The sequence below is a fragment of the Brevibacillus sp. AY1 genome (genome assembly GCF_029870785.1).
In the GTDB taxonomy this organism is placed as follows: Bacteria; Bacillota; Bacilli; order Brevibacillales; family Brevibacillaceae; genus Brevibacillus; species Brevibacillus invocatus.
On the sequence record NZ_JAFLPN010000002.1, the window covers coordinates 1 to 112,422 of the forward strand.

Below are 112,422 nucleotides of genomic sequence, written 5' to 3' on the forward strand. Positions count from 1 at the left end.
AAAGATTAGCGGAAGATAGTATAAGTGCAACTAAGGCTCCGCCAAAAGCTTGGCGTAGCCAAGTTTTCTAATGTGAACAATCCGAATGCAGGTATCTCCATTGACAAAATAGCATAGTAGTGTTTTAAAATATATATATTCAAAAATTCAAATATTCATCAATAGAGAAGAAGGGATATTGTGGGAAGAGCATCGTTAGGGCGGTTTTCGGGATATTCGGTGGAGGCTTTACGCAAGGATTTGCTGGCAGGTCTGATCGTTGGGATCGTAGCCATACCGCTGTCTATGGCATTTGCCATCGCGTCAGGAGTCAAGCCTGAGTACGGCATTTATTCAACGATCATCGCAGGCATCTTTATCTCTATCTTTGGCGGTTCGCGATACCAGATCGGCGGTCCGACGGGAGCGTTTATCCCCATACTTCTGGGCATTGTTATGGTGTATGGGTATGAAAACCTGTTGATAGCCGGGTTCATGGCAGGAATTCTGCTGGCGCTGATGGGGGTTTTTCGGTTAGGTTCGCTGATCAAATTTATTCCTCGTCCTGTAACAGTTGGGTTTACCTCAGGGATTGCGGTGATTATCTTTTCTGGGCAAATTGGCAACTTTCTAGGGCTTTCCGGTATGGAGAGACATGAGGATTTTATCTCCAGTATGGGGGAAATCCTGCTTCATCTGCATTCCTTCAACCTGTATAGCGTGGGTACTGCGCTGCTCTCTCTCCTTCTGATCGTGGCCACACCGCGATTGTTTCCGAAAATGCCTGGACCGTTAGTCGGCTTGATCGTGTCCAGTGTCGTGGCCAATCTCTTTTTTCCTGAGAAGATCGCGACAATTGGCTCTACATTTGGCGAGATAGCGAGTGGCTTGCCCGCTTTTCATTTTCCGCTGCTCACTTGGGAAAAAGTCATCCAGATGCTGCAGCCCGCGCTCGTCATCGCCTTGCTTGGCGGAATCGAATCCTTGCTGTCAGCTGTGGTGGCAGATCGTATGACCGATAGCAAGCATGATAGCAACCGCGAGCTGGTCGGGCAGGGGATCGCCAATATCGTGGCGCCGTTATTCGGCGGTATTCCGGTGACGGGAGCGATAGCGCGAACAGCTACCAATATCCGAAATGGTGCTGCTTCACCTATAGCAGGGATTGTTCATGCGTTTGTGGTGCTTGCTGTTCTCCTGCTTTTCGCTCCGTATGCTTCCAGTATCCCGATTGCCAGCATGGCGCCTGTACTCATGGTCGTGGCCTGGAATATGAGCGAGCGCAAAGAGTTCATTCATTTGCTGAAAACGAGGACCAGTGATTCTTTCATCCTGCTGATCACCTTTTTGCTGACCGTTTTTGCCAACCTGACGATTGCAGTGGAGGTGGGGCTCGTGTTGGCAGTCCTTCAATTTATCCGGCAGATGGGGCAGTCTGTAAAAGTCACCAGAGTGCTTCCTGACCACCAGGACAAACATAGCAAGGTGAGAGCGCATGTAGTCTCAGAGCTGCACGATTGTCCGCAGTTTCGCATTTGCACCGTGGAAGGCCCGCTCTTCTTTGGAGTCGCGAAGATGTTTGGTTCCTCTTTGATCGACTCGATTGATCATCGTCCCAAGGTATTGCTGCTTCGCATGGGCAAAGTTCCGTATCTCGACACGACAGTGGATCAGCATCTGGCTGGCATTGTGCATCACGTTCATTCCAATGGAGGGATTGTGCTCATCTCCGGGATGCAGGAGCAGCCCAGAGCTGTGCTGCAAAAAACAGGCTTAGTCGAAGAGATTGGCGAACAACATTTCTTTGAACATACAGGCGATGCTATTGATTTTGCCTTGACGAAACTTGACAATAAGAAGTGTATTGGCTGCAAGCATTTTGCTTTCCAGGAATGTACCCTTCTGTCCAGTCCGATCAGGGAAAGTAGAGCGGGTCAGGAGGAAACACATACAGCAACGGCTTCCCATTAAAGAAAAGGAGGAGACGGATGAATTTAGAACTGCAACAGTTTAAAGCAGATTTTTTCAAGGCTCTGGCACACCCTTTGCGTATACGCATTCTCGAACTGCTGGCTGAAGGCGACAAGAACGTCAACGAGCTGCAAACGCTGATCGGGACAGAGGGCTCTGCGGTCTCGCAACAATTGAGTATCCTGCGCGCCAAAAACATCGTCTATGGAACGAAGGATGGAAACAAGGTGCTGTATGCCCTGCGCGAACCGCTGATTGTGGATCTTCTCCAAATCGCCCGGCAGATCTTCAACAACCATTTGATAGATGCGATCTCCATGCTGGATAAGTTCAATGACGAAAACAGCAGCGAGAGCGAATACTCCACAGGTAAATAGGAGAGATGATGCAAAGCAGCAGGGGAGTGTCCTGCGAACTCGCTTGATTGAAGCATCAGCAAAATCATCCTAGAAAAAGAGGAGCGAATGATTCCCGTCTCCCCCAGTGTAGGACCGGGAAGTTTCTAGCAGGCTGACTCCTGAATAGATAGGAATCCGCATGTACCAACGAAAAATCTACGTAAGCTACCGGAAGAAGCCACCTTTGAGCAGGTGGTTTTTTTCTTTTGAGAAGATTTCGACAGATTCATTTCTAATTCAACAAAACGTTAACTACAATACAATTCGCATTTTGAATGACGTTTATAATCCTTACTAAGAGCAAAACATGCGCTAGCGAAAAGATAGAGAGGGTGGGGAGGCGCGAAACCTAAATATTTGTAATCTTTTAAAAATACAAGCAAGATCCATGGATAAAAGGGAGGAAATTGAAATGGGTATTCGCACAGGCGCCCAATATATCGAAGCGGTGAAATCTCGCCAGCCAGAGGTATGGATGTCGGGCCGTAAAATCACCAACGTATTCGATGAGCCGGTATTTACACGTCCAATTCTGGAAATGGCCAATCTGTATGACTTGCAGCATGATCCCAAGTACCAGGATCAAATCACACACGTCTGTGAGGAGACAGGGGAGCGCACGAACAACGCTTTCCTGGTGCCGCGAAATTACGAGGATCTGCAAAAGCGCAGAGCGGTATTTGAGGTTTTTGCCAAGGCAACTTTCGGTCTGATGGGCAGAACGCCAGACTTCCTGAACGTCGTAGTGACTTCGATGTACAGCAACGCAGACTTCCTCGACAAGTACAACCCGAACTGGGCAGTAAATATCAAAAATTACTACCGTTATATTCGCGATAATGACCTGTTCCTGACCCATGCGATCATCAATCCGCAAAACGACCGCAGCAAAAGCTCCCATGAGCAAAACGACATGTTTACGCACTTGGGTGCCGTCAGGGAAACTCCGGAAGGCTTGATCGTTCGCGGAGCGAAAATGCTGGCTACACTGGCACCGATCACCGATGAAGTCATCATCTATTCGTTCCCAGGCTTCAAGCCGGGTGATGAGCGCTACGCACTGGCCTTTGCCCTGCCAGTCGACACGCCTGGACTTCGCATGCTTTGCCGTGAGCCTATGCAGGACGGCACGCGGCCACTCTTCGACCATCCGCTGGCTTCCCGCTACGAGGAAATGGATGCAGTTCTGGTCTTCGATGATGTACTGGTACCGTGGGATCGCGTATTCCTCTACAACAACGTAGAAGCGGCCAACCTGCTGTATCCGAAGACAGGGATCGCCCAGCAGCCTGCTCACCAATCAGGTGTGCGCGGATTGATCAAGCTCCAGTTTGCTGCAGAAGTGGCTTGCCGTGTAGCAGATTCCATCGGTGTCGATGTGTTCCTGAACGTACAGGATCAGCTCGGAGAACTGATTCAATCCGTCGAAACCATCCGCGCGCTGCTGCGAGTGGCGGAATACGAATTTGAAACCTTGCCGTCTGGCGAAGTCATGCCGGGTGGGGTATCGCTGGAAACCGTACGCGGCTTGATGCCGACCATGTATCCACGCGCGATCGAGGTCATGCAGATCATCGGCGCTGGCGGTCTCTTGATGTCCCCGACCGGTGCAGACTTCGAAGCTCCGGAAATCGCAGGAGACATGGAGAAGTACTACCAGGGCCGCGAAGGCATCACCGGAGAGCACCGCGTAAAACTGTTCAAGCTCGCATGGGATCTGTGCGGTGAAGCCTTTGGACAGCGTTTGCTCCAGTATGAGCGCTACTACACAGGCGATCCCATCCGCAAGAGAGCGATTTTCTACAATCAATTTAAGCGCAACAACAATTTTGATCTGGTAGACGAGGCGTTGAACCTGCCTGATTTCCTCAAGTCGAAAACGACTGTCTAGAGATCGGTCAATCAGAACTCGGCTTTCATCGTTCCTTCATCAGGATGAATGTTGGGAGGAGAAAAGATGGAAACGCATGCAGAGGGAACGCTGAGCTTGACTGGCTCTGTCATCGCGATCGGTGCCTTTGACGGCGTTCACAAGGGGCATCAGGAAGTGATTCGCCGAACCGTCGATCGAAGCAGGGTGCTGGGCGTTCCCAGTGTGGTTTATACCTTTGATCCTCCTCCTCGTCATTTCTTCCAGGGTGCACAAATCCTGACCACTGTTCAGGAAAAAGTGGAGCGTATCGCACAATTGGGCATTGATCATGTGGTCATCGCCCGTTTTGATCAAGCCTTCACGAGACGCACGGCTGCTGCATTCATTGCGGACTTGGCAAAGCTGGGCCCGCTGGAAGTATCCGTAGGCAACGATTTTCAATTTGGAAGAAACCGAGCAGGCGATGTAGGGCTGTTGGCTCGCCATTTTCCTGTTCATATCACAGAGCCTGTCCATTGTTCAGATGGTCAGACGATTTCATCAACCAGAATTCGTCTGTTGCTTTCGCAAGGAGAGACACAAAAATCGGTTTCTCTATTGGGATGGTAAGCATATTTACGAGAAGTGAGTGATTGGATGCCGATCGTAGAGATTCGCATATTGGAAGGAAGATCAGACGCCGACAAAGAGGCCCTGATCCAAAACGTGACTCTGGCAGTAGGCGAGTCCCTCAACGTCCCGGTGGAGAGAGTCCGAGTGCTGATTCAGGAATTGCCGCACAAGCACTGGGCGGTTGGCGGACAGACCATGGATAAATTGCGTCGCTAAATCCATTCATACCCAAATAAAAGGAGAGAATGCAAAATGGCAACCAAATTAATGCCTATCAATCTGTGGAAGTTTATCGAAGAAAACAAGGATCAGCTGAAACCACCCGTCAACAACAAAGTGATCTGGAAAGACGCAGAGCTGATGGTCATGCTGTTGGGCGGTCCGAACAAGCGCCGCGATTTCCACGTCGATCCGTCCGAAGAAGTTTTTTATCAGCTCAAAGGGGATTGCTACGTCGAGATCATCAACGACGAAGGCAAACGTGAAGTGATCACGGTTAAAGAAGGCGAAATCTTCTGGCTGCCTCCAAATGTCCCGCACTCCCCGCACCGTGTAGCAGACACCATCGGCCTGGTGATCGAACGCGATCGCGCAGATGGCGAGCTGGAGGACTTCGTATGGTTCTGCGACAAGTGTGATCACCAAATGCACAAGGTGACTGTGCAATTGACCAATATCGAGGTACAGGTAAAGGAAGCGATTCAAGGTTTCAATGGCAGTGAAGATCTTCGCACATGCAAAAATTGCGGATACGTAATGCCAGAAGAAGCGAGTGAATGGAAATGCGAGTAGACTTTCATACGCATATCATTCCGGAGGATCTCCCCAATTTCGTCGAAAAGTTCTCTGGTGAACGCTGGCCGACCTTGCAGCGTACATGCACCTGCGGAGCCAATATCATGGTTGCCGGCAAAGTATTTCGCGAAGTAACGGACCAGTGCTGGGATCCTGCCAGACGGATTGTCGATATGGAGAATGAAAACGTAGACATTCAGGTCTTGTCTCCGATCCCGGTCACCTTCTCCTACTGGGCGCCAGCGGAGCAAGCGGCTCTGATGGCACAAATCCAGAACGATTTCATCGCCGAAACCGTCAAGCAATATCCGAATACGTTCATCGGGCTGGGTACAGTACCGCTGCAGGATACGGAGTTTGCGATTCGGGAGATGGAGCGCTGCATGAATGAGCTGGACATGAAGGGAATCGAGATTGGCACCAACGTCAATGGCAAGAACCTGGATGACCCTTCACTGATCGACTTTTTCGCGGCATGCGAAAAAATGAATGTCCCGCTATTCGTACACCCTTGGGAGACATTGGGCAAGGACCGCATCACACGCCACAACCTGATGTACACCGTCGGGATGCCGAGTGAAACAGCCTTGGCCGCAGGAAGCCTGATTCTCGGGGGAGTCATGGAGAAGTTTCCGGATCTCAAGATCTGCTTCGCACATGGAGGCGGGTCATTCCCTTACATCCTGCCGCGCATGGACAAAGGCTGGAAGGTATGGCCGCATCTGCGTCTGATCGACAAACCACCGAGCTACTACGCCAAGAAGTTCTACTTCGACTCTCTGGTGAACGATCCGCGCATCGTGCAATTTTTGGTCGATTCCTTCGGGCATGACAAAATCCTGATGGGCTCCGACTATCCGTTCCTGCTGCGGGAAATTCCGCCGGGCAACGATGTGGAAAACACGCTTACGCTCACAGAGGAGCAGAGGAAAGCCATCATGGGAGAGAATGCCCTGCGCTTTTTAAATATGAAATAAAAGGTGACGAGAGATCATGGAAAACCAAGCGAAAACACCTGAGCAAATCCTGGAGGAGCTGGGATATACACTCCCTGAGCCGCGACAGGCAGTCGGCAATTACGTAGGCTGCGTGCGCGTCGGCAACCTGCTGTTTACTGCAGGGCAAGGAACGAACGAATATCGCGGCAGTCTGGGCAAGGACGTCACGATTGAAGTCGGCTACGATGCAGCACGTCAATGCATGCTCAACCTGCTGGCCGTCGTCAAGCAGGAAGTAGGCGAGCTGAGTCGGGTTAAGCGGATCGTGAAGATTTTGGGCTTTGTGAACAGCGAGCCTGATTTTACCGACCAGCCCAAAGTGATGAACGGGGCTTCTGATCTGCTCGTCGCCGTGTTCGGTGAAAAAGGAAAACACGGACGCTCGGCGGTAGGGATGGCACAATTGCCGCTCAACAATGCAGTGGAAGTCGAAATGATCGTCGAGATTGAAGAATAGCGGAAGGGGGATTCACGTGAATAAGGTCGCTCAAGATTATACGAAATCCGTCAAAGATGCCAAATTGTTTATTAACGGCGAATACGTCGATGCTATCGCGGGGAAAACCTTTGATACGATTGATCCCGCTACGAATCAAAAGCTGGCAACGGTAGCAAGCGCAGGTGTCGAGGATGTGGAGAAGGCCATCGAAGTCGCACAGCGCACTTTTGAAAGCGGCGTGTGGAGCGAAATGTCCGTGGACGACCGCTCCAAGATTCTGTGCAAAATGTCCGATCTGGTCATGGAGCGCGTAGAAGAGCTGGCTGTGGTGGAAACACTCGACGTCGGCAAGCCGATCAAGGAGAGCCGCGGCTTTGATATCCCGCGTGCGGCCTCCAATCTGCGCTTCTTCGCGGAAATGGCGAAATACGTCAACCACGAGCACTATGAGCAGGCCAAGCACATGTCTTATTCCAAATATGCGCCTGCAGGTGTAACCAGCCTGATTATCCCGTGGAACCTTCCTTTCATGCAAATGACCTGGAAAGCTTCTGCAGCACTGGCGGCGGGCAACACCGTCATCGTCAAGCCGGCATCCTACACGCCGCTGTCCGCAGTCATGCTGGGGGAAATAGCGAATGAAGCAGGACTTCCACCGGGCGTTTTGAATATTATCACAGGACCGGGTGGCAGTGTCGGTACGGCAATGAGCACACATAAATATGTTCGTCGGATTTCCTTCGTAGGTGAGACGACGACAGGGAAAACCGTCATGAGAAATGCTGCTGAAAACTTGATTCCGGTATCGCTGGAATTGGGCGGCAAATCCGCCAACATCGTATTTGAGGACGCGGATCTGGATGAAGCAGTGGCAGGCTCTATCGAAGCCATTTTCCGCAATCAGGGTGAAATCTGTTTGGCAGGTTCTCGCTTGCTTGTACAAGAGAGCATCTATGATGTTTTCCTGGAAAAATTCACGGCAGCGGTGAAGAAGATCAAGGTCGGCAACCCGCTGGATGAAGATACCGATATGGGCGCCATCGTTTCCAAAGGGCAGCTCGAATCCGTGGACAACTACGTGCAAATCGGTTTGTCCGAAGGCGCGAAGCTGGCTATCGGTGGAAAACGCATCCCTGAGCTGGGCGAGGGCAACTTCTATGAGCCTACGGTTTTGTACGATGTAGACAACAAAATGCGCGTGGCACAGGAAGAGATTTTCGGTCCTGTACTGGTCGTGATTCCATTCAAAACAGAGGAGGATGCCATTCGCATCGCCAACGATTCGATCTACGGCTTGGCAGGTGTCGTTTGGACCAACGATTTGCGTCGTGCCCATCGCGTGGCGGCACGCATCAATTCCGGCCTTCTGTGGATCAACTGCTGGTACTACCGCGATCTGCGCACGCCATTTGGCGGCTCGAAAGCGAGCGGCGTAGGACGCGAAGGCGGCAGACACAGCTTTGAGTTTTATACAGAAGCGAAGACCATAACTTTAAAGTTGTAAGTTGACGCGTAAAGAGTGGCTATTCAGTCACTCTTTATGGCATCTAGATAAGGAAGGGAGCCATCTACATGAAACAAGTACTTGAAGAGATTGCAAGCGAATTGCTGGAAGCGGAACGCACCAAACAGGGAATCGCTCCGATTACAGAACGCTTTGCGGAGCTGGATGTTACGGATGCGTACGAAATCCAATTGGAAGTACTGAGAAGAAAGCTCGCAGAAGGTCGTCACGTGATCGGCAAGAAGGTGGGCCTGACGAGCGTTGCGATGCAAAAAATGCTCGGAGTGGATGAGCCGGACTACGGACATCTGCTCGATGATATGCAGGTAGCGGACGGGGCAGTCGTGGATACAAGCAGCATGCTGATCCCGCGCGTAGAAGCGGAAATCGGCTTTGTCCTGAGCAAAGATCTGGTTGGACCGAACATTACGTATCTGGATGTATTGATGGCGACCAAATATGTGGTGCCGACGATCGAAATCATCGACAGCCGCATTGCGGACTGGAAGATCAAGCTGATCGATACCGTAGCGGATAATGGCTCCTCGGCAAAGGTTGTTGTAGGGAGCAAAATCAGTGCTATTGACGGTATTGATATCGGCAGTGTCGGCATGACGCTGGTCAAAAATGACGAGATGATCGCGACCGGAGCAGGGGCTGCTGCGCTTGGACATCCGGCACATGCGGTTGCTTGGTTGGCTAACAAGCTGCACGAATTCGGAATCCAGCTGAAAGCGGGAGAACTGATTCTGCCGGGAGCGCTGTCAGGAGCGGTTGGCGTGACCAAAGGCGATCATATCGTCGCTCATTTCGGGTCTCTCGGGTCCGTTTCTGTCAAGTTCAACTAATCGGTGGGGAGGAAAGAAGCATGAGTAAAGTGAAAGCTGCTATCATTGGCTCGGGAAATATCGGAACGGACTTGATGTATAAGCTCGAGCGCAGCGATGTAATCGAATTGACTGCCATGATCGGAATCGATCCTGAATCAGATGGTTTGAAGCGTGCAGAGGAGCGTGGTTACAAGGTGTTTTCCAACGGCATTCAAGCCATCGAGGAAAACCCGGATGTAGCCGATATCTTTTTTGATGCGACATCCGCCAAAGCCCACGTTCGCCATGCAAAAGTGCTGAGAGAGCTGGGAAAACTGGCGATTGATTTGACGCCGGCAGCGCGAGGACCTTTTTTCTGTCCTGCAATCAATCCAGGCTCCAACCTGACCGAACAGAACGTGAACATGATTACCTGCGGCGGACAAGCGACCATCCCGATCGTGTATGCGGTCAATCGCGTAGCCGATGTGACGTATGCGGAGATCGTCGCGACGATCTCCAGCAAGAGTGCGGGGCCGGGCACCCGTGCCAACATCGATGAATTCACGATTACGACCAAACGCGGAATCGAAGAGGTAGGCGGAGCCGATCAGGGCAAGGCGATCATTATCCTGAACCCAGCTGAACCTCCGATATTGATGCGCGATACGATTTACTGCGAAGTGAAGAACATGGATCAGGAAAAGATCAGCCGATCGATTGCCGAGATGGTCGAAACCGTCAAACAATACGTACCTGGCTATCGGATGAAGCAAGAGCCCATCTTTGACGAAAATCGCGTGACCGTGTTCCTTGAGGTAGAGGGAGCAGGCGATTATTTCCCTAACTACGCAGGAAATCTGGATATCATGACGGCTGCGGCTACGCGCGTGGCGGAAGATTACGCTCGCCACATGCTGAGCCAACCGAGCAAGTAATCGAGAAAGGGAGAGGGGATCACGAATGAAGCGAAAAAGTGACAAGCCCATTAAAATTACGGAAGTGTGTCTGCGCGACGGAAGTCACGTGGTTGCCCATCAATATACAGAAGAGCAAGTACGCAGTGTAACCCGTGCCTTGGACGACGCCGGGATGCATTATATCGAAGTCAGTCATGGAGACGGTCTGGGTGGATCGACACTACAATACGGCCGATCGCTCGTAAACGAGATGAGGCTGATCGAGGTAGCCGCTGAGGAGTGCAAGAACTCCAAGCTGGCAGTACTGGTGCTGCCGGGTATTGGTACGGCTGCGGAATTGAAGCAGGCGCATGGCCTGGGTGCTAGTCTGGTTCGTGTAGCCACACATGTGACGGAGGCGGATGTTTCTGCTCAGCACATCAGCATTGCGCGGGAGCTGGGCATGGAGACACTGGGCTTTCTGATGATGGCGCACATGGCTCCTGTAGAGAAGCTGGTGGAGCAAGCCAAGCTGATGGAAAGCTATGGGGCGCAGGCTGTCTATGTGACGGATTCCGCTGGAGCGCTTTTGCCAGATCAGGTACGTGAGCGCATCAGCGCATTGCGTGAATCGCTCGATATCGAGGTTGGTTTCCACGCCCACAACAACCTGTCTGTGGCGGTTGCCAACACCTTGGCAGCGATTGAAGAAGGGGCTACCCGCATCGATGGAAGCGTGCGTTGTCTCGGAGCCGGAGCGGGAAATACACAAACGGAGGTCCTGCTCGCTGTGCTCGATCGGATGGGACTCAACGTAGGCATCGATATCTACAAAATGATGGATTTGGCGGAAAATGTGGTAGGACCGCTCTTGCCGCGTCCGCAGGATATCAATCGTGGCAGTCTGGTTCTCGGATACGCGGGCGTCTATTCCAGCTTCCTGCTGTTTGCTGAACGTGCGGGCAAGCGGTACAACGTAGACCCGCGCGATATATTGCTGGAGCTGGGCAAGCGCAAAGTGGTAGGCGGACAGGAAGACATGATCCTGGATGTGGCCGCAGAACTGAGCAAAGCACAAAAGTTAGGGGTGTAAATAGATGGCTTACACGCAAGCAAAAGATCTGGAAATCGTCGAATATTTACTGTCCGCAGAGAAGGAGCGCAGGGAAGTCGTAAAGGTGACGGACCAATATCCGGACCTCACGATTGAGCAAGCCTATGCGATTCAGGAACAACTGATTGCTCGCAAGGAACAGGAGGGTGCCAGACGCATCGGTCTGAAGCTCGGACTGACAAGCAAGCCCAAGCAGCAGATGATGGGCGTTCACGAAGCGATTTACGGGTATTTGACGCACGATATGCTGGCGCTGGAATGGGAAGGGATCGCTTTTGACCAGCTGATTCATCCCAAGGCCGAACCGGAGATTGCCTTTTTCATGGGAGAAGACCTGCAAGGCACGAATGTGACCGCTTTGGACGTCCTCCAGGCGACACAGTACGTCGCGCCTGCGATTGAGATCATCGACAGCCGTTACCTGAACTTCAAGTTTACACTCGTGGATGTCGTAGCAGACAATTGCTCGTCAGCGAAATTCGTCATCGGGAACAAATGGCATTCTCCTGCCGGACTGGATCTGGGCAATCTCGGGATGTTCATGTCGAAGAACGGCGCTGTGAGCCAGGTAGGGTCCAGCTCTGCTGTTCTGGGCCATCCGGCCACATCCGTAGCTTGGGCAGTGAACAAGCTGGGGGCAGAGGGCAAAGGTCTGAAAAAAGGCGATGTCGTACTGAGTGGTGCTATCTCGGAAGCCATCGCATTTGAAGCGGGCGATACGATTCAGGTGCAGTTTGCTGAATTGGGAAGCGTCTCCTTCACCTGCAAATAACCCGAGGGAGCAGAGGGGATTCTCATGGTACAGAATACGGTACATTTAAAAGTCCATTGGGGCGATACCGATATGGCCGGTATCATTTACTATCCCACCTATATGAAGTGGTTTGATATCGGAATGCTGACTCTGGTAAATGAAATGGGCGTATCCGTGCTAGACTTGTTTCACAACGAAAAAATCGGCTTGCCGCTCCTCGATGCAGGTGTGACCTGCCGCAAGCCGCTTCTGTATAACGATGCTGTGCGCGTCGTCTCCCGCGTCACCGAAGTCAACAGCAAAACCTTCCGCTTGGAGCATGAAGTGTATCGCGGCGAAGACCTGGTCGCCAACGGACACGAGCTGCGCGGCTGGGTACAGTTCGATGACAAGGGTAACTTGAAGGCAGTTCCGATCCCGGATGAGGTGCGGGAGCTGTTTTTGCAGGATAAGCTGTTGAATGTGTAATCGAATCAATACGTGCGGTTCCATAAAAGAGGCCTATGCAAATACATGCATAGGCCTCGAATCATTTCTTGAGCTTAATTGGCCCAGGGAGCATGTGTTTTTCCTATCAAGCCACGTTGGACGGCTTGGCTATCTCGAGCTGCTCCTGTCTGCCGCCAGGGATGTGGCCAACGACCCGACGGTAATGCCGGAGGAAAGCACGTAGTTTACGAAATCAGGGGTGCCGTTCAGAGCTTCTTTCGGCAGCACCGTTACCGCGAGCGTAAGCAGGATCGGCACACCGATTACCATCATGCTGCGGTCGTCGATGGTAATATGTTGAATCACCTTGATTCTTGATTCCGTTGGCGACGATAGTGACGCAGACAATGCCGAAAATACCGTTGATGACCGGTTCCGGGATGCATGTGATGACTGCGGAGAGCTTGGGCACGAGTCCCAGGACAATCAGGATGACCCCACCGGCCATGATGGCCATTCGGCTGCCCACACCCGTTACAGCGATCAGGCCAGCGGGCGTTATCTCATTCAATTACGAGTTGAATCTGTCCGACAAAGAAATCAACCAGTTCCAGGACCAGATTTTCGCACAGGACAAGCCGATTGTGGAGAACCAGAAGCCGGAGGACCTGCCGCTGGATCTGCAAGTGGAGCTGTCTCTCAAATGTGACCGTGTCAGTATTGCCTACCGCCAGTATCTGGCTGAGATGGGCGTCAAACTGGGCACGGCCTGAAAAAACGGCCCCTTTGACCTGTGAGATAGGTCGGAGGGGCCGTTTGCATAACGCTTAGTCCTCAGAAGGAATAATGATATCTTCATTTAAAATCGCACGCAGTCGATTCAGGTCATTGATATGAATGGAGCGGTTGGATACCGTGACGATCTCTTTCTTTTCCCATTGCTGAAGAATTTTATAGACCGTAATGCGAGAAGTGCCAATGTAATTCGACAGTGAAATCTGATTGATCGATATGCTCGTTTCTTTGCTCTTGTTATACATTTTCAGCAGGAAAAAGGCCAGCTTTTGCTCAAAAGAGCGGTTTTCCTGCGCCACAATCTCAGCCAGCAGACGCTCTTTGCGGATCAGGGACTGCAAGAAAATATCGATAGCCGCCGGATTTTCCTTGCAGATGCTTTGGAATGCTTCATTGGAAAAATAGTATACGATGGATTGCTTCGTCACATGGGCCGTTGAAAAGTACGGCTCCTTTTTTATGCCGGCTTCACCAAAAAGCTCTCCCTGTGTAACGATATCGATGATGCGCTCATCGCCCTTGTTGGAGGTCAATTTGATCTTTACCTCGCCGTCAAACAGATAGTAAAATCCTTTTCCGATCTCGCCTTGATGGAACAAGGTCGTTTTCTGTGGAAACGTTTTTTTGATTCCCTTTGACAGATAAGGCTCCCAAGCATACTTGTGATGAGTCATATCCATCCCCCTCAACCAAAATATCTATATAAGTGTTAAATGGTTAATATTCGAAATATCCCTTAATTCCTAATATTAATACAAATCATAAATTGAACCCGTTCTCTTGTAAAGAATTGTTCCTGATCTTGTGTCAGATATCGAATTGAGGAAGTGTCGAATCATCAGCTTTCCTGACACAACTGTAAAATGCTTAGCATATTGAATTTTTTAAATAATCTATCATGGTTAAACAGGTTACAACTACTTGAAGGAGGTGAAGGAGATGAAACAAATTCGATTTCACGGTCGAGGCGGGCAGGGCGCTGTGATGGCATCCGAGCTGCTGTGCCATGCACTGGTGCATGAGGGCAATTACGGTCAATCCATCCCAGCTTACGGCTTTGAACGCCGCGGCGCACCGCTTGAAGCGTTTGTGAAGCTGGATAGCAAACCGATCCGGGAACGAACGCAGGTGTATGAGCCTGATGGCATCATTGTGCTTGACTCCGCTCTCATCGTACAGCTCCCGATTTTTAATGGTGTAAAAGCGAATGGATTTGCGATTCTTAACTCCCGTAAAAAAATGACGCTGGACGATGTTCCAGAAAATGTGGAAACGCTTGCGACGATTGATGCTGTACGCATAGCGCTGGAAGTATTCAAGGCACCGATTACCAACACCATTTTGCTTGGCGCTTTTGCTCAGGCGACCAAACTGGTTTCTTTACAGTCGTTGTCCGAATGTATAGAGATTAACTTTCCGAAGAAAATCGTAGAAAAAAACCTGGTAGCAGTTGCGCGTGGATTCAATGAAGTACAGGTTGTCACGCGCAGCGGCCAGTTACAGAAGGCGGAGGGATAAGAGATGAGCGCAAAAGTACCTGACAAGTTGTATCGACTGACAGGTGATGATGTTGCCTCCGTTGGGAAAGGGCTGTATGTGGTCAATACCGGTCTTTGGCGGTATCAGCGTCCGGTGACAGATCCGGATCTTTGCAAGCGATGCTCTGCTTGCTACATGTACTGTCCCGTCGGATGCAAGCTTGAGTTGAACACCCATTACGATACGAATCTGGATTGGTGCAAGGGCTGCGGGATTTGCGCAGAAGTCTGTCCAGCCAATGCCATTACGATGTATGAAGAGGTAGGTGAGGAATAGTGGGCAAAATTGACGTATTGAATGGAAACAAAGCTGCGGCATGGGGAGCCAAGCTGGCACGTGTCTCCTTGCTGGCAGCCTATCCGATCACACCGCAGACGCCGTTGGTCGAATATTTGGCCACATTCGTAGCCGAGGGTGAAATCGATGCCGACCTCGTAGAAGTAGAGAGTGAACATACCGCACTGAGCGTCTTGCAGGGCGGGGTATTCGCAGGAGCACGCACCTTTACAGGAACCAGCTCACAAGGTCTTGCCCTGATGTATGAGCCGTACATCCGAACCAGTACCATGCGTTTGCCGATCGTCATGGCGCTGGTTACCCGTGAAGTGATTTCACCGCAAACCGTCTGGGGCGGTCAGCAGGATGCCGTCACCGTTCGCGAAGCGGGATGGATTCAGATCTGGTGTGAGAGCAACCAGGAGGTTTTGGACACGGTCGTGCAAGCCTATAAAATCGCGGAGAACAAAGGCGTTCTTCTTCCGGTAAACGTCTGTTACGACGGCTTCTCGCTTTCCCATATGGCGGAGCGGGTAGAAATTCCCGAACAGGAGAAGGTGGACAGCTTCCTGCCAAAGCCGGATATCACTCATGTGAAGCTGGATCCGGACAAACCGATGTCTGTCGACCCGCTGACGGCAGGTCCGATGCTGACGGAATTCCGGCATAAACAGGTAACGGCGATGAAGTACGCCAAGGAAGTCATCGAGGAAGTCCGTCAAGAGTGGTCCCAGCTTTTCGGTCGAGATCACGGTGGCATGGTGGATGTTTACCGTATGGAGGATGCCGACATCGCCATCGTCTGTATGGGAAGTCCGGCGGGAACTGCGCGCGTGGCGATTGACGAGATGCGGGAGCTGGGCATCAAGGTAGGGATGGTGCGCATTCGCGTCCTGCGTCCATTCCCGGTAGAAGAGATGCAAGCGCTGCTCTCCGGGGTAAAAGCGATTGGCACGATCGATCGCAACGTTTCCTTTGCGGCAGGCTACGGCACCAGCTACCTCGAATTGCGTACGGCGTTTGGCGGCAAGCGCATGCCTCCGATGATCGACTTTATCGGCGGGCTCGGCGGCTCCGATGTCACGCTGGAGCAAATCAAGCAAGCCATCGTGATTACCCAGTACGTAGCCAATGGCGGCGAGTATCGCGACGTGACCTGGTTCGGTCTGGATGAAGTGGACGTCGATCAGCTGTTTGATTTAGAAGACCAAGCAGATCAAGAGGTAAAGGAGGGGATCGTGTGATGGAGAGTAACAACAATAACTATTCGACGCGTCCGAAAGGCGCCAAGGCAACGCTGGTAAAGGATGATTCCTTCTTTACCAAAAAGAGATTCGGCTTTATTTTCCGGGAAGAAAAGAAAATCAAGGAAGCGTATTACGATGTGACCCGGCATGAGGACCTGCTGTCACCGGGCAACTCTGCTTGTCTCGGGTGCCATGCCGAGCTGGCACTGCGCACGACCCTGCGTATTCTGGGGCCGAATACGATCCTGGCTATTCCTCCTGGCTGCATGGGCGGTATAGGTGTTGTCGGCTTCCAGGGCGGATCGGGAACCAAAATTCCCGTCTTTTTCCCGCTGTTGGACAATACGGCAGCGATGCTGGCCGGGATCAAGCGGCAGTATCAGCGGGAAGGCCGCGATGTGAATGTAGTGGCCTTTGCCGGTGACGGCGGTACAGCGGATGCGGGCTTCCAGTCCTTGTCCGGAGCAGCCGAGCGTGGAGAGAACATCATCTACATCTGCTACGACAACGAAGCCTACATGAACACAGGGGTTCAGCGAAGCGGAACGACGCCGAAATGGTCGTGGACCCAAACCACGCCTGTAGGGGAAAAAAGCCAAGGGAAATCGCAAAAGGGAAAAGATATGCCGATGATTATGGCAGCACACAACATCCCTTACGTGGCGACTGCTAACCCTTCGTTCTTGCCTGACTACATCGACAAATTGAAAAAAGCGATGCAGGTAAAGAACGGCATGTCCTACATCCACCTCTACTCGGGCTGTCCGACAGGCTGGAAATTCCCGACGGAGAAAACCATCGAGGTAGGCAAGCTGGCAGTAGAGACCAACCTGTATCCGCTGTGGGAGTGTGTGGAAGGCAAGTTCAGAATGACCTATGAAGTGAAGAAGCGTACACCGATCGAGGAGTATACGCGTTCCATGCAAAAGTATGCTCACTTGACGGATGAAGAAATCCGCAGCCTGCAATACTCGGTGGACCAAAATTACAAAAGGCTCAAAGACCTATGCAGAATCACGTAAAGGCGGATATGCCGTATCAAGTGGAAATCGACGCAACGGCCCATGCATGGAGGATGCCGTTCGTCTGGGTCTTTGAAAAGCTGTTCCGTGCAGGTGATGCAGTACGCTTGGGCAAGACGACCCTGTACGTAAAGGATGCGAAGGGGAACGTCATTCATCAGGAGTATTACGGAAAAAGCAGAAAAGCAGCGTGGTACCGGCAGTTGGAAATTGAGCAAAAGATGAAGGAACTGAATGCAACGGAATTCGAAAAATGGTTAAAGGGAGGCAAATAAAATGAGTACTTCCACAAAAGATCTACTGGGTGATCTGCTTGCCGGCATTGTCAGCGGAGGCATTGAAGTCGTCGATTTGGCTCAACCATTGAACGAAAATACCCCTGTCATGCAATTGCCGGAGCCGTTCGTCAATACGGGAACTTTCCGCTACAATCGCCTTTCCAACTACGATGAGAACGGTCCAGCGTGGTACTGGAACGATTTCACCACAGGTGAGCACGTAGGAACGCACTTCGATGCACCGCGTCACTGGATCAGCGGGAAGGGCCAGGACGGCGTCGATACGCTTCCGATGAAGAACATGATCGGGGAAGCGTGTGTGATTGATGTGAAGCAGAAGTGCCAGGAAAACCCGGATTTTTTATTGACGGTCGCAGACATTCTTGAATTCGAGAGTGTGCACGGCAAGATTCCGGAGCACGCCTACCTGATCCTGCATACGGGCTGGGCAGAATACAACGACAATCACGAAAAGTTCTTCAACGTGGGAGCAGACGGCATGCCGCATACCCCTGGATTTGCGCCAGAAGCTTCCGAGTTTTTGGCAAAGGAAAGAAAAATCCTGGGCGTCGGGGTGGAGACGGTAGGGACAGACGCAGGAATCGCTGCGACATTGGAGCCTGCTTTCCCTAGCCATTACTACATGCATGAGGCTAATCGCTACGGCATGGCCTCCTTGGCGAATGTCGACAAACTGCCGCCAAGAGGTGCCATCATCATTGCGACACCGCTGAAAATTACCGACGGCAGCGGAAGTCCAATTCGTCCGATTGCTTTGGTTCCCAGGGCTAAGTAAGGCATACGTTCTGACCTGAACAGGTATATCACATCTCGAGGAGCAAAATGAGCCATTCATTTTGCTCTTAACACCCATTTATATACAGAATATTTTTAATGTTGGATCATTTTGTTCTTCATTTATTTTATTCCTTTAAGGGTGGTTACGAGTATGAGCGAAAAAGATATGCAGTCTGTCATTGAAGACCATGCGCTGGAGAGTGTGCCGGAGTCAGAGCGTCAAGGCTGGCTGAGTCTCTCCTGGAATACAGCGGGGATTGCGACCACACTCATTCAGCTGTTTTTCGGGGCACTGGTCACGTTTGTTGCAGGGATTAAAATCGGGATCATCGCAGGGCTGATCGTGACGGTCGTAGGAGGAGCGCTTGGTTGGGCCGTTGGGCACATCGCCTTTAAATCAGGCCTTTCAAGTACGGTCATGTCGCGCATATACGGCTTCGGAATCAAAGGCTCGATTATTGCTTCAGCGATTTATGGCTTTATGATTCTAGGTTTTTTAGCCATTGAGAATGCGTTGTTGTACAAGGGCTTTCTATTTTTCTTTGCCATCGAGGACACGCTGACAGCAAAGATCGTGATTTACGGAATCTTAACGATATTATGGATTGTTATTACCACATTCGGTTTCAAATTGGTAGCGAAGGTATCATCCTATTCCTTGATCGCGTTTTTCGCCGTGCTGCTGTACATGCTCTTTGACATTATCGCGGTATCGGGTCAGTCCTGGAGCTCTGTCCTCTCATTCGGAGCACAATTCCCACCTGAGGTTCTCGCTTCGATGGGAGTGACGAGCGATACGGACAAGCTGATCTTCGGGATTAACGTACTGATCGGGTCTGCGGGAGCTTTGGCGCTGGTCGATGCAGACTTTGGGCGCTATGCGAAAAGGTCGCGGGATATCGGGATCGCAGCATTCCTGGGGAACATCGCAATGGATATTTGCATGCTGACCATTGGCGGACTGGTGATGTTTGCCGGGATGCCGACGATTACGGACTACTATATGAAGGTGCAGGGCATGGATGCGGCGACAGCGGCACAGACAGCCTTGCAAAGCCCTGACAGTATCGCAGCAGCCTTTATCATTTTCGGTGGAATCATTGGATTTATATTAATGGTATTGGCGCAATTCAAGGCACAGGTGCTCAATACGTACAGCGGCTCGCTCGCCTTGTCCAACCTTTTCGCCAGTTTGAACTGGAAGCCCGGACGCTTCGTCTTCGTCGTGATGGGGAACGTCATTGGTCTGATCATGCTTTACGGGCAAATCCTTGCGTTGGTCAACGCCTGGATCACGATTCTGGGTGTGATTACAACATGCTTTGCCGGTATTATGATCGCAGACTATTTCATCGTTCGTCCAAAGCTGGGGCAGCAGGATACAGCCAAATTCGGAGCAGAGGAAATCAACTGGTCAGGCGTCCTGTCTACAATCATTGGGGTAATCCTGGCACACTACGTCCTGAATACCGTCGTGCCGATTGAGTTCTTTACATCACTGGTCGTATCCGGTGTCGTCTATCCGATCCTTCGTTTGTATGTATTCAAGCCCAAGTATGCGGTGGATGGACCAAATTTGCGTTCCTTAAACATGAAATGATGAACGAAAAGCAAATCGCCGTTCCCGCATAATCAAAAGAGAGAAAAGAAGCAACGGATAGGAGAAGGGGAGGAACACGAATGCAAACACATGTGAACAAGAACGTCGATACGTTCAAGGCGATCATGGGTAGCTATCCAACGGGAGTTACCATTATTACGACAGGGGATGCAGAAGGGAATCCAGCTGGTCTGACGGCGAACTCCTTTGTATCCGTCTCCATCGATCCTCTGTTGGTACTCTTCTGTGTAGACGCCAAGGCGGGATCCTTGCATGCTTTTAAGAAGGCAGGCAGGTTCGCCGTACACATTCTGGCAGAGGATCAGAACGAGGTTTGCTGGCGCTTTGCGAGCAGAGAGCCCAACAAGTTTGACGATGTAGAGTGGAGCTGGTCCAAGAGAAGGCTGCCTGTTCTGCCGGAGTCGCTAGGGCTGATGGAATGCAAGACAGCCCAGGTCGTGGAAGCCGGGGATCACACGATCTTTATTGGCGAAGTGGTGCATATTGAAAAGACAGACAAAGAGCCCTTGCTGTACTTCAGACGCAAGGTCGGCAGCATCCCGGATAGTTGGTTTGCCTAGTTTTTTTACCCAGAATGCCATACACGAAAGCCAGAATTCTACGTCGAGCAGAATTCTGGCTTTCACACTTGCCTATGGATTATGAGGTTTGAAGCCCCCGCAAATATTCATGGACTCTCCAAAACTCTCGCTGAACTGCCGATAGATAGGTGAGAGCCTCTCTTTGATTGGAATTGCAGTCCAATTCCTCCATCTGAGCAAGGAGCTCAACCAAACTGATGGCTCCGATAAATGCGCAGCCTGATTTGGTAGAATGAAGGATTCGGGTAAAGAATGGCTGGTCCTTTTGTAAAATGGCCTCTTTTAGCTGCGCCATGGCTTTCGTATTTTGCCGTTCAAATCCGCGAGGCAGTGGAGAAGGAAGGCATTTCGTTTGACCGTTTAACCAAAATCATCATTACTCATCAGGATCGGGATCACATCGGGAGCTTGCCTGAGCTGGTTGCGGCTTTTGGCGGGAAAGTCCAAGTGCTGGCTCATGAAATCGCGGTGCCGTACCTGGCAGGGGAAACCCCGCTCATCAAAAGCGGTGCGCTGGCACCCTATGTAAAAGTCGATCAGACGCTTCAGGACAAAGAACTTCTCCCTGACTGTGGAGGCATTGAGATCATCTATACGCCGGGGCATTCTCCTGATCATATCTCTTTGTATCATCGCCCCAGCAAGACCTTGATCTCCGGCGATGCACTCACATCTCGAGATGGAGTGCTCATGCCTTTTGATCCCAAATTTACTCCGGACAAAGAGACTGCCCTGCTGTCGGTAGGCAAATTGCTAGACTATGACATCGATCATGTGATTACCTATCACGGGGGAGTTTGTTCGGGAGGTATCAAAGAACGCCTCAACGAAATCGTAGAGAACCCGATCCAGTAATGGAGTGAAAGGAAATAGCAGACTCCGTGAAACCGGTCCATTCAAACAAGCATGTCTTGTACGAGGGACTGGTTTTTTGTTTCGTGCGAAAAGAGAATCTTCGGAGGGAGGCTACTTTTTTTCGTGCCAGGGGAATCCCGAAGTTACGGGACTACACATATACATTTCGGGGAATTGTCGAATATAGTAGAAAAAGAAACAGAATATATGAAATATTCACTATAAAATGTGCGAAGGAGAGTTGACTAGTGAAATTTGGACTTTATTCCGAAATGCAGCTGTCAAACGGCAAAACCGAAAAGCAATTGTACGATGAAGTGATCAAGCAGATTATTCATGCGGATCAGGTGGGTTTTGATGTATACTCGCTGATCGATCACCACCATTTCTCCAGGTTCTCGATCTCTGCCAATCCCCTGGCTATCTATACGGCTGTGGCGCATCAGACACAGCATATTCGCTTCCGTACAGCCTTGCACATTTTGCCACAAGTAAACCCGCTGCGCATGGCAGGAGAAATTGCAGTCGCAGACATTTTGACGAATGGCCGGATTGAGGTCGGAGTAGGGCGCGGCCACGCTTGGGTATTCCCGGACGAGGGCATCGTACCGATCGAAGAAGCCAAACCGAGATTTGAAGAAGCATTGGCGATTCTGGAGCAGGGACTGAGTGAAGGTCGCGTCAATTTCGAAGGCAAATACTATACAGCGAAAGACGTCGATATCGTACCAAGCCCATTGCAAAAGAAAATGCCCTACTATACAGGTGGAACCAGCAATCATACTTACGAACAAGCCGGTATCAAAGGCTGGGGAATTTTTGTACCGCCATTGCTACCATTGGAAAATCTCAAGGAACAGCTCAATATTTATCGTGACGCTTGCTACAAGCATGGCAATGAGCCGCAGGTTGTCTGGCTGCATGCGGTCTACATGGACGATGACGCGGCGCAAATTCGCAAGGAATCCGAGAAGCACTTCAAAAACTTCCTCGCTGGAAACAGTGCGCCAACCGTCGCTTTGCCAAACCGCGACCGCATGCTCAACGCCGGATTCAACTTCTACGCCAAAGGCATTCTGGAGAAATTGGCAGACATGACTTACGAGCAAATCACCGAGGGCGATGTGGTTTGGATTGGTACGCCAGAAGAAATCTGTGAAAAAATTGAGCGCGTGAAGCGTGAGGTAGAAGGCTTGACGGAGATCGATTTCTTGACCAACTACGGCGGAATGGATCATTGGAAAGTGATCAAGCAGCAAGAGCTGATCAGCAAGCAGGTTATGCCGAACTTCAAATAAGCGCAGGCTCCCGTGCAGTGCAACAAACCTCAATGGGTAATTTCTGAATTCAGGGATTACCCTCTTTTTGTCCATGTTCTTTACCAAAATTTTTGGGGGAAGCATGATGAAAATATGGCAAAATCGTGAAGCAGTTAACATCCCCGCACACGAAATCGTGGTATCCTTTACCGGAATCGTTATCTATGGTCAACAAATCGGACGAAAGATTGGTTTTCCAACAGCGAACCTCTCCGTGGAACAGGATGTGGACGAGACGAGAAAGCGTATTGAGCAGAGCTGAGCTCAGCGACTACGAAAGAAAGGAAGGAATGGGGGATTTGAAATGCGGAATGCAGTCGAGGAAAAAATCCATTTGCCTGACTTTTCGTTCTGCAAGGTATGCGAAACCGTGTACGGAGTGAATCGGGGGATCTACAACACCATTGATTCTTACTTCTATCAAAAAGGAAACAAGGATATTGTTGTCCGACGCCAAATGATCCTCTCATTTTTGCAATCGATCGGTACCAGTCAGGCCAACCTGAACAAAAAATCGAGCTTCAAGTTCGGTCACGGGGGTCTGGTGGAGAAGCTGGACGCGTTTACGAGCATGTGCAAGAAATAATGGCATACCTTCATTCTTTCAAAATTAGGGGGGCATCTTCATGTCAATGATTCTGAACCACAAGCATCAGGAACAGAGTGTATCCTGGCAGCCCTACCTCAAATATGGAGAAAGACAGTTCAAGAAACAGAAGGCGATTATTTATTCACAAGGTGAGGTAGGAAACGGTTTTTACTACTTACACTCTGGACTCGTCAAAATCATGACGGTGAAGCCGGAAGGAAGCCGGAAAATACTCGATATTCACGGAGAAGGCAAGCTGTTTGGGGAGCAGGCAATCGATCAGCTGGCTTACTTCTCCACGGCCGTAGCTGTCGAGAACACGGTCCTCTATTATTTCTCGAGAGAAGTGTTCAGGGAGATGGTGCAGGCCTGTCCTGATTTCCTTTCCTTTTTTATCGATTCAATTGTCCAAAAAATGAGAATATTAAGCGAAGATATACTTTTGAAAACGTTTACAGCCGAGCAGTATATCGCGTATTCACTCTCCAAGTTTTGCAGGACGTACCGCTCCGACAGGATTTCGATGACGCAGCAGGACATTGCGAACTGTACGGGATTGACGCGCATTACGGTGTACAAGATCTTGAAAAAGTGGAAAGAGAACGATCTGATCGATATTCAAAATCGCATGATCGTGATTAAAGAACGCGAGAAGTTAAGCAGGTTGTATATCTGAGCCAATGGATTTTTGGTCATCATACCTTTATTTCTAAGCTTTAAATCGGATTCAACTTCTATGGTCCCGTACCTTTTTAGATATGCGCAGTGCTCAAATGTCGATGAGGTGATGCTATGAACGACGCAGATTATATCGTCGTTGGTTCAGGTCATAACGGGCTGGCTTGTGCGTTGAAGCTGGCACAGGCTGGCCACAAGGTACTCGTGTTGGAACAGGCGGATCAAGCGGGTGGAGCGTCGAAAAGCGGGGAAGTGACAATACCAGGCTTCACGCACGATTTGTACGCGACGAATATCGGCCTGTTTCTCGGTTCGCAGATCTACCAGGAGATGAAGACAGAATTTCATCGGAACGGTTTTGATATTGCTGTGAGTGACCAGCCGTTTGCCAGTGTGTTTCCCGATGGGGATGGAATCGGCGTGTACACAGATGCACAAAAAACGATCGCGCAGTTTCAGCGTCATTCTAACCACGACGCCGATTCCTGGAAGGCTCTGTTGAAATTTTTTGATGAAACAGCTCCACATTTCCTGCCTCTGCTGCAAATGCCTCTGCCATCCTGGCCCGCTGCGCGTCAGCTCTACCGGATGTGGAGGGCCCTCGGATATGCCAAGACTGTTGAGCTAGGCAGCATGATCCTGAAAAGTCCGCGACAATTTGCGGAGTATTGGTTTGAGAATGAAAAGGTACAATCGCTGTTTATTCCTTGGGCTTTCCACCTGGACTTCGGGCCAGATGTGTCTGGCGGTGCGCAATTTCCGTTTGTAGAACCGCCTTTGGATCATCGGAATGGCATGGCGATTGCCAAGGGGGGCATCAGCAACCTCATTCAAAGCATGGTCAAGACCTTGGAAAAGCGGGGAGGGCAAGTGCTGACCCAGCATCCGGTAGAAAAAGTGCTGGTCCAAAACAATCGGGCAGTCGGCGTACAATTGGCGAACGGAAACAAGATTCATGCCAGAAAAGCCGTGATTGGAAACATTACACCGACACAGCTGATCACAAAGCTGCTCGACCCAGAGACCCTTCCTTCGGCATATGTGGAGCGTTACCGAAAGTTCCGCTATGGACCCGGGACGATGATGATTCATTTGGCGCTGGATGGCCCACTCTCTTGGAATGCGGGTGAGGATTATGCCAAGTTTGCCTATGTGCATATCGGGCCGTACGTGGAAGACGTAGCACGTACGTATTCGGACGCCTTGAACGGAGAGCTGCCAGCCAGTCCCCTGCTGGTAGTCGGGCAGCAAAGCGCCTTTGATCCATCGCGAGCGCCAGAAGGGAAACACACCTTGTGGGTACAGGTGCGCGCTCTCCCGGCGAAGCCGCAGCGTGATTCTTTGCATGAAATCGGGATCGGCACCTGGGATCAGATGAAGGATGCCTATGCGGATCGTGTCCTGAAAAAGCTGGAGGTCTACGCGCCAAATGTGACTCAGCAGATCATCGGCCGCACCGTCTATTCCCCACGTGATCTGGAAGTCGCCAACCCAAATCTGGTGGGCGGGGACAGTGTATCGGGAAGCCACCATCTGGATCAAAACTTTTTGTTTCGACCCGTGCCAGGCTGGTCTCGCTACAAAACACCGGTGGACGGGCTGTTCCTCATCGGGGCATCGATCTGGCCGGGTGGAGGCTTGAATGCAACTTCCGGCTATCTGCTGGCAAAGCAATTATTGAAAGCTTGATTGGGCAGCAATCGTATACGTGGGAGGTTCATCGATGAAACGATATGATTCAGTGATAATTGGGAGCGGGATCAACTCGCTGACGGCAGCGGCGATGCTGGCGAAAAGAGGTCAAAAGGTAGCGGTGCTGGAGAGAAGCTCCTGGATCGGCGGCTGCATTCGCACCGACGAGATCACGCTGCCTGGCTTTAAGCATGATGTGTTCTCCGGGTGGCACCCTCTGTTTGTGACCGGACCTGCATACGGAGAGCTAAAGGACGAGCTTCACAAAAACGGGCTGGAGTACGTGAATACGGATGTGCCAACAGGTGTAATCCTGCCTGATCAGCGCAGCGCTGTGCTCTACAACAATCGCCAGAAGAATATCGAGCATTTCAACCGCCTCATGCCAGGTGATGGTGATCGTTATCATGAAGCGATGAAATATTTTGAAGCCAATTCCGAAATGATCTTCACGCTGTTCGGCAACGAGCCGATGTCGTGGGCCGCGATCCAGTCTGTGCTCAAATCCCTTCGCAACAAAGGGGTAACGGAATTTACCCGCCACGTGGGCAGCATGGTTGCTCCTACGCGAAAATGGCTGGACCTGCATTTTCAAAACGATGCGATCAAAGCGCTAATCGCGCCGTGGATTCTTCATACGGGAGTCGGACCGGACGATGCAGCGGGCAGCATCATGGCTCAGCTGATCGTCTTTACACTGGAAGCAGCGAGTATGCCGATCCCAAAAGGCGGGGGAAGCGAGCTGGTCAAGGCGATCATGAAAATCGTCACCGACAACGGCGGAGAGTTTTTCACCAACGCACAGGTGGAACAGATCCTGGTAGAAAACGGACGGGTCAAAGGGGTTCGGACTCTGGACAAGAGCGAATATCACGCTCAGTTCGTACTGGCAAATGTGACGCCGCAGCAGCTCTACGACAAGCTGCTCACACCAGATCAGGTGCCGGCACAGGTGCGCAAGGACGCGCAAAATTACCAGTATGGGCGGGCTGATATGCAGATCCACTACGCATTGGATCGACCGCTCGACTGGAAAGACGAAGAATTAAGGCGGGCTGCGATCATTCACCTGACTGGCGGAATGAATGGCGTCAGCCAATCCGTCACGGAAGCCGCCAATGGCTTGCTGCCCAAAGAGGGAACGATCGTGCTGGGTCAGCACACCTCCTATGATCCGAGCCGTGCACCGCAAGGACAGCATACGCTGTGGATTCAATTGCAGGAGATGCCGCGCAAACTGGCAGGGGATGCAGCAGGACAGATCGATACAGCGGGAGGTTATACCGATCAGGTGGTCCGTGCTTATGTGGATCGGATCGAGGAGCGAATCAGCCAGCATATCCCGCATTTCAAGGAATCGATTTTGAAGCGCGTCGCGATATCCCCGGTCGAATTGGAACGTTTCAACCCCAATCTGGTAGGCGGAGATCCTTATTCTGGCTCGTCGTCCGTAGATCAATTCCTGTTCTGGAGACCAGGAACAGGCTACAAACGGCATGAGACACCGATCAAAAACCTGTATCACATCGGTGCCTCCACGCATCCGGGGGCAGGTCTTGGTGGAACCTCCGGCTATTTGGCAGTTAAAGCGATGAAGGGCTGATCGGTACGACTCTGTAAAAAATCACTTACAAAAAAGCGATCCCAACGTCTTTGTTCGAGACGAAGGGATCGCTTTTTTTTATTCCTTCTTCAAGGTCTTCCAGTATTCGTAAGAGTGGATTGCAACGCCTGCGAACGAAGGATGCTGTGCCAGCAATCCGGGCAGCTTGTCCAGCTCCTCGTTCATATACGTGGCGCCCTCTTCGTAAAACGTGATGAAATCGCCTTCGTTGCTTTGCTTCGTTTCCACTGCGATCAATACCTTTTTGCCTAACTCATCTGCCCAGCCCAGCTCCTGCGGTACCAATGCAGAGATGCTGTTGGAGCCTTCTGCCTTGTCGCGATACGCCATCACTGTTACGTCATCGTGTTTGGCAATGAGCCATTCTGTGATCGTCAGCTGTGGATTACCAGGGATCGGGTTCTTGTCCAGCCAGAAAGGGATGTCGCAGCCGATTTCCAGAGTGGGGTCTGCACTGGCCCGTGCGAGATACGCCTCAACATTATCCATCCATTGGCGCATGACAGAAGCCTGGTCCTGTTTCCATTCCGGCAAAAGGTACGGTTCGATATCGAGATGGATGCCTTTGACTTTTTCATCCGGTGATACTTGTTGATTGTAGGCGTTCACCCAATCGACCAGATCCAGAATTTTGGAGCGGTTTTCCTTCAGGCCCCAGTTCGGATTGCCGCCCAACGCATGTACGGTTACACCTGCAGCATGTGCCTTTTTGATAAAGGGCTGGTAGTAGGCAGGCTTTCGCGTGATATCGATCTTTAGATAGAGCAGATTGACGCCTTGCTCCTGAGTAAAAGAGAGAATGTGATCCGGCTCGGAGACAATCATGGTGGTTTGCCACAGCCAGGTTGCTTTTATTTTTTGATCTGCAGGTGAAAAGCCAGTCAGGAACACGAACAGCGCAATGAACAAGAGACAGGAAACGGTACGTGATGCTTTCAATTTGATTTCCTCCAGATGAGAGAGACTTGGTGCAGATATGCCTGTATTAGTATCGGCACGTTCTATTCCTTTTGTGAGTATTTTCTATACCTCAATAAAATATATTTTCTCAATTTAAAAAATATTATAAACTGTATGTACAAAATAAAGATGTAGAGGGGGAGTAGGCATGATTACGTTGAAAAGACTGAATCAATGTACACTGGATGAAGCGGTACGGGGGTACAATCGAGGATTTGAAGGCTATTTTTTCGACCAATCCAAAACGGCAGACAGTCTTGCACACAAGCTCGGCAAGGAGGAGCTGTCTCCGGTACATTCCTTGGTCGCTTTTCACGGCCAGGAGCCGATCGGGATTGTTCTGAACGGGATCTGGAATCGCAAGGGAAAACGGATTGCCTGGAACGGCGGAACTGGGGTAGCGCCTGAATACCGAAGACAAGGAGTAGGGCAGCGCTTGATGGAGGAGACCTTGCAGATCTATCGGGAGCAGGGGGTAGATATGGCAGCTCTGGTCGCGATCAAAGAAAACAGCAAAGCCATCTCCCTGTATGAACGTATGGGCTTTCAGGTAGTCGGGCATTCGATTTTTCTGGAGAGCCAAGAGTGGCCGGATTCCCGCTCCACGAAAGAAAATCTGCCATACCGAGGTGAGCATGGCATACCGCAGGATGTCTATCGTCTGCCATTTTGGAATGAGCCAATCTGGGATGTGCAGTGGAATACGATTGAAAACAGGGAAGCACTTCTGATTCGTGATGAGCAGGAGCTGGTGATTGGCTATGCCTTGTATCGTCGAATCTATGGTGACAACGGGGAGCTTTCCACTGTGCTGCTGTTCGATGCTGGGGCGCACCCCGAGCGCACGGATGCGGACGAGATTATCCAGTATGCGCTGGAAGGCGTGTATGCGTCTCGTGATGCGGAAAATGCCAGCTATCATCGCTTGACGGTCAACCTGCCTGTCAGCAATCACCGCGTCATATCAGCCTTGGAGCGTGCGGCGTTTACGAAAATGGCGGAACAGGTATTTATGACGCTGGAGATCTGAAAGCAAGGCGACTGCCGACAAACACGGCAAAAAGGAAACATCCGAGAACGAATCCATCGATGATGACCGCCTCAAAATAGGTCTCAGGAATCGGCGGATACAAAAGAGTAGATGCAGCCATGCCGCTCAATTGGACTGCAATCAGCAGTGTAATGTCCAGGAGTGGGCGGTACCAGGCCTGGTTTTTACGCCAGTAGGTCCTGGAGAAGAAGAGCAGGAAGATATTCAGCAGCCCGATCATCGCAGATGGGGAATCTTCCAGAAAGTTGATATCTTCAATGGCCCAATGAGGCATCCACAATAGGGCGATCAGGAAGTTGAGGAACAGGGTACCATAAAAGACTGGTTTGAAAATTCTAGCGTCGTTGCGTGCCTGATGACCGGCTTCCACCTGTTTCATCCCGGTACTTTTCCATTCGGGGAGCGGTTCGTAGGTCTTAAATTTGCGTGTGAGGATCGATTAAGGAGATTCGAATTTCATCGGAAATGAAATCGTAAAGGTCGTACCGATCCTTGGTATGCTGTTTACAGCTACCTTCCCGCCCATGACGTGTATCGCATTGTACGAGTATGTGAGTCCAAGTCCTGTGCCGCTCGACTTGGTGGAAAAATAGATGGAGCCGAGGCGACTCATTTCTTTTTCACTCATGCCGATTCCGTTGTCCTTGATCTCCAGGATGGCCTGACTCTCTTCGGTTTTGAGAAGCAAGGTTACTTTCCCTTGTGCGGAATGAGAGCAGGCTTCGACAGCATTTTTGATAAAGTTGACCAGAACCTGTTTGATTTCATCGGGATTGGCCATGATCAGAACGGGTGTCTGGGGAGCTTGAACCTCCAGCTCCACATTATTCATGGTGGCAAAAGGGAACATGACGTCATGGATGGTAGTGATTTGGGCGGACAGATCGATCCGTTCATGCCTCTCTGACAGTGGTTTGGAAATCGAGAGGTAGTCGGACAGGATAGCCTCGGTGCGTTTTACCTCGTCCAGACAGATCGTGATATACTGCTCCACCTTGGGCAGGTCATCGGGAGCCTCCTTGATCAGCTTCAAAAATCCTTTCACGGCTGTAAGCGGGTTGCGCACTTCATGGACCAGAGAGGCAGCCACATGACTCATCGTGGTAATTTTCTCGTTTTGGGCATGACGGATGAACATTTCTTTATCTTCTACAGCCTTGCTGAACAAGGTCATGAGCAGCCAGATGCCGATACAATTCTTCAGCGGAATGGTAATCGCGTGGTACGGGATGTTTTGCACAAAAAAGGAATGCAGGAACAGGTAGGTCATCAGCATGGGAAGGGCTGAAAAGACGATGCCGGCTACTAGAATGATGGAAGTTTTGTTTTGAGAAGTCCGATATTTTTTGGCAAAGACCAGAGAGAGGGAAAACGAAACGACTAAGATCAACAAGGCGACCCATTTTCCATCGCCGCCCAGATAAAGACGGTATATGACGAATTCGACAAGGAGAATCAGACCTGTCTGAATTCCTCCGTAAACAAGTCCAAAAAACATGATGACGTAACGAATATCAAAAATTAAACCCTCTACGGCGCTGGAGGCAAAGGTCATCGCCAGCAGCAAAGAGATCGAGCTGGTAATCAGAATGAATAGCGAGCTGTAGCTCCTCATCTTGTCTCTGTAATAAATGTTGTACATAACAAAAGGGATCAGAGCAAAAAAGAGCTGAAGAGTAATTTCTTTGATAAGACTCAATTCGCATCCCCACCAGAGGTTTTCAGTCTATTTGGCCATCATAGTTCGACAAAACTCACATTAATTCCTTTTTTTACAAACGCAATGTACAGTTTGAAAGACAACTCAAATTTTTAAAAAACCAAGTTGACATCTAGGTGATTCTTGAATACTATTCTGTTATAGAACTTGAATTACACTTGTGAATATGTAAATTACTCTTATCCAGAGAAGGCTGAGGGACTGGCCCTATGAAGCCCGGCAACCTAGTACGAGTTATTGGCGTACCAAGGTGCTAATTCCTACAGGTAGATCGCATACCTGAAAGATAAGAGGCGTAGATCTGTGATTGAAGCCTCTTTCTTTATATAAAGAAAGGGGCTTTTTGATTGCTCAGGCCTCTTCTTTGGATCAAGGTAAACAGACAAAAGGGGGTAAAACAATATGAAAAAGCATGTTAGTCGGATTAGTTTTTTGGCATTGAGTTTGTCCTTGTTATTGACCGCTTGCGGAGGCGGTGCTGGTAGCACATCCCAGGGTGGAGATGCGGCAGCTGGAGACAAAAAGCGGATCGCTTTGGTGATGCGCCAGGATGTCGGAACCTTCTCGGCACAATACATCAGCGGCGTAAAAGCAGAGGTAGAGAAACATGGCGGCGAGCTGACTGTCTTTAACGCCAATACGGATCTGGCGAAAATGGCGTCCAATCTGGATGCGGCAGTCAACCAGAACTTCGATGGCATTCTGATCGACCACGGAACGGCGGAAGCGCTCCAGCAAGGAACCCAAAAAGCAGTCGACAAAAAGATTCCAGTCGTCTTGTTTGACACCGATATCAGCATTCCGGGAGTGCCTGTCGTCGAGCAGGATGACCAGAAGCTGGCTGAACTGAGCCTGGAACAACTGGCGAGTGACCACAACGGTAAAGGAAACATCGTGAAGATCTGGGTGGCCGGCTTCGCACCGATGGAAAAACGTCAGGTGAAATACGAGGAATTCCTGAAGAAATATCCAGATATCAAAGAAATCGCGGCATTCGGCAGTGCGACGAACAATACCGCAGTAGATACACAGACACAGATGGAAGCGATCCTGCGTCAATATCCGAACAAGGGAGACATCACTGCTGTCTGGGCAGCGTGGGATGAATTCGCCAAAGGAGCGACTCGCGCGATCCAGCAAGCAGGACGTACGGAGATCAAGGTTTACGGAATTGACCTGAGTGACGAGGACCTGCAGCTGATGCAAGCAGACAACTCACCTTGGGCAGCTACAGCAGCCGTCGATCCATCCAACATTGGCCGTATTCACGCGGAAACGGTCTTCAAGAAAATCAAAGGGGAAGAGGTTCCCGACAGTGTGAAGCTGAATCCATTGCTGGTCAAGCAGGATGACTTGCCAAAGGATAAAAAAGTAACGATGGCAGAGTTGTCCCAATATATCACTGAGTGGGGCAAGTAATGCGGATCGTGCTGGTTGGTTATTCCCGTTGATCCATCAACGGGAATCTTCCATTTAGGGGGTGAATGGGATGTCGATTCTACAAATGAAAGGAATCGTCAAGGCTTTTTCCGGTGTGCCTGCTTTGCGAGGAGTCGATTTTGAAGTGAAGGCAGGGGAGGTTCATGCTCTTCTGGGAGCGAATGGCGCTGGAAAAAGCACGTTGATGAAGATATTGACGGGGGCGTATCAGACTGACGAAGGCTCGATCTCGATCGATGGGGAGCAGCTGCAGATTCATTCGCCTCAGGATGCCAAAGCGCAGGGTGTACAGTGTGTCTACCAGGAGGTGGATACCGCTCTGATCCCTTATTTGAGCGTGGCAGAGAACATTTTGCTGGACCAGCTCGTGCAAGCCAAAGGCACGGATTTGATTCGGTGGCCGCGAATCTACTCACAGGCGGAAGACATTTTGCGCGAGTTTGGCTTTTCGATCTCGGTCAAAAAACAGGTAGAAGCATGTACGCTGTCTGAGAAACAGCTGATCCTGATCGCGCGAGCCACTGTGCAAAAGGCGAAGTTCGTCATATTCGACGAACCGACGGCCCCACTGAGCAACCGGGAGTGCGAGCGGCTGTTTCAGATCATTGCGCAGCTGAAACAGGCAGGAGTCGGGATTATCTACATTTCGCATCGCCTGCCGGAGATTTTTCAAATATGCGACCGAATCACGATCATGCGCGACGGTCAGCGGGTGCATACGACGGAAACCGCTGCAACCGACATGGACGAAGTGATAAGCCATATGCTGGGGAAAAGCTTTGCCGAGGAGTTCCCGAAGGTCGATGTGGAGATGGGGGAGCCCCTTCTGGAGGTTGCCGGGGTAAAAGGCGGCAAGGTTCGCGGTGCTGACTTGACGGTGCGTGAAGGAGAGATCGTCGGTGTCGTAGGTCTGGTCGGCGCAGGAAAGACTGAGCTGGCGCGCCTCCTCTTTGGAGCTGATCCATGCGATTCAGGTGACATTGTGCTGAAAGGGAAGCGGCTTCGCCTGCGAACACCCAAGGATGCGGTAGATGCCGGTATCGTCCTCGTGCCGGAAGAAAGACGCAAGGAAGGGATCTTCGTAGAGGAGTCGGTCAAGCGAAATTTGTCGGTAGCGACTCTGTCGTCTGTATTCGGCTTTGTACGCCATAGTCTGGAAGCCCTGCAGGCCAATGAGCTGATCGAGCGAGTCGGAGTCAAAACAGCGGACAGCAGCTTGCTCGTGGGTCTGCTCAGCGGCGGCAATCAGCAAAAAGTAGCGATCGGCAAATGGCTGGATACCGATTCTTCTATATTTATGTTCGATGAGCCGACCAAGGGCGTAGACATCGGAGCGAAGAGCGACATCTACCGCTTGATCGGCAATCTGGCAGCAAATAAAAAGGGTGTGCTCTACTTTTCCTGCGAGTTTGCAGAAGTACTGGGAATCGCGGACCGGATTCTGGTCATGTGCGAGGGCAGAATCGTCAAGGAATTGGATCGCGAGCAAGCAACTCAGGAACTGATCATGTATTACGCAAGTGGAGGTGAGTAAGATGGAAGGACAAAAAACGAGTTTGTTTGATTGGGTCTATAAATACGGTACGGTGGCGGTAATCGCCCTGGTTGTACTGTATTTCAGTCTGACCAATCCGTACTTTTTCACATACGACAATCTGAAGGATATATTGCGTTCGATCTCGATTGTGACGTTCGTTGCGATCGGGGTTACGTTTTCACTGATCGTCGGAGGATTTGACCTCTCGGTGGGCGCCACTGTTTCCCTGACGACGGTGACCGCAGCGTCCATGATGGTCTGGTATGAGCAGGGACCGTTTCTTACCCTGGTGGTGCCGATCGTACTCAGTCTCTTGGTCGGGCTGGTCAACGCTTTTCTCGTCGTAAAAATCCGCATTCCGGACCTGCTGGCTACACTGGCGATGCTCTATATCGTCAATGGCGTGCACATGACCTACTCCAAGGGCTACTCGATTTATGCAAACATGCCGATGCAAGACGGGACCACGGCTCCGGGCAAATTCCAGGAATGGTTTCTCTGGCTGGGCCAGGGGGAATGGTTTTCTGTGCCTGTTCCGGTGATTCTGACCTTTTTGTTGGTCGCGATCACGCACGTATACCTGACCTATACCAAGCAGGGACGCATGCTGTACATGACAGGTGGCAATCTGGAGGCAGCCCGCTTGTCCGGGATACCTGTCAATCGTTATCGCACGCTCGCCTACGTGCTTTCCGCTCTGTTTGCTGGACTAGGGGGCATGCTGTTGGCGGCCCGTATCGGAACAGGACAGGTGAGCAGTGGCAGCTCCATGCTGATGGATGCGGTAGCAGCAGCCTTTGTCGGCTTCTCGGTCTTTGGGGTAGGCAAGCCCAACGTATTCGGTACGTTCGTGGGTGCGATCCTGATCGGGGTGCTGTTGAACGGCATGACCATGCTCAATCTTCCCTATTACGCCTACGATATTATCAAAGGGGTCGTGCTGGCATTGGCACTGGCTGTTACCTACTATCAGGTGAGAAGAAAACGGAAGGCGTAATGCCGTCGTGTTCCAGAGAATGGTAAACCTTTTCTTATATGCACAACCTCTTATATAATAGGTCCGGGAGGTTGTGCTTTTGATTTACTACAAGACGTACATACGTGGAGAAAATTGTGAATGGGTGACCTTTGTACACGGTGCCGGCGGAAGTTCATCCATTTGGTATAAACAGCTTCGAGCTTTCAAGGAGAAGTTCAACATCTTGTTAATTGATTTGCGCGGGCATGGAAAATCCAAGAATGTGAAGCGAAAATGGTTTGCCGATTATACTTTTGCAGATGTAAGCAAAGATATCATCGATGTGTTGAACCATCTGAACATTTCCTCCACCCATTTTGTCGGGATCTCGCTGGGGACGATCATTGTTCAGTCGATTGCCGAGAAGGAGCCGTCCAAAATCCGCTCGATGGTCATGGGTGGTGCCGTCATTCGTCTGAATTTTCGTTCCCAGGTGTTGATTTCGCTGGGCAATTTGGTAAAGCACATCGTCCCTTACATGTGGCTGTACCGTTTGTTTGCCTGGGTGATCATGCCGAGCCAAAGACATCGGGAATCACGCTCCTTGTTTGTACGAGAGGCCAAAAAGCTCTGTCAAAAGGAATTCAAGCGATGGTTCAAGCTGACCAAGGGTGTGAATGGTTTTCTATCTAACCTGTTGGCAAAGGAAACCGAGATTCCTACTTTGTATATCATGGGTGAAGAGGATTACATGTTCCTGCCATCCGTTCAGTCACACGTAAAAAAACAGAAAAATTCCAAACTTAGCATGATTGCCAAATCTGGTCATGTGGTCAACGTTGATCAACCAGATGAATTCAATCGTCTGTCGATCGGCTTTATCCAGAGGCATCATAGTCGGGTGTTTGCGGGCTTGCATTTTGCCAGGTAGGATGTAGCGCTTTTGAGAAGGCTCTCCAGCTACTCGCGGTAGGAGTAGGATTCCCTAAAGCTGACCCCATGCTCGGCAGCATAGTCTACTTCAAGCAGCAGATAATCGCTAATCAGCGAAAGATCTGCTGTTTTGCTATAATCAAACGTCTGGAATGATACGGACAGTTCCCCTGCCCAAAAACCTAGATCCTGCAATTCCACAGAGTCTGTGTTGCTTTCTGAGGTTTTGATCAATACGTACGTTTTTTCGCCGAGCAGCAAGTAGTGTTTTTCCCAATCCGAAGAGGCCATCCATTGGGTTGCCCATTCACGAACTTGGACAGGAGCCTCCTCTATTTGCAACATGCGGTAGCGTTCGTCAGCTGAAGCGTAGCCAGTTGGTGTCATCCAGTTGGAACCCGTAACTCTCCATATGTGATCGAGGTTGTTCAAAATCATGGCCAGCTCCTTTATCATCCGTTGAGTTGAACATCTTCACCAGATAGTCATAATCTTGCATTACTTGGTTATCTCCTAGATTCCTCGTGGATTCAGCTTCATGTAAGTTCTCGATCTGCTTTTGAAGCTGTTCGATCTGGCCCAGCATGGTCATTTCCGTATGCTGTCGTATAGCCAGCTCTTTGTCCATCGTTACCGCTGCGTTGCTGGCGCCTAATAGATAACCACCATAGGCTCCAATACCTAACAGCAGGGCAAAAACAATCGAATAGAGCCATTCCTTCACACGTGCACCTCCCAACATATGGAAATATCCAATCAGATAAATATTTTTCTCTACGGAATGCTCAAAAACCTGCAATCAGGGTGATTTTGCCATTTATCTTGCCGGATACGGTATAATCAGGGAGATGAAGAGTTCTGCTTGACCATGAGCAGATATCAAGAAAGGTGGCCGCTTATGGCGAGAAGAGAAAAGCAGATCAAGCGGATGCTGCAATATTTCGTGGATGCGACAGTGGAGATCATCGAGGAGGAGGGCATCGAGCATGTCAGCGCCCGAAAAATCGGGGAACGTGCAGGATACACCAGTTCGACGATCTACAATTATTTTGAAGAGCTGTCCCATCTTCTCTACTTTGCCTCCATGCGATTTGTGAAGGAATACTTGCAAGAGCTTCCGCTGTATCTGGAGCGGGGAGAGACGTACGTGGACAAGTACGTGCTGAGCTGGGAGTGCTTTTGCAAACATTCTTTTGCCAAACCGCAAATCTATCACGCCTTGTTCATTGCCGATCTGGGGCAAAAACCCCAGGACATGCTGGAGCATTACTTTTCCATCTACTCCAGCGATCTGATCGGCTTTACAGAAGAGATCAGGCCGATGCTGTACGATCCGGATCTCACCTCGCGCAGCAGGGCATTGCTGGAATTGGCCAAGCAGGAGCAGCAGCTGTCAGATGAGAAAATTGAGGAAGTCAACGAGATGGCTGTCCTGATCTGGGAAGGGATGATGACGACAGTGCTGAACAAGCGTCGGGATGCCGACCCGCAGGAAGCTGCCGAGAAAACCATGAAATACATCCGAACCATCATGCGGACGCTATAGTCCGTTTTTTTCTTCTTGACCCTCTTTTTCAGGAGAGAGATAATAGGCTCAACTTAAATTATGAACGCGTTCATAATATGACCGTATTCAAAATACTCCATTCAAAAGAGGTGTGTTGGCATGGTAGCGCAGTCCAAAAGAACGGGTGGTTTGATCGATTGTGACATCCATCCGGTATTAAGCGATTTCAACGAGTTGGTTCCTTATCTGGACGAATCGATCCAGCAGTATATGAATATCGGCAAATTCGCCAAGGGTGCTCTGGCGAAGCAAAACAGCGGTTCCTTCAAGTTTCCTTCCTCGCCGTATGCCAATCCGTTGCCAGTGCCTTTGCGTGCGGATGCTTTTCCGCCAAATGGCGATATTCCCGGCAGTGATCCTGCTTTTCTGGCGCAAGATCTGTTGGATCGCTGCAATGCCACCTACGGTATCTTGAATATTGGTCACGGGACGATGGCTGCTTTCCACAATGTTGAGGTAGCAGCGAAATACACGTCCGCTGCCAATGACTGGCTGTATGACAAATGGATCAAAAGCGATCCGCGCTACCGGATGACGATGGAGATCACCCCGCTTGATCCGGCAATGGCGGTAAAAGAGATCGAGCGCATCGGCAAGCGTCCTGAAATCGTCGGGATCAACATGCACTGTGTGAATATTCCGCTGGGAAAACGTCACTACTGGCCGATCTATGAGATTGCTGAAGCGTACAATCTTCCAATCGTGCTGCACCCGGATTCTGAAGGTACAGGGGAGTACGCAGCGACTGCTGGGGTCGGACCGGCTTCTACGTATATGGAGTGGCATACCTCGTTGGGGCTGATCGGTCAGCGCAATGTCATCAGTCTCGTCGCAGACGGTGTCTTTGAACAATTTCCGAACCTGAAGGTCAATTTCATCGAATACGGTTTTTCCTGGATCGCACCGACGATGTGGCGGATGGACAAGAACTGGAAGGCGTTGCGTCATGAGGTGCCTTGGCTGAAAATGCTGCCAAGCGAGTACATTCGTCGCAATATCCGCTTCGGTACCCAACCCATCGAGGAGCCTGCCAGACCAAAGGACCTGATCGAAATCATTCAGATGATCGACGCCGAGCACATGCTGCTGTTCTGCAGTGATTATCCGCACTGGGACGGAGACGAGCTGGATCGGGCGTTCTTGCACTTCCCGCAAGAGCTGAAGGATAAGATCTTTTATCAAAATCCGCTGGAGTCATTCCGGTTTTAATAGGAAGGGGAGACGGGAAGTGAGTACAAAAGAAAAGCATCGTTTGGTCGTCTGTCCTGCCGAGGAAATGCAGGAAGGCTCGCGGCAGCTGATCGAAGTCAACGGAGTAGAAATCGGCTTGATTCGTGCAGAGGGAGTCTGCTACGCCTTTCGCAACAGCTGTCCCCATCAGGGTGTTCCGATGCTGTACGGCTCGGTAGTGGGAACGATGCTACCCTCTGACCCGCATCAGTACATCTACGGCAATCACAATGAAATCATTCGCTGCCCGCTGCACGGTTGGGAATTCAACCTGAAAACAGGGAAAGCGATGTTCTCGCCGGATGTGTCTATCAAAATGTACGAGGTTAAAGAAGAAGGCGGGGAAATTGTCCTGTATCTGGATCGACAGCCCGAACAGGTTACGCGCAAAGAATTCTCCTGTATCTTATCCTCCTGATGGCAGAAGCGTTATAGTACAATCACATCCATGAATGACCATACGATAAGTTTATTAATAAATAGAAAAGGGATTGACGAAACTAGAGAAGATGTGGATAATTTAATTCGTAGTTATCCAATCGGAAATATTAACAAAATTTGGGGGACATTATGAAGAAGTCATATCTATCTCTATTTATGGGACTCGCTCTGGCTTTGGTTGTGACTGGTTGCGGCGGCGGTCAGCAAGCAGCTCCACAAACCGGCACTGGGTCTGAAGGTGGCACACCAGCTGCCGAACAGCAAAATGAAACACTGAAAATCGGCGTAATGTCCGGATCGGAAGAAGAGATCTGGAAAGTAGCAAAAGACGTAGCAGCAAAAGACGGCCTGACTCTGGAGCTCGTACCGTTCAACGACTACGTGCTGCCAAATAAAGCTTTGGACAAAGGTGATCTCGATGCCAACGCTTTCCAACACGTACCGTACATGGAAGAGTTCAATGCAAACCACGGCACGAAAGTTGTGAAGCTGGCTGATACGATCAACTTCCCGATCGGTATCTATTCCGAGAAAATCAAAGATATCTCCGAGCTGAAAGAAGGAGACATCGTAGGTCTGCCGAACGACCCGACCAATGGTGCACGCGCTCTGATTCTGTTTGAAAGCGCTGGTCTGATCAAATTGAAAGAAGGCAAAGGTGTAAAAGCGACTGTCCTCGACATCGCAGAAAATCCAAAAACCTGACTTTCAAAGAACTGGATGCCGCTTTCATTCCTAAAACATTGGGTAATATGAGCGCTGCCGTGATCAACACCAACTTCGCGATCGAAGCTGGATTGGTTCCAACCAAAGACGCCATCTACATGGAACCAAAAGATTCTCCTTGGGTGAACATTATTGCCGTTCGTGAGGGAGAACAAGACAAGCCAGTGTTCCAAAAGCTGGTGAAAGCTTACCAGTCTGATGAAGTGAAGAAGTTCGTTGAAGAAAAATACGGTGATTCGATGGTAGCTGCCTGGTAATCGGCAGTCTGTCTATTCACCCTTCTACACAGGTCTCTTCCTATTAGGAGGGGGCCTTGTTTTTTAGAGATAAAGCCTGGAGGGGGTACTGGAATGAAGAAGAGAGTTGACGTCATCGTCTTAGGGGTAGGCTCGATGGGAATGGCTGCAGGGGCCTTTATCGCCAAGCAAGGGGCCAGTGTGCTGTTGCTGGACGCATTTGATCCGCCACATCATCAGGGCAGCCATCACGGTGATACGCGCATGATACGGCATGCCTACGGGGAAGGGAAAAAATACGTACCGCTGGTGCTTCACGCTCAGAAGCTATGGCATCAACTGGAGGAAGAGACGGGAGAGCGTCTCTTCGAGAACACTGGCGTACTGGGACTTGGGAAATCGGATTCTCCTTTTCTCATAGAGGAAATCGCCAGCTCCAAGGAGTTTTCCTTGCCGTTGGAGATCCTGGAAGCGGCAGAAGTGAGGAAGCGTTGGCCGGGGATTCGGATTGAAGACGACTTGATTGGCGCCTTTGAACCGAATTCCGGACTGCTCTACAGTGAGGCGTGCATCTCTGCCTATCGCCGGGTCGCACAGCAGCATGGAGCCGAGCTCTGCATGAACACAAGAGCGAATCGGATCACCTATCATGCAGACGGCGTGACCGTGCATACAGAAAAGGGAGATTTTCAGGCGGACAGGCTGATTGTGACCGCCGGAGCGTGGACGGGCTTACTGCTGCGCGATCTTGATATTCCCCTGCAGCCCTTCCGAAAAACAGCAGTGTGGTACGAAGCCGACGAAGCCTTGTACGGACTTGGATCTTTTCCTTCGTACTTCATGGATTTGCCGGGAGAGCGCTTTTATGGCTTCCCCAGTATCCAGGGCTCCGGGTTGAAAATAGGCAGCCATGATGCAGGAAGAATCGTTGACCCTGACGAGGTAAACAGGGAATTTGGTTCCCAGCCCGATGATGAGGGGGATTTGGCCCTCATGGTCGAACGCTTTTTCCCGGGTGTGTCCCGCCAGAACAAGCGCGGACAGGTATGTCTTGTCACCTGGACGCCCGACCACGATTTTATTATCGATCGTCATCCCGACCACGAGCATGTCCTGCTCATCTCAGCCTGCTCGGCTCACGGCTTCAAGTTTGCCAGCGCGATTGGCGAAATCGCCATGCAGATGAGCTTGAAAGGGAAGACAGAGATGGATATCACTCCATTTTCACTGCGACGTTTTATGTGATTAGGCTATTTTCTCACCACTGCCCGAGGCCGCTGTCTCGGGTTTCTTTTTGTACATGGGAATAACCGGAAAGGAAATCCTGTATTCATGTATAATGAAAAATTGTATAATTTGGAAAAGAAACCTACTGACAGGTGATCAACGTGAAATTTAACAAGAAAGAAAAATGGGTCTTGGCGGGATTGCTGGCCATTCCTACAGTGCTTACCCTCCTGTTGGCCTATCCGCGCTACGAAAGCTTTTACGCGACGGGAGAGATCGTGTCGATTCAAAAGCTGGGCATTGATGGCAACGTGTACTTTACTTATATCGAAGGTGGGGTTACGGCCAACAATCTCGAAAAAATCCTGGTGCAAATGGATTATTGGGCTGAGGAGCGAGATGTGAGGTTTCGCCCCATGAGTGAAGAAGAGGTCGAATTGGACGATGAGGCAGAAGAGATTGGCGACGATTATAAAGAAATGGTTGTCTCCAACGCTATTGAGGTTTCAGGATATTCTGTGAACCAGGAGGACTCACAGGACGAGAAATATGCGAGCATCATGGATCAGGCTGCCGAGTATCACGGTGATTCCTTTGGTCTGATGGTCGCGATCGGGCTAGTGGAGGAAGAGACGGGCGAGGATTTCTCCAGAGGTGGGAAGTACATGATTGCAGGGACCGGGACGATGGAATTCGATGGAACGGTTGGCTCTATTGACGGAATCCAGGAAAAGCTGCTGACGGCAGAAGAGCAGGGCGTCACCCACTTTCTGGTTCCCAAAGACAAGGAAGTGTACTCCTTTTTCTACGATGGCTTGAGCAATCAGGAAGAAGCAGAGCAATATCAGCTTACGGTCAATCCGAAGATGAAGATTGTCCCCGTGGAAACCTTGGATGAAGCCTTGGTTTATTTAGCGAGTTTGCCGTAAGGGAGAAAAAAGGAGAGTCAGTGAGATGCAAGAAAAAGTCGATGCATGGGGCAAATATTTATTTGTCTTTTTGATAGTTGGTTTGGCGAGTTCAGGGGTCAGCCTGCTATTTAGCCTGGTCGAAGCGTGGAATGAGCCGTTTTACATGGAATTCGTGATAGATCTCGATATTGCAGTTGGGATTTTTACCAGTATTGCGGCAATTATTGCGACGATTTTATTTTTAGGCTGGATTTATCGCGTGCATAAAGAATACAAGGAGATCAGCCCGGATTATCCGGTCACACCTGGCGGGGCGCTTTGCCGAATCTTGATCCCGTTCTACAACATCGTCGGGCTTTGGACGATCTATTCAAATATGTCGCGTTTTTTGATCCAGTATGATACCAGTGTCAAAAAGCATGGGAAAAGACTGCGCGCGTTCATTCCCTACTATTATTTTTCTCATATGATCTATAGCTTTCTGAACAGAAGATTGTTGATGGAGGAAGAGTACTCTATCAACCTGCTCTTGCTTACGGTGGGTATGGAAGTGATTGTCTCGTTGTCCTATATTGCGATGTTCGTCGCGATTACGAGCGGGTTGAAGGCGGTGAGGGAGCATCAGCAGCAGCTTCAATTGGAACAGGAAGCAGCCACAGCTGCTGAAGAAGCGGGGGCTGCTTCCGGTGAAGAGTCTGAAGCAGGAGTATGATTGGAGCATTCTGGCAACAAAACTTGCACTCCCTCCAAAGATCATCTATCTAAGTTAAGCGAGAGTACCCCCACTTCTATAAGTGGTGGGGTGAATCGCTTTTCTTTTTTCCTTCTTTTGCATATAATCAAAGAGAACATAACGAACGAATGTTCCGTATGCAGGACGCTTGCAAAAGGAGGTGAAAACACATGCACGACAAAGGTTCCTACCAAACCTACCAGATCTGGATCAAACCAGGACATCGGCTCTTTCCGTACTTTCAGCAGTTGTGTCAACAAGCCAAAAGCTGGTACAACACCACGAACTTCTTCATTCGGCAGGTGTATACGGCTCTCACCCAAGGCAAGGAGCTTCAACCCCTCCAACAGGAAGTGATGGACCTCATTCATCAACATTTGGATGCAATGAATGAGAATCAATTTCTTGCTTTCCAGAAAAAGGTGGTAAAGGAAAGCATGAAGCCTGAGGAGCAGCGTAAAGACGTGAAAGCGAACCTGCTTCCCCTTCCAACCAAGGAAGAACCGATGCTTAGCTACCACTTCCTCGATGCGCTGTTCAAAGCGATGGGGCAGGAAAACTATCGAGCCTTACCGACGCAAAGCAGTCAGAACATCATGAAAGTAGCGTTTCAAAATTGGAAGAGTTTTTTTGCCTTAATCAAGAAGTATAAGAGCAATCCAACTTCCTTGTCAGGAAAGCCACGGATTCCGAAGTATTGCCGTACTCCACAAAAAGAGTTCATTTTCACGAATCAGGATTGCGAAATCAGGAATCATCGGTTCTTGAAGCTTCCTTTTACGAAGCAACGGTTGAATATTGGGAAAGTCGGCTTTACAAACGGGAGGCTTATGCAAGTACGAGTGATTCCGTCCTACGGACGCTATGTGGTGGAACTCATTTTTACTTGTGACGAGCAACCGCAACAGCATCCTTTGGATCGAGTGATGGCGATTGATCTGGGCATTGATAACCTTGCAACCATTGTGACCAATACAGGCAGAACGCCTACGTTGGTCAAGGGCAAAGTTGTCAAGTCGATCAATCAGTATTACAACAAGCAAAAGGCGTATTTTGTTGGCATTTTGCGCCAAGGAAAGAAGTCGCATGAAGGACAAAAGACCTCGAAACGACTGGAACGTTTGCATCGCAAGCGATTTCTCAAAATCAAGGACATCTTCCATAAGGCAAGTCATGCCATTGTGGAAATCGCTTTACAAGAGCAGATCGGAACGATTGTCATTGGTCATAACACCCAATGGAAAAGCGAATCCAATATGGGCAAAAGGAACAATCAATCGTTTTGCCACATTCCGCACAACCTGTTGATTCAAATGATTCGCTACAAGGCAAAGCGGTCAGGGATGACAACCATCGTGAGGGAAGAATCCTACACTTCAAAAGCAAGCTTCCTAGATAACGACGACATCCCTACGTATGGTGAAAGCGATACAATCGCAATCTTTTCAGGGAAGCGAATTCACCGTGGCATGTACCGTTGCGCAAACGGGACATTGATCAATGCCGATGTGAACGGAGCCTACAACATTTTGCGAAAAGAAGTTCCAAAGGTATTCGCTAATGGAATAGAGGGGTTGGACGGCCTGTCGGCTGTCGCTGTGTCAACTCCGCTTGTGTTAAGCGTCCGATAAGGACGACACATAAGAAACCCCCACCTCTATAGGTGGTGGGAGTATTCATTCTAGAATAAGAATATACGTTCGCTATTAAAGGGGTGCAGGTAGGATGAACCGTTGTGGCTGGGTGACACAAGATCCTTTGTATGAAGCATATCACGATCATGAATGGGGTGTCCCGGTATACGATGATCGACTGTTGTTTGAATTTCTCAATCTCGAAGGGGCGCAGGCAGGGTTGAGCTGGTACACGATTTTGAAGAAAAGGGAAGGGTATCGCAAGGCCTTTCACCAGTTTGACCCGGCGAAAATCGTCCAATACGACGAGAAAAAGATCGAGGAGCTGCTTCAGGACGAAGGCATTGTACGCAATAAACTGAAGATCCGCGCCGTCATCAATAATGCCCATGCTTACTTTAAGGTAGTAGAGGAATTCGGCAGCTTTCACGAATACATCTGGTCCTTCGTAGGGGGCAAGGCGATCCAAAACCATTTTCAGCAGCTGAGTGAAGTGCCGGCTTCGACGGAAATCAGCGACCGGATGAGCAAGGATTTGAAGAAGCGTGGTTTCAAGTTTGTTGGATCGACGATCTGCTACGCCTATATGCAAGCCGTGGGCATGGTGAATGACCACATCACGACGTGTGATTGCTATCCAAAACACGCCCATCAAGTATAAAGAAACTGTCCTAAGAGTCCCGCGACTCTTGGACAGCTTTTTTGTACTCTCGGAATGTGAAGTGCGCTAATTCGTCCGTAGTGGTGGACAGTTTGGATTGAGCGGATGCTTATCATTTCGCGACAGTTACTACGAAGCAGAACAGAGGAAGTTGTTTGTAAGATAGAACAAGCACGCAAGCTGGTGAGAGGAAAAAGAGAAACCTGCCTTTAGCGTCCACCCAACGGCGGTCGATTACAAAAAAGGGTTTTCCTTTTTAATGTGCATTTTTAGAAAACAAAGAAGAATAGAAAAATTACATATACAAACAAAAACAAAACATATATAATCAGCGATATAAAGAAAAACAGACGAAAACAAATAAAATAAAAGCCGTTAATCAAACGTAGAAACATATATTCGGGCAGAGAAGAGGAGATTTATGTCGGAATATGTTCTGGAACTGAAAGGAATTACGAAAGCGTTTCCAGGCGTGCGGGCATTGGATCAGGTCCAATTTCAGCTCAAAAAAGGCGAAATACACGCATTGATGGGGGAGAATGGAGCGGGTAAATCCACGTTTATCAAAATCATTACTGGCGTTCACCTCCCCGATGAGGGCGAGCTCTACCTGAATGGGGAACGGACAGAAATCAAAAGTCCCAAAGACGCGCAAAAGCTGGGGATCGCTGCCATTTACCAGCATGTGACCTGCTTTCCTGACCTCAGCGTGACAGAGAACATATTCATGGGCCATGAGAAAATCAGCAGACGAGCGAAGCGGATTCTCTGGTATGACATGCATGCGGAGGCCAAGCGCCTGTTGCAGGAGCTGGGCAGCAATCTGGACCCGAGAACAAAAATGGGCGCTCTCAGCGTAGCCCAGCAGCAGGTCGTCGAAATAGCCAAAGCTTTGTCCATGCAGGCTCGCATCATCATTATGGATGAGCCGACGGCCGCCTTGACGACGCGTGAGAGCGAGGAGCTGTACAAAATTACGGAGAAGCTGCGAGATCAAGGGGCGGCTATTATCTTCATCTCGCACCGATTCGAGGATATGTATCGGCTGGCAAGCAAAGTGACGGTTTTTCGCGATTCCCGCTACATCGGGACCTGGGGTGTGAACGACATCGCCAACGAGGACTTGATCGTCGCCATGGTGGGACGGGAGATCACCCAGCTTTTTCCCAAGCGGCAAGGTGAGCCGGGAGAAGAGCTGCTGCGGGTCGAGGGACTGGGCAAGACCGGGTATTTCGCAGACGTCTCGTTTGCCCTGAAACGTGGGGAGATTCTTGGTCTGACAGGGTTGGTCGGGGCAGGCAGGACAGAGGTGTGCCAGGCGATCTTTGGCATTATCGATTACGATAAAGGGCGGATATTTCTGCGTGGAGAGGAAATTCATATCAGGCATCCCTGGCAGGCGATGGAGTCGGGGATCGGCTATTTGCCAGAGGATCGGCAAAAGCAGGGCTTGGTGCTGGAGTGGGGCATCGGGCGCAATATCACGCTATCTGCGTTGGACCAGCTGTCCACTCGCGGTTGGGTGGATGAACAGAAAGAGGCGGAGTTGGCGAAGTCTCTGGCGGAAAAGGTGCAGGTCAAGGCTCAGAGCATTTTTGATCTGGCCAGCTCTCTTTCTGGCGGCAATCAGCAAAAAGTGGTCGTGGCCAAACTTTTGACGGCGCAGCTGGACGTCATCATTCTGGATGAGCCGACCAAAGGTGTTGACGTGGGAGCCAAATCAGCGATTTACGAAATGATCAGCGAGCTGGCAGCACAAGGGTACGGCATCATCATGGTTTCCTCTGAGATGCCGGAAGTGATCGGGATGAGTGACCGGGTCATCGTCATGCGCGAGGGGAGAGTGACCGCTGCACTCGATGCCGCGACCGTCACCCAGGAGGCGATCCTGGAGGCTGCGATGGTAAGCCAGACAATTTCCTAGACACCTGCCAGAGGCATGCTGGCAGTAGAAGGTGGTGGTTGAGTTGACAGGCAATACACTGGCGAAGACCTCGCTCGGGGCGAGATTTGCCCGCTTTCGTGAGCTGGGCTTGCTGCTCTTTATCCTCTTGCTCTCCATCGGGGTACAGCTTCGCAATCCGAGCTTTTTGACTCTGGAAAATATCCATGACATGGTCACCAATACCGCGATTTTAAGCATCCTGGCTGTAGGAATGATGCTCGTCATCGTCACACGCGGAATCGATCTGTCCATCGGAGCCACTCTGGCCTTGTCAGGAATGATCGCGGCATTGACCGTGAGTGCGTACCCCGACATTCATCCGCTGTGGGCGATTCTTCTGGGGACGCTGGTCGGTCTCCTATGCGGGTCCATCATCGGTCTCCTCGTCTCCAAGTCAGGCATTCTTCCGATCATTGCGACGCTGGGGATGATGAACGTATTTCGCGGCGCTACCTTTATGGTCAGCGGCGGAAAATGGGTGAGCGCCCATCAGATGCCTGCGTCGTTCAAGGCGATCGCCACAGGCTCCGTTCTGGGAATCAACACGCTCATTTTTATCGCCATCATCATTTACATCCTTTTCTACTATTTCATTACGTACACACGCACCGGCAGGCAAATCTACGCCGTCGGCAGCAATCCTGACTCAGCTCGGATCAGCGGAATCAACAATGACAAGATCCTCTGGCTGGTCTACACGATCATGGGCGGCTTGTCCGGTCTGGCCGGTGTGCTGTGGGTAGCGAAATTTGCTTCCGCACAGGGAGATACGGCAGTTGGCTACGAGCTGAGCGTTATCGCGGCATGTGTCCTGGGCGGAGTCAGCATCGCGGGAGGCTCCGGCAAGATCTCCGGAATTATTCTGGGCTCGATCCTGCTCGGCATTCTGAACAATGCGCTGCCGCTGATCAATGTTTCCCCGTTCTGGCAAATGGGAATCCAGGGTTCGATCATCCTCATTGCGGTCGTGATCAATGCACTGGTAAAGCGGGGCGTCGATCGCAACAACCTGATGAGGAGGAGGATCTAGGCATGGAGAAGCGAGTTTTGCTCGGCCATCGTGATTTTTCGTGGAAATCGTTTTTTCTGCAGTGGGAATGGATGCTCGTCCTGATTTTTATTCTTGTAAACGTTATCAATGCGTATCTCTCCCCCTACTATCTGAATGGCGACAGCCTGCGAGATGCGACGATGACCTTTCTGGACAAGGCGTTCATCGTGCTGCCGATGGTGCTGATCATCATTCTCGGAGATATCGATATATCCGTTGCTTCTATCGTCGCCTTGTCCTCTGTCGTGATGGCGGACTTGTTTACGCGAGGCGTACCGATGGAGCTGGCAATATTGAGCTGTCTGGCGGTGGGAACGCTCTGTGGCTACATAAACGGCCTTTTGATTACGAAATTCAAGGAGCTTTCTGCGGTCATCGTGACCCTGGCGACGATGATTATCTACCGGGGAATTGCCTACATCATCCTGGAGGACCAGGCTGCCGGTAAATTTCCCGAGTGGTTCAGCTATCTGGGCTGGGGGTATGTGGGGACAGTCCCGTTTATCTTTCTCGTCTTTGTGCTTTTCGCCATTGCTTTCGTTCTATTGCTGCACAAGACGACCTTTGGCAGGCGTGTGTATGCGATGGGCAGCAATGCGACGGCCAGCCAATTTTCCGGGATCAAGGTAGATCGAATCAAGATCATCGTCTTTACATTGGCTGGGTTGATGGCGGCAGTAACGGCACTTTTCCTGACCTCGCGGATGGGCAGCACCAGACCCAATATCGCGACAGGCTATGAGCTGGACGTGATTGCGATGGTGGTGCTTGGTGGAATCAGCACGTCAGGAGGCAAGGGACGCATGATCGGGGCGATTTTGGCTGTATTTCTGATCGGCTACCTGCGCTATGGGTTGGGTCTTGTCAATGTGCCTGCCCAAATGCTTCTGATCATCATCGGGCTTCTCCTGATCGCCGCAGTCATGATTCCCAATCTCAAGGGGAGGCCATCCAAGGGCAAAAAAAGTGGTTGATGCAGGATACATCACAGGATGAAACCTGTTGTGTATAGGAATTGAAAATGGGGGGAATGGGCATGAAAAAGATTTTGACATCATTCTTAACCGTTCTGCTAGCGGCATCCATGCTGGCTGCGTGTAGCCAAACGGCGAGTCAGCCGGGCAGCTCCGGTGGTGACGCAGGCGGGAAGAAACGATTCGCCATCATCTTTAAGAACACCGGCAATCCATACGGTGAAAAGCAGATGGAAGGCTTCAAGATCGCCATTGAAGAGACAGGCGGCGAAGCGATTCTGAAAGCGCCGGATCAGCCGACAGCAGAGGCGCAGATTCAAATGATCGAAGAGTTGATTTCGCAAAAGGTAGATGCGATTGCCGTCGTCGCCAACGACCCGGACGCTTTGCAGCCGGCTCTGAAAAAGGCGATGGATGCTGGCATCAAGGTGCTCTCGCTGGATTCCGCAGTCAACACACAAAGCCGCTTGGTCCATATCAATCAGGCAGACCCCGAGCGGATTGGTCGTGTCCAGGTCCAGGCTGCAGCTGAAATGATTGGCAGTAAAGGGGAGATCGCGGTACTGAGTGCCACTTCCCAGGCGACGAACCAGAACCTGTGGATCGAATGGATGAAAAAAGAGCTGGAAGATCCCAAATACAAGGATATGAAGCTGGTCAAGGTAGCTTATGGTGACGACCTGCGCGACAAAAGCGTATCCGAGACAGAAGCCTTGCTCAAATCCTATCCGGATTTGAAAGCGATCATTGCACCGACGACGGTCGGGATTGCGGCGGCTGGCAAAGTGCTGACGGATAAAGGCCTGAAGGACAAAGTGAAGCTGACCGGACTGGGACTGCCAAGCGAAATGGCCGAGTACATCGAAAGCGGAGTCAGCCCGTGGATGTACCTGTGGAACCCGGTGGATGTCGGTTACCTGTCGGGCTATGCCGCGGATGCGCTGGTCAAGGGAACGATCACCGGCAAGGCGGGGGAGAAGTTCACCGCTGGCAAACTGGGTGAGAAGGAAATCATCGCGGATGGGGATGGTACGCAGATCATGCTGGGTGATCCGTTCAAATTCGATCCTGCGAACATCGGGGAGTGGAAACAGGTCTACTAGTCTTCCTGCCCCCAGCATTCTGATTGCTGGGGGCACCACTTAAAATCCTTACATTCGTTGGAGGTACGAAATGATACGAAGCTTATGGGATCGTGACCAAGCAGATCACCTGCAAAGCGGATTGGAAGAGCTGGTTTATCGATCGAACCTGATCGGAGCAGATCGTCGGGTTTGCAACTGGGGCGGGGGAAATACCTCTACGAAAACAAAAGAGACGGATTTTCGCGGCAGAGAAATCGACGTGATGTGGGTGAAGGGAAGCGGTTCGGATCTCGCCACGATGAAGGCTCAGCAGTTTACCGGCCTGCGTCTCCAGGACGTCCTGCCGCTCATGGAGCGAGAGGAAATGTCGGATGAAGAGATGGTTGCCTACCTCGCTCACTGCATGATTGACAGCAAGCACCCGCGCCCTTCTATCGAGACGCTGCTGCACGCATTTCTGCCTTTTGCGCATGTGGATCACACGCATCCGGATGCGATCATCAGCATTTGTTGTTCCGACAACGGCCAGGAGGTAGCGTGCGAGATATTTGGCGACCGCTTTGTTTGGGTGCCGTATGTGCGGCCTGGCTTCACCCTGTCCAAAATGATTGCAGAGGGAGTCAGGCGAAATCCGCATGCCGAACTGGTTCTGATGGAGAAGCATGGTCTGGTCACCTGGGGCGAAACATCCGAAGCATGCTACGCCAAGACGATTGCCATCATAGCCGAAGCAGAGGCGTACATCGAGGCGAGAATTCAGGAAGATCGGATATTTGGCGGGGCAGTATGTGAAAGTCTTCCCGAAGTGGAGCGAAAAGACATCCTCGCTCAGATCATGCCGCTGGTCCGCGGTGCCGTCAGCGGACAGAAACGAATGATCCTGACCTATGATGACACAGAGGATGTCCTGCAATTCGTAAACAGCAGGGATGCCAGAGCCCTTTCCCAGATCGGAGCGGCTTGCCCGGATCATTTGGTCCATACCAAGATGGTGCCGCTGTTCGTCGATTGGGACCCGGCAACACGAGACGAGGGTTTGCTCAAAGAGCAGATTCGCGAGGGCATTGCCCGCTTTCAGGAGGAGTACCGAGCGTACTTTGAGCGCAATCACAGTGAAGGGGATCAAATCTCGGAAACCGCACCACGCGTTATTCTGATACCAGGAATCGGCATGATCAATACGGGAAAAAGCTGGTCCAACTCGAAAGTGAGCGGAGCCCTCTACCATCGGGCGATTGCAGTCATGCGCGGAGCGACGGCACTCGGTACCTTCGTCTCGCTGCATGAGCACGAATCATTTCTGGTGGAGTACTGGCCACTGGAGCTGTATAAGCTGACGCTGGCACCACCCGAAGCAGAGTTTTCCCGTCAAGTCGTGCTTGTGACGGGAGGAGCCGGGGGAATCGGAAGCGAAACCTGCCGCAGCTTTGTGGCTGAGGGCGCTCATGTCGTGGTCGCTGATCTGAACATAGAGGGTGCTACGCAGGTGGCGGAAGAGATCAATGCGCGCTACGGTGAGGGCAGGGCCATCGCAGTCAAAATGGACGTCACGCGAGAAGAACAGGTAGAGGCTGCGATGCAGGAAGCGGCGCTCGCCTACGGTGGAATCGACGTGCTGGTCAACAATGCCGGCCTGGCTACCTCCAGCCCTTTTGATGAGACGACGCTCAAGGAGTGGGAGCTCAACCTTTCCGTGCTTGGCACAGGCTACTTCCTCGTGGCTCGCGAGGCCTTCAAACAAATGAAAGAGCAGGGCATCGGGGGCAGCATGGTATTCGTCGGCTCGAAAAATTCTGTCTACGCAGGGAAAAATGTGACCGCCTACAGCTCCGTCAAGGCATTGGAGGTTCATTTGGCCCGTTGTATCGCTGCTGAGGGGGGCGAGTACGGGATTCGTGTCAACTCGATTCTTCCAGACGCGATTTTGCAGGGCTCGGCCATCTGGAATTCCAATTGGCGCAATGAGCGTGCCGCTGCTTACGGGATCGAGCCGGATGAGCTGGAAGAGTACTACCGCAAGCGAACCACTCTTTTGGTCAATATCTACCCGAAGGATATCGCGGAGGGCATCCTGTTCTTTGCTTCTTCCCGAGCGGAAAAAACGACGGGCTGCATGCTGACGATTGACGGCGGTGTACCGGCGGCATTCACGCGATAGTGGCAGGTATCTGTGACCGCATCCACGAAGAAAAAGGGATGACGGAAGAATGAAGGTGGAAACGGTGAAAATTTCCTTGTTTGTGACCTGCCTGTGCGACAGTCTGTATCCGCGCGCTGCGGAGGCGATGGTTCGCCTGCTGGCCCGATACGGCATTGTGCTTCACTTTCCTGATGTGCAGACCTGCTGCGGGCAGCCGGCGTTCAACAGTGGCTACTGGCAGGAAGCCAAAGCGTCAGCACACACGATTCTGGAGGCCTTCGAAGAGAGCGATTACGTCCTCTCTCCCTCCGGTTCCTGTACGGGCATGATTCACCATTACTATCCCGAGCTGTTTGCTGACGATCCGGTCTTGCTGGAAAAAGCGCTCCGCTTGCAAAAGAAAACGTTTGAATTTTCCCAATTCATGATTCGCGTGCTGGGCATACAGGATATCGGGGCGACCTTTCCCCACAAAGTCACCTACCATCCTTCCTGTCACGGGTCTCGGCTGCTCGGGGTCAAGGAAGAACCGCTGCTGTTACTGGAGCAGGTGAAGGGGCTGGAGCTTGTTCCATTGCCTTTTGCCGAGGACTGCTGCGGGTTTGGCGGTACGTTTGCCGTGAAGATGAGCGATATTTCCGGTGCGATGGTGAGTGAGAAGGTCGACCACATCCTGGAGACCGAGGCACAGGTGCTGGTTGGGACGGATATGGGCTGTCTGATGAATATCGCGGGACATCTGCATGTTCGAAAGGAGCCGATCCGGGTCATGCATCTGGCGGAATTGCTGTACGAGGGGGTGAGCGGACATGCGATCAGCCGATCCTAGCACGGTTCAGGAGCGGGTACGCCACGCACTTTCCGACGAATTCCTGCGCAATGCCGTCAAATTTACGACAGAACGGCTTCGCGCCGGCAAGCAGGCAGCTTCAGAGGAGCACCCCAACTGGGAGGAGTGGCGGGAGCGCGCGCGGCAGATCAGACTGCACACCATTGCGCATCTGGACTACTACCTGCAGGAATTCGTTGAAAATGCGCGGGCCAACGGGGTTCACGTCCATTTTGCCGACACGGCGGAGGAAGCGGCTGCGCTGACGCTTGAAATCGCGAGACTGCGCGGTGCACGCTCGGTCGTCAAATCGAAATCCATGGTCTCGGAGGAGCTGCACATCAACCAGGCGCTGGAAGGGGCAGGAGTGGAAGCGGTGGAGACGGATCTGGGTGAGTACATCATCCAGCTGGCAAAAGAACCTCCATCTCATATCATCATTCCGGCCATACACAAGAACCGCTACCAGATCGCCGAGCTGCTATCCAAGGAAGCAGGAGAGGAGCTGCCACCGGATACGACTGCTTTGGCAGGCTTTGTGCGCAGAAAGCTGCGGGAGAAATTCCTCGAAGCTGATATCGGGATGACAGGCTGCAACTTCGCGATCGCGGAGAGCGGCTCGATCGTTCTGTTTGAAAATGAAGGCAACGCCCGCATGGTGACGACGGTGCCAAAGACTCAAATCACGCTGATGGGCATGGAGAGGATCATTCCCACCTGGGCTGATCTTGAGGTGATGGCGACACTTTTACCTCGTTCTGCGACGGGACAAAAGCTGACAGTCTACATGTCGGGGATTTCCGGGCCACGCCGTGCAGAGGATCGTGACGGTCCCGAGCAGATGCACCTGATCATCGTCGATAACGGACGCTCCCTGCAATTGGGCGATCCGCATTTTCAGGAGCTGCTCAACTGCATTCGCTGCGGCGCTTGTCTCAATGCGTGCCCGGTCTATCGGCACATCGGCGGACACGCGTACGGCAGCACTTACAGCGGACCGATCGGCGCGGTGCTGAAGCCGGCGCTGAACAAAAACGTGGCGGAGTGGGATGACATCGCCAATGCCTCCAGTCTGTGCGGCGCCTGCTATGAAGCGTGTCCGGTCAAGATTCCGTTGCACGACATGTTGGTCTATTTGCGCCAGCGCAAAGTGGAACAGGGCGAAAGGTCGCGGGAAGAGAGCACAGGCATGATAGGATTTCGCTACGTCATGTCCTCGCACAAGCGGTACGGCAGGGCTCTGCGCTGGGCACGAGTCATGCAAAAGCTCCTGCTGCAAGACGGTGTCATCAAAGTGAGAATCGGGCCGCTCAAGGGCTGGAACAGCTACAGGCATACAACTCCGCTGCCCAAGAAATCTTTTCGCGAGGGCTGGCAGGCATTGGAGCAGGACATCCAGCGGGAGCATGGCGGGATGGATGAGCGGGTAAGAGAACGGCTGCAGCGCTATCTTGAAGGACAAGAGAAAGGAAGCAAGGGCGATGAATGAAGCGGATCGGGAGGTACTTCTGAGGCTGGAAAGGGCGTCGCGAAGCAAGCAGGAGCGATTCATGCAGCAGATCGCGGATCGGCTGGGACGGCAGAGGGTGACGGAAAAGCCAGAACATCCATTCAAAGGCGCTCCGCCAGAATGGCATCGCTATGCGCTCGACCAGGAAGAGCAAATCGCACTGTTTAGCGAGAACTGGAAAAAGGCTGGCGGTCATGTCTTTCGCTTCCCTCATCTGGAGGCAGCGAAGCAATTTATAGCGGAAAAGGCAGAGGAGCTGAGGGCACACGCAATCATTCGACAGAATCAACCGGAGCTGAACGCGCTGGGCTTAGAGAGCGCCATGCCAGATGTGGAGGTGGTCGTCTGGCAGACTGGACAGACGGAGGATGTGCTCCGCTATGCGGCAGGAGCGGATATCGGGATTACGATGGCGGATTATGGCGTCGCTTATACCGGGTCTCTGGTTTGCACCTCGTCAGGCGACCAAGGACGATCCGTGAGTCTCTTGCCCGCTGTCGTGATGGCGATCCTTCCAGCAGAACGGATGTCGACGCGCTTGGGCGAGGTATTGGCGCATTTTGATGGTCGTCCCCGAGCCGAATTTCCTGCCGGCATTCACTTTATTTCCGGGCCAAGCCGCTCTGCGGATATCGAGAACGATCTGACGATTGGCGTTCACGGACCGGGCGTCGTATTTGCCCTGATCGTCGGCTGATGCATCTGCCCAAATAAACGGAGGAGGAATCCACGATGATTCGCAAAGCCTTTACCATGAAGGTGTTTGCCGATTGCCATGAGGAGTACCAAAGACGCCATGACGAGATTTGGCCGCAGATGGTGGAGATGCTGCGCGAGTATGGCGCACAGAGCTACTCCATTTTCCTGGATGCCCAGTCCAATACACTGTTCGCCTATCTGGAGATTGAGGACGAAGAGCGTTGGAGCAAGACTGCCGAGAGGGAAATCTGCCAAAAGTGGTGGACGTTTATGAAGGACGTCATGGAGACAAATGAGGATCACAGCCCGGTCACGGTCGAGCTAAAAGAAGTGTTTCATCTCGGGCAAAGGTGAGGTGCAGCCAGTGGAAGACCATATTGCCGTAGACATAGGAGCATCCAGTGGCAGGCTTGTCTGGGGCCGGGTGATCGATGGAGAGCTGTCCTTGCAGGAGATCCACCGTTTTGCGAACGGCTTTACCGAGCGAGGTGGGCATTGCTACTGGAATATCGACCATTTGTTCGGGCAGGTGCTGATCGGGCTGCAAAAAGCGAAGAAGCAGGGCATTACGGCCTGCACATTGGGCATCGATACGTGGGCAGTAGACTACGTCCTGCTGGATCGGCAAGGAAACAGGCTGGAGGAAGTGTACGCCTATCGGGATGAGCGGACAGGCGATGCGGTAGAAAGGGTGACCAGTCAGCTGTCGGCGCGGGTGATTTACGAGAAAACCGGTATCCAGTTTCAGAAGTTCAACACCTTGTTTCAGCTGGCAGTCCATGATCCGGCACAGCTTCAGCAAGCGGACAAGATTTTGCTTGTTCCCGACTATTTGTATTATCTGTTGACGGGAAGGCATATCAATGAGGTGACCAACGCTTCGACGACCCAGCTGCTCAACCTGCACACACAAGATTTTGACGAGGATTTGCTCCGTCTATTGTCGCTTACGCGGAATCAGTTCGCCGAGCTGGTGCAGCCGGGAACTGTTCTGGGGCCGATCAGACAGACTTGGAGAGAGAAGTACGACTTGCCGGATTGCGAAGTGATTGCAGTCGCCACGCATGATACGGCTTCGGCAGTTCTCGGAGTTCCGGCAGCGGAAGAAGAGTCCTTTGCTTATTTAAGCAGCGGCACCTGGTCGTTGATCGGCGTAGAGACGATCCGAGCGATTGTTGATGAGCAAGCGCAGACCAGCAACTTTACCAACGAATGGGGCGCCTTTCATACTTACCGGTTTCTGAAGAATATCATGGGATTGTGGCTGATTCAGGAAGTGCATCGCAGCTATGACGAACAGTACTCGTTTGCGTCGTTTGTCGAGATGGCCACGCCGCTAGAGGCGTTTCGGTATTATGTCGATTTCACGGACGACCGCTTTTTGCATCCGTTCGACATGGTAGCGGAGATCCAGTCCTACTGCAAGGAGACCGGACAGGAGATACCCGGAACTCCGGGCGAAATCGCACGCTGCATCTTTGATAATTTAGCGATCTTGTACGCACTCGCCGTCAAGGAAATGGAAGCGATTACACAAGCGCCGATTGAAGTCATCCACATCGTAGGCGGTGGGGCGAACAACGAGCTGCTCTGTCAGTGGACGGCAAATGTCTCTGGGAAAAAGGTGGTCGCGGGACCGACCGAATCGACGGCGATGGGCAATCTGCTCGTCCAGATGATCGCCAGCCAAAAGGTGAAGGATGTGCAGGAAGGCAGAAGGCTGATCCGGGACTCTTTTGTCGGGAAGACGTATCTGCCACAAGACCCGGGCGATCAGAGAGTCTGGTTCGAGTCGTTTACCCAAATTACCAAACGTGGAGCAGGAGGGAGCAGGGGACATGCAGGTAAATCAGATTGCGAGCTTTCAGATGGCGAAGGAACTGTACGCGAGTCACGGCATTGATGTCGAGAAGGCCTTGGAAGCATTGGCCCAGGTCAAAGTGTCCATGCATTGCTGGCAGGGAGACGACGTACGCGGTTTCCTAAACCGTGACCAGGAACTGACGGGGGGCATTGCCGTAACGGGGAATTACCCGGGTGCTGCACGTACTGCGGATGAATTGCGTCAGGATTTGGAGAAAGCCTTCTCCCTGATCCCTGGCAAGCACAAGGTCAATCTGCATGCGATCTATGCGGATACCGATGAGCGGGTGGAGCTGGATCAGCTTGCTCCCAGGCATTTTGCCAAATGGGTCGAATGGGCAAAAGAGCAAGGGCTGGGGCTCGATTTTAACCCGACCTGCTTTTCTCATCAAAAATCGGCTGACGGCTTTACGCTGAGTCATCCTGATCCGCAGATTCGGCAGTTTTGGATCGATCACTGCAAGGCATCCAGGAGGATCGGTGCCTACTTCGGGCAAGAGCTGGGACAGACCTGCGTGACCAACGTCTGGGTGCCGGACGGCTACAAGGACATTCCTGTCGACCGCATGGGGCCGAGAAGGCGGTTGAAGGAGTCGCTCGACGAGATTTTTGCCGAGCAGCTGGAACCTGCCCTGCATCTGGATGCGGTGGAGAGCAAGGTGTTCGGCATTGGTTCGGAGAGCTACGTGGTCGGCTCGCATGAATTTTACATGGGCTACGGGCTGCAAAACAACAAGCTGATTTGCCTGGATGCCGGTCACTTTCATCCGACCGAAACGATCTCCAACAAGCTCTCTTCGCTGGCGCTGTTCGCAGAGGGGATGCTGTTGCATATCAGTCGTCCTGTGCGCTGGGATAGTGATCATGTGGTCATTATGGACGACGAGCTGCTGGACATTGCCCGTGAGCTGGTCCGTCACGATCTGCTGTCCAAGACGCATATCGGTCTCGACTTTTTTGACGCGAGCATCAATCGGGTCGCGGCGTGGGTGATCGGGATGCGCAGTACGCTGAAGGCTTTGCTGCGTGCGATGCTGGAGCCGACCGAGCTTTTGCGGCAGGTGGAGCTGGCTGGGGATTATACGACCCGACTCGCGCTGATGGAAGAGTTCAAATCGTATCCTTTTGGAGCAATCTGGGATTTTTACTGTGCAAAAAATGGTGTTCCGGTACGCGAAGCTTGGCTGCCTGAAGTGAAGGCTTACGAGAAGGAGGTCTTGTCGGCACGGGGAAGCAAGCTTGGGGAAGCAAAAAAGCTGGTATAGGACATGAAAGTCATAAAAAGCATCATCCCGAAAAAAGGGGTGGTGCTTTTTTGCTGGCAAAGATTAGTAAAAATTGCTTGAACTATACATGTAAGTATGAGATACTTGTACCAAATAAGGAGAACGCTTGTTCTCGTTTCGGTTAGGGAGGGAAGCGGAATGGTATCGAACACATTGTTGAGCAGTGATTGTCTGAGGGAGATGGTTTGCGAGCAGTGTCCTGCGACTGGATGGGGGAAAAAGGCGCGTTGTCAGGTGCACGACCAGCATGTCGGGATGATTGAGTCCTGCCCGGAATGGGACAAGTTCATCCAGGATCAGCAAGGCAAAACGATGCAGGAGCCAGGCAGAAAAGCCCCATCTTCCGAATGGCAGCCTGCACTGGAAATCATTCAACAAACGGAGGACGACATACGCGACTACCCGTACATGCAGATAGAAGTGATTCGGATTCAGCGTTACCTGCGTGATGCAGGAGAGGGCATGGTAGCTCAGTACGGCTTGGAGGCGGCTATGCCCAAAGGAAAGGGCTTGAACGGGGATAAGACGCATGCTGAAGTCGTTCGTCGGGAACGCAAATGGAATCGGCTGCAAAACCTGCAAAAGAAAATCGAGCGGATCAATCGGGCAGTGGACTTGATTGTGGATGAGCAGGAGCGGCTGATCGTAGAAGCGCTGCTGGACGGGGATAAGAATACGGTGATCGCCAAGGTGCTGGGGGTTTCGCGTCAGCGGTATTACGAAATCAAGCGAAGCGCTGTGCTGAAAATGGCCATCGCTATGCGGGGCGAGTAGCGGTGATTAGGCTTAGCCGCTATAAAAAGGAAATGAATGATCATTGGCGTATACCTTATACGAATCATAGAGGGACAATCATGAGAGGAGTGGGAAGATGGAGAAGGCATCGGGGAAGCTCTTTTCCGTCACGCGATCGAACTGGCAAAAGAGCATGGTTGCGGACTCGTTCAGCTGACGACAGACAAGAAGCGGCCGGACGCCCACCGATTCTATGATCGGCTCGGCTTCGTCGCGAGTCATGAGGGAATGAAGCTGTCGTTGACATAAAGAATTTGAATAGGGTGTAATGGCAGGGCTGTCTGATGGATACCATCGACAGCCCTGTTGGATTTAGAGGGAAAAGTGCAGCATAAACTGTCTGCCGATCGGTCCCATGCGCCGGATTCCCTTGTCCACAAAGCCGGTTTTTTCATAGAGCTGCTTGGCTGCCAGATTTCGCTCGTTGACCACGAGAATGATCTCGTCAATGCCCGGCAGGTGATCAGCTACAAAGCCAGGCAGGGCTAGCATGGCTTTTTTGGCGTAGCCTTTGCCTTGATGGGCTTCGGTCACCGAAAAAGCGCGCAGAAGCAAGGCGTGGGGATTGGAGGTGTAATCTGAGACCCCTTCGCCTTTATGCAGAACGAAAAAGCCGACTGGAGTCTGATCAGCCAGAATCACGACTGGATAGCGATCCGGATCTCGCAGGGACTCATCCAGCACCCAGTTTGGCAGCGCTGTAAACTGCAGCTGTTCTTCGGGGAGGTAGAACTGACTGAGAGCCTCATCAAATGCTGCCTCATACATGGATAGCTGTACGTCTTGGGTTTCTAACGGTTTCATTCCGTCTATTCTCCTTTATATACCTCATCATTTTCTAGTAAAAGGAAGTCCATCTCTACTATCTATAAATCTTCGAGTCAAATCAATCACTTGTTAAAGTTGGAAAGATATCATGAGTAATAGAATGATGGAGTTGAGACTGAAAAATACATATATAAATTCCGTTTGTAATATATAATTGACAAATAAAATGTATATGTTACATTTGTAGTAACGAAATCAATAAGGAGTAGGGTGATATGAAGGATCCATCTATTAAAAACAGAGTGAAAATTGCTCGTATTGAAAAGGGAAATCTCAAACAAGAGGAGTTGGCTGAAATGGTGGGAGTAACCAGGCAAACTATTAGTCTGATTGAGTCTGGAAAGTACAATCCCACCATCAAACTATGTCTGCTATTGGCACGAGCGTTAGATAAAAAACTTGATGAACTTTTTTGGATCGAGGAGGAAAAATAAAATGGGAAAAAGCATAGTAGTTGATGAGCGTATTATTGCTTCCAGAAATGAAGGTGGGAATATAACCTCAAAATTATTAACCGTATTATTGTTTGTTGACCTTGTCCTTCATGCTTTTCTACCAGGTATGTTACGTATTCCAGTGGATTTTCCAGGAGGTTTGTTTAAAGAAGGGTTTCCTGCTGATCTGTTCTTTTTATTCGTCTTTATTCCTGTTATGAGCATGTATAACGCATGGAAACGGGAATTTACAGTAGGTGGAAAGGATATTATCCTGACCGCAGGGATAAGCCTAGTCGTTACAGGGATTATTGTAGCTGTTATTTACTTGAAAAGCTGACTTGTATTCTGTTGTCTTTCATACTTCGATGGGGATGGAAATCCTTTTCTTTTACAATCACATCGAGAGAAACAACAAAGGGAGCGTGCAAGGATGAATACAATAACCGTGAAACCAAAAATCCTGTATTACGGCACACCTGTCGTCCTGCTGAATACATGGAACGAGGATGGAACGACCAACATAAGCCCGATTTCCTCATCGTGGGCATTGGGGTATACAGTCGTTCTGGGAGTAGGTGTAGGAGGAAAAGCACTGGAAAATATGCAGCGTCACCGTGAATGTGTGCTTAATCTTCCGGACCCGACCCTGTGGGAGCAGGTAGAGCGGCTGGCACCCTATACCGGGAAAGATCCTGTACCCGATTACAAGAAAAGCATCGGTTTTTCTTATCAAAAAGACAAATTTGAGATGGGTGAATTTACTTCGATAGCATCTACTACCGTAAAGCCGACGCGCATTCTGGAGTGTCCGTTGCAGTTGGAAGCCGTGGTCAAAGATATTCGCATTCCGGACTATTCACCTGACTTTGCCATTGTGGAAACAGAAGTCACCCATGTCCACGCACATGAACGAATTCTGAAGGACGATCAGCATATTGATCCAGCAAAATGGAGTCCAATCCTCTATAACTTCCGCCACTATTTTGGCCTTGGTCAGCCTTTAGGAAAAACCTTCCGTGCATAAAGAAGAGTTGGAAAGGTCTTGAAAATGAGGCGAAATGTCCGGGTGGTCTTTCCGTTTTTTCGGAGTCCACGTACCTTCACGTAGTGGGAACCTCTCTTTTACGGGCGAATATCATGGAGGTATCGCTTTTGTGCAGGAGGGGTTCTTTGGTATCCAATGTATCCGTATATCGGCTATAAGACGACCTGCGAGGAAATGCCGATCAGCTTTCCGCCGCAGCATCAGGACCGTCAGCCAGGCTTCGAGTATCTCATGGTCCCACGACCCATTTTCGATAATCCTCACTATCTTGGCAGCGGCAAATTGCAAGGAAAAGTCGCCATCATTACGGGAGGAGACAGAAATGGCGCTCGCCCATTTGCAAAACCGGATTATCCCCACGATTGAGCTGATGAAAGCATGCAGGGAGTACGGGGGATATGTAGTCAGCGAGGACGGTTCGATCAAAGGCTTGATATACCGCCCGTTTGTAGCCTACATAGCGGAAAGGTTTTCCCTTCAGGCCGAGGTGAAGGAGCACACCTCGATTGAAGAGATATACGACCTGCTCGATCAAGGGTATGTGTATATCGCTTCAGTCCACCCGAGCATTCGTAACCCTGAGGTGACACCGCCCAAGCAAGGCGGGCATCTGGTGTACGTCTTTGGAAAAGACGAGCAGCGTCGGGAGATCATTTTTCACAATCCGTCTGGAGATTCGCAGCAAACACAGGAGAATGATCATCTATCTTTGGAGGACTTTGCCCGTTACTATGCCAAGCGGGGGATTTTGATCAGAAAGGATTACTCTCCTTGTATAGCGGAGCAAGGTGAATAAAGCTTCTCAGGTTATCCTCGAGCCAAGTGTAAAACATTCAAATGAAAGAGTGACAGCAGCCATCCGATACTAAGCCGGGTGGCTTTTTTGGTGACTGTAGCAGAGGGGGAGGTGATTGGAGTACGGAAATCATGCCCATTTGCGTAGAGGTTGCAAACGGATCTAAAGGCATTTGCATAGGATAGATAGATACAAAATTAAACACGGGGGAGAATGACAATGTATCCTAATCTTGGCCGCCACTATCTATGGCCTAACCCTATGCATGTCAACTGGTATAACAGCTATGGTGGTTACTATTGGAATCCAAGCAATTTTGCTTGGAACCAAGCCAATTGGAATGAAACCTGGAATCCTTACTCCGCATCCATCCCATTAAGAGATTATGGACCAACGCCGTTTGTAGTAAATATTGAGCAAGCGGCGAAACAAAACAATAATTATCGCACCGCCTTGTGGACAGGGAAGCACATGCAAGTAACTTTGATGAGTATTCCTGTAGGAGATGACATCGGTTTGGAAGTCCATCCAACAACTGATCAATTTATTCGTATTGAAGAAGGTCAGGGACTTGTTCAAATGGGTGACAGCAAAAATCATTTGGACTTTCAACAAATGGCTTATGATGACTACGCGATCATGATCCCTGCCGGAAAATGGCACAATGTAACCAATACAGGTAATAAGCCACTAAAGGTATACGTGATTTATGCGCCTCCACACCATCCCTTTGGTACTGTTCACCAAACAAAAGAAATGGCCCAGGCTGCTGAGGGATAAAATAGACAATCCTTTACACATCTTTACACAAGCGTTCATTTTGCCAAAGCTTCCTCACTTCCGGTTATACTTGAGCCAAGCGAAAGAAATCAAAAGAGAGCAAGACAACAGCCATCCGGTACTTATCCGGGTGGCTTTTTACATGCCTGAGCAGAGGGAGGTGATGGAATTGAACAAGCACAGCAGCGTGATCAAAAAGGCAGGTGCAGCCAAGCTGCCAAAAAGGCACAAATGCTTTGGGTGTGTGTGGGCGCATGTTCTCGAGCAGCGTGTTCTTTGTGTACGGATGCCCTGTGTCAGAGTCAAGCAGATGAAGTAGAGACGCCTGACGAGCAGGGATATCAGGCGACAGCGCCATATAGATTAGCGAGTTGAAGGCTTGTGTCCACTCGCTCCTTGCTCGACGGGCGTTGCTCGTCGATAGAATTCATCGGTTTCATAACGACATGTGGGGGAGGTGGTCAATGATGAGCCAAACAGGAACGATCCTTGCCCAAAGGGGGAGAGGGTCGCCATTTACGGAAGCCTTCGGTGCAAATACTCGGAGGTGGTGGCGGATGCGGGAATTGTCCTTCATTATCCCCAGGTGGACGGAATCTATCAGCCGATATCGGCCGAACCGCTGCGCAAGCTGTTGCGACAAAAGGGGTACAGCTTCCGAGGCCAGTCGAGTGGTACGCTCATCGAGATCGACAGTTCGACGTTTCGAATCTGGAACGATCAGCGAGACCGGACCGATATCACCTTTCGCTTTACCTATCAGGTAACGGTTCCGAGACAGCCTGAAACCAAAATCAACGTATTTGAGATCGAGGGGGACTGGACGTAGTGGCTAGACGAGCGGCAAAGCAAGAAGCGGTGCTGAGCTGATGAAAAGCAAGCAAGAGTGGATCAAGAGCGCCTTCTATCTGGGAGCAGAAAGTGACGGGGCCATTGACGACGGAGAAATTTTCCTTTGCAGACGCGTCAGAGCTGGTGAGCAAGACCCAGCAATCCGTCTATGTACGGGTGAAAAAGCTCGGTGAGGCAGCGGTGGCTCGTGTGCAGCAAACAGCCTACCTCGGTGGAGCCGTATTTGTCTCTGCTGTACATGCCTATTTGACCGTACGTGAGCAGCAGGGGGCATCGATTCGGGCTGGACCTTTACCGACCAGAAAAACGGCTCCGGGGATCGTCGAGGCTTCATGCTTTCTGCGAAACCGCTGGATGCGATTGAATACTTTATCATCGATTGGGAGGTGCTGTAAATGGCGATTGCACGCGATATCAAGCTGAAGAACTGCCAGATTTACGACGAGAATGGGGACCTGACTGTCACGGCATACGAGTTAAGCTGGTATTTGCAAAAAAACGAAATCTCGCGCATGAAGTTGGACGGAGATGCCGGTACGGAGCCTGCCCGAGTCATTCGCTCATCAGGCATATCCTTTTCGTGTCCGGCCTTTGGTTTTTCGATCAAGGAGCGGATCATGCCGCAATCCTATACGGCTTTGTTTTCGATGCTGACGGAGCAGGCGTACGAAAAAACAGGGGTACGCTATTTTGTTACTCATCAGCGAGACAAGCTGACGGTGGTTCCGGAGGGCGGGAACAGCATCATCCCGATGTTTCAGGCAGGGATGCTGGAAAGCAGTTCGATTGGGGAAAGCATCGAGGATGTGTACACCGTGGTCACGGTCGAGCGATACAAGGACGACAAGCTTGCGAGCCAGGTAACAAAAGAAAATGAGAGCCTGATCAAACAGATCGGACGTATGCAAAAGGTGATTGATGCAGGGGAGGACAAAAAACTCGCGGCTCTAGCAGCCAAGCAGCTGTCGGAGCTGTCGAGGATTCCTCGCACGCGCTCCATTACGGTCAGGCATCAGGATGATCAGGCGGCCAGATTGCGTGCAGGTTGGCTGTTTCGCATTTTGGAGAAGGACCATGTGAGTATCACACTGGATTGTGACGAGCAGCAAAACCCATTGGAAGGGCGGCTTTTACACAATGGATTTGCAGCTGGAAAGGAGGGGGTAAGGGATGTATTCGGTACTTGCTAGATTGAGAAAAGCAGCTCAGGAAGGGCTGGTGGACACGCAGGGGGAATTTGGGGTTTTACTGTCGATCACACCGCTTTCCGTAAAACTGGACGAGGACCCGACGCCCTTGGAAGACTATGAGCTGGAAGTTTTGCGTTCTGCCAACTTGAGAGTGGAGGATATCGGCAGGACGGTAGCCCTGATGCGCTGCACAAACGGTCAATATCTCGTTTGCGGGGTGGTGGAGTGATGTTTCCTGAGCTTGGTGGAGGAGAAGCATCATTTGACCAATGATTTTCGGGATAACCGGTTTGTGATTAGTTTTAATACGTTGGATGGCCGCCAGTAAGCGATTGGAATAACTTTAGAAGAGGTTCTTAATCATTTACCTCAAAACGTTTCATAATCAGGAGGTGTGTTCATTGTCAGTCGAGCTGTACAACGCAAAACCGCTTTCGCAAGTAAAACAGGAAAAACAGAATCAAAAAAAGCCGTTTCAAACCATGGAAGCTGAACTATCTGCCTTGAAAACCGCCGATCTCGAAAAAGAATCGATGATCTACACCTTGGGTCAGGAGCTGGCCCTGGTCAAGCTGAAGCTGATCGAACGCAAAGGAGGAGAGGCCCAATGACGTTCTGGAAGATGGCTTATACGCTGAAATGGGTATCTCTCGAACAGCTTCGCCTCGCCGTGAAAACCGAAGAACGGCCACACGGGGAAATCACCGCAGAAGAATTTTTCGCGATTACGGGAGAAGATTTTTAAAGTCAGGTTAGATTTCCCTTCCGCGGGACATACTAACGAGGTAAGTCAAACATTACGAACATGTATGTGCTACATGCTAGGAGGCAATCAATGGAACACGGTAAAGTGAAATGGTTTAACAGTGAAAAAGGTTTTGGATTCATCGAGCGCGAGGGAGCAGAGGATGTATTCGTACACTTCTCCGCCATCCAAGGAGAAGGGTACAAAACGTTGGAGGAAGGACAAGAGGTTACGTTTGACGTTGAAAGTGGCCAGCGCGGGCCTCAAGCGACGAACGTCCGCAAGGCATAACTGATAAAGCGACAGACCCTGGAAAAAGGGTCTGTTTTCATTTTCGCCATTACAACAAGCCTTGCCACACTGGCAGGGCTTGTTGAATTTTTGTACAAAAAAAGGAGGGAGCTGTATATGCGATTTCTCCAATCTTTGGATACACTAGCCACACACGCCAATGGGTGGGCCGTGTCAGCAGGGGCCAGTATGGCTCCTGTTTTTCATTATCTGTACGGGAGTGAGCGCAGGGACATTCTCGTCGTCCTGCTGGTCATGATCGCGCTGGACTGGCTGACTGGCGTGTATGCAGCGAAAAAGGATTTGACGTATTCCTCGGATTACGGGCTGAATCGTGTCCCGCGATCGCTGTTTTTGATTGCCTTGCCAGCGGTCGCCAACCTGCTGGATCGAGTGGTGGGGACACCCGGCTTTTTGTTTTTCGGCGTCACCTTCGGGTTGATCTACCATACCTGGACCAGCCTGACTGCCAACGCTTACCGCGCGGGATGGCCCCTGCCAAAGTCTGTCGTCAAGCTGGTCTCATCTGAGATCCAGGCCAAGGCAGAGCGAGCAGCGCGAAAGGGGAAGGGGTGATGAGGATCACGGAAGCTTTGTTGACGAACAAAAATGCCCGTCCAGGGAAAAGCATTGTCCCTAAAGGCGTGGTCATTCATTGGACGGCCAATCCAAAGGCAGGGGCCGACGCGATGGCCAACCGTCATTATTTCAACAAGCCGACGACCGTAGCCAGCGCGCATTACATTGTGGACGACAAGCAGATTGTACGCTGTTTGCCTGAGACGGAGATGGGGTATCACGTCGGGGCAAAATCCTACAAGCAGGATGCACTCGCCAGACTCAGCAGCTATCCGAACAACTGCACGATCGGGATCGAGATGTGCGTGAATGCGGATGGGCGATTTTCGATCATGTATCAACAGACAGTCGAGCTGGTCGTCCACATCCTCAAGCGCTATGGTTGGGATGTGGATAAGTTGTGGCGGCACTACGATATTACCGGAAAAATCTGTCCCGCGTTCTTCGTAGCAGACCAGGAAGCCAAGATGTATCGCGGGTTGTCAGCCGAAGAGGCATGGAAATGGTTTAAGGAAGATGTCCACAATTTATTAACAAGTCATCCACAATATCCAGAGGTGCATGTGGATAAGTGTGATGTGCAACTCTCTCTAGGAGCTCAAGGATATCTGAAACAGGGGATTTCCTATCTGCCTGTTCGTGCAGTCGCAGAAAAAGCGGGTGGCAGTGTGGAGTGGGACCCGCATACGAAAGTCGTCCGAGTGAATGGCCAGACCGTGACAGCAGAAAACGTAAGCGGCATCTCCTATACACCTGCACGCGAGCTGGCCGAAGCCTTGAGCATGCAAGCGACATGGGATGCCGTACGCAAAGCGGTCATTCTGGAAGCGAAACAGAAGTAAACGGATGATGTGCCTGCTGCTGCGGTCGTACATGGTGAAAGTCAGATCATATGGCAACGAATGTCGGTCCCGAGTATCCCCTGCGGTGTACCATCTGAATCCTTCAACAAAATAGAGATGGTGACGCAGGGGCGCTTGGTGATGGCGGATACATAAGGAGCAGAAATGTAAAATTCGTCTTGCAGGGCTCCAGCAAACCAAGGCCGACGTTTGGCGTTGATAATGCCAGCAGGGGGCAGGGAGTGGAGAAAATCTCCGTTGGTTTGATTGAGCCAGACAGCTTCCAGCTCGTCGGTTTCTTCCATCCAGGCTTGAAAAATGGACTGTAGCAGTTCAGGTGGTGATGTTATCAATTGTGGATGACTCGCCCACAGCTCGAGTTTATTTTTCCATTGGGCGTATGGGTGCTTTCCCTCGATTTATGTAACAAATGAGAGAGCTGGCCGGTCATGTTTTGCACGATCTCCACTTGCTTGATGCAGGATGCTTCATTTTCAGAAATCATTTGCTCCAGTACGTTGAATTGCCCCTGAACCTGGCCCAAAGAGCGCCGGGCTTCCTCCAACTCCTCCTTATTTACCGCGATCCACTCCTGACTTTCCTTAAGCACGCCCAATACCTCGTTGGATGCCTGTTGAATACTGTTCATCAGTGGATCGATTTTGAGCAGGTTTTGTTTTCCTTCATCTGCCAGCTCCTGGATCCGATGCGCGACAATAGAAAAAGTGCGACCGTGCTCGCCTGCGCGATTAGATTCAATCGAAGCATTCAGAGCAAGCAGATTTGTCTGTTCGACCATGTTTTTGAGCATCTGCTGGATCTCCGAAATATGCTGCATTTGTTCGAGTAAAAAGTGAATGGACTCCGAGGTGCGCCGCGTATTGGCTGTCAGGTTGGAAAAGGTCTCGCTCGTATTTGTCAACGCGTTGGTAGCAAAGTCAATATCTCGCTCCAGAGAGGCATTGATTTCACGCATGATTTTGGCTTGAGCGGAGGTATCTTCTGCACGATGCTGAACCGTTTGCAAATAATGAGTCAACGTTTCCACTCCATCTAGAGTCTCTGTCTGGTTGCGCACGATGTTTTCGCTCATGTTCAACACGTTGTCAGATACTTGCTCTATTCTTCCGGATTCGTTATAGATCCGCTCTACGATGGACTCCAGGCGATCCGTTGCGACCAGGATGTCGTCCGTCAAAAGCTGACCATCCGAGGTGCTTTCCGGATTCGAGGGGTTTTTATACGCATTGACAATTTTCAAAAGCAATCCCAAGCGACCTCATCCTTTCCTTATTTTTTCATGTTACTTACATGTTATATAATATTACATCAACGTTTGCGAATATGACAAGTGCTTCTGTGTGAGGCAGTATTCATAAAATCCCGTTTTCTGAAATATGGTGATAGTAAGGCAGTCTGCGGACAAGCAACGAGCCACGCGTGTAGTGAAATGGAGGGTGTCAGCGAATGTCACTGCCCAACATTCCCGATATCACACCACGAATCGATCTGAAAAGAGATGAAGTGGTCCATCTTCTGCTGTCTTCGATTGCGATGGAAGAGATCAGCCTCTCGCAGATCATGACAGCTGAGGGAGAAAAAATGCAGCGAATTCTGGAGCAAGAAGATGTTTCCGTGGAGGATCTGATTCGCATGAATCGGAGCGTTGAGCGGATGCTTCGGACGATGGTTGGAAAGCAAATCCTGTTGCAGTTCAAGCTGGATCAGATCGTGGAACTAGACGAAAAAAGTCGTGTACACGATGAAAAATAGAGGGAACAGCCCTGTATCGGAGCATGTTCTGAGAATAGACGCCCACAGCGTAAGGACGCTCGCCAGAAAAGCGGAGGGCTCCAGCCATTTGGGCTTGCTCGAAGCCGCAATTTCGATGGAAAAAGCTGTAGCCGCCATCGTCATGACACAAGCAGCGCAAATGAAATCCTGGGTGCATGCCAGAAAGGAACAGCAATCTGTTGTGACGACACAACAGCTCATTCGCTGGCTGGATACGTACCGTGCCTGGCTGGATGCCATACTCCTGATTCAATCGGCATTGTATAGGAGAATGCAGGTTCTCTTCGTCGGTTCTTCCTTGACCATGATCAGAGATCTGGAGGGATCCTCTCACAAGCAGGCTTTGAAGCAAGCGTTGGTGGCCAATGAAGCCTCTGTATGCACGTTGCTGGAGTCGCTTTATGGTTTTTTGAGCTTTTATGTGACACAAATTCAACCTGGGAGCCAAGAGCGTCAAAAGGCGGATGGTGTGGGAAGCATCATGATGATCTTGCTGCTGCAGGGAGAAGAAATGCTGCGTTTGCAGACAAGGAAGCGGGAAGTGCTGGAGCTGTGGAAGGATTTGCAGGATTGGCAGGCAGAATCAGGGGATGAACAACAGCGTAGCAAGCATTCTTTTCGTCTCGCTTTGGAAAAGCTGAGAACTCAGCTGGACCTGCACTCTCCTTTTTCAAAGTCTGTCACCCAAAAAACCAAAGAGACGTTAATTCGGATGAAGCCATACAGCGTGTTCAAGACCCCTCAAGTGCAAGCCTCTTTTCACTCGGCAAGACCTGTGGAAGAGCCCTGGCTGAATGAAGGTGTGACACCGGGAATTAAGCGCAGGAAGCGGGCCAATCGTTCCACGAAAAAAGATGAAGAAGAAAACAGTGAATAAAGTAAAAGAATCGTCTCGGTCGCGAATATGGTGTAAAGGAGGAGTGTCGTTCAAGAGAGGGGGAGGAGTATGTCTTATCCCAATTTTCCGCATATCAACCCGGAGATCACGCTTACCAGAGACGATGCCATCAATTTGCTTTTATCTGCGGTTGCGATGGAGGAGCTGAGTCTCACGCAAATCCTGGCGGCAGAAGGAGAAAAAATGAAATATGCGCTGGGAACACTGTCGGGAGCAGACAGTTCCGGCGTGGGTGTGGATGAGCTGATGGCCATCGACCAAAGTGTCAAGGGAACGCTGGATACCGCTATTCGACTAGAAATGCTGCTGCAATCCAGGCTGGAAACACTGCTGAATGTATCGGAGCGCTTTGCGGGGGAACGTTCTGAAGGGAGATCGACTCATGCGAGCGTCAATCCTGTCGTCACCACCGAAGCAGTGGAGTCGGCTGAACCTGCAGCATTCATCAGAGAGGCGGAAATGTCGGAAGAGGAAGAGATAACGGCAACAGCAGAAACGGATGAAACCGCGGAAATAGGTTGGGATCCTCGCACACCGCTGTCGCAGGTAAGTGCTTTTGGAGCCAACACAGATGGCTCTGATATCAGCATTGAAGACGAGGGTACGAATATTCCCTTACCGCAAAGTCAAGTGCTGCAAGGAATTTCCGTAGATGACAGTAATGCTGTTTTCACTGTATCGGTTGCAGGTCATTACGTTGTGACGTATTCCGTGCATTTGACGGAAGCGATACCGATCAGCGCGCGTTTGATCATGAATGGATCGAGCTTTACACCGTCCGTCATTGGTTCTGATCACGAGGCTTCTACTTTCTACAATACCGTGATTGTGCCATTAGAGCCTGGCGACACGCTTTCCTTGCAATTGTTTGACTTTACTGGGGAAGTGATGCTGATTGCTGGAGCAGGTGCTACATTGACGATAGTGAAACTGCTATAAAGATAAAAAGGAGGCTCCGATTTTTGGTGCCTTCTTTTCCTATTGTTTCCTTTCAACATCCAGTCGGTGATTGTATAATGATGGCAGATATATGTAAAAAACTCATACGAGGTGAAAGCGTTGTTCATGGATCCATTAACAGTATTTCTGGACGAACAGGAAGAAAAAATCGTAGAACAGTTTAAAAACCAGGTAGTGGTATCCGAACACGATCATTTAAAAGACAGAATTCATCTAAATGGACAAGCGATGTATCGAATGGTCATCGGGTATTTTCGCTCCGAGATAACCGAGGAGGATATTCGAAACCTGGCCTTTAAGGTGGCTTGTGAGCGTAATCAGGCAAAAATCAATATTGGTGATTTTGTTCACAACGTTTGCTTGGGACGTAAACTGATCCTCGATTGCTTGCAGGAGGGAGGAATTACTGCTTCTGTTCTGCTACCGGCCTTGTTGAAAATAAATGAATGTTTTGATATTTTCCTGGTGCATGCCGTATCCAGATATACAGAACTGAAAAACAGGGATCTGGCAGAAAAGCAGATGTTTATCGAGCGATCGCACAAAGACAGGCTGACCATTTTGGGCCAATTGGCATCCAGCTTTGTGCATGAATTCCGCAATCCGTTAACTTCGATCATTGGGTTTTCCAAACTAATTCGCGAAGATCATCCAGAATTGCCCTACCTACATATTATTGAAAATGAATTACATCAGTTGAACTACAGCGTGTCACAATTTTTGCTTGTTTCAAAAAAAGGTTCGGCTGTGCTAAAGAATGACGAAATCTTCAATGTCCATCAGCTGTTTGAAGAGATTTTGGCTTTTCTCTACCCTACGATTGTGGATGTCAACGCTGAGATCACGTGTGTCATCGATCCAGCATGCGAATTGACTGGCAGCAGGGATGAAATCAGGCAGGTGCTGATCAACATCATTTCCAACGCCCTGGATGCCCTGCAGCGGATCACAGGAGAGAGGCTCATCAGCATCGAAGCGAGTCAGGAGGGCAAACAAGCCAACATCGCTATTTCCAACAATGGGGTACCTATTCCGCCAGATGTGCTGCCTGTTATTTTTGAGCCATTTTTTACAACCAAGGAGCTAGGAACGGGTATCGGACTGTATGTATGCAAGGAGATCATTGAGCGCCATGAAGGTACGATTACTTGCGAATCCTCTGACGAACGGACGACGTTTACCATGTGCTTTAAACAAATACATGCCTTCCATGAGTATGACAAAAAGCAGGTGTAGATCGGATCGTTGATCCGACTGCACCTGCTTTTTTCAGTGAAAAAGACTAGCGTTTATTCTATGCTTTCTTCTGTTTTTGGAGTCGCTCGATCTCTTCGCTTACGACAAATGCCAATTCGTCATTGCCGAAAAGGGAGAGAACGCCAAGTAAAGTTCCGTCGGGAATCTCCTCAGCTTCTTCCTTGGGAACCGTATTGTCAAGCATTTGGGCAAGAAGCGGATTATCGCCCTGATCAGGGTAAGCGCGGCGATACAATTCACGCGCGTCAAGCCCCTGATTGACGCACCACTGCGCAAAGACGAGTATCATCATGCCCTCGTCTCGCTGGTAGGCTTGAATCACTTGGGCTTCCATCTCTTTTTTGTTCATCGGCATGCTCCTCAAAATCATCGTATGTATATTGTAGGGAAGTAGAGGAGTTCCGGCAAGAGTTCGAGTGAGAAGAAAATCAGGAGTTTCGTTTGCTATGATTCATCAACACGGGGAGCATGCGGGTGTCCTTGGTCATTTCGCCCTGACAAAAGGGACAGGTGGGGCTTTTTTCAAAGGAAAAGTTATCTCTCATCCAACACGTACAGCCGTCCGTACTGCAAGTCCATACGTCAGTTTCTTCTTCTTCGACAGGAACTACTGCTTTTTTTGAGAAATACATGTGAACTCCTCCTTCGCGGGGCATCCTTCCAAAAAAGTAACCTCTATTAATGTGTGAGGAAGCATCGATATTTATACCAACATTATTTTTAGTCTGCCCATTATTTATGTTCCCTGAGCTTTGATAAATTGCCGCCTAGCAACTTGACCTGAAACTTAATGGATTTGATCGAATTCTCATCCAATGGCAGCTCCCGGTCAACCGCCAGGCGATGCCATTGATGTGGATACTTTCTGTACAAGGCGTTCGATAGCTGGAGCGCATCGACCTTAAATTTCAATCCTTCCTGATACGTTCTCCGAATCTCGCCGGCGATAGCTTCTCGAATCCATTTCTTTCATTCAGCTTCTTTAGTTACGCGCAACAGCTGTGTAATCTCGCCTTCAACAGAAACATGGAGAAGAAGATTTTGCCCGCACAGAAATCCACGAGTCTCGTTTTGCTGCATCCAGTAGAATCGGAATGACGATCACATGGTTCATTAAGCCTATCGTCAGCATCATCATCATGCCAGTCTGAAAGAAGGTAATGGTATGGTTTTTCATGGGGGTGATTTCTCATCTTCTCAATGACTTCCCAATCGTTCTCGCCATCCTTGAGTACCAGATCCAGGACCACGGCGTCAGGCTTCAGCTCCTCGATGGCACGCAATGCTTGCGACACCTGGGAATAGGAATGGACGGTAAAGCCAGATCCGATCAGCTCGTCGCGCAGCAGCTCGGACAGGTTCAGGTCATCCTCGATGATGACGACCTGTCCTTCTTCACTGCCATTGCTGGAGCTGATGTCAATAGGGTTAGACTCCTTGGATAGTACGTTAGAATGCGGGAGATGAGGGAGTTCATGGATTTCGTCGTCAAAAATGAGCTCCTGGTGAGGATGAATTGCTGACATTCCGTTGATTTCCAATCTTTTGGCGGCAAGTTTTCTAGCTGGTTCAGCAAGACTTGCGCAACGTCAGCCAAATCCTGAAGTCCGATCGTGCCAGCAGTCCCTTTTAACGAATGCAGGAAACGGTAAAGCTCCTCATGAGGAATAGGCCCGGTTTGGTCAAACCAGGCCTCCAGTTGCTTGTGTATATTGAGAATCAAGGTATCGCGGTATTTCTTCATGCCGGTATTGTCCCCCGTTGGTTGCGATCGCCACATACAGTCATCAGCGCTGTTGGTGCAAGTTGTTGAAACGTCAGCGATCTGGTAATGTACATCTAACTAGGTCGAAGAGTATCACAACAGGTGCGTTTATCCAATCCATATTCCTTGTCAGATTAGCGAACGAGGGGACAGCTGAAAGGAGACAGGTCCTGCCTATTTTTTAAAAAAGCCTTCTTCGTTCAGATACTGTGCAGCTTCCTTGTACGATTCAAAGGAAGCCTCCAGGTTCAAACCGTGGTAGACGTTCCACAGCGTGTCTTCCTCTTGAAGGATCAAGGTACGGTTCTCTTGGTCGACCCAGGTTTCCTCCAGCTCCTCTTTTTGTGCGGCTGCTTGTACGACAGGCTCCCGTTTTTCCGAGAGCATCTGAATGGAAGCCTCGATGATGGTGCGAAGCTCGTCTTCTGAGAAATCGCGAATGTTGACGAAGCCTTTATCATCTTTTCTATAGCCTTTGAGGTACGCCCCATAGACAAAGCCATTGCCGTTCGGATGGAGATGATACACGACTGTTTTTTTATCGTGCAGGCTGCCTTCATAATGGAAATTGACACGCTTGAGGGAGACGTTATTACGGGTTAACTGGGGAAATGATTCGATGATCGCCAGTTTATCTTCAAAAGATAGCATGGATTCCTCCGTGATTTGGATAGTTTGTTCGTCGATTATATCACACGTAGGCACAAAGAATGAAAATCTTGAGAGGCAAGGGAAAAGAGGGAATCAGCATGAATGGCAAAAATCGCAAGGATGTCCTTGCAGGACTTGAAGTTGATATTGTTTTGAAACAGGACCAGCGTACTGGCAAAAGGACGCGGGGTATCGTCAAAGACATTCTGACCAACTCGGCGACACATCCTCATGGAATCAAGGTTCGTCTGACAGATGGACAGGTGGGAAGAGTGCAGGAAATCATCCGAAAGGGATAGTGTAGGTCAGTAATGAAAGAAGGATAGACCCGTTTGCTGGATCTATCCTTCTTTATGATTCAATTGTATTGGCGTTAACGATACGAGTCGTGAGTAGGTTCGAAGACGTTTTCCTGCGAATGGCGAACCAGAATAAAAGGCTCCAGATTTCCAAGACCATGCAGGCAGGTATTGTGATGGGCAATGATCTGTTCACCAGACAAAACCGCGCTGTCGCTGGTCGAGTGGCCGTCACGGACCAGGGTGACATCATAGCCGAGAGTCGTTGCTTTGCGGCAAGCGCTGTCGATGCAGTATTCGGTTTTGCATCCCACGATCACGAGATGGTTGATGCCGTTCGCCTGCAGCTGTTCATGCAAGGTGGTTCCGTGAAAGGAATCCGTTGCTCTTTTCAAGACGACTGGTTCATCAGGCAGGGGTGCAATGGCGGGATGAATAGCAAAAGCCTCTTCTCCTGCCTCGGCAACATCCAGGTCCTGTACATACAGAACCGGTATCGATCTTTGACGTGCTTCTGTGAGCACATGCTGGATGGTCTGGATCAAGCCTGCTGGATTGTGAACCGGACCATTCGATGGATCTTCGATAATGCCTGTTTGGGCATCAATGACGAGTAGTGCTGTTTTGCGAATCATTTCGTTTCCTCCTATGGTGGGAGAACGTCAGTCTGCCAGGTTCCCCCTTTGGTTGCTGGTGGTTTGCATGCAAGAATAAGAAAGCTCATAGTGTTTGTTCATTTTCGTCAGCTCCTTTCAAGGGAAAGAATGGCAGCGAAGGGCTGCAAGAGAAGTATATCATGAGTCATGGGAAACAAATACAAAAACGCTCCTGCTGTTTGCATGATCCCAACAGCAGGAGCGTTTTTTGTATCTGGGCTTCTTCTCATTCTTTTTCCTGTTTCGGTACAAACTGAAAGATATCGTGGGATTCAAAGGAGTCGATCAAGCGGGAGAGCCATTGGTAGTACTCCAAGCCATTCTCGATCCTTTGAATACTGAGGTTTACACGTTCAAGGTCTTCGGCAGACCATTCTTCCGACTCCTTGAGCGCATAAAGCTCCTGCAAGGACTTTTTCAAAACCATTACATTTTGCTCACAGGCATGCCGCCATTTGGTGGAAAAAAGATCGATGAAATTCTGGTACCAGTCCAGATTTACCTCGTAGTGATCCTTGCGAGTTCCTTTTTTCCATATCTTATCAACCATATTCATATCGAGTAATGTACGCACGCTGGTGCTCATGCTCGTCTTGCTCATTCCCAGCGCCTGTCCCATTTCATCAAGCGTCATGGACTTGTCCTGAAAAAGCAGGGTGCCGTACAAGAGACCGGTAGACATCGTGATGCCGTACAAATCCATGTTTCGGGCTAGAGTCTCAATCACGCGATCTTGTGCCTTGGCGAGGATTTTTTCCTGATTGGGTTCCATTTTGAAAAAAGCACTCCTCTGGTCAATTTGCCTGAGTAGATTGTACGTTTCTGACTGCAAAAAGTAAATGGATATATCGTACAGTATATCCGAGTTATTCTGCGAATACGGTAAGAAAAGTACGTAAAGTTTTTTCTGAACGCTAAAAACGCCCGAATATCACGCCTCACCCAATTTGAGGTAAAACCGACCCCTCCGATAGAATGGATAGTGTAAAGAAAAGTCCGGATTCGGGCAGAAAGTTGGAGGTGACCATATGCCCAAGATTCAAGTAGAAAATCTGACAAAAATCTTTGGACGCCAGCCCCAACGTGCCTTGCAGCTGTTGGAGCAGGGACGATCCAAACAGGAAATCCTGAAAGAAACGGGTCTGACTGTTGGTGTCAACCAAGCTAACTTTGAAGTGCATGCTGGAGAGATTTTCGTGATTATGGGTCTTTCCGGGAGCGGGAAATCTACACTGGTTCGGTTATTGAATCGTCTGATTGAGCCGACGAGTGGACGGGTGCTCATTGACGGCCAGGATATCGTGCGGATGAATACGGAACAATTGCAGGAGGTACGCCGCAAGAAGCTCGGGATGGTGTTCCAGAAATTCGCTTTGTTTCCGCACAGAACCGTGCTGGACAATGCCGCGTATGGCTTGGAGGTCCAAAACGTTCCAAAAGCAGAGCGCGAGAAAAAAGCGCAGGAGTCCCTCGCGTTGGTGGGGCTCGCCGGTTGGGAGAAGAGCTATCCTGATCAATTGAGCGGCGGGATGCAGCAACGTGTTGGTCTCGCTCGTGCTTTGGCGAACGAACCGGACGTGTTGTTAATGGATGAGGCGTTCAGTGCGCTTGATCCGTTGATTCGCAAGGACATGCAGGATGAGCTGCTGGAGCTCCAGAGCTCGATGCAAAAAACGATTATCTTCATCACGCATGATTTGGACGAGGCATTGAAGATCGGAGACCGGATTGCGTTGATGAAGGATGGAGCCGTGGTACAGGTAGGGTCGCCAGAAGAAATCCTGACCAACCCCGCCAACGAATATGTAGAGCGATTCGTTGAAGATGTAGACCGTTCCAAAATCCTGTCAGCAGAACATGTCATGAAGCGCGCCGAGACGATTACGCTGGACAGAGGTCCGCGTGTAGCTCTGCAGTTGATGCGGGACAGAGGGGTTTCTACCTTGTACGTGGTGGACAAAAGAAAAATGCTGCTCGGCGTACTGACAGCTGATGCGGTGAACGAAGCCAAGCAGGAAGGCAAGACACTGGAAGATGTCTTGAGAAAAGAAGTACCTACGGTAGGACCGCAAACCCTGTTGAACGATCTGTTTGACCTGGTGGCGTTCTCGGATGTACCCGTTGCGGTAGTCGAAGAGCAAGGGAAATTGCTGGGTGTGATCGTGAAGGGGGCCGTTCTGGGTGGTTTGGCAGGTAAGGTCAACCAGGAAACAGGTCTGCCGACAGATGAAGGGCAGGTGAAGGAACAATGAGTCAAATGATCCCCAAGCTGCCGCTCGATGAGTGGGTAGAGACGATTGTAGATGTCTTGGATGACAAGCTGGGATTTTTGTTCGACCTGATTTCGGCAGGAATTGGCGGGACAGTGGATCTGTTTCACTTTATTTTGACAGGCTTGCCATTTTGGGTACTGTTGATCGTTTTCACACTGCTCGCGTACCGGGCAGGTAAAGTATCGATTGCTCTTTTTACATTTATTGGGCTCCTATTGATTCAAAATCTTGGGTACTGGGAACATTCGATGCAGACGCTGGCGCTGGTGCTGACCGCAGGACTGATCTCTGTCGTCATTGGGATTCCAGTCGGGATCTGGTGTGCGCGTAAGGATGCAGTGCAAAATGTGATCACACCGATGTTGGACTTCATGCAGACGATGCCAGCCTTCGTCTATCTGATTCCAGCGATTTTCTTCTTCGGATTGGGACAGGTACCGGGGGTGATCGCATCTGTGATTTTTGCGATGCCACCTACGATTCGCCTGACCAATCTGGGTATCCGGCAGGTTCCCTCGGATTTGATCGAAGCTGCAGATTCGTTCGGCTCTACCTATTTTCAAAAATTGTTCAAGGTACAGCTGCCTATCGCCAAAACCACGATGATGGCCGGGATCAATCAAAGCATCATGCTGGCGCTCTCGATGGTGGTTATCGCTTCGATGATTGGAGCAAAGGGCTTGGGTGCCGACGTCTATCGCGCTGTAACCCAGATCAAGATTGGGGAAGGCTTCGAGGCTGGATTGGCAATCGTCATTATCGCCATTCTGCTGGATCGAATCACCCAAAGTGTAGGAAAGAGAAAAAATGCCTAGGAGGGGTTTTTCATGAAGAAAAAACATATCTGGAAAGGTTTGACCGTGGCACTCGGAATCAGCATGCTGATGGTGGGATGCTCCAACGCTACGCCAGCACCTGAAGGAAATCAGCCAGCACCGAATAACGGTGAAAGTGCGCAAGGTGCCGTCGGTCAACAAGTCGATTACAAAATCATCGGAATTGACCCGGGTGCCGGCCTGATGAAGGCAACCGAAAAAGCCATGAGCGAATACGATCTCAAGGATTGGGAGCTGGTGGAAGGCTCCAGTGCGGCGATGACCGCGGCACTGACGCAAGCGTACAAGGATCAAAAGCCGATCATCGTGACAGGCTGGACACCACACTGGATGTTCTCCAAGTTTGAAATGAAATACCTGGAGGATCCAAAAGGCGTGTATGGAGCGGATGAGCAAATCCACACGATCGTCCGCAAAGGCTTGAAAGAGGAGCAGCCTAGTGCGTATGCCTTCCTCGACAAGTTCTCTTGGACGCCAGCAGATATGGAAAAAGTGATGCTCGAGATCGCCGATGGCAAAAAGCCGGAGGAAGCAGCTGATGCCTGGGTGAAGGAAAATGAACCCTTGGTGAACCAGTGGGTCGAAGGCATTGAGCCGGCAGAGGGTAAAAAACTGACCCTTGCGTATGTTGCTTGGGATTCCGAGATTGCCAGCACCAATGTCGTCAAGCAAGTGCTGGAGCAAAAGCTGAAGTACAAGGTCGAGCTGAGCCAGGTGGAAGCCGGACCGATGTGGATTGGTGTTTCCAATGGGGATGTAGACGGTATGGTAGCGGCTTGGCTGCCAACTACGCATGAGGATTACTACAAGAAGCTGGGCGACCAGATCGAAGACCTCGGCCCCAACCTGAGCGGAACCAAGCTGGGATTGGCTGTGCCGAAGTACATGGAGATCAACTCCATCGAGGATCTGAAGAAGTAGGAGCTATAATTACAAGGATAGAGCAAGCACCGTCGGATGTACCTCCGGCGGTGCTTTTTGACGTGAAAAATGAATAAAGGACACGTTGATCCAAACGTTGTGGTGGGCAGGAAACAGGAGAAAACGCTTCAGCTTCTTGGGCTGCCTGCATAGGAGGTTCACTGCCCGACTCCATGAAAAAAACGAAACCGCGTCCAAAGCAGTCACCTCCAAGGAGTCTCTCAGGGGTGGACGCTTAAAGGCGTGTTTCGTTTTTTTCACTCCGTCTCGGTAGGCAACCCAACGATCTTCGCTTTGTTCTCTCCTCCTCTAAAGTCCGACCGTCATCCGAGTTTAGTTTCATTCAAGGAAACAAGGTTGCCGCCAGCGCAATGCAAAACGTCAGCGTAAGGGTACTGAGCAGGGTAGAGACCAGGACAGCATGTGCAGCAAACTCCGGTTCATTGCCGTATTCCAAAGCCAAGAAGGCATCCGCAAACAGTCAGACTTAGGAAGCTGACGAAGAAAAGCCAACTGCCTAATGATGTTCGTGAAAAGTCCGTTCCTCGGCATAACCGGGAACGGGCTTTTTTGCTGCGATAGGGCCAAAAAAGCCAGAATGGGAATGGACGTGCTGAGAATAAGATAAAGGAGAGAAGGGATTACGGGGGGCTTGACGTGGAGCAAATACTGGATGTTTTGGTGATGAAGTACGGATACCTTGGCATCTTTTTTTCTCTTGCGCTGGGCGTGGTGGGTCTGCCTATACCAGATGAAGTGCTCATGACCTACGCAGGCTTTTCCGTTGCGCGCGGCGTTTTGCTGATGCCATTTGCGCTGCTGAGCGCTTTTCTTGGTGCGACGGTAGGGATTACGGTCAGCTATGCGATTGGTTTGAGATGGGGTCTTCCCTTCTTGCTGCGGGTAGGGCCATACCTGCATATCACACCCGACAGGATCGCTGCTACACAAAACATGTTCACCCGCTACGGCACCTATTTACTGCTCTTTAGCTACTTCTTGCCTGGTATTCGCCATTTGACGGCCTATCTGGCAGGAATGGCAGCGATGGAGGTGCGAAAATTCATCGGCTTTGCCTATGCGGGTGCTTTTATTTGGAGCATGACCTTTTTGCAGCTAGGACTCGCGTTGGGCAAGGAGTGGTATCGGGTGATCGTCTACGCGAGACATTACGGAGTCTGGCTTTTGGTGATTGTCATCTTGGTTCTGATGGGCGTCTATGTGTGGCGAAAGTCTCAAATCTCTCGTCACTAGCAAAAAGGGGAGAGGGTAATCCGATCATGGATTACCCTCTTGCTTAGAAAAATTTCGTATGCTCTTTTTTCTCTTCATTTACAAGCAATTGAAACACGTCTGGTCTCGCGTAGTGTCCGACGACATCGAAATCAAATTGGCTTTCCGTGATCTGATCCAGATTGAGCTCGGCGTAAATGATTTCCTCTTTTCCGACTACAGGCTCAACAATGAACTCGCCTAATGGACTGACAATACAGCTACCGCCACGCGAACATTCATCGTCCAGATCTGCGAACTCTGCACGCTCTACAATATCCTGCGGGTACATGGCCTTCGTGGAATACTGGTTGCAGGAGAGGACGAAGCAGCGTCCTTCCAGTGCGATATGGCGCATGGAAGCGAGCCAGGAATCACGCGCATCAGCGGTAGGGGCCAAATAAATTTGAACACCTTTGGTGTACATGGCTGCACGGGCAAGCGGCATGTAATTTTCCCAGCAAATCAAGGCACCTATGCGACCGTATGGCGTATCGAAAACGGGGAGCGTACTTCCGTCGCCCTCGCCCCAGATCAGTCGCTCCGATCCGGTAGGCTTCAGCTTGCGGTGCTTTCCGAGAATGCTGCCGTCCGGTCCAAAGAATAGTGCAGTACAATACAGGGTTCCACCGCTGTAGGCAGCATCCTTTTCGATAACCCCGATCACGACGTAGGCACCAGCTTCTTTCACCGCTTTTCCAATCGCCTCCGTCTCTGCACCTGGAATGGTAATGGCGCTTTCCGAATAGCGGGCGAAATCCTTGCGTCCCTCCGGTGAGCGGCTTCCTACCTTGGCACCGAATGACATGCCACGCGGGTACGCGGAAATAAAGGCTTCAGGGAACAAGATGATTTTTGCCTGATTTTTTCCGGCTTCTTTAATCAGCTGAATCGTTTTGTTTACAGTTGCCTCTTTGTCCATGACGATAGAGCCTGCTTGGACGACCGCGACTTTAAATGGTTTGTTTTTTGACATGATCTTCAATCCCTTCCTTTACCTTGAGTTTTCTGGATAAAAAATGCGATTCAGGTCACTGTGAAACTGCTCTTTAGTCTGGGTCTGACGATCTTGTGTAGCCAGGCTGACGAGAAAGAAAGTTGCCAGACCTAAAATCAATCCGGTTGCCGCAGGGCCAATCGGTAATGGAGAACCGCCTAAATAGACAAACGTGAGACCTGCCAGGCCGACGAAGATCGAGGAGATGGCTCCGATCTTGGTGCCGCCCTTCCAATACAGAGGACCAAGTGCAGCTGGTACGAGCTGCAATACAATTCCATAGCCCAGTGCTGCGACTGGAACCAGGAAGCCCTGTGCAGCAGGAATGAATGAAATAACGATAATCAATACGGTCATCAGCAAAATGGTTGCCTTCGCAATCAGCGTTGTCTTCTCTAGCGAGGCATCTTTTTTCACGAAGCGAACAAACAAGTCATTTACCAGTAAGCTTGCCGAGGATAACAAAGCACTGTTAATCGTAGAAATACCAGCTGCAATGACCGCCGCCACCACGATGGAACCAAAGATTGGCGCATAGCTTGAGAAGAACAGGGGGATAATCCGATCACTATTTTCCACGGTCAATCCTGGAACCAGGCCGGGAGTATGAGCGAGCATGCCGATGAACAGGATGAGCATATACGGAACCAAGCCGATAATTCCTACCGCGGCAAAAAGGATTCGCAGGAAAGGACTGTCGAAGTATTTCTCTACCATGTCCCCGGGTGTGATGAAGTTATGCTTGCGGCCCAAATACCAAATCCGTGTACCGAAAAGCCAGATGAACATCGCGTGTACGACAGCCCATGCGGCAAACGCGACGAACCAAACCCCATCCCGGTAATGAGAGCCGATTGCACCCAGAAGTGTCCATGTACTGAAATAGCTTGCTCCGGTTGTCATCGTCATGACGATTGTTCCCAAGCCGCGTCCAGCGAGGAAGAAGTCATTCGGTGTTGCCACGTTTTCTTTTGAAGCCCGGTTGCTAATCCATAGCAAGATCGACAAGAAAAGAACGAGTACGATAATGGTTACAACAGCTTGGCTCATTTGTTTTCCTCTCCTTCCTCGTAAGCTTCAAATTCTCTTTCTGCTCGTTCAGCGAATGGTTTAAAGAATTTCTTATAGACTATGAAAATAATCACTGTATTAAGCGCATTTAACAGAAGTACCCAGATTAAGGGCTGCGGAAAGAATCCGATGAATGTTGCCTCATACGGAAAATTGTTTATAGTATAAATAGTAAGACATTTTAACTATAATGAGAAATATATATATCATATACACACTATTCCGTTTTGGAATGAAAAGCGAAAGTAGTGATAACAGTGAACCTTTTAGACTGTAAAATAAGAGACTTGAAAATACTGGTAACCGTGGTGGAAGAACGTAACTTTACGAGAGCGGGCGAAAAATTGTTTATCGCCCAGCCTTCTATCAGCAAGTCTGTTCAGAGGTTGGAGGAAGAATTGGGAGTCACTCTGTTTGATCGCAGGATGAGGGACGTCACGCTGACAGATGCTGGAGAAATCGTGTACGAACATAGCAAAGAGATACTCGCGATGATGAAGCGCATGCAAATCGGAATTGAAGATTTGTCGGATTCAACAGCCGGTCATTTGAAAATCGGGTTGCCGCAGATCATTGGGACGTTCATTTTTCCACCGATTGGAAAGGCGTATACGGAGCGCTATCCCGGAGTGACATTAAAAATAGAAGAAAGAGGCGGCCTTCTAACAGAGAAGCTCGTGGAAAAAGGAGAGCTGGATGTTGGATTCGTCGTCTTTCCGGTAGACAACCCACTCTTGGATACGGAGCAAATCTATGAGGATTCCTTTGTTCTTTGTGTGTCAACCAACCATCCGCTCAGCAATCGTACGCATATCGAGCTGCATGAAGTGAAGGACGAGCCATTTATCGTTTTCGCCAAGACGTTTGCGTTGTACAAAATCGTCATGAACGCTTGTGAGCAGTCTGGATTCCAGCCGAATGTCCTATTGGAAAGCACGCAATGGGATTTGATATTAGAGCTGGTTTCCGTGCAGATGGGTATTGCCATTCTGCCACGGGTGTTTGCGCATAAACTAAAAAATATCGAAATCGTCTCCATCCCGATTACCAATCCTGTATTCAAGTGGAAAGTAGGGGTGATTACGAGCAAAAAATACTATCAGTCTACGGCGTTAAGGCGCTTCCTGGAAACTATACGTAAGATCTACGGCTAAGATGAAAAACGCTCCCTTGAACAAGCCAAGAGAGCGTTTTTGTGTTACATTACTTCATTCAGCGTTTGATAACCAGACTGTCCTTTACCAAACGGACGAATTCAAGCTGCTGTTCTCCTTGGGCCGTAGCTTCTGCTGATGCCAACACCTGCTCTAGGGAGCTGTCTTTTGCCCAGTAGCTCTCGCGTAATATTTCCGCAAACTCCGCGACAGTGGCGAGGAATTGCAATTCCTGAGACAGCTCGGAATGAATCTGCACGGGCTGGGCAACCTCTGCTACCTGATTGGCAGCAACATCGTGGTAACGGACGCGAACGGTGCCAAGATCAGTCTTTTGTTCCGTCTTCAGCTTGACTTCATACAGGGCAGTCACGGCATGGCCGGCACCGATCTCTCCTGCATCTTTGGCGTCATTGCGAAAATCTTCGTCCCGCACATCGCGGTTTTCGTATCCGAGGAGGCGATAGCGCTCGACCTTTTGCGGATCGAACTCCACCTGGATTTTAACATCGCGGGCGATCGTTTGCAGAGTCCCGGTCAATGCTTCTGTGAAAATTCGCCTTGCTTCTGAAAAGGAGTCGATGTACGCGTAATTGCCTTCTCCCTTATTGGCGAGCTGCTCCATCAGGACATCGTTGTAATTCCCCATACCGAAGCCGAAGGTACTCAAGTAAATATCCTTGCGGGCGTAATCTTCAATCGAGCGTAGGATACCGTCCGGGCCGGTTTCCCCGACATTGGCGACACCGTCTGAGCAGAGAATCACCCGGTTGATGGCCTGCTTATCGAAAGTACGCGATGCCATCTCATAGCCCAACATCAGCCCTTCCTCCGCATTGGTCGAGCCGCCGGGAACGAGGCGGTCGATGGAAGCAAGGATCTTTTTCTTGTCCTCAACCGATGTAGGGTCGAGGATGACTTCTCCTGTCGAGCCATAGACGACGATGCCTACTGTATCGGAGGGCTGGAGCTGATCGACGAGGATGCGCAAGCTTTTCTTTACCAGCTCCAGGCGGTTCTCCTGCTCCATCGATCCAGAGACGTCGATCACAAAGACGAGGTGAGCTGGCTTTCGATCCACGGCCGGGATTTCCTTGCCTTTGATTCCGATGCGGACGAGCTCGTAGCCTGAACCGAAAGGAGAGGGGCCGCCATCCACTTGAATAGCGAATGTTTGGTCCCGGGGAGCGGGGTAATTCGGCGAAAAATAATGGATATATTCCTCCACGCGAACAGCATCTGCGGGCGGAAGATTGCCTTCCCGGATGTACTGGCGCATGATGGAATAGGAGCCTGTATCCACATCAGCGGCAAACGTGGAGAGATTGTCTTCATCGGTAGAGATAAACGGATTGGTGCCGTAATGCTTGAAGGTCATAGCTTCCGGTTGACGAGGAGCTGCTGGCATTTCTGCCTGGCTGGAGCTGACCGCTGGATAGGCTCGATCCTGCATGGAGACTGGCGCTGAATTCTCTGGAGCCATTGACATACTGCAACCCATTAGCGATGCCACACATACGGCAGCTGTTGCGCTTTTGATTTTTTTTCTCATCTATTAAAAACCCCCTTTGACCTATCTGACGTGGAAAAAAATAGGTTGTTACACTGGTAGGCTCGGTCCAACCCTTGTATGATGAAAAAAAGAGCGGGAGGGGAAGGTCGCATGAACACATACAGCTATTATTGCTCGACCAGAATCGAGATGGGGACAGGGAAGTCACTGGAGCTGCCAGCTATCCTGGAATCCTTGGGTCTGGGGAGGTCCATTCTTCTGGTAAGTGACCCAGGCGTCATTCGTGCAGGGCTGGTCGAGCCGATTCAGTCCGCTTTGGAGAGAGCGGGATTTTCGGTCACGCTGTTTGACGCACTCAGCCAAAATCCACGCGATACCGAGTGTCTGGCAGGAGCGGCACTTTTCCGTGAGTCCTCGGCCGAGATGGTCGTTGCGATCGGGGGAGGCAGCGCGATGGATACGGGCAAAGCGATTGCGCTCATCGGCCGAAATGGGGGAACGCCTGTTGAATATGCAGACGGGCTATTGCCATACGCGAACATTGCGCCCATCATTTGCATACCTACCACTGCGGGTACCGGATCGGAAGTGACGCGCTCCTCCGTGATCACGGAAGCGGCGACCCATCGCAAGATGACCTTGAAACACGCAGCACTTCGACCGACACTGGCCGTTCTGGACCCGGCACTGACTTACAGCGTACCGCCTGCCGTGACAGCAGCCACAGGGGTAGATGCTTTGGTGCATGCCATCGAGGGCTATACCTGCAAAGTGACCAATCCCATCTCCCAAGCGTTCGGCGCACAAGCGATGCGAAAAATCGTGAAGGCTTTGCCCGATGCGTATGCAGACGGCAGAAATGAGCAAGCCCGCTATGACATGCTGGAGGGAAGTCTCTTGGCAGGGCTGTGCTTTGGTTCGGCGGATGTAGCCGCAGTGCATTGCCTGGCAGAAGCGCTGGGTGGCTTGTACGACACGCCGCATGGTGTAGCGAATTCGGTCTTTTTGCCGTATGTCCTGCGCTTCAATGCCCAAGAGGATCAAGCGCTGCACGCGAGTCTGGCACGCTTTATGGGCTTTGCCAGCGATGCAGATGCAGACGAGCTGGCCTGCGAAAAGCTGGTCGCGGGAATCGTGGACTGGACGAACAGCCTCAATATTCCGAGGCTCAGGGACTTGCCGGGAGTTCGCGAGGAGGATTTCCCACGGATAGTCGAGCTCTCTGTCAAGAACGGCTCTACACCGAGCAATGTCCGCACCGTAACAGCAGAGGACTACCTGCAAATTTTGCAGGAGGCGTATCGGGCTTAATAGGCATACTTATAGGAACAGCTGCGGAAAGCCATTTTTCCGCGGCTTTTTTTTAATAATAAAAAACGAATGATAATGAACCATTTACAATAGTGTGTGTAACACAGTATAATAACCGCAGGAGTTGGTGATATGAAGGACGTTCAAGAGGTTATCCAAGGATTAATGCAGGAATTACGGCGTGGAACGATCATTATCGGCGTTTTGAGCCAATTGTCGGAGCCCCAATATGGATACTCCCTTGTCTCCGTTTTGGAGGAGAAGGGCATCTCGATAGATCCTGGCACGCTGTACCCTCTCCTGCGCAGATTGGAAAAACAGGAGCTTTTGGAAAGCAAGTGGGACACGAATGAAGCTCGCCCACGCAAGTATTATTTGCTCAGTCCGTTTGGCAAGGAAGTCTACGAACAGCTTTGTATAGAGTGGAAAAACATGATCGCCAGTGTGGAAAGCCTGATCGATCATCCGGGAGGCTAGAAGATGGAACAAGTCAATCGATATATTTATGTCGTGACGCAAAAGCTGCCCAAACAGCAGAGAGCTGACATTGAGCGAGAGCTGCGGGGACTGATCGAAGACATGATCGAGGAGCGGGTCATGGGTGGGGAGGAGGATGAGTCGGCTGCGGAGCAAGTATTGATAGAGCTGGGGAATCCGCATGACTTGGCTGCCAAATACAGAAGTGAACCGAGGTATTTGATTAGCCCTCTGCTGTTTGACACGTATCTGTCTGTACTCAAAATCATCCTTATCTGCATCGTGTTGATTCAAATCTTTGTCTTCGGCATCTCCTTTATCCTTGACCCCACACATGTTCAGGAACAATTCAATCATTTGTTTCGTGCCTTGATTTTTGTACCTGTGCAGGGGTTTGCCTGGACGACACTTACCTTTGCCTTTTTGGATTACGCCATGCGAAAGGAGAAGAAGGCAGGCATTGCGGGCAAGAGCGGATGGCATCCAGCCAAGCTTCCGCCGATCCCCGACGCGAAATGGGAAATCAAGCAATCCGAGTCCGTGCTCGGGATCATGTTTACCATCTTCTTTCTGGTGCTCTTTACCTTCTCGCCGCATCTCATCGGGGCTACGGTATTTTCGGAGGGGAATTTGAAAAATGTCATTCCCTTTTTCAATCTCGAAGTATTTCGTGAATACCTTCCATTCATCTGGATATTGGGATTGCTCGGTCTTTTCAAGGACACCGTGCGTTGGGTGAAAAAGAGCTGGACGAATAGCGTCTTTCTTACCCACATACTCTTCACGATCATCTCGGGCTTGTTCGGTGTATTCATGTTTGCCAATCCTGAGCTGTACAACGCGGAATTTATGAATGAACTTGTGGTGTATGGCATGGTGGAGGCGGGCAGTGAGAAGCTGGATACGCTTTCCAAGATCTGGAGTCTGGCTATCGAGTGGATCGTGTATCTGATCGGAGCATTTACGCTGATTGAAGGGATCCAGTCCGGTGTGAAGTGGATTCGTTTTCGCCGTAGTCACGGCTCCAAAATCGTCTAAGCCATGATGAGAAAGGTAATATCTCTCCGGAAATAAACGGGGAGATTTTTTTTGTCTCTTTACATACGTACAGTATGTATGTAAAATGAATACCAACATCATCCAACAGGGGGCTCTAAGATGAAAACGAATAGCTTTTATCCCGTCATTTTGACAGAGCAGGTCGCATCAAGTGCCGCATTTTATACGGAGTACTTTGGCTTTGAGAAGGTTTATGAAGCTGATTGGTATGTGAGCCTGAGGCTGGCGACGGGGGATATTCCATTTGAACTGGCTCTTCTGGATCTCACACATCCGACCATTCCAGCTGCCTACCGCAAACCTGTGCAGGGCTTGATTCTCAATTTTGAAGTAGATGATGTGGATGCGGAGTACCAGAGGTTGATTGTAGAGGGAAAGCTGGCATTGGAGCTGGATATCCGTGACGAGGAATTTGGACAGCGACATTTCATTACGCGTGATCCAAACGGAGTCTTGATCGATGTCATCGCCATCATCCCGCCGTCAGAGGCAGAAAGCCTGCAGTATGCAGAGAAGATCTGGCAAGAATGAGTGAGACGGTCGCATTAAAAGAGTATTTCGGAGTTGAACTGGCGCATCGTCTATCCGACTTGATCAAGCCTAGCCATCCCGATTTTCCGGATGAATGGTTTGTGCACGCAGTTGCTGATCAGGTAGGACCCCTTCCACTCAAAGCAAGAGTAGCTGTCATCGCGGATGCCTTGCACCGTGCCTTGCCGCCTGATTATGCACAGTCCTTGCAGATTCTCTTGACGATACTGGGGCAGGAGAATGAGACTGAGGAGGGGATGTTTACGAACGGCTATTTTTTGATGCCTGTTGCGTTTTACGTAGAGAAATACGGGTTGCAGCATTTCGACCTCTCTATGCAAGCCATGTATGAGATCACCAAGCGGCACACCTCGGAGTATGCGATTCGCCCGTATCTGACTTGTCATCAGGACGCGTGTATGGAATTATTGAACAAATGGCGCCACGATCCGAATCTGCATGTGCGTCGTCTGGTCAGTGAGGGGACGCGACCTCGTCTGCCTTGGGCCAAACGCATGCCTGCTCTCAAAGGCGACCCTGCCTATAATCTTGCTTTGCTTGTCCCATTGTTGAACGATCCTTCTTTTTATGTCAGGAAGTCGGTCGCCAATCATCTGAATGATTTGACCAAAGATTACAGGGAAGCGACGCTAGGCTGGCTTCATGTACAGATCGATCGCAGGGGGCGAGACGAGCATTTTGCCTGGATTGTTCGTCATGCCTTAAGATCGCTGGTCAAGTCAGGGGACGTAGAGGCATGTGCCCTGTTGGAAAAGCTGTAAGAAAAGGAGTACACAACATCCATGAAACGGAATCAAGAAGAGACGAATGCGACAATCCGCAAGCTGCTCGAAATTGCCAGACTTCATTTTACCGAACGCGGGTATGCGGATACGGCATTGGAGGATATCGTCCAGGAAGCACAGCTCACGCGCGGTGCACTCTACCACCATTTTCGCAGTAAAAAGGGTCTTTTTCAGGCTGTGCTGGAATCAGTCCAGCAAGAAGTAGCCGAAAAGGTGGAGACGCAAGCGGCAAAGAGTGAAGACGTCTGGGAACAGCTTGCACTCGGATGTCGCGCATTTGTGGGTGCTGCCCTAGAAGCACAAAACAAGCGAATTCTGCTCTTGGACGGACCAGCCGTACTCGGATGGGAAGAGTGGCGCAGGATGGACGAGCAGCACTCCATGCGATTATTGCGCGAGCAGCTTCAGGGCATGCAGCAGCAAGGTCAGCTCAAACCGGTCAGCATCGAGGCGTTGACCCATTTTCTCTCTGGCGCATTGAATGAATCTGCGCTCTGGATTGCCCAAATGGCGGATGCAAGTCAAGCCTTGGAGGAAACCGCGCAGATGATTTCGTTGTTGCTGGAAGGGTTCCGGAAACCCGAGTGAATGAATGGAGCGCAAAGGGGGTTTTGATGTGGATGCTGCCTATGTCACATTCTACGAGTTTGGAAGTCCCGGGCAGGTACTAAAAGTAGAAAATAGAGAGCTTCAACGACCCAAGGCCGGGGAAGTGCTTGTCCAAATGACTGAACGCCCGATTAATCCCTCGGATTTGCTCCCGGTTTACGGGGTCTACTCGCACCGGATCTCCCTGCCAGCCATTCCCGGCTATGAAGGAGTTGGAGTGGTCGTAGATGTAGGGCCTTCCGTTTCCAGTCAGTGGATAGGCAAGCGCGTCCTACCTTTGCGAGGAGAGGGGACCTGGCAGGAATACGTCACCTGCAATGCGGAACTCGCTGTACCTGTGCCGGCTTTTATGGAGGATTACATGGCGGCTCAGCTGTATATCAATCCGATCACGGCTTGGGTAGCGTGTACGGAAGTGCTGGCATTAAAACCGGGTGATGTGCTGCTGGTCAACGCATGCGGCTCGTCTATTGGCCGAATCTTTGCCCAGCTGTCTCAGGTTCTCGGCTTTCAGCTTATTGCAATCACCCGTAATCATCACTATACGGAAGAACTGCTTCAGCTCGGAGCCACGCATGTCATCAATACGGCGGAAACCCCGTTGCAGCCGACAGTGATGGAATGGACGAATGGACGAGGGGCAAAGGCCGCGATTGACTCGATCGGTGGGACAGATGGCTCCGACTTGGCTTTTTTGGTTCAGTCAGGCGGCATTGTATTGACGATAGGCCTGCTGTCTGGGCAGCCTGTCCATTGGGCTGAGATCTCGAAAAGGACCAACGTTCAGGTGAAAATGCTTCATCTGCGGCATTGGAATCAACAGGTCTCCGTACAAGCCTGGCAAAATACCTTTCAGCATCTGATCTCACTCATCCAGAAGAAAAAGCTGACCTTCAGAAGGCCTGACGCTCATTACAGCCTGTCTCAGGTGCACGAGGCGGTGCGTTATGCAGAATCCAGCAGAAGAAACAAGGGGAAAGTGTTTCTGACGAGCTAGCATCAGCCTCATAAACCAGCAAAAAGCAGACTGCTCATCGAATCGAGCAATCTGCTTTATTTGTGTTCTTACTTGCACGTTTCTTTTCGTACGATAGGTGCTACCTCCGAAGCCAGCAGCTCAATGCCTTCCATGACTTTCTGAAAGGGCAGACCACCGATGTCCATCTGAGCCAGGAATCGCCGATGTCCAAACAGTTCATGCTGGCGTAGGATTTTCTCGATGATTTGTTGAGGACTTCCTACGAATAGAGCGGTGTCAGCAGCAGCCATCTGTTCAAAATCATCTCTGGACATCCTGAACCCCATTCCCCGCTGTCGATTCACGTAAGCCCAGTAATTGGAGTAATACGGAAAGAACTCGTCTTTGGCTTGTTGTGTAGTCGAAGCGAGATAACAGTGACCCGTTACGCCGATGCAAAGCTCTTCGGGCGCATGTCCTGCATGGGCTGCTGCTTTTCGGTACGCATCCACAAGGGGAACGAATCTTTTAGGATCTCCTCCCAAAATCGCCATTGCCATCCCCACACCTAACCGCCCAGCACGAATGGCACTATCGGGTGTACCGCCAACCCCGACCCAGATCGGTAATTTGTTTTGTACAGGACGAGGGGAAATTTCTGCCGCATTTAATGAAGAACGAAAGCGACCGTTCCAAGAGAGCTTTTCATGTTCATTCAGCTTGAGGAGGAGCTCGATATTTTCGGAGAAAAGGGCATCGTAGTCATGGGTGTCATAGCCGAATAGAGGGAATGATTCCACAAACGCTCCTCGACCCGCAATGATTTCGGCACGTCCATCCGAAACCAGATCTGTTCACGTCTGCTGTCATAGGTGTACCTTCTTTCGCTTACGCATGCTGTAAAAGAATCCGATTCCCCGAAGGATCAGTGGTCACCCATACATCCCCATCCTCGACCACAGTCGCACCAATCTGTTTTAAGTCTGAGACAACCTGTTTTCTAGCCTCATCGCTTGGCAAAATTAGCGAAAAGGATTCGAGACCGACACTGTTTGCTGGCGGTGGGGGAGCGCCAACCCCATTCCAGGTATTGAGGCCGATATGGTGATGGTACTTGCCTGTAGAAATGAACAATGCCCTTGTCCCAAATCGGTTGACGACTTCAAACCCGAGCCCCTTCGTATAAAATTCCTCTGTCTTTTTCAGTTCGGATACATGCAGATGGATATGCCCCATGACGGTATCGGCCGGCAGCCCCGTCCAAGTAGCTTGCTGGTTCTCAGCCAGAAGGTCTTCGAAATTCAATGGATCTACCGCCATCTGCACTTCTTCGTTTACCCAGCTCCACACAGACGCAGGACGGTCCGCGTAGATTTCGATCCCGTTGCCATCGGGGTCCGATAAATAGAGCGCCTCGCTAACCAGATGATCCGATGAGCCAATCCGGATGCCTAACTGAGCGAAATGCCTGACGATATTCGCCAGGTCGGAGCGACTCGGCAAAAGCAGCGCAAAGTGGTACAAGCCAGTCGTCTTTCCTTCCTTCGGCAAGGCGTTGTCCGGCTGTTCGAGGGACAGCACGCTGCTTTTGCCATCTGTCGTCAGTTTGGCTGAGGTATCAGTTCGCTCCAAAATCTGAAAGCCGATGACCTCCTGATAATACTGGAGAGAGCGCTGCAAATCCTGAACCTTGATCCTGACATGACCTACGTATGTGTTCGGCTCGCGATGAAAGTCCATCTTGATTACCTCCCTTTGGATGTTATCTTCCGTACAGTCGTATGTACGTTCAGCCGGAAATCAGATCTTTATGTAAAAATAATAGCGTACAGACGCACGGACAATCCAGCCTGCGAGTGTATAAAACCTATTTCTGCCAACAGAATAAATTATTCCATTTACATCCCGAACATCCATTCGTACAATAACAGAAAGTAGGTGATGTAGGTGAACAGAAAAAAACAAATTGGCGAAATCCTCGATTACCTGAAAACAGAAGAACGTTTCGCCCAAAATATTGTCCACTGGCGAACGATACCCAGCAGAGAGGCCAAGAGCGTACCGTTTCCGACAGAATTGGATGCGCGCATACGGGAAGCGCTGGAGAGAAGGGGCATTCCTGCGTTGTACACCCATCAGGAGACCTCGTTTCGCCATGTGATGGCAGGCCAAAGCATTGTGGCAGTCACGCCGACGGCTTCGGGAAAAAGCATGTGCTATCATCTGCCTGTCCTGCAGACCTTGTCTGAGGATACACAGGCACGAGCGCTCTATCTTTTTCCGACCAAGGCACTGGCGCAGGACCAGAAAAGCGAGCTGCACGAGCTGATCAATGAGATGGGGCTATCCATCAAGTCCGAAACCTACGATGGCGACACGCCGGCACAGATTCGGCAGACCGTGCGAAAAGCAGGCAATATCGTCATCACCAATCCGGATATGCTGCACTCCGCAATCCTGCCTCACCATACCAAGTGGGTTTCCTTTTTTGAGCATTTGAAATACGTCGTCATCGACGAATTGCATACATATCGCGGTGTTTTTGGCAGTCATGTCGCCAATGTCATTCGCAGACTGAAGCGGATTTGCGCGTTTTACGGGAGTCATCCGCAGTTTATATGTACATCGGCGACGATTGCCAACCCGCGCGAGCTGGCAGAACAGCTGACAGAGGAGCCTGTCATGCTGGTCGACAACAACGGGGCGCCAGCAGGGACCAAGCACTTCCTGTTCTACAACCCGCCTGTGGTGAATCGGCAGCTCAACATCCGGCGCAGCGCCACCCTGGAAGCGCGAGACATCACCGAGCAGTTCCTGACCAATGGCATCCAGACGATTCTTTTCGCACGCAGCCGTGTTCGTGTGGAAATTTTGCTGACCTACCTGCAGGAGCTGATCAAGCGAAAGCTGGGACCTAAGACCATTCAGGGGTACCGCGGTGGCTATTTGCCAAGTCAAAGACGTGAGATCGAACGCGGTCTGCGCAATGGCGACATCATGGGTGTCGTCAGTACGAATGCGCTGGAGCTGGGCGTAGATATCGGTCAGCTGCAGGTGTGTGTCATCACGGGCTATCCGGGCTCTGTCGCCAGTACCTGGCAGCAGGCTGGGCGCGCAGGCAGACGGCAAGGGGAGTCGGTCGTCGTCATGGTGGGCAGCTCGACACCGCTCGACCAGTATGTCATCTCCCATCCGGAGTATTTCTTTGACCGCAGTCCGGAGACCGCGAGAATCAACCCAGACAATCTGATCATTCTCGTCGACCATCTCAAGTGCGCTGCTTATGAGCTTCCTTTCAAGGAGGGAGAGCGCTTCGGCAGAGCGGAGATCACGGAAGTTCTTGAATTCCTCACCGAAGAACAGGTCTTGCATTTTTCCCGAGGAAAATGGTTCTGGATGAACGATTCCTTTCCGGCTCACAACATCAGTCTGCGCTCGGCTTCGCAGGAAAACGTGGTCATCATCGATATCAGTGAACGAGGCAACGAGCGTGTCATCGGGGAAATGGACCGCTTTAGCTCTATGACGCTGCTGCATGACGAAGCCATTTATCTGCATCAGGGGATACAGTTCCAGGTGGAAAAGCTGGATTACGAGGAAAAGAAGGCGTATGTGCGGGAAGTCCAGGTCGATTACTACACCGATGCCAACCTTGCTGTCCAGCTCAAGGTGCTGGAAGAGGATCAGTCGCGACGACATGCGGAAAGTGCCTTTGCCTACGGGGAAGTGTCTGTTCATGCGATGGCGACGATTTTTAAAAAGATCAAGTTCGAGACGCACGAAAACATCGGTTCCGGCCCGATCCATTTACCTGAGGAAGAGCTGCATACCAATGCAGCCTGGATCAGCTTTTCCAACACCTTATTGGAAACGATCGGGAAGGAGGATGTGGAGCGCGGGCTGGTCGGACTGGCACATGTCCTGCAGCATGTCGCGCCGTTGTTTGTCATGTGTGACCCGATGGACCTGCACGTGATTCCGCAACGAAAAGCGGTGCATTCCCAGCAGCCGACGATATTCCTCTACGACCGCTATCCGGGCGGCATCGGACTTAGCGAGCAGGTATACAAGGAAATGGAGACGATTCTCACACAGGCGGAGCAGCTCATCACCTCCTGTCCTTGCGAGTCAGGCTGTCCGTCTTGTGTCGGAGCAACGGACGATGGCAGCAAAGGGCTGGCTATGACCTTGCTGCGTGTCGCGCAAGGGGGAAGCACCTATGTCTCTTAAAGCCAAGCTGCAACGCATGAAAGGGCATCTCGTTAAAGAAGGCGACCAGCAGAAGACGGACACTCGGCAGGAGCAGGTGCCGGACTCTTCGCTTCTAGTGGAGGCGGACATTCCTTTTTCTGATCGCTGGAAAGAGCTGCAAGCAAAGCCTTACGTATGGGAAGGCGAGCATGTGATGATTCGCGAGGTGCGCTATCCTGTCGCCCATCAGCATGGAGCGTATTCATTCGCCGAGCTGCATGATGCGATTGCCGCCTGGGAAGCATCTGGCAGGCAGCATCCGTTGTCGACGTCAGGCAGAAAGGCCGAGGATTTGCTCTTTTTCGATACAGAGACGACAGGACTTTCCGGCGGAGCGGGAAACACCGTGTTTCTGCTCGGCTACAGCCGCGTAGAGGGGGACGAGGTCGTGATGCGCCAGCATTTTCTTCCCGCCCCGCACGCGGAAGTCACCTTGTATCACTCGTTTTTGGAGCAGGCCAAGAAGTCATCCCATCTCGTGACGTTCAACGGCAAATCCTTTGACTGGCCACAGGTGAAGACGCGGCATACCTTGATCCGCGATCAGGTGTCAGCCCTGCCGGTGTTCGGCCATCTGGATCTGCTGCACGGGGCGAGGCGCTTGTGGAAGGATGAACTGGAATCCTGCCGCCTGTCTTTGATCGAGCAGGTAAAGCTGCAGGTTACTCGTGAGGACGACCTGCCCGGTTTTTTGGCGCCAATCCGTTACTTCGACTTCCTCCACAGCCAGGACCCATCTGTGATCGAGGGTGTTCTGCGCCACAACGAGCTGGACGTCCTGTCTCTGATTACGCTCTACACGCATATTTCCCGCTTGATCCTTCAGCACGAGCATGAGGACGTGTCCTGCGAAGAATGCTTTGCCATAGCCCGATGGTATGATGCACTGGGTGATCAGGAAGCGGCGATCCAGGCCTATGCGTTTGTCGCGGATAGTGAGCACCCTTGGAATGTTCGGGCGAAGCTGGCGCTCGGGCAGCTTTATAAAAAGCAAAAGGACTGGAGGCGAGCGCTGCACATCTGGGAGTCCTGCATGCAAGGGACGCGCTTTGTTCCGGAAGAGATCTACATCGAAGCGGCAAAGCTATGCGAGCATCAATTCAAGGACTGGGAAAAAGCTTTGTCTTACACAAGAAAAGCGTACGAACAATGGAAGCAGCGTTCATCCCTGCTGCGGCAAAAAAACAGAGCAGAAGCGCAGGCCTACGAAAAGCGGATCACGCGTCTGGAACAGAAGCTGGGCGGAGCTGTTGAGGAAGTGGATGGGATGGGGAGTCTGTTTTTCTGATTCAAAAAGGGGACATCCATCCCATTGTCTAGAATGGTCGGCTGGCCATAAGGAGGAGTTGGCACGATTGAGCTTGGAATGAGCAAGCAGGAAGTGGAGGCGTGCATCCAGGCCTATACAGCGAAGTACATGAAACCATCCTATAGCGAAAGATTTTTTGAACATGTCTTCATGGTGAAATACGATTCCGAAGGTCGGGTTGGAGCCGGACATACAAGAGGACGAGCGGAAATACTTGTATTTTGAATCGGTCAGTATCAGCAGATAAGCGAGAAAGCCTCCCTTTGCCAGGTGCAGAATAGACGCGCAGGCGAAGGAAGGCTATTTTTTATTTGGAGGACTTCACATATTTCTCCCGGTACTCGTCTGCAAGCATCGCCATCAGGATCGAGTCATGGTACTCATGGTTGTAGTACAGGGCCTGACGCTGTACGCCTTCGCGCTGGAAGCCCAGTTTTTCGTAGGTGTGAATCGCACGTTCGTTAAAAGCGAAGACGTTCAATTCGATTCGATGCAGATTGAGGATGCCGAAGCCGTAGTCCAGCATCAGCAGCATGGCTTCGCTGCCATAGCCTTTGCCTTGAAACTTGGAGGAGTCGATGGCGATGCGGATGTAGGCATTTCGATTGTTCCGGTCGATTCCTCCGATCTGCACATCTCCGATCACTTGGTCGTTCTCGCGCAGTGCAATCAACAGCAGCACACTTGACGAGTCGTTGGCTTTTCCTTGAATATATTGAGCGATTTCCTCGCGGGTAAATGCCTTCTGGGTGCCCGTCAAGCGACGTGCTTCGGAGTTGAACAGCATTTGAAAATACAGCTCGGTATCATCAAGCCCGACTGGACGCAGATAGACGCGCTCCCCTTCCAGAAAGCGCACGGGAGTGATTGAATGTTCCTGATGAGACATGGTGATTTCCTTCCTTCCGATTCGTTTCCACTAGCTTAATTGTTTTGTGTATACTTGAAAATATGCAGTTTTATCAAAGTGAAAAGGACAGATTGGAGAGATTCGATGCTGCTGACACCGGTCTGGACAGATAACGGGAATGAACCACAGTATGTACAATTGTACGCCTATATCAAAAAAGAGATCGTCGCGGGAACCTTACCGGAGAAGACACGCCTGCCTTCAGTGCGGAAGCTGGCGGATATGCTGGGGCTGAGCACGACGCCTGTCGAGATGGCGTACCAGCAGCTGCTTGCAGAGGGATTTATCATCAGCCGGCCGCGCAGCGGATACTACGTCGAGCATTTGCCGGAGCCGGAGATAGCTCCCCGAGCGAGCCGTCCAAGGGATGGACAGGCGGGAGTGGATCGTCCGTTGCTCAGGGATGCTCGCCAGTACGAATACGACTTTCACATGTCACAGAACGATTTTTCTCTTTTTCCTTATACGGATTGGCGCCGTCTCTACAATCAGACGCTTCGTCTGGAACGGCAGGAGGATCTGTTTTTCGGCGATCCTCAAGGCGAGCCTGGACTGCGCAAGCAAATCGCCGAATACCTGCACCAGCATCGGGGAGTCGTCTGTACCCCCGACCAGGTCGTCATCTGCTCTGATCAGTTTGGATTGCTCTCTCTACTCAGTCTGATGCTGAAGACAGATTATCCGCAGATTGCTGTGGAAAATCCGGGCTATTTGCTGTTCGCTCATACGTTTGCGCGTCATGGCTTTGAAGTAAAGCCCATCTCGCTTCTGGAGGATGGAATCGACGTGAGGGAGCTGGAGCAAAGCGGCGCCAGACTCGCGGTCGTCTCTCCATCGCATCAGTATCCGCGCGGCATGATTATGCCAGTTGCCAAGCGCATGCAGCTGCTGGAATGGGCAAAAGCGGTGAACGGCTACATCATCGAAGACGATTACGATGGAGAATTCCGCTATCACGGCAGGCCGATCCCATCCTTGCAGGGACTTCAGACGAACGCCCGCGTGATTTACATGGGCAGCTTTTCGCAGGTCATCGCGCCCGCCCTGTGCATCTGGTATATGGTGCTGCCACAGAGCCTGCTGGATCGCTATTATCAGCTTGTAAGAGAGACGCTGCTGGAGCAATCCTCGTCGCGACTCCACCAGGTCACCCTGGAAGCCTTTATGAAGAAAGGGATGCTGGAAAAGCATCTCCGCAAAATGCGCAGCCTGTATCGCAAAAAGCACGATGCCGTCATGCATGCAGTACAAGAGCATTTTGGCGAGCGGGCTGTCCTCTTTGGAAAAGACGCTGGCTTTCACATGCTCCTTCGGGTAGAAACCCCTCATAGCGAGCTCCAATTGAACGAGCGGGCGCGACAGGCAGGAGTGCACACTTCCTCGGCATCGTATACCTGGCTGCGCCCTCCGGCAGAGCAGCACAAGGAATTTTTCCTCGGCTTTGCCGGTATACCGCTGGAAAAGATTGAGCCGGGTATCAAAGCGTTGGCTGGAGCCTGGCTTGACTAACTGCCAGCCCTTTTTGCAGCCTGTCGACGCCCTCCATAATTTGCTCTTCGGACAGGTTGCCATAGCCGATGATTAGCTTTTCCGTGTGTTTGTCTTTTTGGATGGTGTGATCAGAGACGGGGTACAGACGAACGCCGCAATCTTCCAGCTCTTTGAGCAGAGCGGGTGTGAAGCGTACCCCTGCAAAAGCCGCGACTACATGCAGACCAGCGGAGGCCCCCCATATGCTCACCTTGTTCGAGAATGCCTGTGTCAGAGCATCGTACAGGCATTTTCTTCTTTTTTTGTAGAGTTTTTTGACACGATTCAGATACTTTTCCAGATGTCCGTCCTCGATGAAAAGCCCGAGAGCGAGCTGGTCGAGTGAAGGCGTATGCAGGTCCGTAAACCATTTCGCCTCCTGGTAGCGATGGACGAGCTCTGGCGGAAGGACGAGATAACCGAGGCGCAAGCCGGGCGAGAGGATCTTGCTGAAGGAACCGACGTAAATCACGCGCTCGGCTGCCAGTCCTTGCAGGGAGCTGATCGGCGGACTGTCGTAGCGAAACTCACTGTCATAATCATCTTCTACAATGTAGCAGTTCGCTTGACGAGCGTATTGGATCAGTTGGATGCGCCGCTGGATCGGCAAAGTACCCCCCAGCGGAAACTGATGCGAGGGCGTGACGAAAACAAAGCTGGGGCGCACCTGTTCGGGATCTGGCAGCAAGTCCGTCATCATTCCGGCTTCATCTGTGGGTACAGGGATCAAGCTGGCGCCAGCAGAGGAAAAAATCGTCTGGATGTCTTGTGTGATGGGATCCTCCATTACAACCTGGCTGTTTGTGGTCAGCAGCACCTTCGCAATCAGCGTCAGCGCCTGTGTGGCACCGGAAGTCATGACGATTTGCTCAGGCTCGCATTGCACGCCTCGTGTCCGGTACAAGTAGCGGCTCAATATTTGGCGCAGCTCCAGACGTCCTTCGGGGCGATTGTAGCCGAGCGCGGAGAGCGGAGCCTCGTGACAGACGCGCTGCACCATTCGGCCCCAGACCGTACGCGGAAAGAAATCAAGTGCCGGCACACCCGAGCGAAAATCGATCAGAGAAGGAGCTGCTGGCAGGTCGTTTTCTGGTATCAGCCATGCTTCCTCCTGCCGAGCTTGTTGCTCCAGGTACATGTCGGGTACGACGTAGAAGCCCGAGCCCTGCTTGCTTTCAATGTAGCCCTCAGCGAGAAGCTGGTCAAAGGCCTCGATCACGACATTGCGGGAAATGCACAACTCCCGAGCGGCTTGTCGTGTAGAAGGGAGTTTTTGGCCTGCCTTTAATTCCCCCTGCAAAATTTTGCTTCGCAGCTGGGTGTACAATTGCCGAATCAACGGCAGCGGACTGTCACGGTCGATGGTTAGATAGAGCATGTGCGTGCACACCCCTTAAAAAGTGGTTCTATTAAAATAGCTGGAAACTGGTCCTAATCGAGTTTAGCTTACCATGATATGGTTGTGCGAAGAAGTCCACATCCATGACGGGAGGCAAGACCATGCGAGGAGAGGAAATCAAGACAGCGGAAGTGTTGAGGACGATTGCGCGCAATCCAGCAATCCAGGAAATGGTGATGCAGTCACCGCAGTTGTACACGCTGCTGCTGGCTGCAGCGAAGCGATACGTGACTGGGGAGACAAGTGCGGAGCTGTTGGAGCGGGCCGTCGTGCTGGCGGATCAGGGATACCTGTTGTCAGCCGAGTACATCGGGGAAAATACCAAGACCATACAGGAGTGTAGCCAGGCAAAAGAGCATTTTATTCAGCTAGCACGAGATTGCGGGAGAATCCGCCGACCTGTTGGAATATCGTTCGACTTGTCACATATTGGGCTGCTTCTCGATCCGCAGCTGGCGTATACCCATGCGGAGGAAATGGCGGAAGAGGCGCGCAAACAGGATCATTACCTCATGGTCAGCATGGAGGAATCGACTAAGACAGAAGCTATTGTCCAGCTGTATGAGCAGCTGGCAGAGAGGCATGAAAATATCGGGATCACCATTCAAGCCCATCTCCATCGGTCATTCGACGACCTGACGAAGGTCTTGCAGAAGCCAGGGAAAATTCGGCTGGTGAAAGGAGCGTTTCGGGAGCATGAAGCGGTCGCCTTGGGACGCGGCGAGGAGTTGAACGAACGGTATTTGCTGCTTGCAGAGCGGTGTGCCCTGTCTGGTCACGACATTTCTTTTGCGACCCACGATCAGCTCCTGATCGACGAGCTGGAGAGAAGAGGCTATCTGCACCTGCGGCACGCTGAGCTGGAAATGCTGTACGGCGTTCGGCCAGAGCAGGCCAGATTGATGCGGGATAAAGGTGTCACTGTGCGACTCTACCTCACCTACGGGACGGAGTGGTACCTCTATCTTTGTCATCGGTTGGCAGAATATCCGCCTCACATCCACCAGGCCATTGCAGATATGGCGGAGCCTTCTCGTACCCAAAATCCGGGTTACGAATGAGCAGACCAGACAGCAAAATCCACTCTTTTTGGAAAAGAGTGGATTTTTTTACAGTATCGGAAAGTATAAACTTCTGTGAGTAAAACGTCCCGATACTGCAAGAATAACCTACCTCTAAAACGCGGTCGCACGTCATTGAAATGGCCTCGATAGAGGTTTTCTTACTATATAGGAAAGTATATAATTTTGAGGGGCGCAAGTCCCTCTATTTGTTGGTAAAATCGTTATATGGAGACAAATATTCTTAAACAGATTTTTATCGATCATTGGAATCCCTTTGTTAAAAAGTATGGGGAAAGAATCCGTCCTTCGGTTCTGAAAGAAGTTCAAAAGTTTCTTAACTGCGGAAACCCTAAAAACGGATTTAAACTATTCGTTTGTGAAGGATGTCATCATACAAAAAGAGTTCCATTCCGTTGTAAGGGACGATTTTGTACTCGTTCTTCCTGCATAATCATGTAGCTTTTTCATGATTGTAAACGTCTATATTTGTATGAAAAAGACGGACCATTCGCAGATGAGCCGTCTATGGGGGTATGCATTCATGGTTACAGGAAAGTCGAGGCGCTGGTTGCTGGCGTTATGCATGTGCTTGATGATGATGGCAATGATGCCCACGGGCATTGCTGCAGTTGCGCAAGCAGAAGTGGCGATCAAGCTGGATGCCAAGATCGGCTTTGAAGGGTCATTTAAAGAAACGGGTCTGGTTCCCGTCCAGGTGAGTATCACCAATCTAGGCGCTGATATCGAAGGCGACTTGGTTGTGACGGCTGGTGATCATAATGCGAGCACGAACGGGGTTGCGCATTACCAACCTGTATCCGTGGCGAGCGGGGTTACGAAACAGGTCACGATTGTCGTTCCGGGACATCACATTCAAACGTATACACACGTCTCCTTTATGCAAGGCGATCAAGTGCTGGCGCAGACGCGCGTATCCAGCATGGGATACAGTGGCAATACCCTGATGATCGGCGTGTTGGCCCAAAATCCGAATACAGCCAATTACCTCGGTGTCATGCCAAGAGATGTATGGACCAAGAACGTCAAGGTTTTTCCCATGAAGCCGGAGCTGGTACCCGTATCAGGCGTACAGCTGCAAATGGTAGACATGCTCATCTTGAACAATTTTGCGCTTGATACGCTGAATGCCGGACAAATTCAGGCTATTCGCGAATGGACCCAGTTAGGTGGATTGCTGGTCGTAGCAGGAGGACCTCAATATAAGAAAACAGTCGGAACCTTGCAGGACCTGTCGCCAGTTGAGGTGACAGGGGAAGCACTTGTGCAGACATTTACTGCATTGCAGGTGGAGGACAATGCGCTTGAACTGACTTCTCCCTTTACGGTGAGTACAGGTACCCTCAAGGAAGGGAAAGTGCTCGCAGAAGAAAACGGGATTCCTTTGTTCGTCGCCCGCAACTTTGGTGAGGGAAAAGTCCTGTACGTCGCCTATGATCTGGCGCAGGAGCCATTGGCAAGCTGGTCTGGAAATGGCCGATTGTGGGCAGAAATGCTGCCCAATGCTTTTGGCTCGACACTGTTTCAGGAAAAAAACTACCAGCTGCAGGATCAGGTCTGGCCGCTGCGAAGAGCGTCCGAGCAGATTCCTTCTTTAAAGCTTCCAGAGGTGAGCTGGTTTGCACTGCTTTTCGGTGTCTATGCATTGATTGCTGGCCCCATTCTGTTCTTTATTTTGCGATATAAAAGAAAACAAAACTATATGTGGGTAGTGGTGCCGATTCTTTCGGTGATCACGGGTCTGGGCATTTTTTCATTCGGGGCCTATCAGCGTGGTACAGGCATTTCCTTGCATCAGGCTGGATTGGTAGAGCTCAATAATTCCGGACAGGCCAAGGTGAGTGCCGTCACCGCGATGTTTGTGCCGAGCAGTGGCGATTACAAGATGATCGTACACGGTCCGGGCTTGGCGGAACCGTCACTCACAGGAAGACGATCAGAAGAGAATCTGAATCTCTGGTCCCTGCTGGATGTGGATCGTGCCGAGCTGAACTTCCGCAATGTAGAGTTCTGGTCGATGCGCAATGTCGTATCCCAACAATATGTCGCAGATACAGGCGGGTTTGTATCGGCCTTGACGTATTCGAATGGAAAACTGAAAGGAACGGTCACCAATCAGACCAAGTACCACTTGCGTGACGTGCGAATCCTGGCTGGAACCCAGATACAGGACGTCCCCGAGCTTGCGCCTGGCAGCTCGGTCGAGGTAGATCTGAACTACGCGCCGTCTGCACAGCTGCTGCAGGGCAAGATGCATCGGATCAGCAGCAGACTGGTACCACAGAACAAACAGACCGGCATGCGGTACGAAACACGTGAAGAGCTGATGGTTCAGGTACTGGAGGAAAGAGATTACGGCAGCTACGACCCTAGTCTGGCCTCTCCCTTGATGATCATGGGCTGGACAGATCAGGCCGTGACAGAGGTCTCCGTAGAGGGTTCGCCAGCAAAGTCAGAAGGCATCTCGTTGGTCAAAGCACCATTGCAGGTGAAGCCATCCGAGAGTGGAGAGGTGTTTTATCCGGCAGGTTCCTTCGATATCATCAAGTCGGGAAATACAGCCAAACTGGAAGAGGTCCCGAATGGCTATTACATGGAAAAAGGGAATATCACCTTTGACATCGATCTTCGTCCCAATGGTGAGCAGCTGGAGATCAGCAAGCTCTACATGTTCACCTGGTCGGAGGACAGTGCCTATTTCTCCAAGGAGATCTACAACTGGCAGACGGAAAGCTTTGAAGCGTATGAAAATGTGTTTGTGAACAACATCATGACGGGAGACAAAGCCGCGAGCTACGTGTCTGAAGCTGGCACACTTCGCATCCAACTGTCTCATGACGCAGATGATAATCGCCACCTTGGCAGACCGCTTGTCAGTGTGGAAGGGAAGGTGATCACCCGATGATACGGATTCAGGATCTGCGAAAACGATACGGCAAAATGGAAGCTCTCAAAGGACTGACACTGGAAATCGAGAAAGGGACCGTGTTTGGCTTCGTCGGACCCAATGGGGCAGGAAAGTCTACGACAATGTCTATCTTGGCTACTCTACTGGAGCCTACCAGCGGAAAAGCGTACGTGGGTGGATATGAGGTCACAGAGCGGCCGAAGGAAGTGCGCAAGCTAATCGGCTACATGCCAGACTTTTTCGGCGTATACGACAATTTGACAGCGGAAGAATACCTGGATTTTTACGGCGCCAATTACGATATCCCTCTGGCAGAGCGAAAACAGATCATACCGCAGCTGCTGGAGCTGGTCAATCTGACCCATAAGCGTGATGCCTATGTAGACTCGCTCTCTCGCGGAATGAAGCAGAGATTAGGGCTTGCCCGCTGCCTGGTTCACAATCCGGAAGTGCTGATTCTGGATGAACCGGCGTCCGGATTGGATCCGCGTGCCCGAATCGAACTGCGGGAGATTCTCAAGGAGCTGCGGGACATGGGCAAGACGATCATTATCAGCTCGCATATTTTGCCGGAGCTGGCGGAGATGTGTGATGTGATCGGTATTGTCGAGGAAGGAAATCTGGTCGCATTTGGCCGGGTCGATGAAATCTACACCAAGATGCAGGAGAAAAAGCTTTTGCGAATTCGCCTGCTCGACCGGATCGAGGAGACGATGGAACATCTGAGGCAGCAGCCCACTATCGCAGGTGTGACACAGGAGGGCAACTGGATCGCAGTAGGATTTACAGGAGACGACCAGCAGCAGGTCGAGCTGTTTCGCGATCTGGCTGTTTCCGGTTACCCCGTGGCGGCTTTCAATGAAGATCAGGGGGATCTGGAAGAGATCTTTTTGGAAATCACGAAAGGGGTGGGCTCATGAACATCCTGAGACGATTGAACAATCCCGTTTTGTTCAACGAGTGGAAGATGAGAATGAGAAGCGGGCGTTCGCCCTGGATGATTTTTAGCTACCTGCTTATTTTAGGTGGCATCACCCTGTTCTACATCTTCCTGGAGACTGACGGAGGGACGTATTACAATCCCAACGACACGCGGGAGCTTTTCATGATGCTGTCTATTCTGCAGCTGGGCATGATTGTTTTTGTCGTGCCGGGTCTGACTTCGGGCGCTATTTCCGGCGAGCGGGAGAGGCAGACGTTGAGCATTCTTTTGACCACCAACGTGAGCGCTACTCGGCTGATTTTGGGCAAATGGCTGTCTTCACTCAGCTTCATGACGTTTCTGGTATTTGCCACGATTCCGCTGTACGCCATTGTCTTTCTGTACGGTGGTATTTCTCCTGTGCAAGTAGTCAAGGTGTTTGGTTTTTATCTGATCACGATGTTCGGGATCGGCAGTATCGGTGTGCTGTTGTCCACCCTGATCAAGCGAACCGGCATTTCGACGGTCGTCACGTATGCCATCGTCTTTGGCTATTCGATCGGTACGATGGTTCTGGCGGAAATCATTCGGGAGTTTATCCGTTACCAGCGTCGTATGGGCAATCTGCCGTCCAGCACCAATTCAGACTGGACGGACATCATTTACAGTCTGAACCCCCTGTTTGCGATCCTTCACATTTTTGAAGAAGGACCAACGAACAATGTGGGCTTGAGGTATGGAACCTGGTTTCCCGCGATCGATCCTTTCTGGTACTATGTCATCTTTTTTGGAATGGTGACGGTGGTTTGCCTGTTGCTGGCTATTTACGCGATCCATCCTGTTCGCCCTCGCCTGTTCAGGGCGGCACGCAAGGAGAAGTAAGCCATGTTCACGAACCAATCCAACAACGAATTGCAGTCGCTGCTGGAGCCGATACGCAAGCGCCTGGGAGTCAGGCAGCTTGTTCGTCAATTGACGATCTACGGCCTGTGGGGTATGGGGGGAAGCGTTTTGCTTCTCCTCGTTGCCCGTTTTTGGCCAATCCAATATTACGCCTGGTTGGCGATCGCAGTACCGCTCTTGGCGCTGCTGACGGGTGGTCTGCTGACACTTGGGAAGCGGCCTACGCTAGAGCAGTCTGCGCAAGTGGCAGATGAGCAAGGCTTGGCACAGCGAGCCGTTACTGCATGGGAGCATCGAGAGAGTCAATCCGTGATCGCTTTGCGTCAGCGAGAGGATGCGCTTGGCCACTTGCGTAGGCAGCTGCCCAAGATTGTGGAAAGCATCCTGATCTGGCCGCAGGTGCGCAGGAACATCTACACGATGGGCGGACTTTTAGCGGTAGTGGTCGTTCTGCTGATCGTACCCAATCCACAGGACGGCAGGCTGGCTCAGATGGCATTGGAGCAGCAAGCCCTGGAAGAAGCGCAGCAGGAGCTTGCGGCCATCCAGGAGGAAGCAAAGACGAACAACACATTGAGCGAAGAACAAAAAAAGCAGCTGGAAGAGCTGTTGGAACAAGCCAAAGAGGCTTTATCCAAAGCGGATGATCCGGCAGAACGCCTGAGCGCGCTGCGTGCAGCGGAAAAGCAGCTGGATAAATGGAGAGAAAACGAAGTACGAAAGCAGGCTGCCCTGCAGCGAGTACAGCTGGCGCTGAGCAATCATACAGCAACCAGTCCGCTAGCCGATGCGCTGGCAAAAGCAGACCGTGAATTGCTGGTGGAAGCCTTGCAGCAGACGGCGCAAGCGTTGGAGGCGATGTCGGCTCAAGAGCTGGAAAACCTAGCAAAAGAACTGGAGCAGACGGCCGATCAGCTCAGTCAGGAAGCGATGGCTACCGGCTCCAAGGAAGCGCAGCAGGCTGCACAGCAAATGGCCGAAGCAGCACAGCAGCTGGCACAAGGGCAAATCCCGGAAGGCATGCTCGTGCTGGAGCAAAGCATGATGCAGGCATTGACGACAGCTGGGCGGACGCAGCAGGGGATGCTCGCAGCAGCACAGACAGCAGCTTCTTTGCAGCAGTCGCAGATGACGCTGGCCAGTGCGGCCGCAGGCAGTCAAGGCAGTAACAATGCGGCAGCAGGCCAAGGTGCTCAGGCAGGTGCAGGCCCAAGCACACCTGCCTCCGGGACAGCCACTCCAGGCACGGGTGCATCCCAGCAACCGAGTGGTACTGCTGCAGGCAACACTCCAGGTGACTCTGGTACAGGGACTGGCAATCCAGCGGGCACGGAAGGAAATGGAGCGGGCGCCGGGAATGGTGCTGGAGCAGGCAACGGGGCAGGTACAGGGACTGGCGCAGGAAACGGCGCAGGTAACGGGGCTGGTTCAGGTACTGGAGCGGGAAGCGGTCAAGGTGGAGGCGCTGGACTGGGAGCCGGAAATCACGAACTGGTCACGGTGCCTTCCCAGCGTATCGGAGATGGCAGTGGTCCCTCTGATACAGTCAGCGGCCCTTTGGGAGCAGGACCGTCGCAGTCGCAGCAAAGCGGAAACACGCAAGTTTCCTCCGGTGGGACTCTCCCTTACGCGGAAGTCTATGGCGAGTACGCAGAATTTGCCCGCGAAAGCATGGAGAAAGGCAGTATTCCGAGTGATTATCAAGAAGTCGTGAAGCAGTATTTCAGCAACATTGAACCTGATTAAGGATGGAGGAGTGGGGGATGACACAGCAAGCCTTGCCAGATTGTCAGCAGCAGGTTGAGCGTGTAAGACAGGAAATCGCCAAAGTGCTGGTGGGACAAAAAGAGGTTGTAGAACAGCTGTTGTGGGCGGTGTTTGCCGGTGGGCACGCATTGCTCGAAGGAGTGCCTGGCCTGGGTAAAACCCTGTTGGTGCGCACGCTGTCGCAAGCTTTTGAGCTGAGCTTTCAGCGCATTCAGTTCACCCCTGACCTGATGCCGACTGATATTACTGGAACCAATATTTTGCGCGTGGACGAAGCGGGACAGCAGTCCTTTCAGTTCCAGCCAGGTCCGATCTTCGCCCATGTAGTCCTGGCGGATGAGATCAACCGCGCTACACCGAAGACCCAGAGCGCCCTGCTGGAGGCGATGCAGGAGCGGACTGTCTCGGCAGGCGGTGTGACCCGTCCGCTGCCCGAGCCGTTTTTCGTACTGGCGACTCAGAATCCATTGGAGCAGGAGGGAACCTACCCGCTGCCTGAAGCACAAATGGATCGTTTCCTGCTCAAAATCCAAGTGCCTTTTCCTACAGAAGAAGAGCTGAAAGCGATTGTGAAAAGAACCACGACAGGGTCTTTCGATGATGTAGAAAAAGTGGCGACAGGAGCGCAAATTTACGAAATCCAGCAGTCTGCCCGGGACATTCTGGTCGCAGACAGCGTGTTGGATTACGCGGTCAAGCTGCTGCTCGCGACACAGCCGGGAGAGTCAGCCATACCTTCCGTCAACCAATATGTTCGCAATGGCGCTGGACCACGCGGTGTTCAAGCGATGGTTTCCTTGGCGAAGGTACGCGCCTTGCTCGCCGGACGCTACAATCTGGCCTATGAGGACATCGACGCTGTGGCTCTGCCTGCGCTGCGTCATCGGATCTTTCTCAACTTCGAGGGAGAGGCCAACGGGATTTTGCCTGATCAGATCGTCGGGGAGATTCTCACGAAAATGGGGTCGCACAAGGCATGAACAGCCAAATTCTAGATCCGTCGTGGCTGGCTCGGCTCGAACGCATGCAGATGGCGAGCAAGCGGACGGCAAGCGGCAGTCAGGCGGGAAAACGCCGCTCCCGAATGTTGGGCAGCTCGATGGAGTTCGCTGACTACCGCGTGTATGTACCGGGGGATGATCTGCGTCAGTTGGACTGGAATGCTTACGCTCGTTCGGGCAAGCTGTTTCTGAAAAAATTTCTGGACGAAACCGAGCTGCATGTCACGATCTACGTCGACTGCAGTCGCTCGATGAGCTATGGTCAACCGGACAAAATGAAATTTGCCGTTCAATTGGCTGCTGCTCTCGGGTATTTGTCTCTGTGCCATCTGGACCATGTCTCGGTCTACGCTTTTGATTCACGAGTGCTGGCATCTTTGCGTGGATTGCAGGGGAAAAACCAGGCGATGCGCTTGCTCGATTTTTTATCCCGGATGCAGTCAGGTGGGACAGGTGATTTGCAGGCCGCCATGCGTTCGCCGGGTGCTGTACACGGCAAAGCAGGAGTCTCCATTGTGCTGTCTGATTTCCTGTTTGAGTCCGGCTATGAGCAGGGAATCGCCTATCTCCAGGCAGCCAGGCAGGATGTAACGCTGGTGCAGGTGCTGTCAGGGGAAGAGCTTGACCCGACCTATCAAGGTGAGCTCCGTCTGATCGATTCAGAGACTGGACAGGCAAAAGAGGTGTCCATCAGTGGGTTGCTGATGGAGGAGTACCGGAATAGCTTGCGTGATTTCCAACAGCAATTGTCTGCCTTTGCCTTCGGACGAGGAATATCCTATGTAGCTGTACAAACGGAGCAACCGCTGGAACAGATCGTCTTTCAAGTATTCAGACAAGCAGGAATCATTCGCTAGAGAGGAGAGAGAAACTTGCAGTGGATGGCATTGGGTAACAGTTGGTTCGCACTCATCATTCCGGCAATCGTCATCCTCTACCTGCTCAAGCGAAAAGTGGAGGATCGCGTGGTGCCTAGCACCCTGCTGTGGCAGCGCACGATGCAGAACTGGGAAGCGGTCAGGCCGTGGGAAAGGCTACGGCGCAACCTCCTGTTGTTTTTGCAGCTGCTGGCGGCACTCTTGTTGGTCTTGGCCTTGATGCGTCTTGCCATTCCTACGCAGGGGATCGCGGATCAGCATACGATTCTGGTCGTGGAGAATTCCGGGAGCATGTTGGCGACGGAGGGAGAGGGTACGCGTTTTGACCGGGCTGTCCACGCGGCCACACAACTGGTGGATAAATTGGGCAGCGGGCAAGTGATGACGCTGATCGAAGCAGGAAGACAGCCGCGTGTGCTGCTGGCGCAAAGCGGCGATCGAGACGCAATCCTGCAAGCGATCCGGTCTATCACACCCCAGATGGGCTCATCAGACACCAGTGCAGCGCTGTCTCTGGCAGGAGCGATTGCTGCCAATGAAGCAGGGAGTGGAGTGGTCTGGTTGGGAGACGGAAGGTCCGAACGACTTTCTGATACAAGTACACCTACCGTATTTCCGGGACCCTTTCGCTTCATGCAAATGGGGTTGTTTCGGGAAAATTCAGCGATCGGCGTCTTCGTGACGCAGCCGGGAAAATCAGGCGTGGAAGGTTTGCTTCGCATCGACAATCAGGGAACACAGCCTTCTACCGGAAAAGTCATGGTGTACAACGGGGAGAATCAGCTGCTGGATTCTGAGGAGTTTTCAGTGGCAGCGGGAAGCTCTCAGACTCTTTCCTTTTCTTCATTGCCGCAGGCACCCGTCTATCGTGCGAGGATTGAGCCAGAACAGGATGGTTTGATTCAGGACAATGAGCGATGGAGCGTACCGTTTGCGGCTGGTGTGGGAAAAGCAGTGCTCGTCTCGCCACAGGGCAATCGCTTCTTGCATCAGGCTTTGCAGACAGTAGGCAGGCTGGATGTGGAGACACAGCAGCACATGCCGGATCAAACAGCACAGGCGCGCGATATCTGGGTCTTCGATGGTGTTCTTCCGGAGCAGCTGCCGGAAGGGAACATATTGCTGATCGCTCCTGAGCGGGCGACGAGCTGGCTGCCTTACAAGGGAGTAGCTGAGCTGGAGCAGCAGCCACAAACCGTCGTGCCAGATGATCCGCTTATGAAATATGTGGACTGGCGGGACGTGCATGTCGCGAAGGCAGCTGTCCTGGATGAGATGCCGGGGATGAAAACATTGGTACGCGCAGGGAATCGCGATCTGATCAAAGCGGGAATGATGGAAGGACGGCGCGTGGTCATTGTTGCTTTTGATTTGCACCAATCCGATTTGCCATTGCGTCCTGCATTTCCGATCTTCATGCAAAACAGTATCAGCTGGCTCTCGCCGACTCAGGCCTCACCGATCGGTCAGGCGTCTGTT

121 protein-coding genes, 8 pseudogenes and 1 riboswitch (1 of these 130 only partly in view) are annotated in these 112,422 nt (G+C 51.0%); of the genes and pseudogenes, 102 read left to right on the forward strand and 27 right to left on the reverse strand.

Annotated features, from left to right (window positions below; all coding sequences use genetic code 11):
• Nucleotides 1-180 precede the first annotated feature (180 nt).
• From JZI27_RS03365 to JZI27_RS03430, 14 genes are all read left to right on the forward strand, one after another.
• Nucleotides 181-1,950, forward strand: a complete 1,770-nt coding sequence (locus JZI27_RS03365; protein WP_122911391.1) for a SulP family inorganic anion transporter — start codon at nt 181-183, stop codon at nt 1,948-1,950.
• 17 nt (nt 1,951-1,967) lie between these two features.
• Complete coding sequence (locus JZI27_RS03370) at nt 1,968-2,327, forward strand: ArsR/SmtB family transcription factor (RefSeq protein WP_122911390.1); 360 nt, start codon at nt 1,968-1,970, stop codon at nt 2,325-2,327.
• Nucleotides 2,328-2,760: 433 nt separating this feature from the next.
• A complete protein-coding gene (locus JZI27_RS03375; protein ID WP_280206784.1) occupies nt 2,761-4,239 on the forward strand; it encodes a 4-hydroxyphenylacetate 3-hydroxylase family protein in 1,479 nt (492 codons plus the stop codon).
• Between the two features lie 66 nt (nt 4,240-4,305).
• Nucleotides 4,306-4,830 (forward strand): FAD synthetase, encoded by a 525-nt coding sequence (locus JZI27_RS03380; RefSeq protein WP_251243246.1) that lies wholly within the window; start codon nt 4,306-4,308, stop codon nt 4,828-4,830.
• A gap of 27 nt (nt 4,831-4,857) precedes the next feature.
• Nucleotides 4,858-5,049, forward strand: coding sequence for a 2-hydroxymuconate tautomerase (locus JZI27_RS03385; protein ID WP_251243247.1), 192 nt, complete (start codon nt 4,858-4,860; stop codon nt 5,047-5,049).
• A gap of 36 nt (nt 5,050-5,085) precedes the next feature.
• Nucleotides 5,086-5,625, forward strand: a complete 540-nt coding sequence (locus tag JZI27_RS03390; RefSeq protein WP_057134163.1) for a 3-hydroxyanthranilate 3,4-dioxygenase — start codon at nt 5,086-5,088, stop codon at nt 5,623-5,625.
• A complete protein-coding gene (locus JZI27_RS03395) occupies nt 5,610-6,605 on the forward strand; it encodes an amidohydrolase family protein (RefSeq protein WP_280206785.1) in 996 nt (331 codons plus the stop codon). The genes JZI27_RS03390 and JZI27_RS03395 overlap by 16 nt, the downstream gene beginning before the upstream one ends.
• A gap of 16 nt (nt 6,606-6,621) precedes the next feature.
• Nucleotides 6,622-7,083 carry a RidA family protein gene (locus tag JZI27_RS03400; protein ID WP_122911385.1) on the forward strand — a complete coding sequence of 154 codons (462 nt, stop codon included), beginning with the start codon at nt 6,622-6,624 and terminating at the stop codon, nt 7,081-7,083.
• A gap of 16 nt (nt 7,084-7,099) precedes the next feature.
• Nucleotides 7,100-8,569, forward strand: coding sequence for an aldehyde dehydrogenase (locus tag JZI27_RS03405; protein WP_280206786.1), 1,470 nt, complete (start codon nt 7,100-7,102; stop codon nt 8,567-8,569).
• A 68-nt stretch (nt 8,570-8,637) separates the two neighbouring features.
• On the forward strand, nt 8,638-9,417 hold the full coding sequence (locus JZI27_RS03410) for a 2-keto-4-pentenoate hydratase (protein WP_122911383.1): 780 nt from the start codon (nt 8,638-8,640) through the stop codon (nt 9,415-9,417).
• A 20-nt stretch (nt 9,418-9,437) separates the two neighbouring features.
• The gene (locus tag JZI27_RS03415) at nt 9,438-10,316 is read left to right on the forward strand and encodes an acetaldehyde dehydrogenase (acetylating) (RefSeq protein ID WP_280206787.1); all 879 of its coding nucleotides are present in this window, start codon (nt 9,438-9,440) and stop codon (nt 10,314-10,316) included.
• A gap of 25 nt (nt 10,317-10,341) precedes the next feature.
• The gene (gene dmpG / locus JZI27_RS03420) at nt 10,342-11,370 is read left to right on the forward strand and encodes a 4-hydroxy-2-oxovalerate aldolase (protein WP_280206788.1); all 1,029 of its coding nucleotides are present in this window, start codon (nt 10,342-10,344) and stop codon (nt 11,368-11,370) included.
• Nucleotides 11,371-11,374: 4 nt separating this feature from the next.
• Nucleotides 11,375-12,163 (forward strand): 2-keto-4-pentenoate hydratase, encoded by a 789-nt coding sequence (locus tag JZI27_RS03425; RefSeq protein ID WP_280206789.1) that lies wholly within the window; start codon nt 11,375-11,377, stop codon nt 12,161-12,163.
• Between the two features lie 24 nt (nt 12,164-12,187).
• Entirely contained in the window at nt 12,188-12,613 is a 426-nt protein-coding gene (locus tag JZI27_RS03430) for an acyl-CoA thioesterase (RefSeq protein WP_122911379.1), read from the forward strand.
• A gap of 129 nt (nt 12,614-12,742) precedes the next feature.
• Here the strand turns inward: JZI27_RS03430 and JZI27_RS03435 are convergent.
• Nucleotides 12,743-13,127, reverse strand: a pseudogene (locus JZI27_RS03435) (solute carrier family 23 protein); the annotation flags it as partial.
• Between the two features lies 1 nt (nt 13,128).
• Here JZI27_RS03435 and JZI27_RS03440 point away from each other — a divergent pair.
• A pseudogene (locus tag JZI27_RS03440) lies at nt 13,129-13,347 on the forward strand (aromatic ring-hydroxylating dioxygenase subunit alpha); the annotation flags it as partial.
• Between the two features lie 54 nt (nt 13,348-13,401).
• Here JZI27_RS03440 and JZI27_RS03445 read toward each other — a convergent pair.
• Nucleotides 13,402-14,043 (reverse strand): Crp/Fnr family transcriptional regulator, encoded by a 642-nt coding sequence (locus JZI27_RS03445; RefSeq protein ID WP_280206790.1) that lies wholly within the window; start codon nt 14,041-14,043, stop codon nt 13,402-13,404.
• A 265-nt stretch (nt 14,044-14,308) separates the two neighbouring features.
• Between JZI27_RS03445 and JZI27_RS03450 the strand changes: the two genes are divergently transcribed.
• The 8 genes from JZI27_RS03450 to JZI27_RS03485 all read left to right on the forward strand — a co-directional run bounded on the left by JZI27_RS03450 (nt 14,309) and on the right by JZI27_RS03485 (nt 20,710).
• A complete protein-coding gene (locus JZI27_RS03450; protein ID WP_122911377.1) occupies nt 14,309-14,887 on the forward strand; it encodes a 2-oxoacid:acceptor oxidoreductase family protein in 579 nt (192 codons plus the stop codon).
• Between the two features lie 3 nt (nt 14,888-14,890).
• Nucleotides 14,891-15,184 carry a 4Fe-4S binding protein gene (locus tag JZI27_RS03455; protein ID WP_122911376.1) on the forward strand — a complete coding sequence of 98 codons (294 nt, stop codon included), beginning with the start codon at nt 14,891-14,893 and terminating at the stop codon, nt 15,182-15,184.
• Nucleotides 15,184-16,428, forward strand: a complete 1,245-nt coding sequence (locus tag JZI27_RS03460) for a phenylglyoxylate dehydrogenase (RefSeq protein WP_122911375.1) — start codon at nt 15,184-15,186, stop codon at nt 16,426-16,428. Before JZI27_RS03455 ends, JZI27_RS03460 begins: the two co-directional genes overlap by 1 nt.
• Nucleotides 16,428-17,453 carry a thiamine pyrophosphate-dependent enzyme gene (locus tag JZI27_RS03465; RefSeq protein WP_122911374.1) on the forward strand — a complete coding sequence of 342 codons (1,026 nt, stop codon included), beginning with the start codon at nt 16,428-16,430 and terminating at the stop codon, nt 17,451-17,453. Before JZI27_RS03460 ends, JZI27_RS03465 begins: the two co-directional genes overlap by 1 nt.
• On the forward strand, nt 17,438-17,728 hold the full coding sequence (locus tag JZI27_RS03470) for a hypothetical protein (RefSeq protein WP_280206791.1): 291 nt from the start codon (nt 17,438-17,440) through the stop codon (nt 17,726-17,728). Before JZI27_RS03465 ends, JZI27_RS03470 begins: the two co-directional genes overlap by 16 nt.
• A gap of 1 nt (nt 17,729) precedes the next feature.
• Nucleotides 17,730-18,527 carry a cyclase family protein gene (locus tag JZI27_RS03475; RefSeq protein WP_122911372.1) on the forward strand — a complete coding sequence of 266 codons (798 nt, stop codon included), beginning with the start codon at nt 17,730-17,732 and terminating at the stop codon, nt 18,525-18,527.
• A 153-nt stretch (nt 18,528-18,680) separates the two neighbouring features.
• Nucleotides 18,681-20,129, forward strand: coding sequence for a purine-cytosine permease family protein (locus tag JZI27_RS03480; protein ID WP_280206792.1), 1,449 nt, complete (start codon nt 18,681-18,683; stop codon nt 20,127-20,129).
• A gap of 80 nt (nt 20,130-20,209) precedes the next feature.
• Nucleotides 20,210-20,710: a flavin reductase family protein gene (locus tag JZI27_RS03485; RefSeq protein WP_280206793.1), complete on the forward strand. Its 501-nt coding sequence runs from the start codon at nt 20,210-20,212 to the stop codon at nt 20,708-20,710.
• A 79-nt stretch (nt 20,711-20,789) separates the two neighbouring features.
• Here the strand turns inward: JZI27_RS03485 and JZI27_RS25005 are convergent, their stop codons facing one another.
• Nucleotides 20,790-21,026 (reverse strand): Hpt domain-containing protein, encoded by a 237-nt coding sequence (locus tag JZI27_RS25005; RefSeq protein ID WP_481752789.1) that lies wholly within the window; start codon nt 21,024-21,026, stop codon nt 20,790-20,792.
• Here JZI27_RS25005 and JZI27_RS03490 point away from each other — a divergent pair.
• From JZI27_RS03490 to JZI27_RS03520, 7 genes are all read left to right on the forward strand, one after another.
• A complete protein-coding gene (locus JZI27_RS03490; protein WP_280206794.1) occupies nt 20,984-21,586 on the forward strand; it encodes an MBL fold metallo-hydrolase in 603 nt (200 codons plus the stop codon). The two genes, JZI27_RS25005 and JZI27_RS03490, sit on opposite strands and share 43 nt — an antisense overlap.
• A gap of 248 nt (nt 21,587-21,834) precedes the next feature.
• A complete protein-coding gene (locus JZI27_RS03495) occupies nt 21,835-22,884 on the forward strand; it encodes an LLM class flavin-dependent oxidoreductase (protein ID WP_122910046.1) in 1,050 nt (349 codons plus the stop codon).
• Between the two features lie 106 nt (nt 22,885-22,990).
• On the forward strand, nt 22,991-23,167 hold the full coding sequence (locus JZI27_RS03500; protein WP_183185148.1) for a riboflavin kinase: 177 nt from the start codon (nt 22,991-22,993) through the stop codon (nt 23,165-23,167).
• Nucleotides 23,168-23,209: 42 nt separating this feature from the next.
• Entirely contained in the window at nt 23,210-23,491 is a 282-nt protein-coding gene (locus JZI27_RS03505; RefSeq protein ID WP_251243260.1) for a hypothetical protein, read from the forward strand.
• Between the two features lie 40 nt (nt 23,492-23,531).
• A complete protein-coding gene (locus JZI27_RS03510) occupies nt 23,532-24,170 on the forward strand; it encodes a Crp/Fnr family transcriptional regulator (RefSeq protein WP_122910043.1) in 639 nt (212 codons plus the stop codon).
• Between the two features lie 116 nt (nt 24,171-24,286).
• Nucleotides 24,287-25,861, forward strand: coding sequence for a phytoene desaturase family protein (locus JZI27_RS03515; RefSeq protein WP_280206795.1), 1,575 nt, complete (start codon nt 24,287-24,289; stop codon nt 25,859-25,861).
• Between the two features lie 34 nt (nt 25,862-25,895).
• Nucleotides 25,896-27,467: a phytoene desaturase family protein gene (locus tag JZI27_RS03520; protein ID WP_251243262.1), complete on the forward strand. Its 1,572-nt coding sequence runs from the start codon at nt 25,896-25,898 to the stop codon at nt 27,465-27,467.
• Between the two features lie 78 nt (nt 27,468-27,545).
• On the opposite strand, the gene JZI27_RS03525 is transcribed toward JZI27_RS03520, so the two are convergent.
• Nucleotides 27,546-28,427: a hypothetical protein gene (locus JZI27_RS03525; protein WP_251243263.1), complete on the reverse strand. Its 882-nt coding sequence runs from the start codon at nt 28,425-28,427 to the stop codon at nt 27,546-27,548.
• 169 nt (nt 28,428-28,596) lie between these two features.
• On the opposite strand from JZI27_RS03525, the gene JZI27_RS03530 reads away from it, so the two are divergent.
• Entirely contained in the window at nt 28,597-29,478 is an 882-nt protein-coding gene (locus JZI27_RS03530; protein WP_251243264.1) for a GNAT family N-acetyltransferase, read from the forward strand.
• Here the strand turns inward: JZI27_RS03530 and JZI27_RS03535 are convergent.
• Both JZI27_RS03535 and JZI27_RS03540 read right to left on the reverse strand, forming a co-directional pair.
• Nucleotides 29,459-29,878, reverse strand: coding sequence for a hypothetical protein (locus JZI27_RS03535; RefSeq protein WP_251243265.1), 420 nt, complete (start codon nt 29,876-29,878; stop codon nt 29,459-29,461). The genes JZI27_RS03530 and JZI27_RS03535 overlap by 20 nt on opposite strands.
• A gap of 60 nt (nt 29,879-29,938) precedes the next feature.
• Nucleotides 29,939-31,198: an ATP-binding protein gene (locus tag JZI27_RS03540; RefSeq protein WP_280206796.1), complete on the reverse strand. Its 1,260-nt coding sequence runs from the start codon at nt 31,196-31,198 to the stop codon at nt 29,939-29,941.
• 197 nt (nt 31,199-31,395) lie between these two features.
• Nucleotides 31,396-31,512, forward strand: a riboswitch (SAM riboswitch).
• A gap of 109 nt (nt 31,513-31,621) precedes the next feature.
• Between JZI27_RS03540 and JZI27_RS03545 the strand changes: the two genes are divergently transcribed.
• The 4 genes from JZI27_RS03545 (at nt 31,622) to JZI27_RS03560 (ending at nt 36,085) form a co-directional block, all read left to right on the forward strand.
• Nucleotides 31,622-32,638 carry a sugar ABC transporter substrate-binding protein gene (locus JZI27_RS03545; protein WP_122910036.1) on the forward strand — a complete coding sequence of 339 codons (1,017 nt, stop codon included), beginning with the start codon at nt 31,622-31,624 and terminating at the stop codon, nt 32,636-32,638.
• 70 nt (nt 32,639-32,708) lie between these two features.
• Complete coding sequence (locus JZI27_RS03550) at nt 32,709-34,193, forward strand: sugar ABC transporter ATP-binding protein (RefSeq protein ID WP_280206797.1); 1,485 nt, start codon at nt 32,709-32,711, stop codon at nt 34,191-34,193.
• Nucleotide 34,194: 1 nt separating this feature from the next.
• The gene (locus JZI27_RS03555) at nt 34,195-35,193 is read left to right on the forward strand and encodes an ABC transporter permease (protein WP_280206799.1); all 999 of its coding nucleotides are present in this window, start codon (nt 34,195-34,197) and stop codon (nt 35,191-35,193) included.
• Between the two features lie 79 nt (nt 35,194-35,272).
• Nucleotides 35,273-36,085 (forward strand): alpha/beta fold hydrolase, encoded by an 813-nt coding sequence (locus JZI27_RS03560; RefSeq protein ID WP_280206800.1) that lies wholly within the window; start codon nt 35,273-35,275, stop codon nt 36,083-36,085.
• A 29-nt stretch (nt 36,086-36,114) separates the two neighbouring features.
• Here the strand turns inward: JZI27_RS03560 and JZI27_RS03565 are convergent, their stop codons facing one another.
• Entirely contained in the window at nt 36,115-36,474 is a 360-nt protein-coding gene (locus JZI27_RS03565; protein ID WP_280206801.1) for a hypothetical protein, read from the reverse strand.
• Nucleotides 36,446-36,811, reverse strand: coding sequence for a hypothetical protein (locus tag JZI27_RS03570; protein WP_280206802.1), 366 nt, complete (start codon nt 36,809-36,811; stop codon nt 36,446-36,448). Before JZI27_RS03570 ends, JZI27_RS03565 begins: the two co-directional genes overlap by 29 nt.
• Before the next feature lie 174 nt (nt 36,812-36,985).
• Here JZI27_RS03570 and JZI27_RS03575 point away from each other — a divergent pair, with 174 nt between their 5' ends.
• The 22 genes and pseudogenes from JZI27_RS03575 to JZI27_RS03680 form a co-directional block, all read left to right on the forward strand.
• Entirely contained in the window at nt 36,986-37,633 is a 648-nt protein-coding gene (locus tag JZI27_RS03575) for a TetR/AcrR family transcriptional regulator (RefSeq protein WP_280206803.1), read from the forward strand.
• 120 nt (nt 37,634-37,753) lie between these two features.
• Nucleotides 37,754-38,863 (forward strand): amidohydrolase family protein, encoded by a 1,110-nt coding sequence (locus JZI27_RS03580; RefSeq protein ID WP_280206804.1) that lies wholly within the window; start codon nt 37,754-37,756, stop codon nt 38,861-38,863.
• A 19-nt stretch (nt 38,864-38,882) separates the two neighbouring features.
• Nucleotides 38,883-39,302, forward strand: a complete 420-nt coding sequence (locus tag JZI27_RS03585) for a Rieske (2Fe-2S) protein (protein ID WP_280206805.1) — start codon at nt 38,883-38,885, stop codon at nt 39,300-39,302.
• Between the two features lie 311 nt (nt 39,303-39,613).
• A pseudogene (locus JZI27_RS03590) lies at nt 39,614-40,308 on the forward strand (MetQ/NlpA family ABC transporter substrate-binding protein).
• A gap of 93 nt (nt 40,309-40,401) precedes the next feature.
• Nucleotides 40,402-41,532 (forward strand): N-methyl-L-tryptophan oxidase, encoded by a 1,131-nt coding sequence (gene solA, locus JZI27_RS03595; protein ID WP_280206806.1) that lies wholly within the window; start codon nt 40,402-40,404, stop codon nt 41,530-41,532.
• Between the two features lie 143 nt (nt 41,533-41,675).
• Nucleotides 41,676-42,443, forward strand: coding sequence for a S16 family serine protease (locus JZI27_RS03600; RefSeq protein ID WP_122910026.1), 768 nt, complete (start codon nt 41,676-41,678; stop codon nt 42,441-42,443).
• Nucleotides 42,444-42,468: 25 nt separating this feature from the next.
• Entirely contained in the window at nt 42,469-43,137 is a 669-nt protein-coding gene (locus tag JZI27_RS03605; protein ID WP_122910025.1) for a DUF4328 domain-containing protein, read from the forward strand.
• Nucleotides 43,138-43,328: 191 nt separating this feature from the next.
• Entirely contained in the window at nt 43,329-44,789 is a 1,461-nt protein-coding gene (locus tag JZI27_RS03610) for an RNA-guided endonuclease InsQ/TnpB family protein (RefSeq protein ID WP_280206808.1), read from the forward strand.
• A 94-nt stretch (nt 44,790-44,883) separates the two neighbouring features.
• Nucleotides 44,884-45,453, forward strand: coding sequence for a DNA-3-methyladenine glycosylase I (locus JZI27_RS03615; RefSeq protein WP_122910023.1), 570 nt, complete (start codon nt 44,884-44,886; stop codon nt 45,451-45,453).
• A 421-nt stretch (nt 45,454-45,874) separates the two neighbouring features.
• Nucleotides 45,875-47,377 carry a sugar ABC transporter ATP-binding protein gene (locus tag JZI27_RS03620; RefSeq protein ID WP_280206809.1) on the forward strand — a complete coding sequence of 501 codons (1,503 nt, stop codon included), beginning with the start codon at nt 45,875-45,877 and terminating at the stop codon, nt 47,375-47,377.
• A gap of 43 nt (nt 47,378-47,420) precedes the next feature.
• Nucleotides 47,421-48,428, forward strand: a complete 1,008-nt coding sequence (locus JZI27_RS03625; protein ID WP_280206810.1) for an ABC transporter permease — start codon at nt 47,421-47,423, stop codon at nt 48,426-48,428.
• A gap of 2 nt (nt 48,429-48,430) precedes the next feature.
• The gene (locus JZI27_RS03630) at nt 48,431-49,423 is read left to right on the forward strand and encodes an ABC transporter permease (protein ID WP_280206811.1); all 993 of its coding nucleotides are present in this window, start codon (nt 48,431-48,433) and stop codon (nt 49,421-49,423) included.
• Nucleotides 49,424-49,485: 62 nt separating this feature from the next.
• Nucleotides 49,486-50,526 carry a rhamnose ABC transporter substrate-binding protein gene (gene rhaS, locus JZI27_RS03635; RefSeq protein ID WP_280206812.1) on the forward strand — a complete coding sequence of 347 codons (1,041 nt, stop codon included), beginning with the start codon at nt 49,486-49,488 and terminating at the stop codon, nt 50,524-50,526.
• 70 nt (nt 50,527-50,596) lie between these two features.
• Nucleotides 50,597-52,666, forward strand: coding sequence for a bifunctional aldolase/short-chain dehydrogenase (locus JZI27_RS03640; protein WP_280206813.1), 2,070 nt, complete (start codon nt 50,597-50,599; stop codon nt 52,664-52,666).
• 64 nt (nt 52,667-52,730) lie between these two features.
• A complete protein-coding gene (locus JZI27_RS03645) occupies nt 52,731-53,477 on the forward strand; it encodes a (Fe-S)-binding protein (protein ID WP_251243321.1) in 747 nt (248 codons plus the stop codon).
• A complete protein-coding gene (locus tag JZI27_RS03650) occupies nt 53,458-54,966 on the forward strand; it encodes a LutB/LldF family L-lactate oxidation iron-sulfur protein (protein ID WP_280206814.1) in 1,509 nt (502 codons plus the stop codon). Before JZI27_RS03645 ends, JZI27_RS03650 begins: the two co-directional genes overlap by 20 nt.
• Complete coding sequence (locus JZI27_RS03655) at nt 54,959-55,684, forward strand: LutC/YkgG family protein (RefSeq protein ID WP_280206815.1); 726 nt, start codon at nt 54,959-54,961, stop codon at nt 55,682-55,684. Before JZI27_RS03650 ends, JZI27_RS03655 begins: the two co-directional genes overlap by 8 nt.
• 35 nt (nt 55,685-55,719) lie before the next feature.
• The gene (rhaM, locus tag JZI27_RS03660; RefSeq protein ID WP_280206817.1) at nt 55,720-56,040 is read left to right on the forward strand and encodes an L-rhamnose mutarotase; all 321 of its coding nucleotides are present in this window, start codon (nt 55,720-55,722) and stop codon (nt 56,038-56,040) included.
• Between the two features lie 10 nt (nt 56,041-56,050).
• Nucleotides 56,051-57,589: a rhamnulokinase gene (gene rhaB / locus JZI27_RS03665; protein WP_280206818.1), complete on the forward strand. Its 1,539-nt coding sequence runs from the start codon at nt 56,051-56,053 to the stop codon at nt 57,587-57,589.
• Nucleotides 57,525-58,814 carry an L-rhamnose isomerase gene (rhaA, locus tag JZI27_RS03670; protein WP_280206820.1) on the forward strand — a complete coding sequence of 430 codons (1,290 nt, stop codon included), beginning with the start codon at nt 57,525-57,527 and terminating at the stop codon, nt 58,812-58,814. The genes rhaB and rhaA overlap by 65 nt, the downstream gene beginning before the upstream one ends.
• A gap of 159 nt (nt 58,815-58,973) precedes the next feature.
• Nucleotides 58,974-59,609, forward strand: coding sequence for an ArpU family phage packaging/lysis transcriptional regulator (locus JZI27_RS03675; RefSeq protein ID WP_251243286.1), 636 nt, complete (start codon nt 58,974-58,976; stop codon nt 59,607-59,609).
• 99 nt (nt 59,610-59,708) lie between these two features.
• A pseudogene (locus JZI27_RS03680) lies at nt 59,709-59,879 on the forward strand (GNAT family N-acetyltransferase); the annotation flags it as partial.
• A gap of 63 nt (nt 59,880-59,942) precedes the next feature.
• On the opposite strand, the gene JZI27_RS03685 reads toward JZI27_RS03680, so the two are convergent.
• Nucleotides 59,943-60,434 (reverse strand): GNAT family N-acetyltransferase, encoded by a 492-nt coding sequence (locus JZI27_RS03685; protein WP_280206821.1) that lies wholly within the window; start codon nt 60,432-60,434, stop codon nt 59,943-59,945.
• A gap of 239 nt (nt 60,435-60,673) precedes the next feature.
• On the opposite strand from JZI27_RS03685, the gene JZI27_RS03690 reads away from it, so the two are divergent.
• From JZI27_RS03690 to JZI27_RS03765, 16 genes and pseudogenes are all read left to right on the forward strand, one after another.
• The gene (locus tag JZI27_RS03690) at nt 60,674-60,892 is read left to right on the forward strand and encodes a helix-turn-helix transcriptional regulator (protein WP_122910012.1); all 219 of its coding nucleotides are present in this window, start codon (nt 60,674-60,676) and stop codon (nt 60,890-60,892) included.
• Nucleotide 60,893: 1 nt separating this feature from the next.
• The gene (locus tag JZI27_RS03695; RefSeq protein WP_280206822.1) at nt 60,894-61,232 is read left to right on the forward strand and encodes a hypothetical protein; all 339 of its coding nucleotides are present in this window, start codon (nt 60,894-60,896) and stop codon (nt 61,230-61,232) included.
• Nucleotides 61,233-61,325: 93 nt separating this feature from the next.
• Nucleotides 61,326-61,919: a flavin reductase family protein gene (locus JZI27_RS03700; RefSeq protein ID WP_280206823.1), complete on the forward strand. Its 594-nt coding sequence runs from the start codon at nt 61,326-61,328 to the stop codon at nt 61,917-61,919.
• Between the two features lie 156 nt (nt 61,920-62,075).
• Nucleotides 62,076-62,282: pseudogene (locus JZI27_RS03705) on the forward strand (NAD(P)-dependent oxidoreductase); the annotation flags it as partial.
• Nucleotides 62,283-62,310: 28 nt separating this feature from the next.
• The gene (locus JZI27_RS03710; protein ID WP_481752792.1) at nt 62,311-62,736 is read left to right on the forward strand and encodes a C39 family peptidase; all 426 of its coding nucleotides are present in this window, start codon (nt 62,311-62,313) and stop codon (nt 62,734-62,736) included.
• 219 nt (nt 62,737-62,955) lie between these two features.
• Nucleotides 62,956-63,516, forward strand: coding sequence for a cupin domain-containing protein (locus tag JZI27_RS03715; protein ID WP_280206824.1), 561 nt, complete (start codon nt 62,956-62,958; stop codon nt 63,514-63,516).
• 142 nt (nt 63,517-63,658) lie between these two features.
• Complete coding sequence (locus JZI27_RS03720) at nt 63,659-63,835, forward strand: hypothetical protein (protein WP_280206825.1); 177 nt, start codon at nt 63,659-63,661, stop codon at nt 63,833-63,835.
• A gap of 231 nt (nt 63,836-64,066) precedes the next feature.
• Nucleotides 64,067-64,345 carry a hypothetical protein gene (locus JZI27_RS03725; protein ID WP_280206826.1) on the forward strand — a complete coding sequence of 93 codons (279 nt, stop codon included), beginning with the start codon at nt 64,067-64,069 and terminating at the stop codon, nt 64,343-64,345.
• 92 nt (nt 64,346-64,437) lie between these two features.
• Complete coding sequence (locus JZI27_RS25010; protein WP_280206827.1) at nt 64,438-64,791, forward strand: hypothetical protein; 354 nt, start codon at nt 64,438-64,440, stop codon at nt 64,789-64,791.
• Nucleotides 64,764-65,558, forward strand: coding sequence for an XkdQ/YqbQ family protein (locus JZI27_RS03735; protein WP_280206828.1), 795 nt, complete (start codon nt 64,764-64,766; stop codon nt 65,556-65,558). The genes JZI27_RS25010 and JZI27_RS03735 overlap by 28 nt, the downstream gene beginning before the upstream one ends.
• Nucleotides 65,539-65,787, forward strand: coding sequence for a hypothetical protein (locus JZI27_RS03740; protein ID WP_280206829.1), 249 nt, complete (start codon nt 65,539-65,541; stop codon nt 65,785-65,787). Before JZI27_RS03735 ends, JZI27_RS03740 begins: the two co-directional genes overlap by 20 nt.
• Before the next feature lie 172 nt (nt 65,788-65,959).
• Nucleotides 65,960-66,169, forward strand: coding sequence for a hypothetical protein (locus tag JZI27_RS03745; RefSeq protein ID WP_251243296.1), 210 nt, complete (start codon nt 65,960-65,962; stop codon nt 66,167-66,169).
• The gene (locus JZI27_RS03750) at nt 66,166-66,303 is read left to right on the forward strand and encodes an XkdX family protein (protein ID WP_251243297.1); all 138 of its coding nucleotides are present in this window, start codon (nt 66,166-66,168) and stop codon (nt 66,301-66,303) included. Before JZI27_RS03745 ends, JZI27_RS03750 begins: the two co-directional genes overlap by 4 nt.
• A 90-nt stretch (nt 66,304-66,393) precedes the next feature.
• Entirely contained in the window at nt 66,394-66,594 is a 201-nt protein-coding gene (locus JZI27_RS03755; RefSeq protein WP_280206830.1) for a cold-shock protein, read from the forward strand.
• Between the two features lie 117 nt (nt 66,595-66,711).
• Entirely contained in the window at nt 66,712-67,170 is a 459-nt protein-coding gene (locus JZI27_RS03760; protein WP_280206831.1) for a phage holin family protein, read from the forward strand.
• Nucleotides 67,170-68,015, forward strand: a complete 846-nt coding sequence (locus JZI27_RS03765) for an N-acetylmuramoyl-L-alanine amidase (protein ID WP_280206832.1) — start codon at nt 67,170-67,172, stop codon at nt 68,013-68,015. The genes JZI27_RS03760 and JZI27_RS03765 overlap by 1 nt, the downstream gene beginning before the upstream one ends.
• Before the next feature lie 41 nt (nt 68,016-68,056).
• Here the strand turns inward: JZI27_RS03765 and JZI27_RS03770 are convergent, their stop codons facing one another.
• Together JZI27_RS03770 and JZI27_RS03775 are read right to left on the reverse strand one after the other, a co-directional pair.
• Nucleotides 68,057-68,368: a PDC sensor domain-containing protein gene (locus tag JZI27_RS03770; RefSeq protein WP_280206833.1), complete on the reverse strand. Its 312-nt coding sequence runs from the start codon at nt 68,366-68,368 to the stop codon at nt 68,057-68,059.
• A complete protein-coding gene (locus JZI27_RS03775; protein WP_280206834.1) occupies nt 68,365-69,288 on the reverse strand; it encodes a methyl-accepting chemotaxis protein in 924 nt (307 codons plus the stop codon). The genes JZI27_RS03770 and JZI27_RS03775 overlap by 4 nt, the downstream gene beginning before the upstream one ends.
• A 194-nt stretch (nt 69,289-69,482) precedes the next feature.
• On the opposite strand from JZI27_RS03775, the gene JZI27_RS03780 reads away from it, so the two are divergent.
• From JZI27_RS03780 to JZI27_RS03795, 4 genes are all read left to right on the forward strand, one after another.
• The gene (locus tag JZI27_RS03780) at nt 69,483-69,788 is read left to right on the forward strand and encodes an alpha-helical endospore appendage domain-containing protein (RefSeq protein ID WP_122910000.1); all 306 of its coding nucleotides are present in this window, start codon (nt 69,483-69,485) and stop codon (nt 69,786-69,788) included.
• Complete coding sequence (locus JZI27_RS03785; RefSeq protein ID WP_280206835.1) at nt 69,778-70,686, forward strand: hypothetical protein; 909 nt, start codon at nt 69,778-69,780, stop codon at nt 70,684-70,686. Before JZI27_RS03780 ends, JZI27_RS03785 begins: the two co-directional genes overlap by 11 nt.
• A gap of 69 nt (nt 70,687-70,755) precedes the next feature.
• Entirely contained in the window at nt 70,756-71,646 is an 891-nt protein-coding gene (locus JZI27_RS03790; protein WP_280206836.1) for a BclA C-terminal domain-containing protein, read from the forward strand.
• 126 nt (nt 71,647-71,772) lie between these two features.
• On the forward strand, nt 71,773-72,903 hold the full coding sequence (locus JZI27_RS03795; protein ID WP_280206837.1) for a histidine kinase N-terminal domain-containing protein: 1,131 nt from the start codon (nt 71,773-71,775) through the stop codon (nt 72,901-72,903).
• A 58-nt stretch (nt 72,904-72,961) separates the two neighbouring features.
• Here the strand turns inward: JZI27_RS03795 and JZI27_RS03800 are convergent, their stop codons facing one another.
• The 6 genes and pseudogenes from JZI27_RS03800 to JZI27_RS03820 all read right to left on the reverse strand — a co-directional run bounded on the left by JZI27_RS03800 (nt 72,962) and on the right by JZI27_RS03820 (nt 75,340).
• A complete protein-coding gene (locus JZI27_RS03800; protein ID WP_251243307.1) occupies nt 72,962-73,273 on the reverse strand; it encodes a hypothetical protein in 312 nt (103 codons plus the stop codon).
• A 79-nt stretch (nt 73,274-73,352) separates the two neighbouring features.
• Nucleotides 73,353-73,580 (reverse strand): cold-shock protein, encoded by a 228-nt coding sequence (locus JZI27_RS03805; protein WP_481752790.1) that lies wholly within the window; start codon nt 73,578-73,580, stop codon nt 73,353-73,355.
• Nucleotides 73,581-73,972: 392 nt separating this feature from the next.
• Nucleotides 73,973-74,101: pseudogene (locus tag JZI27_RS25015) on the reverse strand (spore gernimation protein); the annotation flags it as partial.
• A gap of 31 nt (nt 74,102-74,132) precedes the next feature.
• Nucleotides 74,133-74,348 (reverse strand): annotated as a pseudogene (locus JZI27_RS25020) (response regulator); the annotation flags it as partial.
• Nucleotides 74,285-74,704, reverse strand: a complete 420-nt coding sequence (locus tag JZI27_RS25025; RefSeq protein WP_481752791.1) for an Hpt domain-containing protein — start codon at nt 74,702-74,704, stop codon at nt 74,285-74,287. The pseudogene JZI27_RS25020 and the gene JZI27_RS25025, both read right to left, overlap by 64 nt.
• Nucleotides 74,705-74,863: 159 nt before the next feature.
• The gene (locus JZI27_RS03820; protein ID WP_122909991.1) at nt 74,864-75,340 is read right to left on the reverse strand and encodes a hypothetical protein; all 477 of its coding nucleotides are present in this window, start codon (nt 75,338-75,340) and stop codon (nt 74,864-74,866) included.
• Nucleotides 75,341-75,438: 98 nt separating this feature from the next.
• Between JZI27_RS03820 and JZI27_RS03825 the strand changes: the two genes are divergently transcribed.
• Nucleotides 75,439-75,639 carry a YwbE family protein gene (locus tag JZI27_RS03825; protein WP_122909990.1) on the forward strand — a complete coding sequence of 67 codons (201 nt, stop codon included), beginning with the start codon at nt 75,439-75,441 and terminating at the stop codon, nt 75,637-75,639.
• Between the two features lie 74 nt (nt 75,640-75,713).
• Here the strand turns inward: JZI27_RS03825 and JZI27_RS03830 are convergent, their stop codons facing one another.
• Nucleotides 75,714-76,274 carry a cysteine hydrolase family protein gene (locus JZI27_RS03830; protein WP_122909989.1) on the reverse strand — a complete coding sequence of 187 codons (561 nt, stop codon included), beginning with the start codon at nt 76,272-76,274 and terminating at the stop codon, nt 75,714-75,716.
• A gap of 247 nt (nt 76,275-76,521) precedes the next feature.
• Complete coding sequence (locus JZI27_RS03835) at nt 76,522-77,067, reverse strand: GbsR/MarR family transcriptional regulator (protein ID WP_122909988.1); 546 nt, start codon at nt 77,065-77,067, stop codon at nt 76,522-76,524.
• Between the two features lie 256 nt (nt 77,068-77,323).
• Between JZI27_RS03835 and proV the strand changes: the two genes are divergently transcribed.
• From proV to JZI27_RS03850, 3 genes are read left to right on the forward strand one after another with little or no spacing between them, the layout of a single operon-like run.
• Nucleotides 77,324-78,547, forward strand: coding sequence for a glycine betaine/L-proline ABC transporter ATP-binding protein ProV (proV, locus tag JZI27_RS03840; RefSeq protein ID WP_122909987.1), 1,224 nt, complete (start codon nt 77,324-77,326; stop codon nt 78,545-78,547).
• Entirely contained in the window at nt 78,544-79,383 is an 840-nt protein-coding gene (locus JZI27_RS03845) for an ABC transporter permease (protein WP_280206839.1), read from the forward strand. Before proV ends, JZI27_RS03845 begins: the two co-directional genes overlap by 4 nt.
• A 12-nt stretch (nt 79,384-79,395) precedes the next feature.
• Nucleotides 79,396-80,325 (forward strand): glycine betaine ABC transporter substrate-binding protein, encoded by a 930-nt coding sequence (locus JZI27_RS03850; protein ID WP_122909985.1) that lies wholly within the window; start codon nt 79,396-79,398, stop codon nt 80,323-80,325.
• Nucleotides 80,326-80,334: 9 nt separating this feature from the next.
• On the opposite strand, the gene JZI27_RS03855 is transcribed toward JZI27_RS03850, so the two are convergent.
• On the reverse strand, nt 80,335-80,523 hold the full coding sequence (locus JZI27_RS03855; RefSeq protein ID WP_280206840.1) for a hypothetical protein: 189 nt from the start codon (nt 80,521-80,523) through the stop codon (nt 80,335-80,337).
• Between the two features lie 459 nt (nt 80,524-80,982).
• Here JZI27_RS03855 and JZI27_RS03860 point away from each other — a divergent pair, with 459 nt between their 5' ends.
• The gene (locus tag JZI27_RS03860) at nt 80,983-81,579 is read left to right on the forward strand and encodes a DedA family protein (protein ID WP_245997004.1); all 597 of its coding nucleotides are present in this window, start codon (nt 80,983-80,985) and stop codon (nt 81,577-81,579) included.
• A 43-nt stretch (nt 81,580-81,622) separates the two neighbouring features.
• Here the strand turns inward: JZI27_RS03860 and JZI27_RS03865 are convergent, their stop codons facing one another.
• Complete coding sequence (locus tag JZI27_RS03865) at nt 81,623-82,573, reverse strand: carbon-nitrogen hydrolase family protein (RefSeq protein ID WP_280206841.1); 951 nt, start codon at nt 82,571-82,573, stop codon at nt 81,623-81,625.
• An 18-nt stretch (nt 82,574-82,591) separates the two neighbouring features.
• Nucleotides 82,592-83,644: a sodium:solute symporter family transporter gene (locus JZI27_RS03870; protein WP_280206842.1), complete on the reverse strand. Its 1,053-nt coding sequence runs from the start codon at nt 83,642-83,644 to the stop codon at nt 82,592-82,594.
• A gap of 308 nt (nt 83,645-83,952) precedes the next feature.
• Here JZI27_RS03870 and JZI27_RS03875 point away from each other — a divergent pair, with 308 nt between their 5' ends.
• Nucleotides 83,953-84,819, forward strand: coding sequence for a LysR family transcriptional regulator (locus JZI27_RS03875; RefSeq protein ID WP_280206843.1), 867 nt, complete (start codon nt 83,953-83,955; stop codon nt 84,817-84,819).
• 58 nt (nt 84,820-84,877) lie between these two features.
• On the opposite strand, the gene JZI27_RS03880 is transcribed toward JZI27_RS03875, so the two are convergent.
• The gene (locus JZI27_RS03880; RefSeq protein WP_280206844.1) at nt 84,878-86,371 is read right to left on the reverse strand and encodes a vWA domain-containing protein; all 1,494 of its coding nucleotides are present in this window, start codon (nt 86,369-86,371) and stop codon (nt 84,878-84,880) included.
• Between the two features lie 111 nt (nt 86,372-86,482).
• Between JZI27_RS03880 and JZI27_RS03885 the strand changes: the two genes are divergently transcribed.
• From JZI27_RS03885 to JZI27_RS03915, 7 genes are all read left to right on the forward strand, one after another.
• Entirely contained in the window at nt 86,483-87,643 is a 1,161-nt protein-coding gene (locus JZI27_RS03885) for an iron-containing alcohol dehydrogenase (protein WP_122909979.1), read from the forward strand.
• A 132-nt stretch (nt 87,644-87,775) separates the two neighbouring features.
• On the forward strand, nt 87,776-88,120 hold the full coding sequence (locus tag JZI27_RS03890) for a PadR family transcriptional regulator (RefSeq protein WP_122909978.1): 345 nt from the start codon (nt 87,776-87,778) through the stop codon (nt 88,118-88,120).
• A gap of 3 nt (nt 88,121-88,123) precedes the next feature.
• On the forward strand, nt 88,124-89,158 hold the full coding sequence (locus JZI27_RS03895) for a permease prefix domain 1-containing protein (RefSeq protein WP_280206845.1): 1,035 nt from the start codon (nt 88,124-88,126) through the stop codon (nt 89,156-89,158).
• A gap of 120 nt (nt 89,159-89,278) precedes the next feature.
• Entirely contained in the window at nt 89,279-89,710 is a 432-nt protein-coding gene (locus JZI27_RS03900; RefSeq protein WP_122909976.1) for a VOC family protein, read from the forward strand.
• On the forward strand, nt 89,707-90,492 hold the full coding sequence (locus JZI27_RS03905; RefSeq protein ID WP_280206846.1) for a DNA alkylation repair protein: 786 nt from the start codon (nt 89,707-89,709) through the stop codon (nt 90,490-90,492). Before JZI27_RS03900 ends, JZI27_RS03905 begins: the two co-directional genes overlap by 4 nt.
• A gap of 21 nt (nt 90,493-90,513) precedes the next feature.
• Nucleotides 90,514-91,104: a TetR/AcrR family transcriptional regulator gene (locus tag JZI27_RS03910; RefSeq protein WP_122909974.1), complete on the forward strand. Its 591-nt coding sequence runs from the start codon at nt 90,514-90,516 to the stop codon at nt 91,102-91,104.
• 28 nt (nt 91,105-91,132) lie between these two features.
• Nucleotides 91,133-92,122 (forward strand): zinc-dependent alcohol dehydrogenase family protein, encoded by a 990-nt coding sequence (locus JZI27_RS03915; protein WP_280206847.1) that lies wholly within the window; start codon nt 91,133-91,135, stop codon nt 92,120-92,122.
• Nucleotides 92,123-92,190: 68 nt separating this feature from the next.
• Here JZI27_RS03915 and JZI27_RS03920 read toward each other — a convergent pair whose 3' ends face one another.
• Both JZI27_RS03920 and JZI27_RS03925 read right to left on the reverse strand, forming a co-directional pair.
• Nucleotides 92,191-92,931, reverse strand: coding sequence for an LLM class flavin-dependent oxidoreductase (locus JZI27_RS03920; protein WP_348521354.1), 741 nt, complete (start codon nt 92,929-92,931; stop codon nt 92,191-92,193).
• A gap of 40 nt (nt 92,932-92,971) precedes the next feature.
• The gene (locus JZI27_RS03925; protein WP_280206848.1) at nt 92,972-93,823 is read right to left on the reverse strand and encodes a VOC family protein; all 852 of its coding nucleotides are present in this window, start codon (nt 93,821-93,823) and stop codon (nt 92,972-92,974) included.
• A gap of 207 nt (nt 93,824-94,030) precedes the next feature.
• On the opposite strand from JZI27_RS03925, the gene JZI27_RS03930 reads away from it, so the two are divergent.
• Both JZI27_RS03930 and JZI27_RS03935 read left to right on the forward strand, forming a co-directional pair.
• The gene (locus JZI27_RS03930; protein ID WP_280206849.1) at nt 94,031-96,313 is read left to right on the forward strand and encodes a DEAD/DEAH box helicase; all 2,283 of its coding nucleotides are present in this window, start codon (nt 94,031-94,033) and stop codon (nt 96,311-96,313) included.
• A complete protein-coding gene (locus tag JZI27_RS03935; RefSeq protein ID WP_280206850.1) occupies nt 96,303-97,622 on the forward strand; it encodes a ribonuclease H-like domain-containing protein in 1,320 nt (439 codons plus the stop codon). Before JZI27_RS03930 ends, JZI27_RS03935 begins: the two co-directional genes overlap by 11 nt.
• A gap of 328 nt (nt 97,623-97,950) precedes the next feature.
• Here the strand turns inward: JZI27_RS03935 and JZI27_RS03940 are convergent, their stop codons facing one another.
• On the reverse strand, nt 97,951-98,532 hold the full coding sequence (locus tag JZI27_RS03940) for a GNAT family N-acetyltransferase (RefSeq protein ID WP_122909968.1): 582 nt from the start codon (nt 98,530-98,532) through the stop codon (nt 97,951-97,953).
• A 105-nt stretch (nt 98,533-98,637) separates the two neighbouring features.
• On the opposite strand from JZI27_RS03940, the gene pdxR (JZI27_RS03945) reads away from it, so the two are divergent.
• The gene (gene pdxR / locus JZI27_RS03945) at nt 98,638-100,062 is read left to right on the forward strand and encodes a MocR-like pyridoxine biosynthesis transcription factor PdxR (protein WP_280206851.1); all 1,425 of its coding nucleotides are present in this window, start codon (nt 98,638-98,640) and stop codon (nt 100,060-100,062) included.
• Here the strand turns inward: pdxR (JZI27_RS03945) and pdxR (JZI27_RS03950) are convergent.
• A complete protein-coding gene (gene pdxR, locus JZI27_RS03950) occupies nt 100,031-101,461 on the reverse strand; it encodes a MocR-like pyridoxine biosynthesis transcription factor PdxR (RefSeq protein WP_280206852.1) in 1,431 nt (476 codons plus the stop codon). The two genes, pdxR (JZI27_RS03945) and pdxR (JZI27_RS03950), sit on opposite strands and share 32 nt — an antisense overlap.
• Nucleotides 101,462-101,583: 122 nt before the next feature.
• Here pdxR (JZI27_RS03950) and JZI27_RS03955 point away from each other — a divergent pair, with 122 nt between their 5' ends.
• From JZI27_RS03955 to JZI27_RS03995, 9 genes and pseudogenes are all read left to right on the forward strand, one after another.
• Nucleotides 101,584-102,543: a proline dehydrogenase family protein gene (locus JZI27_RS03955; protein ID WP_122909965.1), complete on the forward strand. Its 960-nt coding sequence runs from the start codon at nt 101,584-101,586 to the stop codon at nt 102,541-102,543.
• 228 nt (nt 102,544-102,771) lie between these two features.
• Nucleotides 102,772-102,990: pseudogene (locus JZI27_RS03960) on the forward strand (transposase zinc-binding domain-containing protein); the annotation flags it as partial.
• A 97-nt stretch (nt 102,991-103,087) separates the two neighbouring features.
• Nucleotides 103,088-105,469, forward strand: coding sequence for a DUF7408 domain-containing protein (locus tag JZI27_RS03965; RefSeq protein ID WP_280206854.1), 2,382 nt, complete (start codon nt 103,088-103,090; stop codon nt 105,467-105,469).
• On the forward strand, nt 105,466-106,392 hold the full coding sequence (locus JZI27_RS03970) for an ABC transporter ATP-binding protein (protein ID WP_122909963.1): 927 nt from the start codon (nt 105,466-105,468) through the stop codon (nt 106,390-106,392). Before JZI27_RS03965 ends, JZI27_RS03970 begins: the two co-directional genes overlap by 4 nt.
• A complete protein-coding gene (locus JZI27_RS03975; RefSeq protein WP_122909962.1) occupies nt 106,389-107,276 on the forward strand; it encodes an ABC transporter permease in 888 nt (295 codons plus the stop codon). Before JZI27_RS03970 ends, JZI27_RS03975 begins: the two co-directional genes overlap by 4 nt.
• A gap of 3 nt (nt 107,277-107,279) precedes the next feature.
• Nucleotides 107,280-109,043: a hypothetical protein gene (locus JZI27_RS03980; RefSeq protein WP_280206855.1), complete on the forward strand. Its 1,764-nt coding sequence runs from the start codon at nt 107,280-107,282 to the stop codon at nt 109,041-109,043.
• 17 nt (nt 109,044-109,060) lie between these two features.
• On the forward strand, nt 109,061-110,044 hold the full coding sequence (locus tag JZI27_RS03985; protein ID WP_122909960.1) for an AAA family ATPase: 984 nt from the start codon (nt 109,061-109,063) through the stop codon (nt 110,042-110,044).
• The gene (locus tag JZI27_RS03990) at nt 110,041-110,922 is read left to right on the forward strand and encodes a DUF58 domain-containing protein (RefSeq protein WP_251243326.1); all 882 of its coding nucleotides are present in this window, start codon (nt 110,041-110,043) and stop codon (nt 110,920-110,922) included. Before JZI27_RS03985 ends, JZI27_RS03990 begins: the two co-directional genes overlap by 4 nt.
• 24 nt (nt 110,923-110,946) lie before the next feature.
• Nucleotides 110,947-112,422 carry the 5' portion of a vWA domain-containing protein gene (locus JZI27_RS03995; protein ID WP_280206924.1) on the forward strand. Its footprint extends 378 nt past the window's final position, so the window shows 1,476 of its 1,854 coding nt (coding positions 1-1,476); its start codon is at nt 110,947-110,949; the stop codon falls past the right edge of the window.

Bases quoted from the DNA above. Each gene is read 5' to 3' on its own strand.
- dmpG (WP_280206788.1), top strand. From the start codon at position 10,342: ATGAAGCGAAAAAGTGACAAGCCCATTAAAATTACGGAAGTGTGTCTG.
- JZI27_RS03965 (WP_280206854.1), top strand. From the start codon at position 103,088: ATGGTTACAGGAAAGTCGAGGCGCTGGTTGCTGGCGTTATGCATGTGC.
- JZI27_RS03400 (WP_122911385.1), top strand. From the start codon at position 6,622: ATGGAAAACCAAGCGAAAACACCTGAGCAAATCCTGGAGGAGCTGGGA.
- JZI27_RS03650 (WP_280206814.1), top strand. From the start codon at position 53,458: ATGCGATCAGCCGATCCTAGCACGGTTCAGGAGCGGGTACGCCACGCA.
- proV (WP_122909987.1), top strand. From the start codon at position 77,324: ATGCCCAAGATTCAAGTAGAAAATCTGACAAAAATCTTTGGACGCCAG.
- JZI27_RS03990 (WP_251243326.1), top strand. From the start codon at position 110,041: ATGAACAGCCAAATTCTAGATCCGTCGTGGCTGGCTCGGCTCGAACGC.
- JZI27_RS03630 (WP_280206811.1), top strand. From the start codon at position 48,431: ATGGAGAAGCGAGTTTTGCTCGGCCATCGTGATTTTTCGTGGAAATCG.
- JZI27_RS03750 (WP_251243297.1), top strand. From the start codon at position 66,166: ATGACGTTCTGGAAGATGGCTTATACGCTGAAATGGGTATCTCTCGAA.
- JZI27_RS03890 (WP_122909978.1), top strand. From the start codon at position 87,776: ATGAAGGACGTTCAAGAGGTTATCCAAGGATTAATGCAGGAATTACGG.
- JZI27_RS03985 (WP_122909960.1), top strand. From the start codon at position 109,061: ATGACACAGCAAGCCTTGCCAGATTGTCAGCAGCAGGTTGAGCGTGTA.
- JZI27_RS03565 (WP_280206801.1), bottom strand. From the start codon at position 36,474: ATGACACCAACTGGCTACGCTTCAGCTGACGAACGCTACCGCATGTTG.
- JZI27_RS03620 (WP_280206809.1), top strand. From the start codon at position 45,875: ATGTCGGAATATGTTCTGGAACTGAAAGGAATTACGAAAGCGTTTCCA.
- JZI27_RS03695 (WP_280206822.1), top strand. From the start codon at position 60,894: ATGGGAAAAAGCATAGTAGTTGATGAGCGTATTATTGCTTCCAGAAAT.
- rhaA (WP_280206820.1), top strand. From the start codon at position 57,525: ATGCAGGTAAATCAGATTGCGAGCTTTCAGATGGCGAAGGAACTGTAC.
- JZI27_RS03835 (WP_122909988.1), bottom strand. From the start codon at position 77,067: ATGGAACCCAATCAGGAAAAAATCCTCGCCAAGGCACAAGATCGCGTG.
- JZI27_RS03880 (WP_280206844.1), bottom strand. From the start codon at position 86,371: ATGAGAAAAAAAATCAAAAGCGCAACAGCTGCCGTATGTGTGGCATCG.
- JZI27_RS03905 (WP_280206846.1), top strand. From the start codon at position 89,707: ATGAGTGAGACGGTCGCATTAAAAGAGTATTTCGGAGTTGAACTGGCG.
- JZI27_RS03580 (WP_280206804.1), top strand. From the start codon at position 37,754: ATGGTAGCGCAGTCCAAAAGAACGGGTGGTTTGATCGATTGTGACATC.
- JZI27_RS03955 (WP_122909965.1), top strand. From the start codon at position 101,584: ATGCGAGGAGAGGAAATCAAGACAGCGGAAGTGTTGAGGACGATTGCG.
- JZI27_RS03780 (WP_122910000.1), top strand. From the start codon at position 69,483: ATGTCACTGCCCAACATTCCCGATATCACACCACGAATCGATCTGAAA.
- JZI27_RS03870 (WP_280206842.1), bottom strand. From the start codon at position 83,644: ATGAGCCAAGCTGTTGTAACCATTATCGTACTCGTTCTTTTCTTGTCG.
- JZI27_RS03655 (WP_280206815.1), top strand. From the start codon at position 54,959: ATGAATGAAGCGGATCGGGAGGTACTTCTGAGGCTGGAAAGGGCGTCG.
- JZI27_RS03935 (WP_280206850.1), top strand. From the start codon at position 96,303: ATGTCTCTTAAAGCCAAGCTGCAACGCATGAAAGGGCATCTCGTTAAA.
- JZI27_RS03450 (WP_122911377.1), top strand. From the start codon at position 14,309: ATGAAACAAATTCGATTTCACGGTCGAGGCGGGCAGGGCGCTGTGATG.
- JZI27_RS03465 (WP_122911374.1), top strand. From the start codon at position 16,428: ATGGAGAGTAACAACAATAACTATTCGACGCGTCCGAAAGGCGCCAAG.
- JZI27_RS03605 (WP_122910025.1), top strand. From the start codon at position 42,469: ATGCAAGAAAAAGTCGATGCATGGGGCAAATATTTATTTGTCTTTTTG.
- JZI27_RS03470 (WP_280206791.1), top strand. From the start codon at position 17,438: ATGCAGAATCACGTAAAGGCGGATATGCCGTATCAAGTGGAAATCGAC.
- JZI27_RS03510 (WP_122910043.1), top strand. From the start codon at position 23,532: ATGTCAATGATTCTGAACCACAAGCATCAGGAACAGAGTGTATCCTGG.
- JZI27_RS03845 (WP_280206839.1), top strand. From the start codon at position 78,544: ATGAGTCAAATGATCCCCAAGCTGCCGCTCGATGAGTGGGTAGAGACG.
- JZI27_RS03640 (WP_280206813.1), top strand. From the start codon at position 50,597: ATGATACGAAGCTTATGGGATCGTGACCAAGCAGATCACCTGCAAAGC.
- JZI27_RS03975 (WP_122909962.1), top strand. From the start codon at position 106,389: ATGAACATCCTGAGACGATTGAACAATCCCGTTTTGTTCAACGAGTGG.
- JZI27_RS03800 (WP_251243307.1), bottom strand. From the start codon at position 73,273: ATGAACAAAAAAGAGATGGAAGCCCAAGTGATTCAAGCCTACCAGCGA.
- JZI27_RS03885 (WP_122909979.1), top strand. From the start codon at position 86,483: ATGAACACATACAGCTATTATTGCTCGACCAGAATCGAGATGGGGACA.
- JZI27_RS03980 (WP_280206855.1), top strand. From the start codon at position 107,280: ATGTTCACGAACCAATCCAACAACGAATTGCAGTCGCTGCTGGAGCCG.
- JZI27_RS25005 (WP_481752789.1), bottom strand. From the start codon at position 21,026: ATGGCGCAGCTAAAAGAGGCCATTTTACAAAAGGACCAGCCATTCTTT.
- JZI27_RS03790 (WP_280206836.1), top strand. From the start codon at position 70,756: ATGTCTTATCCCAATTTTCCGCATATCAACCCGGAGATCACGCTTACC.
- JZI27_RS25025 (WP_481752791.1), bottom strand. From the start codon at position 74,704: ATGTGGCGATCGCAACCAACGGGGGACAATACCGGCATGAAGAAATAC.
- JZI27_RS03555 (WP_280206799.1), top strand. From the start codon at position 34,195: ATGGAAGGACAAAAAACGAGTTTGTTTGATTGGGTCTATAAATACGGT.
- JZI27_RS03785 (WP_280206835.1), top strand. From the start codon at position 69,778: ATGAAAAATAGAGGGAACAGCCCTGTATCGGAGCATGTTCTGAGAATA.
- JZI27_RS03615 (WP_122910023.1), top strand. From the start codon at position 44,884: ATGAACCGTTGTGGCTGGGTGACACAAGATCCTTTGTATGAAGCATAT.
- JZI27_RS03700 (WP_280206823.1), top strand. From the start codon at position 61,326: ATGAATACAATAACCGTGAAACCAAAAATCCTGTATTACGGCACACCT.
- JZI27_RS03395 (WP_280206785.1), top strand. From the start codon at position 5,610: ATGGAAATGCGAGTAGACTTTCATACGCATATCATTCCGGAGGATCTC.
- rhaS (WP_280206812.1), top strand. From the start codon at position 49,486: ATGAAAAAGATTTTGACATCATTCTTAACCGTTCTGCTAGCGGCATCC.
- JZI27_RS03370 (WP_122911390.1), top strand. From the start codon at position 1,968: ATGAATTTAGAACTGCAACAGTTTAAAGCAGATTTTTTCAAGGCTCTG.
- JZI27_RS03720 (WP_280206825.1), top strand. From the start codon at position 63,659: ATGCCTGAGCAGAGGGAGGTGATGGAATTGAACAAGCACAGCAGCGTG.
- JZI27_RS03410 (WP_122911383.1), top strand. From the start codon at position 8,638: ATGAAACAAGTACTTGAAGAGATTGCAAGCGAATTGCTGGAAGCGGAA.
- JZI27_RS03520 (WP_251243262.1), top strand. From the start codon at position 25,896: ATGAAACGATATGATTCAGTGATAATTGGGAGCGGGATCAACTCGCTG.
- solA (WP_280206806.1), top strand. From the start codon at position 40,402: ATGAAGAAGAGAGTTGACGTCATCGTCTTAGGGGTAGGCTCGATGGGA.
- JZI27_RS03940 (WP_122909968.1), bottom strand. From the start codon at position 98,532: ATGTCTCATCAGGAACATTCAATCACTCCCGTGCGCTTTCTGGAAGGG.
- rhaM (WP_280206817.1), top strand. From the start codon at position 55,720: ATGATTCGCAAAGCCTTTACCATGAAGGTGTTTGCCGATTGCCATGAG.
- JZI27_RS03480 (WP_280206792.1), top strand. From the start codon at position 18,681: ATGAGCGAAAAAGATATGCAGTCTGTCATTGAAGACCATGCGCTGGAG.
- JZI27_RS03475 (WP_122911372.1), top strand. From the start codon at position 17,730: ATGAGTACTTCCACAAAAGATCTACTGGGTGATCTGCTTGCCGGCATT.
- JZI27_RS03895 (WP_280206845.1), top strand. From the start codon at position 88,124: ATGGAACAAGTCAATCGATATATTTATGTCGTGACGCAAAAGCTGCCC.
- JZI27_RS03970 (WP_122909963.1), top strand. From the start codon at position 105,466: ATGATACGGATTCAGGATCTGCGAAAACGATACGGCAAAATGGAAGCT.
- JZI27_RS03530 (WP_251243264.1), top strand. From the start codon at position 28,597: ATGATTACGTTGAAAAGACTGAATCAATGTACACTGGATGAAGCGGTA.
- JZI27_RS03830 (WP_122909989.1), bottom strand. From the start codon at position 76,274: ATGATTCGCAAAACAGCACTACTCGTCATTGATGCCCAAACAGGCATT.
- JZI27_RS03505 (WP_251243260.1), top strand. From the start codon at position 23,210: ATGCGGAATGCAGTCGAGGAAAAAATCCATTTGCCTGACTTTTCGTTC.
- JZI27_RS03795 (WP_280206837.1), top strand. From the start codon at position 71,773: ATGGATCCATTAACAGTATTTCTGGACGAACAGGAAGAAAAAATCGTA.
- JZI27_RS03805 (WP_481752790.1), bottom strand. From the start codon at position 73,580: ATGCCCCGCGAAGGAGGAGTTCACATGTATTTCTCAAAAAAAGCAGTA.
- JZI27_RS03445 (WP_280206790.1), bottom strand. From the start codon at position 14,043: ATGACTCATCACAAGTATGCTTGGGAGCCTTATCTGTCAAAGGGAATC.
- JZI27_RS03515 (WP_280206795.1), top strand. From the start codon at position 24,287: ATGAACGACGCAGATTATATCGTCGTTGGTTCAGGTCATAACGGGCTG.
- JZI27_RS03850 (WP_122909985.1), top strand. From the start codon at position 79,396: ATGAAGAAAAAACATATCTGGAAAGGTTTGACCGTGGCACTCGGAATC.
- JZI27_RS03430 (WP_122911379.1), top strand. From the start codon at position 12,188: ATGGTACAGAATACGGTACATTTAAAAGTCCATTGGGGCGATACCGAT.
- JZI27_RS03550 (WP_280206797.1), top strand. From the start codon at position 32,709: ATGTCGATTCTACAAATGAAAGGAATCGTCAAGGCTTTTTCCGGTGTG.
- JZI27_RS03715 (WP_280206824.1), top strand. From the start codon at position 62,956: ATGTATCCTAATCTTGGCCGCCACTATCTATGGCCTAACCCTATGCAT.
- pdxR (WP_280206851.1), top strand. From the start codon at position 98,638: ATGCTGCTGACACCGGTCTGGACAGATAACGGGAATGAACCACAGTAT.
- JZI27_RS03760 (WP_280206831.1), top strand. From the start codon at position 66,712: ATGCGATTTCTCCAATCTTTGGATACACTAGCCACACACGCCAATGGG.
- JZI27_RS03545 (WP_122910036.1), top strand. From the start codon at position 31,622: ATGAAAAAGCATGTTAGTCGGATTAGTTTTTTGGCATTGAGTTTGTCC.
- JZI27_RS03390 (WP_057134163.1), top strand. From the start codon at position 5,086: ATGGCAACCAAATTAATGCCTATCAATCTGTGGAAGTTTATCGAAGAA.
- JZI27_RS03710 (WP_481752792.1), top strand. From the start codon at position 62,311: ATGAAAGCATGCAGGGAGTACGGGGGATATGTAGTCAGCGAGGACGGT.
- JZI27_RS03610 (WP_280206808.1), top strand. From the start codon at position 43,329: ATGCACGACAAAGGTTCCTACCAAACCTACCAGATCTGGATCAAACCA.
- JZI27_RS03755 (WP_280206830.1), top strand. From the start codon at position 66,394: ATGGAACACGGTAAAGTGAAATGGTTTAACAGTGAAAAAGGTTTTGGA.
- JZI27_RS03375 (WP_280206784.1), top strand. From the start codon at position 2,761: ATGGGTATTCGCACAGGCGCCCAATATATCGAAGCGGTGAAATCTCGC.
- JZI27_RS03685 (WP_280206821.1), bottom strand. From the start codon at position 60,434: ATGAAACCGTTAGAAACCCAAGACGTACAGCTATCCATGTATGAGGCA.
- JZI27_RS03385 (WP_251243247.1), top strand. From the start codon at position 4,858: ATGCCGATCGTAGAGATTCGCATATTGGAAGGAAGATCAGACGCCGAC.
- JZI27_RS03865 (WP_280206841.1), bottom strand. From the start codon at position 82,573: ATGTCAAAAAACAAACCATTTAAAGTCGCGGTCGTCCAAGCAGGCTCT.
- JZI27_RS03485 (WP_280206793.1), top strand. From the start codon at position 20,210: ATGCAAACACATGTGAACAAGAACGTCGATACGTTCAAGGCGATCATG.
- JZI27_RS03820 (WP_122909991.1), bottom strand. From the start codon at position 75,340: ATGCTATCTTTTGAAGATAAACTGGCGATCATCGAATCATTTCCCCAG.
- JZI27_RS03380 (WP_251243246.1), top strand. From the start codon at position 4,306: ATGGAAACGCATGCAGAGGGAACGCTGAGCTTGACTGGCTCTGTCATC.
- JZI27_RS03925 (WP_280206848.1), bottom strand. From the start codon at position 93,823: ATGGACTTTCATCGCGAGCCGAACACATACGTAGGTCATGTCAGGATC.
- JZI27_RS03675 (WP_251243286.1), top strand. From the start codon at position 58,974: ATGGTATCGAACACATTGTTGAGCAGTGATTGTCTGAGGGAGATGGTT.
- JZI27_RS03900 (WP_122909976.1), top strand. From the start codon at position 89,279: ATGAAAACGAATAGCTTTTATCCCGTCATTTTGACAGAGCAGGTCGCA.
- JZI27_RS03535 (WP_251243265.1), bottom strand. From the start codon at position 29,878: ATGAAACAGGTGGAAGCCGGTCATCAGGCACGCAACGACGCTAGAATT.
- JZI27_RS03825 (WP_122909990.1), top strand. From the start codon at position 75,439: ATGAATGGCAAAAATCGCAAGGATGTCCTTGCAGGACTTGAAGTTGAT.
- JZI27_RS03735 (WP_280206828.1), top strand. From the start codon at position 64,764: ATGGCGATTGCACGCGATATCAAGCTGAAGAACTGCCAGATTTACGAC.
- JZI27_RS03455 (WP_122911376.1), top strand. From the start codon at position 14,891: ATGAGCGCAAAAGTACCTGACAAGTTGTATCGACTGACAGGTGATGAT.
- JZI27_RS03910 (WP_122909974.1), top strand. From the start codon at position 90,514: ATGAAACGGAATCAAGAAGAGACGAATGCGACAATCCGCAAGCTGCTC.
- JZI27_RS03425 (WP_280206789.1), top strand. From the start codon at position 11,375: ATGGCTTACACGCAAGCAAAAGATCTGGAAATCGTCGAATATTTACTG.
- JZI27_RS03500 (WP_183185148.1), top strand. From the start codon at position 22,991: ATGAAAATATGGCAAAATCGTGAAGCAGTTAACATCCCCGCACACGAA.
- JZI27_RS03690 (WP_122910012.1), top strand. From the start codon at position 60,674: ATGAAGGATCCATCTATTAAAAACAGAGTGAAAATTGCTCGTATTGAA.
- JZI27_RS03415 (WP_280206787.1), top strand. From the start codon at position 9,438: ATGAGTAAAGTGAAAGCTGCTATCATTGGCTCGGGAAATATCGGAACG.
- pdxR (WP_280206852.1), bottom strand. From the start codon at position 101,461: ATGCTCTATCTAACCATCGACCGTGACAGTCCGCTGCCGTTGATTCGG.
- JZI27_RS03740 (WP_280206829.1), top strand. From the start codon at position 65,539: ATGTATTCGGTACTTGCTAGATTGAGAAAAGCAGCTCAGGAAGGGCTG.
- JZI27_RS03490 (WP_280206794.1), top strand. From the start codon at position 20,984: ATGGCTGGTCCTTTTGTAAAATGGCCTCTTTTAGCTGCGCCATGGCTT.
- JZI27_RS03765 (WP_280206832.1), top strand. From the start codon at position 67,170: ATGAGGATCACGGAAGCTTTGTTGACGAACAAAAATGCCCGTCCAGGG.
- JZI27_RS03575 (WP_280206803.1), top strand. From the start codon at position 36,986: ATGGCGAGAAGAGAAAAGCAGATCAAGCGGATGCTGCAATATTTCGTG.